This window comes from Frankia sp. R43, assembly GCF_001306465.1.
Classification (GTDB): Bacteria; Actinomycetota; Actinomycetes; order Frankiales; family Frankiaceae; genus Parafrankia; species Parafrankia irregularis.
On record NZ_LFCW01000009.1, the window covers coordinates 57672 to 173014 of the forward strand.

Below are 115343 nucleotides of genomic sequence, written 5' to 3' on the forward strand. Positions count from 1 at the left end.
GTTGATGCTGTAGACGGGGAGGTTCGCGGCCACCCAGCGGGCCGCCGTGGTGATGCCGCGCCCGATGTCACCGCCGGCGTTCGTGATCTCGGCGGTGATCAGGGCGAAGAACCGCTCGGAGTCGGTGTCCCCGGCGACGGTGCGCATCGCCGCCGACCCGAGCCGGGATTCCAGCCGGTCCAGCCCCTCGATGACCCCGTTGTGGGCGAACAGGCGTCCCTGCTGGCAGAACGGATGGGTGTTCGCCGTGGTCCGCCGCCCGGTCGAGGCATGTCGGACGTGCGCCACGAACGTCGTGGACGTCCGGTGCCGCGCCTGCGCGGCGAAGTCGTGATCCTCCCAGGCGGCGAGCGGCTGACGGAAGACGTCGGGCGTCCCGTCGGCGGCGAAGACCCCCAGGCCGGTGCCGTCGGGGTTGCGGTGGCTCTGCACGTCCAGACTGTCGGGAGCGTCGAGCAGCCAGAAGGTCGCGCGGGCCCGGTCGGGGGCGCTGGTGAGCCCCAGAAGTCGGCACATGTCCTGCAGGCCCCCGTCCGTCGGTGGTCGCCGGCCACTCAGGGGGCCGCTGGCGTCACCTGTGGTGTGCCCGGCACGGCCGCCCGCCGAACGGGAGGCTGCCTGCTCGGCGGGTGCCGTAAGTAATTCGCATCAGGGGCGATGAAAGGACGCAGAGCGCAGAGTCCGGTTCGGCGAGTCGCAATAATGAAGGATTTTGTCGTTCCGACGACCAAAATCCTTCTTGCTTTCGAGTCGCCGAGGGAACATCTGCCCCATTTGCCCATCTCCAGGAGAATGGCCGGTGCCGCCGGATGGCGCGGGATCCACGGGTGGGTGGCTGTGCGGGTGGGGTTCGCATGCCGTCGACACGGCTCTCCTCGGGCCCGCCCTTTCGGAATCACTCGCCCTGATGGAATCGGTGCGGTTACGTCAGGCGCGGGGGCGGCGGGCGGTGATCTGCTCGGTCAGGGGACGCAACGCCGCCGGCAGCCGGGACTCACCCACGACGACCGTCTGGTCGAGCCCGGCGCCGTCGCGGAACCGGAACGTGTACTGGAAGGCGTCGGGGCGCTGCGACCCCGGTGCCTGAGGTGGCGCCTGCCGGTCGCCGGCGAGAGCGGTGAGGGCCGCCTCGGCCTGGCGGGCCACCCCCGCGTCGAGGTCGGTGGTGTCGACGTCGGCGCGCCGGATCAGCCCGGCGACACCGCCACTGCGTTCGATGTCCACCCGCACCCGTCCGATCATGCCCGCCAGCGGACCGTTGTGCGACCCGCTGCGCTAGCATCCGGCACCACACCGGAGGGTAGATATCGGGCAGCGAGGGGCGATCGCGACCAGCTCGGTCGGATCGTGCCGCGAGACGGCAACCGGGAGGTCGGTCAGTGCCGATCATGGATCGGGCCCGGGTGGCCGCGGCGCTGCCGGGCTACGACCTCGGTCGGGAGCTGGGCGCGGGTGCCTTCGGCCTGGTGCTCGCCGCGCGGCGGACGTCCGCCGCACCACCGGGGTCCGCCGCGTCGGGGGACGTCCCCGCGGGGCTCCCGAGGCCGGCGTTGGATGAGGACATCCGGGATGTGGCGGTCCGGATCCTTGATCTGGAGCTGCCCGCGGGCACCGGCCCCGCCGCGGGACCCGACCCGGCCACCGCACATCTGGGCACGGCACATCCGGGTACGGCGCACCCGACCGCCGGGCAGCCGCCGGCGCCGCCGGCCGAGGCCGATCCGGCCTCCGACGCGCGGATCCTGACCCGGCTCGCCCATCCGCACCTGTGCCGGCTGCTGGACATCGTGCTGGCCGACGGGCTGCGCCTGCTGGTCAGCGAGCTGCTGCCCGGCGGCACCCTGGCCCGCCAGAGCCTGACCCCGCCGGCGGCCTGCGCGGTCGCGGTGGCGGTCGCGGACGGGCTGATGCACGCGCACGCCGCCGGGGTCCTGCACCGCGACGTGAAGCCGGCGAACATCCTCTTCACCGCCGACGGCCGGCCGGTGCTCACCGACGTGGGGGTGGTCGGCCTCGTCGACGGAACTCCGCTGGCCACCGGACGGATCGTCGGCACGGCCCAGTACATGGCCCCCGAGCAGATCACCGGCGGGCGGCTGGTGCCGGCCACCGACGTCTACGCGCTCGCCGCCACCCTCTACGAGCTGCTGACCGGTGCCCCGCCCTTCGGTGCCGGGCTGACCGTGCCGGAGCTGTTCCTGCACCACTGCGAGGTGCCGGCGCCGCCGGCGGCGGGGGTGGCGCCACCGGTGGCGGCGGTGCTGGCGCGGGCGCTGGCCAAGGACCCGGGGCAGCGCCACCGGGGTGCCGGGCAGTTCGCGGTGGACCTGGGCCTGGCCGCCCAGGCGGCGTACGGCCCGGACTGGATGGACCACGCGGACGTCCGGCTGCTGGTCAGCACGGGCCTGCGCGGCTCGCGGCCCGCCGACGGCCTCGACCGGGCGAGCCCGGCTCCAGCCAGCCAGATCCCGGCTGAGCCGGATCCGGCGCAGCGCACCACCCGGCTGGGGACCGGGCCACATCCGCTCGGTGCCGCGCCGCCCGCGGTGGCGCTGGTCGCACCGGGCGGTGATCCGGCCGGGCCGCCGCCGGGGGTGGGGGATTCCCCCGCACGTGGGCCTCGCGGATCAGGACCCGCCCCGTCGGCAGACGCGGTGGCGATGGCCGGCCGCGGTGATTCGGGCGCCGCCGGTTCCGGTGCCGACATCGACGGCGACCTGCGGGGGCAGTCCTGGACCCGGCGGGTCGCGATCCTCACCGCGGCCGCGGTGACCGTCGCCGGTGTCGCGGCCGCGCTCACGATCCCGCTGTCCGAGCGTGGGGGGCAGACCGTGGTCGAGGCGACCGCGACCAGGCCGCCCAGCGGTCCGGGAACGGCCGCGCCGGCAGCGCCGGATCCGCCGCTGCCCTCGCCGCCGCCGTACGCGGTGACGACGGTGGCGGGCACGGGCACAGCCGGCTACGGCGGTGACGGCGGGCCCGCCGCGGCGGCGTCGGTCAATGCGCCGTTCGGCCTGGTCGCCGACCGGGCGGGCAACGTGTACGTCGCCGACTCCGGGAACAACCGGGTCCGGCGCATCGCACCGGACGGCACGATCGTGACCGTCGCCGGGACCGGCGTGAAGGGCTTCGCCGGCGACGGCGGGCCGGCCGTCGACGCGCAGCTGTACCAGCCGTCCGCGGTGACGCTGGACCGTGACGGCGGCCTGCTCATCGCCGACACCTTCAACCAGCGGATCCGCCGGGTGGACGCGGCCGGGATCATCACGACCGTGGCCGGCAACGGGGAGCACTCCTTCTCGGGCGACGGTGGTCCGGCGACCGCGGCGGCGCTGTGGTACCCCGGCGGTGTCGCCGTCGACGGCAACGGCACGGTCTTCATCGCCGACACCGCCAACAACCGGATCCGCCGGGTCGGCTCCGACGGGATCATCACCACGCTGGCCGGCCAGGACGGGGAGGGCTCGTTCGGCGATGGCGGTCCGGCGTCCAGGGCGCTGCTGGCCTTCCCGCTCGCGGTGGCCCTGGACCGGTTCGGCCGGCTCTACATCGCCGACACCAGCAACAACCGGATCCGCCGCATCGGCCTGGACGGAAGGATCGAGACGGTGGCCGGCAACGGGCGCCCGGGCCTGTCCGGCGACGGCGGGCCGGCGACGAAGGCGACGTTGCGGTCCCCGCGCGGGGTCACGGTCGACGCGGCCGGCACCATCTACATCACCGACCGCACCAACCGGCGGGTCCGCCGGGTCGACGCCGCCGGGGTGATCACGACGGTCGCGGGCACGGCCCGCCCGGGCCGGGTCGAGGGTGTGGACCCGGCCGCGCTGAGCCCGGACGGGCAGGTCGCGCTGGACCCGTCCGGGGATCTGGTGGTCTCCGATCGGCGCCGCAACCTGGTGCTGCGGGTGGACCTGACCGGCGCGGGCTGACCGGAACCGAACGCTGACCAGCGTGCGGCGCTGACCAGCGCCGCGCACACACCGAGCACGGGCATTCGAGGACGAGGACGGGAGGCTGGGGTGCCAGTCGTCGACCGTGGCCGGGTGGCCGCGGCGCTGCCGGGTTACGCGATCGGCGCGGAGCTGGGATCGGGCGCGTTCGGCCTCGTCCTCGCCGGCTACCACTCCGAGCTCGACCGCCGCGTCGCGATCAAGGTGCTGACCAGCCCGGACGCCGGCGCGGCCGCGGAGTTCCGGACCGAGGCGCGGCTGCTGAGCCGGCTGGATCATCCCCACATCGTGCGGACCTACGACTACGTCATGCGCGGGGACCTGTGCCTGCTGGTGATGGAGATGCTCTCCGGGGGCACCCTCGCGCACCGCGCGCTGGCGCCCGAGGCGGCCTGCGCGGTGGCGCTGGCCGTCGCCGACGCGCTGGCCCACGCCCACGACCACGGGGTGGTGCACCGCGACATCAAGCCGGCGAACATCCTGTTCACCGACGACGGCCAGCCGAAGATCACCGACTTCGGCATCTCGAAGGTGCTCGAAGGCTCGGCCTCCACCGCCAGCCGGGTGGTGGGCACACCGCGCTACATGGCACCGGAGCAGATCACCGGCGACCGGCTCGGGCCGGCCACCGACCTGTACGCGCTCGGTGTCGTGCTCTACGAGCTGTTCACCGGCACCCGGCTGGCACCACCCGCGCTGGCGCTGCCGGTGCTGCTGCGCCATCACACCGACGTGACCCCGCCGCCGCCCCCGGGTGTGCCGGCCGAACTGGGCGCGGTGCTCATGCGCTGCCTGGCCAAGCGGCCGGAGCTGCGCTATCCCAGCGCGCACGCGTTCGCCTACGATCTCGCCCAGGCCGCGACGGCGGTGTTCGGGCGGCACTGGCTGGACCGGGCCGGGCTCCCGATCCACCTCGCGGCGGACATCCGCGAGGTGACGACGCGGCGGCCGGCCAGCGCCCGGCGGGCCGCCGGGCGCGCGAGGGCCACCGGCGTCAACCGTGCCGGCAGCGGCGGTGCGGGTGTGGACGTGGGTGCGGCGTCGACGGGCGGCGGGTCCCGGACCACCACCAGAACCCGGTCCCAGGCCCGCGCCGGGGTGCCGGCGGCGCTGACGGTGCTCGCCCTGGTGTTGGGCCTGGCCGCCGGCGGCGGTGTCGGCTGGGCCGTGTGGGGCCAGCCGGAACCGGCGACACCGCCGCCGGCCACCCCGCCACCGGCCTGGCAGCCGACGCTGGCCGCGGGTGCGATCGCGGCGGTGTTCGGGGCCGGCTCGGACGGGTTCTCCGGCGACGGCGGACCGGCCACCCAGGCCGAGTTCGACTCCGCCCGGGACCTGACCATCGACAGCGCGCGCGGGGTCATCTACGTCGCGGACACCGAGAACAACCGGATCCGCCGGATCGACCGCACCGGCCGGATCAGCACCGTCGCCGGCAACGGCACGGCCGGCTTCGACGGCGACGGCGGCCCGGCGACGAGCGCCTCGCTCCAGGAGCCGTCCGGTGTGGTGGTGGCCCCGGACGGCACCCTGTTCATCGCGGACAACGGCAACCACCGCATCCGCCGGGTGGGGACCAACGGGATCATCACCACCATCGCCGGCCAGAGCGACAGCGGCTTCGCCGGTGAGGTGAGCGAGGACGGACTGATCTTCGCGGGGGACGGGCTGCCGGCGGTGGACGCCAAGCTGAACAACCCGAACAGCCTGCTGCTGGACGACGACGGCAGCCTGCTGGTCGCGGACGGGACGAACCAGCGGATCCGGCGCATCGGCCTGGACGGGATCATCACCACCGTCGCGGGCACCGGCGCGGACGGCGACACCCTGGTCGGCCCCGGCGACGGCGGTGACGGCGACGGTGACGGGGGCCCGGCGACCGCGGCGACGCTGAGCTATCCGTGCGCGCTCGCCCGCGGCCCCGACGGCAGCATCTACCTGGTCGACCAGGACAACTTCCGGCTGCGCCGGATCGACCCCGCGGGGCGGATCAGCACCGTCGCCGGCACCGGTGACGCCGGCTTCTCCGGTGACGGCGGGCCGGCGACCCGCGCGAAGATCAGCACGGTCGGCGCCGACGTCGCGGTGGACCCGACCGGCACGATCTACCTGTCCGACCCGGCCAACAGCCGGGTGCGGCGGATCACCCCCGACGGGATCATCACCACGATCGCCGGCACGGGCGTGGCCCAGTACTCCGGCAACGGCGGCCCGGCGGTCGAGGCCGAACTGGTCTACCCGGGCGGGCTGGACCTGGACGGGACCGGGATCCTCTACGTCACCGACGCCGTCGACGGCCGGGCCCGCGCCCTGCGGGTCCGGTAGGGCGGACGGGTCATGCCTGCCGTCGACCGGGCCCGCATCGCCCGGGCGCTGCCCCGCTACACCCTCGGTGAGCAGCTCGGTGCCGGATCGTTCGGCCTGGTCCTCGCCGGGCATCACCTCGACCTCGACCGCGCGGTCGCGATCAAGGTGGTGCCGGCGGCGTCGGCGGCCGAGTTCCGCGACGAGGCCCGGATCCTGAGCCGCCTGGACCATCCACACATCGTGCGGATCCACGACTATGTCGTGCTCGACGACCTGTGCCTGCTGATCATGGAGATGCTGGGGGGCGGCACCCTGGCCCAGCACCGGCACCGGCTGTCCGCCGAGGCGACGCTGGCCGTGGGCGCGGCGGTCGCCGACGGGCTGGCCCACGCCCACGCCCACGGCGTTCTGCACCGCGACATCAAGCCGGACAACATCCTGTTCACCGCGGCCGGGCAGCCCAGGATCACCGACTTCGGGATCGGCCGGATCCTCGACGGCGCGCCCGGAACCGTCAGCCAGGCAGCCGGCACCCCGCGGTACATGGCACCGGAGCAGATCACCGGCGGGCGGGTCGGGCCGGCGGCGGACCTCTACGCGCTCGGCGTCGTGCTCTACGAGCTGGTGTCGGGCCGGCCGGTGTTCGACGCGGGGCTGTCGGTGCCCGAGTTGCTGCGTCATCAGTGTGAGGTGGATCCGCCGGTACCCCCCGGGGTGCCACCGGCGGTCTGTGACGTCATCCTGCGGGCGTTGGCGAAGGATCCGGCGCGGCGTCCGCCGGACGCGGCCGCGTTCGCCCGGGCGATCAGCGCCGCCGCGACCGAGGTCTTCGGGCCGGACTGGCAGGCCCGCTCGGGCCTGGTGCTCGCCCTCACCGAATCGGCACGGTCCACGGCGCAGGCCCGGCTCGGCCCCGTCACGCGGTTCGCCCCGCCGCGTGCCCCGGTCGAGCCCGCCGGGGCGGGCGCCTCCGCGTCCCCGCCGCCCGGACCATCCCCGACCGCGGAAGCGCCCGGGCCCGTGCCTGCGGCGCCGGGGCCACGGTCGGCACACCCGGACCAGCCCGGGCCTGCGCGGCCGGAGCGACCGGAGCCGCGCAACCTGTTCGAGGGGACGCGCTACGCCCCGCGGGGCGGCCGCGCCGCCCGCCGCGGCCGTGGCCGGGTGCTGGCGGTGACCGCGATGGTCGCGGCCGTCGTGCTCGCGACGGTGGGCGTGGTCGGGCTGGTCGTCACCCGCGGCACGGGCTCCGAGCCGCCGCCCGTCGCGACCGGCACCGACCCGGGCCCGGCTCCGTCCGCACCAGTCCTTCCGCTGCGGCTGGACGAGGTCCGGGCCTGGGCAACCGGGCCCGCGGCGAAGGGCGGGGGGTTCTACGTCGTGGACCGGGCCGGTCTGCGGGTGCTGTGGCTGGACCTCGACGGAACGCTGTCCGCCGTCGCGGGCACGGGTGTGGCCGGTTCCATCGGGGACGGCGGGCCGGCGACCGCGGCCCGGCTGCGGGGCGTGAGTGACGTGGCGGTCGCTGCCGACGGCTCGGTGTTCCTCGCCGACAGCGGCAACGGGCGAATCCGCCGGATCGGCCCGGACGGTGTGATCACCACCGTGGCCGGTGGGGGTGAGCGGGTGGCCGCCGACGGCGCGCGGGCCACCGAGGTCTCGCTGTCGCTCGCGTCCGGCCCGATCGCCGTCGACACCGACGGCACGCTGTATCTCGCCGGGGCTGGCCGGCTCTTCCGGCTCGACCAGGCCGGTGTGCTTCATCTGGTCGGGCGCACCGAGCAGGCGGGCGGGGACGTCGAACCGTCACCGGGCCAGCCGCCGGTGCGGGTCGTGGGGCAGAGCATCGGCGATGTCGAGGCCCGCGACGGGCGGCTGTACGTCGTCGACTACTCCGCTGGCCGGGTTCAGATGCTCGAACCGGACGAACCGGTGCGCACGCTGGCCGGCGGCGGGCCCGCGGGGTTCGCCGGTGACGGCGGGCCGGCGACGGCCGCCGGGCTGATGCTGGCCAGCGGTCCGTCGTCGCTGGCGCTGGACCCGGTGGGGAACCTGTTCTTCCCCGAGCCGTCCGCGTACCGGGTGCGCCGGGTCGACATCCGCGGTGTGATCACCACGGTGGCGGGCACCGGCGAGTACGGCTCCGACGGGGACGGTGGTCCCGCCACCGCGGCCCGGCTGGCCAGCCCGGCGCGGGTAGCCGTCGATTCGACGGGCGTGCTCTACATCGGTGAGGTCCGCACCGCCATCCGCCGCGTCGGCCTGGACACCGTGATCAGCACCGTTCACGACTGACATCCACGGCGGTGACGGCCCTGCGGGGCGCCCGTGACCGAGTCGCGCTCCACCCCGCGGCGTGCTCTACTCGGGGGGCTGTGACGACTGTCGGTCGGGTCGGTCGGGCTGACGGTGGGGGAACACGGCCGCGGCCGAGGTGACGTCCCGGGTCACCTCGGCCGCGCCGGCTGATGTGGTGCTACTGCGCGGTTGTGTTCCGGTCGTGCCTGTTCGTGTCCTAGAACCCGCTGCTGACGATGGCGTAGCCGTCGAAGAGGCCACCCGAGATGGCCCGGACGTCGCCCAGGCCGGGGATCGGGAGCGGCACGGAGCTCTGGGGCACCGAGGGGTTGCCGTTGCCGAGCTGGCCGACGTTGTTGACGCCCCAGGCGAAGGCGGTGCCGTCCCAGCGCAGGGCGTAGACGGTGCTGGCGCCGGCGGCGATGGCGACGGCGCCGACGAGGCCGGTCTCCCCGGTGACGGGGACCGGGAGCAGGCTGGGGGTGAGGGTGCCGTTGCCGAGCTGGCCGACGGCGTTGGCGCCCCAGGCCCAGACGGTGCCGTTCTCGTCCAGGGCGTAGGCGACGCCGGCGCCGGCGGCGATGCGGCGGATCTTGGTCAGGTTGAGGACGGGCCCGGGTGTCAGGCTGGGGGTGAGGGTGCCGTTGCCGAGCTCGCCCGACGGGTTGTCACCCCACGCCCAGACGGTGCCGTCGCGGCGCAGTGCGTAGGCGCTGGCGTTGCGGGCGGTGATCGCGCGGATGTCGCTGAGGCCGACGATCTGGATCGGCAGTGGGCTGCTGGCGATGGGCTGGCCGTTGCCGAGCTGGCCGGCGCCGTTGGCGCCCCAGGCCCACACGCTCCCGTCGCGGCGCAGCGCGTAGGCGGTGCTGCCGTCGGCGGCGATGGCACGGATGCCGGTCAGGCCGACGACCTGGACGGGGATCGTGCTGCTGGCGATGGGCTGGCCGTTGCCGAGCTGGCCGAGGGTGTTGGCGCCCCAGGCCCAGACGGTGCCGTCGCTGCGCAGCGCGTAGCCGTTGCCGTCGGTTCCGGCGGCGATGGCGCGGATGTCGGTCAGGCCGGCGACCTGGACGGGCACGTTGCTGTTGATGACGGTGCCGTTGCCGAGCTGGCCGAGGGTGTTGAGGCCCCAGGCCCAGACGGTGCCGTCGCTGTGGAGCGCGTACCCGGCGCCGTAGCCGCCCGCGATGGCGCGGACGTCGTCGAGGCCGGTGAGGTCGGTGACCGGTACGGGGCTGAAGCTGGGAGTGGGGCTGGTGGTGCCGTTGCCGAGCTGGCCGGCGTCGTTGAGGCCCCAGGCGCGGGCCGTGTAGGTCGGTGGCGCGAACGCGTACTCCGCCTCGGCGGAGGGGCCGTCCGGCTTGGGTGCTGCGCTGGCGGCGGTGGGCAGTGCCACCGCGCCGGCTGCGGCCAGCACCACCGCCCATGTTCCGATTCGCCGCTGTTGACTGGGCATCTCCGCTCCTCCGTGCCGGCGGGCGTCACTATGAGCACCCGGCGGACACGGACAGTAGTCGCGTGACCTGTTCAGTCATCCAGCTTGTTTAAATGTTCGCTATGCCGCGTGTCGACGGCCGGAACCGGGGCCGAGGTGACGTCCCGGGCCACCTCGGCCCCGCCGGCTGTGCGCGCAGGCGACCTGTGCGGCTGTGGTCGGCGGTGGGCTAGAACCCGGCGCCGACGATGGCGTAGCCGTCGAAGAGGCCGCCCGCGATGGCCCGGACGTCCTGCAGGCCCGGGATCGGCAGCGGAGTGGTGCTGCTGGGCACGGCGGGGTTGCCGTTGCCGAGCTGGCCGAGGCCGTTGTTGCCCCAGGCGAAGGCGGTGCCGTCCCAGCGCAGGGCGTAGACGCTGTTGGCGCCGGCGGCGATGGCGACGGCGCCGACGAGGCCGGTCTGCCCGGTGACGGGGATGGGCAGCGAGCTGGGGGCGTTGGAGCCGTTGCCGAGCTGGCCGACGGTGTTGCCGCCCCAGGCCCAGACGGTTCCCGTCTCGTCCAGGGCGTAGGCGCTGTCGACGCCGGCGGCGATGCGGCGGATCTTGGTCAGGTTGAGGACGGGCGTGGGCACCAGGCTGGTGGCGTTGGTGCCGTTGCCGAGCTGGCCGACGCCGTTCTCGCCCCAGGCCCAGACGGTGCCGTCGCTGCGCAGGGCATACGCGCTGTTGTCGCGGGCGGCGATGGCCCGGATGCCGCTGAGGCCGAGGAGCTGGATCGGCAGCGGGCTGGGTGTGGTGGTGCCGACGCCGAGCTGGCCGAAGGTGTTGAGGCCCCAGGCCCACACGCTCCCGTCACGGCGCAGCGCGTAGGCCGCGCCGCCGTCCGAGGCGATGGCGCGGATGCCGGTCAGGCCCAGCACCTGGACGGGGACAGTGCTGCTGGCGATGGCCTGGTTGATGCCGAGCTGACCGGCGGAGTTGTCGCCCCAGGCCCAGACGGTGCCGTCGCTGCGCAGCGCGTAGCCGTTGCCGTTGCTCCCGGCGGCGATGGCGCGGATGTCGGTCAGGCCGGCGACCTGGACGGGCACGTTGCTGTTGATGACGGTGCCGTTGCCGAGCTGGCCGACGTTGTTGAGGCCCCAGGCCCAGACCGTCCCGTCGCCGTTGAGCGCGAACCCGGAGCCGGCGCCGCCCGCGATGGCGCGGACGTCGTCGAGGCCGGTGAGGTCGGTGACCGGCACGGGGCTGAAGCTGGCCGCGCCGGTGGTGCCGTTACCCAGCTGCCCGAAGGTGTTGTGCCCCCAGGCCCGGGCCGCGTACGACGGGGGCGCGAACGCGTACTCCGCCCCGGGCAGCTCGGCGGTGGTGGGCGCCGCGCTCGCCGCCGCGGGCAGTGCCACCGTGCCGGCTGCGGCCAGCACCACCGCCCAGGTTCCGATCCGCCGCTGTCGACTTGGCATCTGCGCGCCTCCGTACTGGTGGGTGTCACTCTTGAACCCCGACGAGCACGGAGAGTAGTGGTGAGACCTGTTCGACTATTCAGCTTGTTTAAATGTTCGCTATGCCGCGTGTTGGCGACGGCCCCCTCAGGGCCGTGCCTCCGGCGTGGGATCCGGTGCGGCGGTGGCGGTGGCGGTCGTGCCGAGGGCGGCGAGGGCGAGCAGCCGGCGGAGGTGGGCCTCCGCGCCCGGCTTGGTGACGCCCAGTGACGCCAGGGGCCCGGTGCTGTCCTCCAGCTCCAGCAGCGCGAGCAGGATGTGCTCGGTGCCGACGTAGTTGTGATCCAGCCGCAGCGCCTCGCGGAAGGTCAGCTCGAGCGCCTTCTTCGCGCGCCCGTCGAAGGGGATGAGGTCGGGTACCTGCGCGACGGGCGGTGGCAGGATCGCGGTCGCGGCCTCGCGCACGGCGGCGAGGGGGGCGCCCTGGGCGACGATCGTCGCGGCGCCGAGCCCGGCGGGGTCGGCGAGCAGGCCGAGCAGCAGATGCTCCGCGGCGATCTCGGCGTTGCCGGCGGCCCGCGCCTCGTTCTGCGCGGCGACCACGGCGTTGCGGGCCCGCTGGGTGTAGCGGCCGAAGCCCTGTGCCGGGTCGAGGCTTTCCGGCTCGCCGGGCTCCTTGGGGACGAACCGCTTCTGCGCGGCCTGCTTGGTGACGCCCATGCTGCGGCCGATCTCCGTCCAGGAGGCGCCGGAACGGCGGGCCTGGTCGACGAAGTGGCCGATCAGATGGTCGGCCACGTCGCCGAGGTGGTCGGCGACCAGCACGGCACCGGACAGCTGCTGGAGGGCGTCGGCGTGGGTCTTCTTGATCGCGGCGATCAGGTCGTCGAGGCGGACGCTGTTACTGAGGGTGGTCGGGTCGATGTCTGTCATGGCGTCAACTCTAGGTTGACGATCGATTGGCGTCAACCCGAAGTTGACGCCAATCGATCTCTGTCGCCCCCGTCCGCCCCGGAGCGTCGTCGGTCGGTGGTGCGAGTGTCAGTCGGTGGTGCGACGCCGGTAGAGGGCGACCGCCAGCGGCGCGCACACCGCGACGATGGCCACCGACCAGAGCACCGCGGCCAGGACCGGATGCTGCATGGGCCAGGCGTGGGAGGCCGCGGACGGGTTCGGGTTGCCGAACAGGTCTCGGGCCGCCGCGGTCACCGCGCTGACCGGGTTCCATTCGGCTATCGCCCGCACCACGCCCGGCATGCCCGCGGTCGGCACCATCGCGTTCGACACGATCGCCAGCGGGAACAGCAGCACCAGCGCGATCGACTGGGCGCTCTCCGGCCCCTCGCTGACCATGCCCAGGCAGGCCGTGCCCCAGGCCAGCGCGTAGCTGAACAGCAACGGGATCGCGAGCGCGCCGACGAACCCGGCCACCGAGGTCTCCGGCCGCCAGCCGATCGCCAGGCCCGTCAGCAGCACGATCGACATGCAGACCGCGGCCGCGAGCACGTCCGACAGCGAACGGCTGACCAGGACGGCGGCCCGCCACATCGGCAGGGTCCGGAACCGGTTGACCGCGCCGGTGCGCAGGTCGTTGCTCAGCCCGACCGCGGTGCCCATCGCCGAGGTGGTGAGGTTGAGCGCGACCAGCCCGGGGATCGCGAAGTCCTTGTAGTCGCCGCCGGTGACGCTCACCCCGCCGCCGAGGACGTAGACGAACAGCAGGGTGAACAGCACCGGCTGCACGGTGATGTCGGACAGCTGCAGCGGCTCGCGGGCGATGTGCACCAGGTTGCGTCGGGTGAGCACGACGACATTGCGCACCGCCCGGCTGACGGCGCCGGTCCGCGCCGGCGCGGCGAGGGCCCCCACCGGGCCGCCCGTGGTGATCGTGAGCTCGGACATCAGGCCACTCCTACCGGGCTCGTGGTGCGGACGTCGTCGGGACGGCTGTCGGGATGGTTGCCGGGACGGCCGTTCGAACCGCGCTCGGAGGCGGCGTCCGGGGTGCCGGTGAGCGCGAAGAACACGTCGTCGAGGGACGGTGCGTGCACGACGACGTCATCGACCAGTGCCCCGACGCCGTCCAGGGCCCGGATGACCGCGGTCGCCACGCCCGAGCCGCCGCGCACCGCCGCGCGCAGCCGCCGCCCGCCCTCGTCGATGTCGACGCGGCCCTCGACGAGGGGGTGCAGCGCCGCCGCCGCGCCGGCATGGGCGGCGGAGAGGGTGATCTCCAGGCGGTGGCCGCCGATCGTGGTCTTGAGCTCGTCGGCGGTGCCGCGGGCGACGACCCGCCCGTGGTCGATCACGACGATGTGGTCGGCGAGCGCGTCGGCCTCCTCCAGGTACTGCGTCGTCAGCAGGATCGTGGTGCCCGCGGCCACCAGGTCGCGCACGACCTCCCACATCCGCGCCCGGCTGGCCGGGTCCAGGCCGGTGGTCGGCTCGTCGAGGAACAGCACGGCCGGTCGCGCCACCAGGCTCGCGGCCAGGTCGAGGCGGCGGCGCATGCCGCCCGAGTAGCCCCTGAGCACGCGGTCGGCGGCGTCGGTCAGCTCGAACCGCGCCAGCAGCTCGCCGGCGCGGTCGGCGGCGGCCCGCGAGCGCAGGCCGCTGAGCTCGGCGATCATCCGCAGGTTCTGCCGGCCGGTCAGCGCCTCGTCGAGGGTGGCGTCCTGGGCGGTGACCCCGATGCGGCGCCGCACCTCGCCCGCCTGGGCCACCACATCGAACCCGGCCACGCTGGCCCGGCCGGTGTCCGGACGGGCCAGCGTGGTCAGGATGCGCACCGCGGTGCTCTTGCCCGCCCCGTTCGGGCCGAGCACGCCGAGGATCGTCCCCGCGGGGACGTGCAGGTCGACCCCGGCCAGGGCCTGGGTGTCGCCGTAGCGTTTCGTGAGGCCGGTGGCCTCGATCATCGTCTGGTCCACGTGGGTCGCCCCCGACTAGTCAATAACTTGCCGACAGGTAAGATGAAACTTACTTGCCGCAAGGTAAGCAACATCAGGTCGCCGCGTCAAGTAGGTTGGGATCATGCCCAGACCCCCCGCGCCGGCAGCAGGGGAGAAGAGCACCCGGGAACGGATCCTCGACGTCGCTCTCGAGCTGTTCACGCACTCCGGCTACGAGGCGGTGTCGCTGCGTGAGATCGCGCAGCGGCTGAACATCACCAAGGCCGCGCTGTACTACCACTTCGCCAGCAAGGACGACATCCTGCTGGCGCTGCACCTGCGGTTGCACGAGCTGGGGCGGGCCGGCTTCGAGGACCTGGAGGCCGACCTCGCCAGCCCCGACCGGTGGCCGGCGGCGCTGGACCTGATCGTCGGCGCCATGCTCGCCAACCGGACGCTGTTCCTGTTCCACATGCGCAACCACCACGCGATCGAGCGGTTGCCCGACCACCACGGCCAGGGCGGCAGCCACTCCGATCTGCAGGAGCGCCTCCTGCGGATCCTGTCCAACGACGAGGTGCCGATCGAGCGGCGGGTCCGGCTGGCCTGCGCCCTCGGCGCGATCGTCGGAGGCTTCCTGCTCGGCAGCGAGGTGTTCGCCGGGGTCGGCGACGAGGACCTCGGCGTCATGGTCCGCGCCACGGTTGGTGACCTCATGCGCCCGGCCGTGCCCCACCCGCCCTCCTGACCACTCGCGGTGCCGTCCTGGCGACGCCGCATGGTCGCTCGTGTCACGATCAGGTCGTGACGGCAGGCGAGGAACCGCCGACAACGAGCCGCCGGCGCTTTCTGGACACGACCCTGCGACTGACGGCGTCCGGCGCGTTCACCGCCGTCGCGGGAACCCTGGCCGCCGGCTGTGACGGGTCCGGCGCCGCGGACGGTGCCGCCGGCGCCGGCGGGCGTGCCGTGACAGGCGCGGACGCGGTGCGGCGGCCGTTCGCCACCGGCGCGCCGGGGCCGGTCACCGCGCAGGACCTCGTCGACGCCGACACGCTGTGGAGCTGGGTCGACCGGATGACCGCGGTGGGGCCCCGGCACACCGGGTCGGCCGCGCACCGCGGCCACATCGACGACCTCGAGCGTCAGCTGCGCGGCTACGGCCTCACCGTGACCCGTCATCCGACCCGGCTGGCGCAGTGGCTGGCCGGGCGATGGTCACTGCAGGTGACGGATGCCGGCGGAACCGCCTGGACGCTTCCGGTCGCCTCCTACCGGCCGTGCTCCGGTGAGACCGGGCCGGCCGGAGTGACCGGCCCGGTGGTCGACCTGGGCCCCGGTGACGAGGCGGCCTACCAGGCCGCCGCCGGCGACTCCGCGGATGCTGGTGCCTCTGCCGGAGCTGGTGGCGGTGGCGGTGCGGCGGGGCCGCTCACCGGGGCGGTGGTCGTCGTCGACGCACCGATCGCCCGGCTGCGCGCCTCGGTGCTCACCGATCTCGCCTACGCGGTGCATCCCCCCACCGCCCGCGCCGAGTTCGCGCAGGAGGACTACTCCCGCGTCTGGCTGGGGGTGCCACCGGCCCCCGACCTGGCCACCGCCCGTGCCCACGGCGCCGTCGCCATGATCGAGATCTCTGGTCAGAGCCCGGCGCTGGCCGCCGGCCAGTACACCCCGCACCAGCAGGAGCACGCCGGGCTGCCGGCCCTGCGGCTGGACCGGGAGTCCGGCGCCCGGCTGCGCGCGCTGCTGGCCCGCGGCCCCGCCCGGGCCACACTCGTGCTCACGGCGGACCGGCGCGAGACCACGGTGGACTACCTGCTCGCCCGGCTGCCGGGCGCCGGACCGCCCGGCACCCGTGCGGGCACCGTCCTCGTCGCGACCCACACCGACGGGCAGAACGCCGTCGAGGAGAACGGCGGACCCGCGCTGTGCGCGCTCGCCGAGTACTTCAGCCGATTCCCGGCCGCCACGCGGTCCCGTGACCTGCTGTTCATGTTCTCGCCGAACCACATGACCGCCGACGGCGCCACCGTCAAACCCGATGCCTGGCTGCGGGCCCACCCCGAGATCACCGCCGGGGTGGAGATGGCGCTCGTCGCCGAGCACCTGGGCACTCTCGGCTGGGACGACCAGGGCGGCACCGGCCCCTACCGGGCGACCGGGCGCACCGAACCGGTCGCGGTCGCCGTCGGCAACAGCGACACGCTGCGCACCCTGGCGCAGGACGAGGTCCGCACCAGCGGCCTGGCCCGCGCCGGTATCCAGAAGCCCTTCCAGAACGGCCTGTACGGGGAGGGCACCTTCGCCTACCGGCTGGGCATCCCCACCATCGCGATGATCACCGGCCCGGCGTACCTGCTGCAGGTCGCCCCGGGCGGCAACCTCGACAAGCTCGACCGCGCCCTGCTGCACCAGCACACGGTCTTCCTGGCCAGCCTGCTCCACCGGATGATGGAGCTGCCCGGCGGCATCCCGCGCTAGGCCCGCACCCGTGCTGGCCCGCGACGCTTCGGATCCCGGAGCGCGCACCTTCAGCGCGCCGGCGCCGGGCCCGGGCGGAACAGGCCTGGGGTGGGGGAGCAGGCGGCGCGCAGGGTGCGGGCCGGGCGGCCGAGCAGGTAGCCCTGGCCGAAGCCGATACCGATCTCGGTGGCCGTCCGCAGCTCGGCGGTGGACTCGATGCCCTCCGCGATGACCTGGCCGCCGATCTCCCGGGCGACACTCACGATGGCGGCCGCGACGGCGCGCCGCGCGGGGTCGACGTCCATCAGGTGGGTGATCAGATAGTCCAGTTTGACGATCTCGGGGCGTAGCTGGATGAGCTGCTCGAGCCCGGCGTAGCCGGTGCCGGTGTCGTCCACCGCGATGCGGGTGCCCAGCGAGCGCAGCGCCTGGATGTCGCGCATGACCACCGGGTCGGTGCTGAAGTACTCGTGCTCGGTGATCTCCACGATGACCCGGTCGCAGGCCCCGAACGACCGGAGCAGCCCCAGCAGGCCGGAGGCGATCGTCGCCGGTGCGGCGTTCAGTGACAGCGCCACCGAGGGCGGCAGGCCCGGCAGCGCGGTGAGCGCGTGGCGGATCGCCGCCAGCTCCAGCTCGGTGCCCAGGCCCACCTGGGCGGCGACCTTGAACCAGCCTTCCGGGTCACGGTGCGAGTCGGGGAACCGGGACAGCGCCTCGACCCCGGCGATGCTGCCGTCGGCGAGGCTGACCACCGGCTGGAACACGATCTGGGGCCCGCCGTCGTCGATCAGGTCGCTGATGATCCGGGAGAGGTGGCTGCGGGACTCCCACACCCGGCGCAGATCGATCACCGCGTCGCGCAGGAACGCCGCCAGCAGGTCGACGAACTGCCCGTCCCGGGGCCGCAGGTGCTGCCGCGGCTGCCGCCCGAGGCAGCCGACGAGCCCGTAGACCTCGTCGTCGTTGTCGTAGACCAGCGCCGCCGCGTACGAGCCGATGCCGAGCCCCTGCACGATCGGTGCCTGGGCGGTGCGCCGGTCGGCCTGGGTGTCCGGGATGACGATCGGGGCGTCGTGCGCGAGCGCGGTGGGATAGAGCGCGGCGTGGCGGCGGACGGTGCTGCCCGGCGCGAGCCCGAAGGCGGCCGGGTCACCGTCGAAGACCTGCAGGAGCAGGCACTGCTCGTCGAGCCGGCCGAGGAACGCGACGTCCATCGCCAGGTGCCGGCGCAGGACGCCCAGCAGATCGGCCACCGCGGGATCGGCCTGGATCTGCTCCGTACCGGGGTCCAGTGGTCTCGCCGGGCCCACCGGTGACGCCGTGCGCGCCATGGCACCACTCCCTCGCGCCACTGGTCGGCGCCTGCTGCTCCTGCGCCTGCTGCGTTGCTCCCCGCTAGGCATGCCCGCCACATCCAGGGACACACCAGGGTTCGGACACCCCAGGTTTCAGAGCCAGCCGTTGCGGCGGAACGCCCGGTAGAGGGACAGACAGATGACAGCCATCAGCGTGAGGACCGCCGGGTAGCCCCAGACCTCGCGCAGCTCCGGCATGTGCTCGAAGTTCATCCCGTAGATGCCGGCGATGGCGGTCGGGACGGCGCCGATGGCGACCCAGGCGCTGATCTTGCGCATGTCCTCGTTCTGGGCGATGGTCACCTGCGTCAGCGTCGCCTGCAGGATCGAGGACAGCAGCTCGTCGAGGTGGGCGACCCGCTGGGTCACCTGGACGAGGTGGTCGAACACGTCCCGGAAATGGTCGCGCACATGCGGGTCGATCATCGGCAGGGCGGTGTCCGACAGCATGCGCAGCGGCCCGTTGAGCGGGGTGACGGCGTGCTTGAACTCCAGCAGCTCGCGCTTGAGCTGGTAGAGCTTCTCCACCGGGGCCCGGGCGGAGCGTTCGAACACCAGCGCCTCGACGGCGTCGACGTCGGCGTCGAGACGTTCCACCAGCGCCAGGTAGTTGTCGACGATCCCGTCGCACACCCCGTGCAGCACCGCGGACGGCCCGTGGCGCAGCATCGCGGGCTGCCCCTCCAGGTTGGCGCGCAGCTGCTCGAGGGCACCGTGGTTGCCGTGCCGCACGGTCACGACGAAGTCCGGGCCGATGAAGACCATCACCTCGCCGGTGACGACGACCTCGGTGTCCTCGGCGAGCTCCTCGTGCTCCACGTAGCTGGCGGTCTTGAGAACCATGAACAGCGTGCTGCCGTACAGTTCGATCTTGGGGCGCTGGTGCGCGACGATGGCGTCCTCCACCGCGAGCGCGGGCAGGCCGTAGAGCTCCGCGATCGAGGTGAGCTCGGTGGCGCTGGGCTCGAACAGCCCCACCCAGGCGAACGCGCCGTGGTGGCGGCGGGCGATGCGGGCCGCGGTGAGCAGGTTCGAGCCGTCGGGCACCCGGCGGCCGTCGGCGTAGACGTGGCAGGCCACGACCCGTCCGGACGGGGCCTCGCCCGTGCCGGGGGCGGGCAGCCGGCGCTTGGGCCGGGCCCGCACGAGGGAGACGGGGCGGGCCAGCGCGCCGGCGAGGAGGTCCCGCAGCGCGCCCACCCCGTGGTCGTGGTCGTGGTCCGCTCCGTGTTCGTGAGGTGCACTGTGTTCGTGAGGTGCACTGTGCGCGCGGTCCGCGGTGTGACCAGCGGATGGGCCGGACAGGCGGTCGGGATCCTGCTCATGGTTCACGCCGTCCGCCTCCGCACGATCACTCCCGCTCCCCGCCGCCGCCCGCCCGACATTCGCCCGCGTCCCGCCGGGACGGAATCCCGGGGTCGTTATGTCCATCCTGGCGGACGGGGGAGAAGGGGGAACGCGCGGCCGGCACCAAACGCCTGCCGGGCCTGGCGCCGCGGCGGGTCCGCGGTCAGGCCTTCGGGCCGCCGGCGACGTAGAGGATCTGCCCGGAGACGAAGCTCGCGGCCGCACCGACGAAGAACGACACCGCGTTGGCGATGTCGTCGACCTGGCCGGGGCGCCCGACCGGGATCGCCGCCGTCGCCGCGGCCACGTACTCCTCCCAGCCCACCCCCATGCGCTGGGCGGTCGCGCGGGTCATGTCACTGACGATGAAACCGGGCGCGACACAGTTCACGGTGATGCCGAACTTGCCCAGCTCGATCGCCAGCGTCTTGGTGAAGCCCTGCAGGCCGGCCTTGGCGGCCGCGTAGTTCGCCTGCCCACGGTTGCCCAGCGCCGAGATGCTGGACAGGTTCACGATCCGGCCCCACCTCGCGTCCACCATGTACTTCTGGGCGGCGCGTGACATGAGGAACGAGCCGCGCAGGTGCACGCCCATGACCGAGTCCCAGTCGACCTCGGTCATCTTGAACAGCATGTTGTCGCGGGTGATGCCGGCGTTGTTGACCAGCACGGTCGGCGCGCCCAGCTCGGCCGTGACCCGGGCGACCGCCGCGTCGACCGCGACCGCGTCGGCTACGTCGGCGCCGAGGCCGATCGCCCTTCCGCCCGCGGCGACGATCGCCTCGACGGTGCTCTTCGTCGCGGACTCCTCCAGGTCGAGCACGGCCACCGCCAGGCCGTCGCCGGCCAGGCGCTGCGCGATGGCGGCGCCGATGCCACGGGCGGCTCCGGTGACGATCGCGACGCGGGTTGGGGACTCGGGCACGGGAACGTCTCCTTCGGCGGCGGCGACGGTGGCGGGCGCGGGCCGCGCGCGGCGGCCCGTCGCAGCCAAGTCAACCGGCCCACCGCGCCCACCGCCACCGCGCTGACCTGGGCCTTTGTCAGGCCGTCCGGGGCCTTTGTCAGGCTGTGCGGTCAGCTGGCCGGACCGGTGCCAGGTGCGGGCACCGGGTGGCGCCAGTCCGTCGCCCACCCGCGGCCGCGGATAGGATTCCGTCATACGAAGTGGATGTTCCAGCTGGTGGAACTCCAGGCTCGTCACCCGATCCGCGTGGACGTCCCCGATCCGTGAAGGAGAACCGCGATGGCCGGTCCGAACACCCCGCCCGGAGTCGAGATCGTCCGGCCGCAGGTGCCGGGCGCGGAGCAGATCCTCACTCCGGAGGCGCTCACCCTCGTCGCCGACCTGCACCGCCGGTTCGGCGCGACCCGCGGCGACCTGCTCGCCCGCCGAGCGGCGCGGCAACGGGAGCTTTCCACCGGCGCGGACCCGGACTTCCTGCCCGAGACCAGCGGCATCCGCCTGGGGCAGTGGCAGGTCGCGCCACCGGCGCCAGGCCTGGTCGACCGCCGGGTCGAGATCACCGGGCCGACGGACCGCAAGATGACGATCAACGCGCTGAACTCCGGCGCGAAGGTCTGGCTGGCCGACTTCGAGGACGCCAACACCCCGCTGTGGGAGAACATGATCAGCGGGCAGCTCAACCTGCGGGACGCCCTCGCCGGCACCATCAGCTTCACCAGCCCCCAGGGCAGGGCCTACACCCTCGCCGCCACCGCCACCACCAGCCCGACCGGGGCCACCGGGGCGAGCACGACCACCACCACGATCGTCGTGCGGCCCCGCGGCTGGCACCTCGACGAGAAACACCTGCTGGTGGACGGCGAACCGGTCGCCGGTGCGATCGTCGACTTCGCCCTCTACGCGGTGCACTGCGGCCGCCGTCAGCTCGACGCCGGCTCCGGGCCCTACTACTACCTGCCGAAGACCGAAAGCCACCTCGAGGCACGGCTGTGGAACGACATCTTCACCCACACCGAGGATGCGCTCGGCTTCCCCCGCGGCGCGATCCGCGGCACGGTGCTGATCGAGACGATCCTCGCCGCGTTCGAGATGGAGGAGATCCTCTACGAGCTGCGGGAGCACTGTGCCGGGCTGAACGCCGGCCGCTGGGACTACCTGTTCAGCATCATCAAGAAGTTCCGTGACCGGGGGGAGGCGTTCACGCTGCCCGACCGCAACGCCGTCACGATGGCCGCGCCGTTCATGACCGCCTACGCCGAGCTGCTCGTGCGCACCTGCCACCGCCGCGGCGCGCACGCCATCGGCGGGATGGCCGCGTTCATCCCCAGCCGGCGCGACCCGGCTGTCAACGCCACCGCGCTGGCCAAGGTCCGCGAGGACAAGACCCGCGAGGCCGGCATCGGCTTCGACGGCTCCTGGGTCGCCCACCCCGACCTGGTGCCGGTGTGCCGGGAGGTGTTCGACGGTGTGCTCGGTGACCGGCCCAACCAGATCAGCCGCACCCGCGAGGACGTCACCGTCGACGCCGCCGCCCTGATCGACCTGACCACGACCCCGGGTTCCCCGACGCTCGCCGGGCTGCGCAACAACGTCAGCGTCGCCCTGCAGTACCTGCGCGCCTGGCTCGCCGGCTCCGGAGCGGTCGCGATCTTCAACCTGATGGAGGACGCGGCCACCGCGGAGATCTCCCGCTCGCAGATCTGGCAGTGGCTGCACAACGGTGTCGTGCTGGTGGGGGACAGCGGTGTCGCCGACGTCCCGGTGACCCGTGAGCTGGTCGAACGGGTCGTCGCCGAGGAGCTCGAGGTGCTGCGGGCGGCACTGGGGGAGAGCTACGACGCCGACGGCTTCGCCCGGGCGCGGGACCTGTTCGTCGAGGTCGCCCTCGCCGACGACTTCGCCGACTTCCTGACCGTGCCCGCCTACCAGCGCATGCCATGACCTCGCCGGCGGCCGATCCGCCGGTGGGCCCACCAGCGGACGGCGCACCGAGCCCGCCGCCCGCGCCGGAACGGCCGGCGGGCTCGGTGCAGTCCGTCGACCGTGCGCTGGCGCTGGTCGAGCTGCTGGCCGCGGCCGGCGACGGCGCCGGGCTCACCGACCTCGCCCGTGCCACCGGCCTGCCGCAGCCGACCGTCCACCGGCTGCTGCGGGCGCTGCACGAACGCGGCTGGGTGCGGCAGGACGCCGATCGCCGCTACGCGCCCGGTGCCCGGCTGATCGGGTTGGGCAACGCGGCGCAACGGCTGCTCGCCGCCGGCGCCGAGCCGTTCCTCGGCGAGGCCGTGGCGGTGTCGGGGGAGACGGCCAACCTCGCGGTCCTGGAAGCCGACCAGGTGGTCTATGTGGCGCAGGCCGCCTCGCCGCGCCGGCTGCGCATGTTCACCGAGATCGGCAACCGGGCGCCGGCGCACAGCACCGGGGTGGGCAAGGCGATGCTGGCGTTCCTGCCGGAGCCGGCACTGCGGGCGCTGCTCGAGCGCAGCGGCCTGCCGCGGCGCACCGCGACCACGATCACCGAACCGTCGGCACTGCGCGCCGAGCTCGCTGCCATCCGACAACGGGGCTACGCGACAGACGACGGCGAGGAGGAGGCCGGTGTGCGCTGTGTGGCCTTCCCGCTGACGGACCTGTCCGGCCGGGCGCCCGCCGCGCTTTCCGTGTCGGGCCCGGCCAGCCGGATCACGGCCGCCGACGTCGAGCCGCTCGCGGCCCGGCTGCTGCCTGTCGCGGCGGCCTGCGCCGACCACCTCCTGCGCCGCTGACCTGTGGAACAGGGGATCAGAACAAGATAGTCAACAGTGTTGACGCCCCCGGGTGGGCAGAAATGATCTTGAGGTCCCGACCCATGTCGGGCTGATCGTAGAAACGCCTGGTTTCCCGGGATCACGGCGGCGGAACCGTCCACCGTGATCCTGACTGGCGATGAGACTCCACACTTCCGACATCCGGTCGGCCACCAGACGACAACCTGGCAGACAACCCCTCGGCAGGCATCGTGGCGGCGCGCGGCGCGGCCGCGGGCGGCTACCCGCGCGCGGTACCGCGCTGGGCGCGGCGATGCTCGTCGGCGCAGCGTCACTCGTCGTGCCACGCGCCGGTGCGTCGGCCGCGGCCCTTCCCGTGGCAAGTGGGAATCCCCTGCTCGCACCCTTCGAAAGCCAGCCGGTGCGCTGGCATGAGTGCCAGATCGGCCCGAACGACGCGGTCGGCGGCTACCTGGACAACGTCGGTGCGCAGTGCGCCGACGTCAGCGTTCCGCTGGACTACGCACGCCCGACCGGGCAGACGATCACCGTGGGGCTGGCCCGGATCCGCGCGGTGGACCAGGCGCACCGGCGCGGTCCGCTCATGGTCAACCTGGGCGGGCCCGGCGGCGGCGCGGTGGACGCCGTCGCCGACATCCGCGCGATGCTCGGCCCGGCGGCGGACCGCTTCGACCTGGTCGCGATGGATCCCCGCTTCGTCGGTCGCAGCTCGGCGCTGGACTGCGGGCCGGCCCTGGGCGCCGACTGGCTGCGTGCCGCCGGGCCCGACCAGGACAGTTTCGAGCGGGTGGCCGCCGAGCAGGCCGCGACGGCCGCGGGCTGCTCGGCGCACGCTGATGTGCTGCCGTTCGCCTCGACCCGCAACACCGCGCGGGACATGGACGTCGTCCGCGCGGCGCTCGGGGCGGCCACGACGTCCTACCTGGGCTACTCCTACGGCACCTACCTCGGGGCCGTGTACATGCAGATGTTCCCGGACCGGGTGGACCGGTTCGTCCTGGACAGTGTGGTGGATCCGGCGACGTACAGCCCGCGGGTGCTGCGCGGCAGCGGGGATCTGCTCGAGGCGGCGCTGGGGGAGTGGGCGGCCTGGGCCGCCGGGCAGGACGCGCAGTTCGCGCTGGGGCGCACCGCCGCGCAGGTGCTGCATGCCGTGGACCGGATCTACCAGGCCGCCGCACGCCGGCCGTTGACCGTGGACGGTGTGCGCTACGACGCGTCGGACATCCCTCGGCTGCTCATCGCTTCGCTGATCGATGACAGTGAGGACGCCGCGGCGGTTCTCGCGATGGGCGTGCGTGCCTTCGTGGACGCCGCGGACGGCCGTGCCCCGGCGACGAACCCCTACCTCACCGAGTTCCTCCAGGGGCTCGCGACGGATGGTCCGGCCCTGCCCGGTGCCCACGCACACGCGGGAACCGACGCCGACGCCGGCGCTGGCGGCTCGGTGGTCAGTGCGTTCCAGAGCGCGCAGCTGGCGGTGCTGTGCGGTGACGTGCCGGCACCCCGGATCGCCGATGACTATCTGGCCGACGTCCGCCGGCACACCGGCGCACAGCGGCATGTGGCCGGTGCGATCTGGAACATCACGCCGTGTGCCTTCTGGCCGGTGCGGCCGGTGGAGCCACCGACGCGGGTCGCGAACGCGGTTCCGGCGCTCGTCGTCGCCGCCGAGAAGGACAACCGCACGCCCTACGCGGGTGCCCGGGCCCTGCACCGGGTGTTGAGCGCCTCCCGCCTGGTGACGCTTCGGGACGCCCGGGTACATGGGGTGTACCCGGGGCGCAGCGGGTGCGTGGACGGCGCGGTCAACGGCTATCTGCAGAACGGGACGTTGCCGAGGGGCGACGTGACCTGTACCCGGCCACCGGCCGCGGTGGGCTCACCGCCGGAGTGAGACCGTCTGCCGGTGTCCGCCCACCTCCGCAGGTCGGGCCGGCCACCGGCATCCCACTCCTTCTCCCCTCAAGATAATCAACAGTGTTGACGACCTGGCTCTACCATTTTTGATCTTGATTGCCCCTAGAACCCATCGAACCTCCCGTTTCGATCACCTCACTACAAACATCGCGCCTAACGGCGCGGAGTGACTTGATCGTTTTGTCTGCGTACCGGATCGGCGTCAGCACGCAAAGCGGAACCCGCCTGCCACATCGCCGTGTCCTGCCTGGTAGACGTCATGTGATGTGGGTGGGCCACGTCGAGGTCACCTACCGGTGCTCGCCCACCGGGCCCGGAGTGCCAGGTGACATGACTGGAAGGCGAAGGTGCGGACAATGGCGTTTACCCGGCGTGACGTAGTGACAGCGGACGGCGTGCTCGACACCTATCTGTTCGCGCCAGGCGGCGGAACCCCGGTACCGGTTGTGATCATGCTGCCGGATGCCTTCGGTGTGCGGGACACGGTGCTGGGCATGGCGCAGCGGCTGTCTGGCTCGGGTTATCTGGTCGCGGTGCCGAACATCTTCTACCGGACGGATGAGGCGACCACCGGCTCGGTCTCGACGGACTTCTCGGATCCGTCGCTGCGGGCGAAGATGGGTGATCGTTTCACCCGGGCGACTCCGCCCGCGGTGATGGCCGATCTCGGTTCGCTGCTCGATGCGCTCGCGAGCGAGCCGGGTGCGGTGGCCGGTCCGGCCGGGATCATCGGGTACTGCATTGGCGGCCGGCTGGCGTTCACCGCGGCGACGGCGCTTGGCGAGCGGATCGCGGCGGCGGCGTCGATCCACGGTGGCGGGCTGGCGACGGACGATCCGTCGAGTCCGTATCACCAGGCCGGGCAGATCCAGGGCGCGTTGTACATCGCGGCGGCGCGCGACGACAGCCATCACACCGAGGCGGACCATGCGCGGCTGCTGGCCGCGTTGGATGAGGCGAAGGTCGACTACGAGGCCGAGGTGCTCCCGGCGTTGCACGGCTTCGCGATGCCGGATTTCGCCGTGTACGACGAGGCGGCGGCGCAGCGTCACTGGGAGCGGTCGCTGGCACTGTTCGATCGGACGCTTCGGGCACCGGCGGCCGGCTGAGCTGGGTTGAGCCCGGCTAGGCGGTCTCCGTCGTCGGCTCGGTTCTCTCGGCCGGACCCGGCTCCCCCGCCCGTGGCGGTGGGGCGAGGTGTGCGAGGTGGGTGCGGGCGGCTCGGAGCTCGGCGGTGAGGTCGTCGACCTGGCGTTCGGCGCGTTCCGCGCGGGTGCGGGCTTCCGCGCGGGCGTCGGCGAGGGCTGCGAGGCGTTCGGCGGCGGCCTGCTGTTCGGCGTGCAGGCGCGCCGCCGCTTCGGCGCGGAGGTGTTCGAGCTGCTCGGCGGCGGCGGCGCGGGCGCGTTCGAGTTCTTCGGCCGCGGTGGTGCGGGCACGTTCGGCCTCGGTTTTGGCCGCGGTGTGCAGGCGGGCGAGTTCGTCGCGTTCGCGGCGGGCGTCGTCGCGGATGCGGTCGCGGTCGGCCCGTAGATGGTCTCGGTCGGCGCGGAGCTCGGCGAGGTTCGCGGCGTCGCGTTCGGCGGTCTGCGCTGCGGTGTGCAGGGCGGCGGCGAGTCGGTCGCGTTCAGATGTGAGTTCGGTGCGGGTGCGTTCGGCGTCGGCGTGGATGCGGGTGATCTCGGCGGCCGCGTCGGCGCGGGCGCGTTCGATGTCGGCGGCGGCGTGGTCGCGGGTTTCCTGGATGCGTGCCTCGGCGGTGGCGTGTGCTTCGGCGACGGCGGTGGCGGCGTGTGTGCGGGCGGCCGCGGCTTCGGTGTGGGCGGTGGCGGCGGCGGTTTCGCTGGCGGTGAGGCGGGCTTCGGCGTTTTCGAGGGCGGCGACGGCTTCGGCGGCGACGGCTTCGGCTTCGGCGCGGGCGCTGTGTTCGGCCCGGGCGGCCTGTTCGGCGCGGACGGCGCGGGCGACGGCTTCGGCGACCCGTTCGGCGGCTTCGGCTTCGGCGGCTTCGACCTGGGCTTCGGCGCGGGCGACGTCGCCGAGGCTGGCCATTTCGCGGGCGAAGGCGTCGAGGTTGCGGGTGAGGTCGGTGGTGAGGGTGCGGATCTGGGCGGCGAGTTCGTCGGCGCGCAGCCGGCCGCTGGCCAGGGGGCGGTGGGCGGTGGGACGTTCGCCGCCCTGGTCGGGGCTGGTGGTGGTGTCGCGGCGGGCGAGGTCGCGGCGTCGGCGGTAGGCGGCGAGCCGGTTGTGGTTGGGGTCGTCGCAGTAGGCCGGGGGGCGTCCGGGTCGTTCGGTGGGGGTGATCGGCCGGTCGCAGCCGGGGAACGCGCAGGTCGGTGTGGTGGCGGCGGTGTTGGTTGTGGTGGCGGGGGGTGTGTTGTCGGGGGCGGGCTGGCCGGTGGCCGCGGCGGCTGTGGGCTCGTCGTGGGTGGGCGTGGGAGTCGTCGCGGTGTCCTCGGCCGGGCTCATGCTCCGGTTCTACCGGATGGACCAGGTGACCGAGGGTGTGCGGCAGGTGTGCCGCCTTGTTCCCTGTGGTCCGGGGAGGTCGTGGGGGTGGTTGGTGGGGGTTGCGGGGCGCCCGGGATGCTGGGGGCATGTTGGATGAGCAGGGCTGGGAGCAGCGGTACGCGTCGCGCGAGACGGTGTGGAGTGGTCGTCCCAACGGCCAGTTGGTGGAGCGGGCGGGTGGGTTGGAGCCGGGGCGGGCGTTGGACGCCGGCTGCGGTGAGGGCGCGGACGCGTTGTGGCTGGCGGAGCGTGGCTGGCAGGTGCTGGCGGTGGATTTCTCGGCGACGGCGTTGCGGCGGGGGAAGGCCGCGGCGGTGGATCTGGGGCGGGCGGTGGCGGCGCGGGTGATGTGGATGCGGGCGGATGTGATGACCTGGTCGGGGTTGGATGCTCCGGTTGGGCGTTCCGGTGGTGAGGGTGGGCGGCCGGCACGGGTGCCGCGGTTTGAGACCCGGTTTGATCTGGTGTCGGCGCAGTTCGTGCATGTGCCGGCGGATCGGCGGGCTGGGTTGGTGGCGCGGCTGGGTGGTGTGGTGGCGCCGGGGGGTTCGTTGCTGATGGTGGGGCATGATCCGGCCGATCTGGCGTTGGGGATTGGCCGTCCGGAGGCGGCGGATCTGTGTGCGGCGGCGGAGCTGGCGGGGTTGTTGGATCCGGTGGAGTGGGAGGTGTTGGTGGCGCAGGCGTGTCCTCGGTCGGTGGTGGTGGATGGCGGGGAGGTTGTTGTCCACGATGCGGTGCTGCATGCTCGGCGCCGGTTGGTTGAGTCTGTGGGCTAGTTCGGGTTTCTGGCTGGAGCTGCCGGCGGTTCGGGGTAGTGTGCGGCGCCGTGGCGGTATCGCGGCGGGTTTTCGTGTCGTTGGACTGTGCCGAGGGCTCGGAGGGGCCGTTGGCGCGTTTCTGGGCGGCGATGCTGGGTGGGGAGGTGGGGTTCACCGGTTCGACGGGTGCGGTGGGGGTGCGTGCGGAGGGTTTGTGGATTGTGGCGTTTCCGGTGCCGGGGTATGTGGCGCCGACGTGGCCGCACGCTGGGGTGCCGAAGCAGATTCATCTCGATCTCGCTGTGGTGGATCTTGAGGCTGCGGTTGCGGAGGCGGTGCGGTTGGGTGCGGTGCCGGCGGCGGTGCAGCCGGATCCTGCTGGTCGTTGGCGGGTGTTGTTCGATCCGGCTGGTCATCCGTTCTGTCTGACGACGCTGGCTCCGCCGGAGTGAGTTCCGGCGGTGGGGATCGGCGGCCGACGTCCGGTCGGCGGGCGGGCCGTCGGGGGCCGGTGGTGCTGCGGTGTCTGGGGGCGTCGGCGCAGGTGCCGTTCGCGGCGGTGACGAGTGTCAGTGTGGTGGTGGTTGCTGGGGATGGTGCTTTGGTGTTGGCGGATCTGGCGCGTGGGTGGGATCTTCCCGGTGGTCATGTGCAGCGGGGTGAGACGGGTGCGGAGCAGACGGCGCGGCGTGAGGTGTGGGAGGAGGTTCGGGTTCGGGTCGGGGTGTTGGAGCCGGTCGAGGTGATCGAGTCGGATCTGTTCGGTGCCGATGATCTGACCTACATGCTGGTTTTCGCGGCGCGGGTGGCTGAGTTCGCCGAGTGGTCCGGTGGGTTGGAGTCGGCGGGGCGGGTGGTGGTGTCTGCGGAGGAGTTTCTTGCTCGTTATCGGGGTGGGGATCCGGTGCTGATGCGGCATCTGGTGGGGCGGGGGTTGGCGGTTCTGGGTTCTGGGGTCCGGCCGGCTGATTCGTCGTAGCTGGTCGTCGGTGGTCCGCCAGTGTGCGGTCGGGCTGTATTGTTGGTGGTTTTGTGCGGGTGACGGTGCGGGTTTACTGGCTGCTTCTGGTGGCCGGGTTCCGCCGTCAGTCGACGTATCGGCTGGCCGCGTTGAGCGGGCTGGTCACGAATGTGACGTTTGGGTTGTTGAAGGTGGCGGTGCTGCTCGGTGCGGTCCGGGCGGCGGGTGGTGAGGTCGGTGGGTATGACGTCGCGCAGATGAGTACGTATATCTGGCTGTCGCAGGCGATGCTCGGTTCGGTGAACTTCTGGGGTGCCAGTGAGTTCGCGGAGCGGATCAAGGATGGTCAGGTCGCGGTGGATTTTCTGCGGCCGTTGGATGTGCAGGCCGCGACGGTGACGGTGGAGGTCGGGCAGGGGTTGTTCGCGTTTCTTCCGCGGGGGGTGCCGCAGCTTGCGATCGGTGGGCTGGTGGTCGGGATGACGTGGCCGCGGTCGGTGGTGCTGGTGGTGTTGGGTGTGGTGAGCCTGCTGATGGCGGTGGTGATCTCGGCGGCGACGGTCTATCTGGTGGCGACGGCGGGGTTCTGGCTGGTGGAGACCCGTGGGGTGCAGCTGGTGTACATGGTGATGTCGGGGTTTCTTGCCGGGTTGTTCGTGCCGATCAGCCTGTTTCCGCGGTGGTTGGAGCTGGTGGCGCAGGTGACGCCGTGTCCGTCGATGCTGATGTATCCGGTGACGATCCTGGCTGATCGGGTGGATGTGGCCGGTGCGTGTGTGCTGCTGGCGGTGCAGGGTTTCTGGCTGGTGGTTGTCGGTGGGGCCGGTCAGGTGCTGACGCGGGCGGGGCGGCGGCGTCTGGAGATTCAGGGTGGTTGAGCCGCCTGCTGTCGAGCCGCTGGCCGCGGTGTCTGCCGTGACCTCGACCGCTGTGCCTGCTGTGCCCGTGTCGGGGCTGGTGGAGGTGGAGCCGGTTGCCCGGTGGCGGGATCGGCTGCGCCCATATGGGGCGGTGCTGGCGTCGCGGGCCCGGTCTCAGCTGTCGTATCGGACGAACTTCGTCCTGGATCTGGTGAGTTCGTTGTTGTCGGCGGTGGTGGAGCTGGCCGAGGTGTGGGTGGTGTTCCATGCGGCGACGCGGCTGGGTGGGTTGGAGTTCCGGCAGATGCTGCTGGTGTTCGGTCTGGCTGATCTGGCGTTCTCGCTGGCGGATCTGGTGTTCGGGCATTGTGACCGGCTGCCGACGTATCTGCGGGCGGGCACGTTGGATGTGTTCTACCTGCGGCCGCAGCCGCTGCTGGCGCAGCTGATCACCAGTGAGGTGAGTCTGCGGCGGTTGGCGCGGGCGTCGGTGGGGCTGGTCGCGTTGGTGGTCGGGCTGGTGCTGTGTGACATCGACTGGCGGCCGGCGTCGGTGGTGTTGCTGGTGAGTTCGCTGGTCAGTGGGGTGGCGGTGTTCGCGGCGCTGTTCGTCGCGGCGGGTGGGCTGCAGTTCTTTCTGGTGGATGGTCGGGAGATGACGAACGCGTTCGTGTACGGGGGTCGGTATGCGGCGACGCAGCCGGCGTCGGTCTGGGGCCGGCCGTTGCGGCTGGTGTTCGGGTTTTTCGTCCCGATGGCGTTCACCGGGTATCTCCCGGCGCTGGTGTTGTTGGGATTGCCGGGGCCGGCGTGGTTGCCGGGGTGGCTCGGCTGGTGTGCTCCGGTGGCGGCGGTCTGGGCGTGGTCGGTGGCGTTGGGGTGCTGGCGGCTGGGTGTTCGGCATTATCAGGGAGGTGGCGGTTGAGCGCGGAGGGTCTGCTGCCGCGGGCGCGGGGCTCGGCGGAGGTGCCGGCCGCCACCGGAGAGACCGTGGTGGAGACGGTCGGGTTGACGAGGCGGTTCACTGTTCGTGACGGGGTGCGGCGCCGGCAGGTGAGCGCGGTCGAGGACCTCACGGTGCGGATCGGTGCGGGTGAGGCGGTCGGGTACATCGGTGCGAACGGTGCCGGGAAGTCGACGACGATCAAGATGTTGGCGGGGATCCTGGTGCCGACGGCGGGCACTGTGCGTACGTGTGGGTTGCGTCCGGTGAAGGATCGGCGGCGGCTGGCCCGTCAGATCGGGGTGGTGTTCGGGCAGCGGTCGCAGCTGTGGTGGGACCTTCCGGTGTGGGAGTCGTTGCGGATTCTGGCGGCGATTCATGCGCTGCCGGCGGCGCGGCGGCGGGCGCGGACGGATGAGCTGGTGGAGCGGTTGGAGATGGCGGAGTTCTGGTCCGTCCCGGTGCGTCAGCTGTCGTTGGGGCAGCGGATGCGGGCGGAGATCGCCGCGGCGTTGCTGCACTCCCCCCGGCTGGTGATTCTGGATGAGCCGACGATCGGGCTGGATGTGCTGTCGAAGCAGCGGTTGCGGGAGTTCCTCGTCGAGGAGCGGGCGGCGTATGGCACGACGTTGCTGTTGACGACGCATGACATGGGTGATGTGGCGCGGCTGTGTGAGCGGGTGCTGGTGATCGACCATGGCCGGTTGGCGTTCGATGGTGCGTTGGCGGGTCTGGCGGGGGCGGCGGGGGCGGATCGGGTGCTGGTGGTTGATCTCGCGGAGCCGGCGGCGGATCTGGAGGTGGTGGGTGTGGTGGCGGCGCGGCATCTGGGCAGTGAGGGTCGGGGTCTGCGTCAGCGGTTGGCGTTCGACGCGGAGGTGACGACCGCGGCGCGGGTGCTGGCGGCGGTGTCGGCGCTGGTGGAGGTGGTGGATTTCCGGGTGGAGGAGCCGGATATCGAGGATGTGGTTCGTCGTCTTTATGCGGCGACGCGTCACCCGCCTGACGCCTCGACGGTCGAACATTCATAGCCGAAGGATCGTCTGCGCCGAGCTGTTGTCCGAGGTTTGGTGAACCGATACGTGTGACCGCGCGTCTGTATCGCCATGGGAACCTGTCTGGTCGGTGTATCGCGTCGGTTTGCTCGGTTTGCCATGACCTGGCGGGCCGCTGTTTCCTGCTGCGGCGGCCTGCGCGGCCGGCGGGGTGGCCTGTGCGCGATGGTGTCGATGGTGTGGGTGCCCGCCGCGGTGCTGCTGGTCGGTGGTCTGGCCGTGGCGTGCGCGTCAGCGGGCGGCGACGTGACGGGCCGGCGTGGGCCGGAAGCCTCGGCACCAGGCGACCATGGGACGGGCGACCATGGGTCAGGCGAGGTGTCGGAGGCGTCCGAGGCGGGGTGGCGATCGGAGTCCTTCCGGGACATGGTGGTGGAGGTCCCGGTCTCGTGGGAGCCCGCGCCGGCGCCGGGTAGCGACTGGTGCGCCGCGGTCGAGGGCCGGCGGGAGGCCTTTCCCGTCACGCCGTACGTCGACAGTGGAGGTCCCTACCGGGCCGTGATGACGATTGGCTGCCCGGGCGGTGGGGAGGGGCCGGACCTGCATGGCGGCGGTGTGCCTCGTGAGTACTGGTCGCCGCATGTCTGGTTCGCCGCCACGCCCGCCGCGGGTGGGATCGAGGAGGTGCCGGACGGGCGGGTGAGTGCGGACGGCTGGACCCGGCTCGTGCGCACGGTGGGTTCGGCGAAGGTGTTCGTCCTGACGGATGGGGCGCACCTCGACGACGCCGAGCGGATCATTGCCTCCGCGCGCCGGGTCACGGTCGATGATCATGGCTGTGCTGCCAGCTCACCGATCCAGGCCGGTGGGTTCGTCCGTCCAGGTGCGCCGTTCGATGTGGCCCGGCTCGACGTGGTGGACACGGTCGCGGTCTGTCACTACGACCTGGGTAGCCCGGTGGGCAGCCCCGGCCTGCTGGCGTCGCGTGAGCTCGGCGGGGCCGAGGCCGCCGCGCTGCTGGCGGCGATCAGGGCGGCGCCGGTGGGTGGTGGCCCGGATACTCCGGGGACCTGCGTGACGGACATGTGGGGGGACACCGCGATCGTGCTTCGTCTGACGGCGGGTGGGTCAGCCCGTGAGGCCTACGTCTACTTCGACTGGTGTTTCGGTAACGGCATCGATGACGGGACCACGCTGCGGGCGTTGACCACCGGCAACTGCGCGCCGCTGTGGTCGGGACGGATCACGCAGTCAGCGGGAAGCGCCGCGCCGTTCCAGGTCTGCCATCCCGACAGCCGCCGTCGGTGAGCGATGAGCCTGACGCAGACGCCACACGCCGACAGCTATCCCCTCCTTGACAAATTTTTTTGTCGGCAGGATGCTCGGTGCATGCTGGACGTGGCGGTGATCGAGGAGACGGGTGCGGCGGAGGCGTCGCTGGATCCGGTGCGGGCGCGGCTGCTGGCCGCGCTGGCGGTACCGGGGTCGGCGACGACGCTGGCCGCGCAGACGGGGCTGACCCGGCAGAAGGTCAACTACCATCTGCGTGCGCTGGAGGCTCACGGGCTGGTCGAGCTGGTCGAGGAGCGCCGTAAGGGCAACTGCACCGAGCGGGTCCTGCAGGCGACGGCCCGCTCGTATGTCATCTCACCCAGCGCCCTGGCCGACGTCGCTCCCGACCCGGACCGGGCCCGCGACCAGACGTCGGCGCGGTGGCTGATCGCGCTGGCGGCCCGGCTCATCCGGGAGGTCGGCGAGATGCTCGCCGGTGCCACGGCGGCACGCAAGCAGCTCGCGACGTTCGCGGTGGACAGCGAGATCCGGTTCGGCTCGGCCACGGACCGGGCCGCGTTCGCGGCGGAGCTGTCCGACACCGTCACCGCGCTGGTCAGCCGCTACCACGACGCCGCGGCGCCGGGCGGGCGGCCGCACCGGCTGGTGATCGCCCTGCATCCCAGCCTGAAACCCCCGGGCGTCCCGTCGGCGCACCCGCCGGGCGACTCCGCCACCCCCTGACCGACACCACCGACACCTGCGGCGCACCTGCGTCGCAGACACGCCCCCACAAGGAGAACTTCTGATGCGCACCCTGATCGTGACCGCTTTCGTCTCCGTCGACGGCGTCATGGAGGCGCCCGGCGGTGAGTCCGGCTACCGCAACACCGGCTGGACGTTCAAGGACATCGACTTCGACCCCGCCGCCTACGAGATCAAGGGCCGTGAGCAGGAGGAGACCACCGCCCTGCTGCTGGGCCGCACCAGCTACGAGGCGTTCGCCCCGGTCTGGCCGACGATGGACGACTTCGCCGGTTACAACGCGATGCCCCGCTACGTCGTGTCGACCACCCTCACCACCGACGACGAGCGGTGGCCGGCGACGATCCTGCGTTCGGTCGACGACGTCGCCGCGCTCAAGGAGACCGACGGCGGGCCGATCGCCGTGCACGGCAGTGCGACTCTCGGCGCGAGCCTCGCCGACGCCGGTCTGGTGGACCGCTACCACCTGCTGGTGTTCCCGGTGCTGCTCGGTGCCGGCCGGCGCCTGTTCTCCGCCGCGGACAAGGACAAGACCATGCTGAAGCTCGTCGAGTTCGCGGCCTTCGGCAACGGTGTCCAGAAGCAGGTCTTCGACGTCGTACGCTGACCCCGGCTGATCACCTGGAGGAGAACTGTCATGTCCGAGTCCTCCGAGTCCTCCGACGCCGACGCCGTGGACGCCGTGGACGATCCGGGGCGGTCGTCCGCGGCGGGTGCCGGCCGCGAGTTCGCGATCGAACGCGAGCTGGAGGTCGAGGCGAGCCCGCAGGACTACTGGGACGCGGTCACCAGCGGGAACGCGGGCTGGCTGTGGCCCACACCCGCACCGGAGCCCAGGGTCGGTGGTGCCGTGGCCGGCGGCGGGACGGTGTGTGCCTGGGAGCCGCCGCACCATCTGGTCCTGCGCCACGACGGGCCGGACGGCTGGTTCAACCAGCTCGAGCACATCGTCGAGGCCCGCGACGGTGGCACGACGTGGGTGCGGTACGTGCACAGCGGCGTGTTCGTCGACGACTGGGACAACCAGTACGACGGCGCCGCCGCGCACACCGACTTCTACCTGCACACCCTGGCCCAGTACGTGCGGGACTACACCGGTCGCCCGGCCGCGTGGGTGAACGTGGACGCGCCCGCGGCGTCGCTGGCGGGCGGGTTCGCGGTGCTGCGCCGCGCGGCGGGTCTCACCGATGTGCGCCCCGGCGACCGGGCGACCCTCACCGTGGCCGGCCTGGCCCCGCTGGAGGTGGTCGTCGACTATGTGGCGCCGCATTTCCTGGGCCTGCACACCGCCGATGCGATGTTCCGGGTGTTCGGCCGGGACGCGTTCGGCGCCCCGGTTGCCGTCGTCGCCCACCTGTTCGCCGCGGATGCCGATCCAGGTGCGGTCGAGGGTGCGCTGCGTACCTGGCTCGGTGAGATCTTCGCCTGATCACGCCGAGGCGGGTCAGTGCGCGTCCTGGCCGGGCGGGTCGGTGCACCGGCCGGTGATGACGGCGGCGACCGTCGACCCGGGGGCGATCCGCCCGTCACCGGCCATCGTGAAGATGCCGTGCAGCATCTTCGCGACGTAGACCCAGTCCAGTACCACGCCGTGGCGGTCGGCGAAGTCGGTGATGAACCGGTCGAGGGTGGAGTTGCGGCGGGCGTAGCCACCGCAGTGGAAGTCCTCGACGACGGTCCAGTTCGCCGACACCGCACCGAAGGTGGCCTGCTGCAGGGCGGCGACGTGGCCGGGCAGGAACCCGCCGCGCAGCACCGCCACCCCCACCGCGTGCGGCCGCCGGCCGGCGGGTTGGGCGAGGCCGGCGGCGAGACCGGCGAGGGTCCCACCGGTGCCGGCCGGGACGAACACCACGTCCACGTCGGGGACCTGGGTGACCAGCTCGGCGGCGAGCTCCGCGCAGCCGCGCACCGCCAGCGTGTTGCTGCCGCCTTCGGGGAGCAGGTAGAACCGGCCGAACCGGTCGCGCAGCTCGGCGTGCAACGCCGGGTCGTCGCGGGAGCGGTACCGGCTCCGGTCCAGGTAGGTCAGGCGCATCCCCCGCGCCGCGGCGGTGGCCAGCACCGGGTTGAGCGGGTGGTGTTCCTCCCCGCGGATCACCCCGATCGTCGCGAATCCCAGATGCCAGCCGGCGGCCGCGGTCGCGGCGATGTGGTTCGAGTAGGCCCCGCCGAACGTCAGCAGGGTGTCATGGCCGGCCTCGGTGGCCGCGGTCAGATTGCGCGTGAGCTTGCGCCACTTGTTCCCCGGGACGTCGGGGTGGATCAGGTCGTCCCGTTTCAGCAGCAGGCGCACACCGCGGGCGGTGAGGCGTTCGTCGGCCACCTCGACCACGGGTGAGGGCAGCCGCGGCACCAGCCCCGGCCCGGCCGGGCGGTGTCGTCCCGTCTGCTCACCCACCGGACCAGCGTGCCACCGCCCACCGGCCGCACCGGCGCCGCATCCATGATCTGCTGGAGACAGGATCTGCCGGAGATCAGCTGTCGGGGTGGATCGGGCGAGGAGGTCGGTGTGAACGTCGAGACACGCGCCCTGCACGAGGCCCGTATCCGCGGTTGGAGTACCGCCGCCGGGCCACATCTGGTGCTGGCCCTGCTGTCCGAGCCGTCCGTGGCGACTGAGGTCCTCGCCGAACACGGCGTCACCTACGACCGGGTCGCCGGTGACGGTCAGTGGGGCGCGTTGGTGACGCCCCGAACCGACGGCGCTGTGGCTCCCCCTGACCGTGCGGCGCCGGGGATGACTCCCGACGCCTACAAGGTCTGCGGGCGGGCCGCGGGCCTTGCCCTCGCGGCCGGTTTCCCGCGGCCGCGCCCCGAGGACTGGCTGAGCGCCCTGGTGTATTCCGGTGACGGCATGGGTTTCGCCGCCGTCCTGCAGAGCCTGGGGGTGTCGGTGCTTGATGTCGTCGCGTCGATGCGCAGGCGTGGGCTGGTCCTGCCCCGGTCGAGGTCGCCCCGTTCACCCGGCCGCGGGTGACCCGCCGCCCCCGCCCCTGACGCGGAACGCCTCGGACGAGGGTGGCGGTGGAGGCGGCCACGGCCGGGTGAACGGCCGGGCCGCCTCCGATGGCTGTCCGATGGCTACCGGATCACCGGCTCGGTGTTGCCGGTGTTCTTGGTGTTCTCGGTGAGGTGGCGGGTGAAGAACAGCTCGGCGCTGGCCACCTCGAAGCGGGGCAGGTCCATGTGCCGGCCGGTGTTGGCGTGCAGGGTCTTCTCCGTGGCCGCGAAGGCGTCGAACAGGGCGAGGCCAGCCTCGCGGGGCACGAGCTCGTCGTCCCACTGCAGCAGGAACTGCACCGGGACGATGATCCGGGCCGCATCACCGGTGAGATGCGCCGAGCCGACGAGACCGAACACGGCCGCGGTGATCCGCGGTTCGGCGGCGACCAGCGGGATGCCGATCATGGTGCCCAGCGACACCCCCCAGTACCCGACGGGCACGCCGGGTGCGACGCATTCGAGGGTCTCGAGTGCGTCCAGGGTGGCCTGCCATTCGGGGACGGCCTGGTGGGCACGGGCGGCGTTGTCCTCGGCGAGCAGGTCGCCGACGGGTTCACCCGCCGCCATCCGCCGCTGCAGGTCGGCGAAGAACTGCTCGTCCGCGGTGGTTCGCGGCCGGTCACCGTGGCCGGGTGCGTCGATCGCCGCCGCGACGAACCCGCAGCGGGTCACATAGCGCTGTGCGCGGGCGAGGACCCCGGGGGCGTGGCTGTGCTGACCGCCGCCGTGGCCGAGCAGCACCAGCGGCCGGGCAGTGGCGGTGTCGGCCTCGGTTCCGGCGGGAGACCACAGCGCGCCGGTGATGCCGTCGACGGTGAAGCGACGTTCCCGGACTCCGGACGCGGTCGTCTGGGAGGTGACGTGCAGGTGCATAGGTTCGTTGCCTTTCGGGATGCCTCTTTCTGGGCGCTCCCGACGGCCGCCTGTGTCAGGCAGCCCGCCCCGCGGGGCGACGGAAGAGGGAGAGCACCCAGCCGGATACAGCGGTAATGGGTCTCACCTCCTGCGGCCGCAGCGGACGGACAGGGTGACATTACCAGCTCGGGTGGACCGAGCCATCGGCACCGTGCGTACCCGGGCGGACCCTGCAAGCAACGGAGCGGACGGATATCCCTATTGTCTCCCCTGGCGACAATAGGGGGCGTGGTCGGATGATGCGGGTGGTCCCGGTTCTCGGTGCTCTTGTCGGTGTGGTGTTGGCCGCCGGCTGTGGAGTGGTTCCCGATGTCCTGCCGCTGGATGACTGCACCGGCGCTGATCGGCGTTTCGCGAAGAAGCTGGACGCGCTCACGGTGCTGGAGATCCGTCCCAGCGGCGCGACCCTCATCCCGGGCGGCGCCAGCCATGGCTGCTCCGACAGCACGTACTTCCCGTACGCGTCCCGCTGGTACCACACCGGGATCTCGGCCGAGGAGGTCGCGGACTTCTACCATGACGCACTACCCGCGGCCGGCTGGAAACTGCGCCGCGCCGATCCCATCCACGCGCAGCAGCGGGTGTTCTTCGGGGCGCGGCTGTGCTTCACCCGGCCTGTCGACGGGGTCGAGACGTATCTGTCGGTGGGCTTTCTCGGTGCTCTCGACGCCGGCCCCGAGGATGTGCTCGGGTCAGGACCCGCCGATGTCGACCTGCATGTCATGGCCGACCCCGAGGACGGCCATGTGAACAACTGCTGACGTTTCCCGTGTGGCTGGGTGATGCGTGCGGATGGTCGCTGCTGGCCTTGTACGGTCCGTCGTGGGTTGGACCAGGCCTTCTGCTCCGTTTCGCGGGGCGGGGCGGGTGCGGAGTCGGCGGAGGGTGAGTCCGGGGCATGGCGTCGAAGGCAGCAGCTGAGCCGGTGCCGGACGAGCTGAGCCGACGACTGGGGGTGGCCGACGCGGTACTCGTCGGCCTGGGGGCGATGATCGGCGCGGGGATCTTCGCCGCGCTCGCGCCGGCCGCCCGGGCTGCCGGTTCCGGGCTGCTGATCGGCCTGGGGGCCGCGGCGGTCGTGGCGTACTGCAACGCCACCTCGTCGGCGCGGCTGGCGGCCCGCTACCCGGCGTCGGGGGGTACCTACGTCTACGGCCGGATGCGCCTGGGTGACTTCTGGGGGTATCTGGCGGGCTGGGCTTTCGTGGTCGGCAAGACCGCGTCGTGCGCGGCGATGGCGCTGACCGTCGGGGCGTATGTGTGGCCGGGTGGGGCCCATGCCGTCGCGGTCGCCGCGGTGGTGGCGCTCACCGCGCTGAACTACGCCGGGGTGCACCGCTCGGCGTTGGCGACCAGGGTGATCGTGGCGGTGGTGCTGGCGGTCCTCGCCGCGGTGGCGGTCGCCGCGCTGACCGCCGACGCGGCGGAGGTGGACCGGCTGCGGGTCGGCGCGGACATGACTGTGCGCGGGGTGCTGCAGGCGGCGGGCCTGCTGTTCTTCGCCTTCGCCGGGTACGCGCGGATCGCCACCCTCGGGGAGGAGGTCCGTGACCCGGCCCGCACGATCCCCCGCGCGATCGGGGTGGCACTGGGGATCACGCTGGTGGTGTACGCGGTCGTCGCGGTCGCCGTCGTGATGGTGCTGGGCCCGGAGGGGCTGGCCGGGGCCACGGCGCCGCTGACGGACGCCGTGCGGGTCGCCGGGGCCGGCTGGCTGGTACCGGTGGTGCGGGTCGGGGCGGCCCTCGCCGCGCTCGGATCGCTGCTCGCGCTGATCCTCGGGGTGTCGCGCACGGCGTTCGCGATGGCCCGTGACCGGCATCTGCCGCACCTGCTCGCGGCGGTCCATCCCCGGTTCGCGGTGCCGCACCACGCCGAGGTGGCCGTCGGTGTGATCGTCGCGGTCCTGGCCGCGACGGTGGATCTGCGCGGGGCGATCGGGTTCTCCTCGTTCGGGGTGCTGGTGTACTACGCGATCGCGAACGCCAGCGCCTGGACGCTCAGCGCGGCGGAGGGCCGCCCGCCCCGGCTGGTTCCCGTCGTCGGGTTCGCCGGCTGCCTGCTGCTCGCGTTCGCGCTGCCGGTGGCCGCGGTCGCCGGTGGTGGTGCCGTGCTGGCGGCCGGTGCGGGTGTCTACGCCGCCCGCCGCAGCTGGGGTGCCCGGCGCCGGTAGGGTCCATCGGTGCCGGTGGCCCCGCCACCTTCGCCCGACAAAGCCAGGTGGCGGGACATCAGATCAGCACGCGGTCAGCGTGGCGGTTCGGTGTTCTGGGTGTGGGCGGCGTCGAGGAAGGCGGTGTAGGAGATGACACCGGGGATGGGCACGTCGAGGGCGCCAGCGGTGCTGGTGAGAGTCTTCTCCTCACCGAGCAGGCGCCCGTCGGTCGGGTCGAACAGCAGGGTGTAGCGGGTGGGTAGCCCCGACATGGCGCTGTCGACGGCGACGGCGAGCGCGGGCCGGCCGGCCCGGTCGACGGCCCGACCCAGCAGGTACACCTGCGGTATGTCGGCGACGATGTCGAGGACAGCGGCACGAACCGGGGCGGACGGGGCCTGTTCGAGGTAGAGGTCGGCGACCGCGACCAGGGTCTCGGCGGGACCGTTCTCCACCGGATGCCCGGCGGCCAGCGCTACTGCGAGCCCAGCCGTGTCCGCGGGCAGGTCCGTCGGGTACATGGCGCTCAGCCCGCCGGGTGCGATGGTCTCGTCGCCCGGAGAAGGGCGGGGATGTCCTTCGTCCTCCCACGCCCGCCGTGCCTGCTCGGAGGGGAACTGTGGCTCGCCTGGGGCGGTCCTGACCCGCCCGGAGCCGTCGCCGGCACGCCACACCTCGCGGGTGACGGGCAGCACCGCGGAACGGACCGAGATCCCGTCGATACGGGTCGTCAGATCCCAGCTTTGGGTACGCACATAGTGATAGCCGGTGGTGGGTGGCGCCTCGCCGTCCTGGGTGTCTTCACCGCTGTGGGTCGCGCGCAGGCGATCGGCGAGGGTGTGGAGAACCTCCCGGGCGGTGCCCGGTTCGGCCTGGTAGGCCAACGACGGTGGCGTGGCCGCCTGCGCCGGTGACCCGACGGTGCCACGGGGCAGACCGAACTGGGTGGCGACGAGCGCCACCAGCACGGCGAGTACCCCGACCGGTGCCAGCCACAGCCCGCCGGTCCGCCGCCGGCTGCTGCGTCGGCGGCGCCGCGTTGTCCCGGCGTCCACGTCCACGGATGTCTCCAGGATGCGGGTGAGGACCTTCGCGCGGTCGGTCGTGGCCAGCCCGTCGTGGCCGTCGGCCGGGTCGTGTCCGTGCAGGAGGAGCCGGACCTTCCACACGTCGTCGGTGCTGGCGTCGGTCATGATGCCTCCTCGGTGACGGGGCGTGGGTGTGCCGGCGCGGCCGGACGCGTGGACGCAGGCGTGTGCTCGGAGGAGGGGGTGGTCGGCGTGGGGAGCTGTTCCTGCAGCCGCCGCCGGGCCCGGTGCAGGCGGACCGACGCAGCGCCGGGGCGTATCCCCAGCACCTGCGCCGCCTCGCGGACGCTCAGGCCATCCCAGCCGATGAGGGTGAGCAGTTCCCGGTCCGCGGTGGACAGCCGTCCCAGCGCGGCGCGCACCGTGTCACGTTCGACCAGCGTCTCGGCCGGGTTCCCGCCGGCGGGCGGGCGGTGCTGTTCCACGGCGAGCCGCAGCGCGTGACGTCTGGTCTCCCCGCGGCGCTGGTTGGCGACCACCCGGCGGGCCACCCCAAGCAGCCACGGCAGCGGCGGGTCGGGTACCTCGGGCAGGCGCCGCCATGCTGTCAGGAAGGTCTCCGCGGCGACGTCGTGCGCCGTGTGCCGGGGTACCTCGCGCAGCGCGTACCGCAGCACCGGTGTGTACTGCGCTTCGAACAGGGCGGTGAACTCCGCCTGTGGATCATTGATCCCCGCCACGTCACCACGTCTCCCCTCGGGTCCCTGCCGAGAGGATGTCCGGCACCGCTCCGGTCCTTACAGACGCCGATGGGTGTTCTCGTCGCAGGCTCCCGCAGCGACCGCGATGCGGTCAGGTCGGTTTGCGGGCTTCGATGAGGAACCGTGTGGTGTGCGCCTCGAAAGGCCCGTGGGCGCGGATGCGGTCGTGCAGCGCCGCGAGCTGCGGACGGCAGCGGTCGACGGTGAATCCCGGGACCATCCAGATCACTTTCCGTAGGAAGTAGATGACCGCGCCGACGTCGCGGAACTCGGTGTGCAGGGTCTCCATCCGCAGGTCGAGGACCTGTAGCCCGGCGGCTTCGGCGTCGGCGCGGGCCCGGTCGGGGTGGCGGCGTCGGCGCACCTCGGCGGGTTGGGAGCCGAGGAAGAACTCGACGAGCTCGAAGACACTGGCCGGGCCGACCTGCTGGGAGAAGTAGACACCCCCCGGGGTGAGGACGCGGCTGATCTCGTCCCAGCGGGTGGTCACCGGGTGGCGGCTGACCACCAGGTCGAAGGCTTCGTCGGTGAAGGGCAGCGGTGTGTGGCCGTCCGCGGCGACGACCAGGACGCCGCGGGGTCGCAGCAGCGCGGCGGCCCGTGCGAGGTTCGGTGGCCAGGACTCGGTGGCCGCTGTCCGGGTCGCCAGGCGGGGCACGCCGCCGAGGACCTCCCCACCGCCGGTCTCCAGGTCCAGCGCGGCAGTGGCGCGTGCCATCCGCCGGCCCATCGTGTGCGCGTACCGCCACGACGGGCGCTGCTCGCTGGCCCGCCCGTCCAGCCAGGAGAAGTCCCATCCGTCGACGGGCGCCGCCTCGGCCTCGGCGACCAGATCCTCGAATCGGCGCATCATCGGTCAGTGTCGCTCAAGGATGTCGGGCTCGCCCGGCGACGGCGGGGGCGGGCTCGTCTGCTGCGACCGTGGTGACGGTTCACATGCCTTCGTGGAACCGTCCCTGGCGGCGAGGTCCTCACGGAGGAGACGGGCGACAACGGTGGCGTAGGCGGTGACAGCGAAGACGACGATTCCCACCACGGCGGCGACGGCCCCGGACCTGATGACCGTGCTGTCGAGCCAGCCGGCGCCCTTGTCGGTCGCGTTGGCGGCGATGACGACTCCGAGGGTGCCTCCGAGGCAGCATCCGGATCCGATGCCGGTGCGGCTACGGACCTGTCTGCCGCCGAACCCGGAGGCCACGCCGCAGGGGACACCCAGGAGAACGGCTGTGGCCAGAGCGCCGGCACCGATGTGGTGAGCGCCGAGGCCGAGGAGAAAACCGGTGACCATACCGACGAAGCCCGTGACGAAGCGCTCCCCGGGTGGAGCGGGAGCAAGGACGGCGCGGGCGGCGGTGGTGCCGTGGCCGGTGAGCCGGTACATCCGCTGCGGCTGGCGTGGTTGCAGGTCGGGATCGGGGTGGCCCGGTGTGGGTTGGGTGTCGTAGCCGCTGGCCAGCCAGCCGGCGGCGTCGAGCCGGGCGAGGACGGTCGCGGCCGGACGCCCGTGACGGCGGGTGAGTTCGTGATCGCTGTAGCCACGGTGGGGGTCGCGTAGCAGGTACCGCAGCAGCATCTCGGTGGTCACGGCGAACGACGGGTGCGGCTGCGGGTGCCGGCGACTACGCACCCGGTAACCGTACTGATCGTCCTGCCCTCATCCCCGCGGCACCATCGACCTGCGGTGGGCGTAGGTCAGTAACACCAGCACCGCCACGGTCAGCGTGGTGTTCGCGGCGTATTTGGCCGGGTAGGACACGTCACCCAACGGGTCGACGACAAACGACAGGCCGGCGTTGACGAGCAGCGCGCCGCCGGCGGCGGCGAGGGCGTGCGGACGTCCCCATCTTCGCCGGCGGGCGAGGGTCGTCAGCAGCGCGGCGCCGCCGAGGAGGATCAGCAGGTCGACGGCGACACCGGGCCAGGTTGGTGGGAGCAGTTGGTGGGCGGTGAGCGCGATCACGACGGCGCCGGCAGGCAGCCACGGAGGGCGGTGGCGCCCCGCCGCGGGTATGACCGGCGGTGACGTGTGGCGGGGGTCCGGGCATGGTGCGGCGAAAGCCGCCGCGACGAGCAGGACCACGACGAGCGCGGTTGCGGCGAGCTGGGCCGGGGAGGCGCGGAAGGTACGGCTGGCGTCGTCGTGGATCAGCGCCGCGGCCGCCAGGTACAACACGGTCAGGGTGAGGATGCCGGGCCGGTGTAGCCAGGGCCGGTCGGCGAGGCGGGGTACGCAGGACTCGACGACGACGATCGGGGCGGTGAAGCTCCAGATGATGTGGCCGGTGAGGAAGTTCAGCAGGTAGTAGACGCTCAGGCCGGTGTCACCGAGGAGGGTGGGGGTGCGGTCGTCGTCCCAGGTCGGGTCGCCGGTGAGGTGGGGGTTGAACAGGCTCTGGTCGACGAGTCCGGCCTGGGTGAGGCCGAACGCGGCGGCAAGCAGGACCATGGTCGGCCAGCCACCGCCGATGCGGCAGGTCATCTCGCGAATGAGGACGGCGACGGTGCCGTAGAGCGGGACGAAGATGATCAGTCCGGCGAGCATGGTCAGGGGCCGGCTGATGCTGTCGGCGTAGCCGATGAGGTATTCGGCGCAGATCGGGGCGAGGACCGCCAGCCCGGCGGCGGCGATCAGCTGTGTCCGCCGCGCCCGTCCCTGTGAGGTGTCCGGTGCCGGGCTGGCGGGCTCGTGGGCCTGGCGGGGTCGTTCAGCTGTGGTCATGTCGGGTGCTCGTGCTGCCGGCGGCCGCGACGACGAGCAACCCGACGACGATCATGATGATGAAGCTGTAGATCTCATAGCCGGCGGGTGCGAGATGGCGCAGGAAGCCCATCACAGGTGGCCACCAGCCGAACGCCTCGCGGAGCAGGCCGCACAGGCCACCGACGGCGAGGACGCCGCCGAGGGCCTGCCCGGCGGCGGCCACGGGCCGCAGCGCCGGATCGGCCTGCGGCTGCGGGGATGGGGACGAGGACGGCTGGTCGGGCGGAGGCTGGTCGGGGGCGCTCATGTGATCGACGGTAGGGAGGGCGGGTCAGCCGTCGCATCGGGCGGAGGATGGCGGGCAGGTGACCAAAGTGGGTGGTGGACTGCCGGGTGTCATCCTTTGGTATCGCCTCCGGTGCGGGGCCTTTCGGGGCGGTTCGGGCCCGCGTAGATTGCCGGGGCATGCCCCGTGTGCAGCGCACCGGGCGGGACTGGGCCGCCGACCTGGGGTTCGTCCTGTTCGCCGCCTGTTTCGCCGCGCTCACCTCGCAGACCGTCACGGTGATGGACGATCCGGGGCCGGTATGGCGGGTGGTGGACCAGGTCGCCGGCGGGCTGGGATGCGCGGCGCTGCTGGCGCGGCGGCGATGGCCGGTGCCGTTGGCGGTGGTGCTGGTGGCCGCGGGGACGGCGACACCGTACCTGACAGGCCCGGTGCTGGTGGCGGTGTTCACCGTCGCCGCGACCCAGCAGCGGCGGGTCACCGCGGGGGTGGCGGCGTTGGTGTTCGCCCCGCTGCCGCTGTTCCTGTGGAGGCTGGCGGACCTGCCCGAAGCCCGGGCGGATCGTGCGATGACCTATTTCGCGCTGGTCGCGGGGGCTGTGGGCTGGGGGTTGTTCCGGCGCTCGCGGGGGCAGCTGATCGCGTCGCTGCGAGCGCGGGCGGAGCTGGCGGAGGCGGACGCGGAGTTACGCGCGGACCGTGCCCGCCAGGAGATCCGCGCCCAGATCGCCCGGGAGATGCACGATGTGCTGGGGCATCGGCTGTCGCTGTTGAGCGTGCATGCGGGGGCGTTGGAGTTCAACACGTCCGCGTCGGCGGCGCAGGTCGCCGAGGCGGCGGGGGTGATCCGGGAGAACGCGCATCTGGCGTTGCGGGATCTACGCGAGGTGATCGGTGTCCTCAACGACGGTGGTCCCGGCGACGAGCTGTGGCCGTCGGTGGGCCTGGCGGATCTGGGGCGGCTGGTGGCGGAGACGCGGGCGGCGGGGGCCGCCGCGGAGCTGACCGGATGGGCCGGCGGGCTGGTGGAGGGGGTGGCTCCGCCGGCGGCGGTGGGGCGGGCGGCGCTGCGGATCGTGCAGGAGGCGCTCACGAACGCCCGGATGCACGCACCGGGCGCGCCGGTCGCGGTGCGGCTGTCCGGCGGGCCGGGCCGGGGGTTGACCGTGAACGTCCACAGCGGGCCGGTGCCCTCGTCCCCCGGGTCATCCGCCGAGGCAGACCCGCCGACGGCGGTGCCGCGGCTGGCGGCGGGGTGGGCGGGTGGTGGTGCGACCGGTGGCGGGCGCGGTCTGGTCGGGCTGGCGGAACGGGCCCGGGTAGCCGGTGGTGTGCTGCGGGCGGGGCCGACCGCGGACGGGTTCGAGGTCCGGGCCTGGCTTCCGTGGGCCGCCGAACCCGCCGAGGACCAGAAGCCGGACCGGGAGCGGGAGCGGGGAGGCAGCGTGGATGATCGGTGTCCTGCTGGTGGATGACGACGCTCTGGTGCGGGCCGGGTTACGGCTGATGCTCGGCGGCGCCGGGGACATCGAGGTGGTCGCCGAGGCCGGGGACGGCGGGCAGGTCGCCGCGTTGGTCGCCGCGCACCGGCCCGCCGTGGTGTTGATGGACATCCGGATGCCGGGTGTCGACGGGGTGCGGGCGACCCGGATGGTGCGGGCGGTGCCCGGTGCGCCGGAGGTGCTGGTGCTGACCACCTTCCACACCGATGCCCATGTGCTGGGGGCGTTGCGGGCCGGGGCGGCCGGGTTCCTGCTCAAGGACACCGCCCCGGGTGACATCGTGGCGGCGATCCGCACGGTGGCCGCGGGTGATCCGGTGCTGTCCCCGGCGGTCACCCGCCGGCTCATCGACCAGGCCACCGCCGGTGGTGACGGTGGGTGTGACGACGTCGCCGCGCGGGCCCGGGCCCGGCTGGGGATGTTGGGGGATCGGGAGCGGGAGGTGGCGTTGGCGGTGGGCCGGGGCCTGTCGAACGCGCAGATCGCCCGGGAGCTGCACCTGGCGTTGCCGACGGTGAAGACGCATGTGTCGCGGATCCTGACCCGCCTCGACCTGAACAACCGGGTGCAGATCGCGTTGCTCGTCCACGACGCGGGACTGCGGTGACCCGGTGGCTTGGGTGGCCTGGGACGGCTACTGACGTTCGAGCTTGGCGGCGAGCTGCTTGACCAGCCGGGCTTCCAGATCCGCGTCGGGTGTCCGCCCGTCGGCGGCGACGACGAGGGTGGCGAAGACCCGGCCGCCGCCGAGGTGGATGACGTCCATGGTGGAGTCGGCCGTGAAGGTGACACGGTAGGCGGAGAGTGCCCCGTCGGGGGTGGGCAGCTCACGCATCGGGTCGTCGCCGTCGTCGGACATCGTCTTGTTCTGGCAGCTCAGGTAGTCGGGATGGCGCAGCGCGGCGGTCACGGCCTGGACCTGGTCGGCGGTGTAGATCCCGGCCAGGGAGCCGATCTCCAGGCTCTGCTTCTCGCCGCGTTCGGAGGTGGCTTCGGAGGTGAACGTGTCGCTGTGCGCCTCGTCGGCGGATGTGGGGCTGAGGGTGTCGGGGGTGACGCCGAGGCAGGCGGCGAGGTCCTTGTCGAACATGTTGAGGGGGCTGTCGTCGCCGGGGTCGTCCATGTGCTCGGTCGGCGCGGCGGTGAGTCCGGTGGTTTCCGGGCCTTCGGTGAGGACGTAGTCCTTGGCCGCGATCGGGCCGGTCCGGCGGGGGATGTCCGCGATACCCCCGCCGGTGCCGTCGTCGCCGCAGGCCGCCGTGGTGAGCAGGAACAGCACGCTGGCCGCGGCGGTGCGCAGGCGCAGGCGGGTCTCGGAGGCGGCGGAGCCGACCAGGGGCAACGGACTCTCCCAACAGTCATGGGGGGCATACGGATGATTCACCCATTGTCGCCCCATGTATTCGGTTATGTGCGGCGCGGATCGGGTGGGTGCACCTGATCTCCCTGTCGCGTTCCCGACCCCGGACCGTGTCAACGAGAACGGGGTCCCGCCGTCGCCGCCCTCCCCACCTCAGCCGTCCGGGGTCAGGGCGTGGAGAGGACGTCGAGCCGACACCACCCGGATCTTCGAGGTCGGCCTGCGCACCCTGCTCGACGGGCTGGCCACCCTGGCCGCCGACCGGCGGCCGGACGGTCAGACGGTCAGACGACGCCGTGCTCGTAGGCGAAGACAACGATCTGGACGCGGTCACGCAGCGCCAGCTTGCGCAGGATCGCACCGACATGGGTCTTGACGGTCGACTCGCTGGCGAACACCAGCCGGGCGATCTCCGTGTTCGACAGGCCGCGGACCACCGCGAAGAACACCTCACGTTCCTTGCCGGTGAGCGACCCGAAGGCCGCCGGTGGCTGGGCGGGCGCACGGAACTCGTGGTCGAGCAGGCTGGTGAGATCCCGCGGGGCGAGCACGGCGTTGCCGGTGTGCACCGTGCGGATCGCGTCCCGCAGCTGGGCGGGGGTGGTGTCCTTGAGCAGGAACCCGCTCGCCCCACAGCGGATCGCGGTGGCCGCCCGGTCGTCGAGGTTGAACGTCGTCAGCATGATCAGCCGGACCGGTTTCGTGCGCCGGGCCACCCGCGCGGGCGCGAAGATCTGCCGGGTGGCCTCGACGCCGTCCATCTCGGGCATGCGGATGTCCATGAGCACGACGTCGGGGCGCAGGTCGTCGACCAGGCCGACCGCCTCGCGGCCGTCGGCCGCCGTGCCCAGGACCCGCATGCCGGGCTGCGCGTCGATGATCACCCGCACGCCCTCCCGGAAGAGCTCCTGGTCGTCGACGAGGAGAACACCGATCGGCGCGGCGTCCGCCACCGCCGCCTCGTCGGGCCCGACCGGCCCGGTCATGCCGGCCGCCCGGACACCGAGGACGAGGACAGCGCCGGCGCCGGCGCCGGCGCCGGTGAGCGCACGGGCAGGTTCGCCGCCGCGGTGAAGGTCGGCCCATCGGGGCCCACGCCCTGCTGGATGTCGAGGCTGCCACCGACGGACTCCAGCCGCCGGCGCATACCCGCGATTCCCTGACCGCCGCCGAGGCCCCCGAGGCCGTCGCGGGTACCGGCGGCGTCCACGCTGTTCGTCACCTCGATGGTGAGCGTGGCCGCCGCGCTGTCCGGCGCGGGCCACCGCCGCTCGACCCGCGTCGGCCGGTCACGCCGGCCGTGCTTCAACGCGTTGGTCAGCATCTCCTGCAACGTCCGGTAGGCGACCGCGTCGAGCTCGGGTGGCAGCGGACGGGCCTCGCCGGCCTCGGCCGCCTCGACCGGCTGGCCGCTGGAACGGACGGTGTCGATGAGCGAGTCGAGCCCGCCGCGGCGCCCCCGGTCGGGTTCCCGCGCCGGTTCGAGCACCTCCCGCACGTCGTGCAGCGAGGAACGGGCGGATGTCGCGATGGTCTGCATGGTCGTCTTGAGCCTGGCGGGGTCGTCCAGGAACTGCGCCGACTCCGCCTGGGCGAGGATGACGGTCAGCGAATGCCCGACCACGTCGTGGACGTCGCGGGCGAGCCGGTTCTGGGCGTCGCGCAGCCGGGCGATCTCCTGGGCCTGGCGGGCGTCGTGCTCGGCGACCTGGCGGGCGGCCTGCGCCGTGCGCGCCCGGGACAGGAACCGCATCATCAGACCGGTCAGGAACGGGACGGCGAGGAACGTGACACCGAACAGGAGCAGGCCCCAGATGGTGATCTGCCGGCTGTAGCCGGTCAGCAGGTCGTACAGCACATGCCCCCCGCGGCCCCCCGCCCGCACCCCGAGCGAGCGGACCCAGGCGACGCCCAGGACCGGGGCGGCACCGACCGTGGCGGCGGCGGCCAGCACCGTGGCGACCCGCCCCCAGCGCGCGGCGGCGAACAGCACCACCACCAGCGCGGCCTCGGCCAGCAGGACCGGTGTGCCCCCGACGAGCTGGACGAGACCCGCGACCCAGGCCGTGCCCAGCGCGGCCGCGGGCTCCCACCGGGCGGCGACGACGGCGCCGGCGACCAGCAGCAGGAAGACGACGTCCATGACCGGCGAGCCGGCAGGCCGCCACGTCCGGTCGAGTTCCGCCACGCCGACGATGAGGATCGCCGTCCCGGCCGCGGCGGCGGCGAACCCCTCCTCGGCTCTCATCCGACCCGCAGGGGACCACGGCCGACGCGGCCGACGTGGTCGTCGCGGTCGTCGCCGTGCTGCCCCCCGGCCACGGCCACAGCTGTGGCTCGGGCCGTGGCTGTGGCGACCGCGTCGGCGATCAGCAGCTCCAGCAGTTCGGGGTAGGGCACACCGGCCGCCGCGAACATCCGCGGTACCTGCGAATGGCTGGTGAATCCTGGCATCGTGTTGACCTCGTTGAGCACCGGGCCGGCGTCGGTGAGGAAGAAGTCGACCCGGGCGACACCGGCGCACCCGAGCGCGTCGTACACGGTGACCGCCGCCTCCCGCAGCACGCCCAGCTGCGCGTCGCTCAGCGGGGCGGGCACGAGGAACCGGGCGGAGCCGTCGTACTTGGCGGCGAGGTCGAAGAACCCGGCGTGCCCGGTGACGATCTCCAGCGGGGGAGCCACCGTCCGGGTGCCGTCGGGCCGGCCGAGAACGGCCAGGTCGATCTCACGGCCACAGATCACCTCCTCGACAAGGACCCGGTCATCGAGCGTCAACGCGGCCTCGACGGCGGCGGTGAGCTGCGCGGCGTCATGGACCAGGGACACCCCGTAGCTCGAGCCGGCCGAGACCGGTTTGACCACCGCCGGCAGTGGGGCCGTCACCGCGCCGGCGGCTGTCCGCGCCCGGTTCACCAGAATGCCAGGTGCGGTCGGGACACCGACGGCCTCGGCGATGAGCTTCGTCGCCCATTTGTCCATGGCCAGGGCGCCGGCGCGCACCGGGGAACCGACGTAGGGCACGCCGGCCAGTTCGCACAGTGCGGCCAGTGTGCCGTCCTCACCGCCCGGGCCGTGCAGCATCGGCAGCACGGCCACGCAGGACCGCAGCACCTCCACGGCACCGGCCAGCCCGACGAGGCGGCCCGTGTGGTCACGCCACCGGCCGTCGCGGTCGATGGTGAGGGCCGCCACGGCGTGCCCGGCAGCGGTCAGGGCCTCGGTGACCGCCGCCGCGGAGGCGAGCGACACCTCATGCTCACAGCTGGTCCCCCCGCCGATGACAACCACCCGGCCGGCGATCCGGCGTCCGGCCGTGGTGCCGTCCGCCAGCGCCGTCTCCTTCGTCTCCCGCATGGCGTTCTCCCTCATCGCGTTGTTCGTTCGCCGGGATCGGTGTGGGTGGTGACGACCCGGCGCAGCCGCGGCCCGAGTCCGGTGACGATCTCGTGCTCCAGCGTTCCGGCCCAGCGAGCCCAGTCCGCCGCCGTCGGCTCGCCACCGTCCCCAGGACCGAACAGCGTCACCACGTCGCCGGCCCGCGCCGGGCAGGCGGCCGGATCGGGGCCGAGATCGATGACGGTCATGTCCATCGACAGGCGCCCGACCACCCGGCGGCGCACCCCGGCGACCTGCACCTGCGCGCACGCGGCGACGCAGCGGGGCAGCCCGTCGGCGTACCCGACGGGCACCAGGCCGAGCCGGGTCGCCCGCGGAGACGTCCAGGTGTGCCCGTAGCCGACCGCGGTTCCCGCCGGCACCGTGCGGACGGTGACCAGTGGGGCGGTCAGGCGCAGCGCCGGGCGCAGCCGCACACGGCCCGACTCGTCGATGCCGACCAGGCCCGCGCCGATCCGGCTCAGGCTGTGATGGGTCCGCGGGTCGCTCAGCGTCGCGGCCGTCGCCGCGAGGTGACGGTCCCGGGGACGCAGCCCGGCGCCGAGGGCGACCCGGACACCCCAGTCGAAACATTCACGTCCCCGCCGGTTGGCCGGATGGCCGGGTTCGGCGGCGCAGGCGAGATGCCCCATCACCCCGACGACGCGGACGAAACCGGCCCGCTCGGCGCACCGCGCCGTGTGACACAGGGACTCCCACTGCTCCGGCGGGGTACCGTCGCGGGCCATCCCGGTGTCGAGCTGGAGATGGACACCGGCGCCGGGTGTCTGACGGGCGACCGCCCGCAGGTGGGCGTGGCTGGGAACGGCGAGCTCCACCCCCGCGCGGGTCGCCTGGGTGAAGTCGGCGTTGACCGGGTTGAGCCAGCTCAGCACGGGCTCGGTGAACCCCAGATCGCGCAGGGTGTACGCCTCGGCGACGCTGGTCACCCCGAACCGGGTCGCGCCACCGGCCAGCGCCGCCCGCGCGACATCGGCCAGGCCGTGCCCGTAGCCGTCGGCTTTCACCACGGCCATCACCTCACCGGCCCCGCGGGCACCGCCCTGGCGGCGGATGGCGCTGATGGTGCGAACGTTGGCGGTGACCGCCGCGACGTCGAGTGTCAGCGTGGGACCGGTCGTGCCGGTCCGTTGCAGCAGGGTGGCGGGTGTCATCCGGCCCGCCGAGGACCCGCACCCACCCGGGCCCGTGCCCTACCGGACGACCATCCAGGCGGGACGGGCGACTCGTGGTTCCCGCATGGGGGACACGCCGCGACGCGCGGGGCGGCCAGCGATCTCGTCGTGTTCGTCATGCCGGTCACTGTCGTCCCGCCGGGGGCCGCCGGCCTCCTCCGGAGGAACCGGATCCCTGTCCTCAGGTACCGCCTTCTCCGGACCAGGGGCCAGGTACCGCCACGCTGAGGCGTATCGCCACATGATCGTAAACGGGCCCGACACCTCCGCCCCGGCCCTGCCCGACTTCTTCCGGTAACCGGGGCGCAGCGTCGACCTGCCGGGACGTCACATCTCCGGCGCCGCGGTGGGACGGGTGAACTCGGGCTGGTCGAGCAGCCGCAGCCAGCTTCCGTCGGGCTGGCGGCGGGCGACCTGCGCCCGAGCACCGGTCCCGTCGGCGGGTGGGGTCGAGGTGAGGGCGATGTCGCCGCTGACCAGCGTCGGCAGGGACGGTTCCGGCTCGAAACGGGGGCCTGGGGCCAGGACCTTCTCCCACAGTGCGTGGATGGCGCCGCGGCCCACCGTCTGGCCGCCGGGTGGGTAGGCGAGCACCGCGTCCGGTTCGTAGAGCGCGGCGACCCCGGCCGCATCCCCGGCGTTGGAACGTTCGACGAACAGGCGGGTGAGGTCCTCGGGACGCATGGCCTTCTCGTACTGCTCGTAGTCCGACATGGACATCCTTTCGTCGGGTGATGCCTGGGGCGCCCGGTGAGGTGGCGCGGCGCGCTCTGTCCCTTCCCAGGCTGGCCGCCTCAGCCACAGAAGTCCAACAGATAGATCTTCTACGATCTAGAATCTGTGATTATGGAGCGACGACCCCGCCGTACTCGCCCCGATCTGGCGGAACACCCGCGACCCGGCCGCGTTCAGCGGGCAGGGTGCGGACCGGTGAACGCGGCCCGAACGCGGCTGGGAGGTGCCTGCCTGCTGGTCGCGGCGGTGCTGGGATGGGGCGAGCTGGAACACTGGCGGGCATCACGGCGCCAGCTCGGCACGACCACCCCGACCTCGGCTGTGGTGCGGGGCGCAGGCGAGGTGGTGGTCGTGCTCGGTTTCCGTAACCGGTCGGAGCGCATCAACGCGGTCAACCGATGGCGGGTCCGGGCCGGGCTGCGTTCCCTCGAAGGTGCGGAGTCCCGGCTGGTCCTGGCCGGAGGCCCGGTGGGCGGCCCGCGGGCGGAAGCGGACCTGATGGCGGACTACGCCCGCGGTGCCCGCGGCTACCACGGCCCGCTGTCCGTCGAGACCACCAGCCGCTCCACCTGGGAGAACATCAGCAACGTCATCCCCCTGCTCGAGGACGCGGACCGAATAAAGATCGTCTCGGACTCGTTGCACGCCGAGCGGGCCCGTGGCTACCTGTGGCGCCAGCGCCCCGACCTCGCCGCCCGTCTCGTCCGCGGTGGCGACCACCGCTTCGGTGAGCATTCGCTCCTCAAACCGGCCCTCGCGCTCCTCGGACGCCGGCGCCTGCGGCGTCAGAAGCTCCGCGCTGTCAGCCCAGGAAATCCATCAGCCGCTCGTTCAACTGGTCCGGCGCGGTGAGTGGCAGGGAGTGGTGGGTGGCTGTGGGGAGCAGTGCCACCTCGCCGTGCGCGAGCGTCCGGCGGGCTCTGTCGGCGACCTTGCCGGCGTGGTGGGCGCGACTGTGCTCCGCGAGCAGGACCAGTACCGGCATGCGGAGGTCGGCGGTCCGCGGGCGGCCGCCGGTGACGAACTTGCGGCCGGGAACAGTGGTGGCGAGCGCGTAGAGACGCTGCCAGGCCTCGTCCGGGTGGGCGTCTGCGGTCTCCCAGGACAGGAAGGCGCGGGCACGGGCCTCGCTCGGGCGGATCAGGGTGGGCAGTGCGCGCAGCAGGTAGCCAGGGCGGAATCCGGCGAAGACCTGGGTCGGGTCGACGAGGGCGAGGCGGGCGACCCGCTGCGGGGCGTGAAGTGCGTACCTGACGGCCAGCCAGGCGCCGTACGAGTGACCGCACAGGTGCGTGCGGGCAAGCCCGAGCCCGTCCATCAGCGCGTCCAGCCAGGACTCCAGATCGTCGGCGCTCTTCAACGGTGCGCCCCGCCGTTCGGTGCGGCCGGCGTCACCCAGCAGATCAACCGCATGGACCCGGTACCGCCTGCCGAGAGCGGGTGCGTTGGCGAACCAGACCAGGCCGGTGGCTGAGCCGCCGGGCAGCAGCAGGAGCGGGCTGCCGTCCGCTCGGCCGTACACATGAACCCGGGTGGGCCCGTAGGGGGTGGCGACGTCGCGCTCCTCGGTGGACTCGGGCCAGCGGGCACGGAGCTCGTCGTAGACAAGATCGAAAGCGGACGGCGACATGGAGATTCCTCTCGCTCAGCGATAATCTCGCTCAGCGAGATATTAGCCAGTGGTTCGAGGGAGTGTGCATGGACGAGCAGAGCCCGGCGATGGGACTGGTTCACCTGCTGCGCGCGGTGACCGTGGAGTTCGACCTGCTGGGCGCCAGGTTCGCCGCGCGCCACGGGCTGCATCCCACCGATGTGCGCGCGCTGATCCACCTGCTGGATGCGGCACGGGTCGGTACCCGTGCCACGCCCGGGTGGCTTGGCGAGCAACTACTCCTGAACTCTGCCGGGACCACCGCCCTGGTGGATCGGCTGGAACGGCTCGGACTGGTCCGGCGCAGCAGGGACACCACCGATCGGCGACGTGTGCTGCTGGAGGTGGAGGAGAAGGCCACGGAACTCGGGTGGAGCTTCTTCGGGCCGATGATCGGCGAGGTGGTGGCGGCCGCGGACGGTTTCGAGGCGGGCGAGCTGGAGACGGTGCGTCGCTTTCTTACCTCGGTGCTGGAGTCCGCCGGCCGGGCACATTCACCCTGAGCAGGGCCGGGGGCCAGCGGAGGCATCGGCGAGCCTGGTCGCGGTTCCGTCCGGGGTGAACGGGTGGTGGAAGGTGAAGCCGTGCGGTGCGCAGCCGTGGTCGTGGAGCTGTTCCAGCCGGGAAACCCCGTCCCGCCAGGTGGGTGTCACGCCGTCGGAGACCCACCAGACGACATGATTCGGGTGCGCCGTCCTCTCGAACCAGTCATGGCGCCTGTTGAGCGCAGCACGATGCAGCCCGGTGTAGATGGCGTCGAAGGCGGGGCGCAGACCGGTCCAGAGTGAGAGCGTCGCGGCGAGGGCGACGGTTTCCACGGTACGCCCCTTTTCATACCAGGTCGGTACCGCGAACGCGCCCCATGCACCCCAGTCCGCATCGAAGAATGTGGCCCGACCGCCAACCGCCGCTTCCGCATGAGCGAGATATCCGGGATGCAGGCTGATCTTCCGGTAGACGGCCGCACCGCTTTCCTGGAACTCCCGGGTGAGAGCCGACGGATCGGCGAGAGGTGACTTCAGGACGCCGAACGTGTACAGCGCAAGACGGGGCATGCGTATCTCCCTGGCCGAGGTTTCCTCACAGGGCAGGTCCTTGACGATGTGGCTGCCCGGCAGGTGAAGATAGCCGCCCCCCGGCGGCGTTGTCCAAGTTGCTTTTTCCCTGTTCATGTGGCCATCCGCCGGGTTCTCGCGGCGGCGGGATCAGGTCCTGGCCGGAGGTACTGCCGCCACCGGCTGCCGCCACCGGCAACGTCCACGGCGGGCGCCCCTTACTCCTGCACCGGCGACGTGTACCTCCCCGCGATGCTGTACTCGGTGCAGGGCGCGGTTCCTCTCGACTGGCAATGACGCAGGTGGTTCTCCCGCTCCTGGAGAATCAGGACGGCGACGATCAGCCCGATGACGAACGCGACCGCCCACCGCCTGACGGCACCCTGGTCGCGGACCAGCCAGGCCAGCAGGAGCGCGCCCAGGGGTGCGCCGGCCGCAATGACAGCGGCCTGGACCAGGATCTGGGCGCTGGTGACGATCTGGTCTCGGGTCAGTGGGTCGCCGGTCATGTTGGTCACCATGAGCTCCGCGCCGAACAGGCATACCGCCGTCCCGAGGACCGCCACGAAGCCCAGCAGCACCCGCAGAGGAAGGGTCGCGTCGAACCCGCCCTGCGCCGAGGTCCGATCGGTCACGCTGTCGATCCCCGCCCGGCGATCACGGCCCGCCGGGCGGTTCGGTGGCCGTCACCCCGCCCGACCAGCACGGCGATCGCGAAGATCGGCCCGATCCACGACCCGAAGATCATTCGATGCTCTCCTTCGGGAAGCAAAGATTGCGCGTTCCTGGGCCGTCCCCACCCCGTCCGTACTGGTGCCATGTAGGTTTCCTTCACGGCGGAACTCCTTTCCGAGGCAACTGCACCGTAACGCGAGACCAGCCAGCCAGACGGTGATCGTCCGTAGCTGGCGCGACCCTACCGGGGGGCGGGATCATGCGAACCCGAGGCCCAGCACCGTCCGACCGGACCGCAACCCTCGCGGACAATCCCAGCGGACACCTGGCGCCGACAGCATGACGATGCCGGAGGAAGACGGCCGGGTAGCAGGGGAACCGACCACACCCGGCCAGGGCACCCCTCTCGCGCACGGCGATCCGCAGCCTGCGCAACCGCAGCAGAAACCGATCAATATCCCCACGGAATACAGGGTCGCCGTGGGGACCTCGCTGGCGGTACTTGTCTTCCTCGTTTTCTTCGCGGTGTGGGCGAGAACAGCCGCGCCCAGCTCCTGGCGGATTCCCGTCTACACCCTGCTGGCGCTGGTCGGGTTTCCCGTGGCGTTCGGCCTCCTGACCCTGGCCCTGGACTGGTGGACGGACTGGTGGAACGGATTCCTGGGAGTCCCTCTACTGGTGGTGATTCTGGCGGCCACAGGATTTTTCGCGATGGTGCACGCCGTCGGATTTCTCGGCGTGATGCATATTCTGGGAGTTCTCGCGCTGGGATCCTTCAGGTAGGACCGTGAACGTGAAGCGGAACAACAGCTGACGGCAGTCACCGTCAGCGGCGGCGATGCGCATTCACCGAGCTCAGGGCGGCGATCGGTGTTTTCCCCAGGGCCGCTCCGGGACCAACCTCTCGACCAGCGGGAGGACGTGCCAGTCGATGATCTCCTCGCCGACCGGCACGCCGGCCGCAAGCGCCTGGCGCAGGTCGGCGCGGGCCTGTTCGACGGCGTCGGACCGAGGCCGCTCACCGCTGGCCCACCCCGACCCGCAGCCCGTTCCGTTTCGTAACGTTCCGTTCGGTTGCATGGCGGCGACGAAAGTGGATCCCGATGTGGCTCCCGCGCCAGGACTCCCCCAGGTGCCCCCCGATGTCTAACGCCCGATAAGCCTCCCTTATCGGGCGTTAGACATCGGGGGAGTCGGTGGCCACCCAGCCCATCCGGGCTACTTACGTTTCGTCGTTACGTCGCCATGCTGACGCAACGACGAAACGTAATGTTCGTGGGTGTGGGGTCCGGAGCGAACACCCAGGCGGGCGGCCACGTCGACGACACGAAGGATCATGATCGTCACACCAGGTGCGCCAGTCCGGGAGCGGCGTTGGCGTGACGCGGGCGAACGCTCCGCTGGCCACCGCTCATCGAGGTGATCCGGAACCTGTCCTCGACGAACGGTGGCCTGGCCGACAGTTCCTACCGTCTGCTGCGGGCCTGACGGCCCGGCCTCACCTCAGATGCCGGGTGAAGAATCCGGCCACGGCGTCCCCCGCGAACGGCGGAACGCCGGTGTGCCCGCCCATGTTGGCGTGCAGCGTCTTCTCCTGGGAGCCGAAGGCATCGAACAGGTCCAGGGCCGCCTGCCGGTCGTTTCCTTCGTCATCCCACTGCAGCAGGACATGCAGCGGGATGGTGACCCGCCGTGCCTCCTCGAACATGGTGCGCGGCACGAAACTCCCGGCGAACAGGCCGGCGGCCGAGAGACGCGGCTCGACCACCGCCAGCCGGATGCCGATGGCGATCACTCCTCCCGAGTACCCGACCGGGCCGCCGATCCCGGGCAGCGAAAGGACGGCGTCCAGGGCCGTGCGCCATTCCGGGACCGCCTTTTCGACCAGCGGGAGGACGAGCCGGCCGATGATCTCCTCCCCGACCGGCACACCGGCCGCGAGCGCCCGGCGCAGGTCGGCGCGGGCCCGTTCGGCGGCGTCGGACCGAGGCCGCTCACCGCTGCCGGGCAGCTCGATCGTCGCGGTGGCGAAGCCGTCCGCCGCGGAGCGCCGGGCCCGGGCCACCAGCCGGGGGTACATCCTGGGCAGTCCGCCGGGGTGGCCGAGCAGGATCAGCGGGACCGGTGCGGCCGCGGATGCGGATGCGGCGGATGCGGGCGTCCACAGGATGCCGGGGATCTCACCGAGGGTGAACGCGCGTTCGAGGACGCCGTTGTCGGCGTGCTGTTCGGAGGTGAATCGCATGGTCGTGCCTTTCGGGAGAGCTCGCAACGGCGCTCCCGGACGACCTACCGCCCGACCGTGACCCCGGAGGGGAGCACCCATGTCGATACTGCGTTCACGGGTACCACCTCCTCGTTCTCTCGCACGGCCTCCGCGAAGCTAGCAGCGGTCGCCACGGACCACCAACAGGTTTTCCCGCGGGCGCCGTGGTCGGGGTACGCCGGTCAGCCGCGCACATGCAGTGCGAACCCCCTGCGGCCCGGTGGTGTGGTTTCACGGCGGGAGTTTCCAGGGGCTGACGGCCAGTGTGCCGGTGGTGCCGAGGTCGAGGCGCAGCGTCAGGGTCACCGGGGCGGCATCCGGCTGGGTCCGCACCCTGAGGTACGGGACGATGGGCGTGTCCGTGCGCCACGCGAGTTCGGATACGGCGCTCTCGCCCGGTTTCAGGACCAGCGGGTGGGCTGGTTCGTCGAATCCGGATCCTGGTAACGAGATACCGCTGACACCCCCGCTGCCGTGCGTGATCCGGGCACCGTCGACGGGTGACCGGTCGGTGTCCAGCAGTTCCAGCAACGGGTAACCGTCGAGTGTGTAGTCGTCCGTCCCGCAGTTCTGCAGGTGCAGACCCACGACGCGCAGCCCCATCGCCGCGGTGTGGTCAGAGGTGAGGCGCAGCCCCGAGGGTGGGCATCGTTCGGGCGGGGGCGGCAGCTCGGAGTCAGGCACCTTCGTCACCTCGGCGACCTTCACCCGGGTCACCGGGCAGGTGTAGGGGTCCTGCGTTTCGGGCCGGACCGTGCCGCGCACGGTCGCGCCGGGGCGCACCGAACGCACGACCTCGTCGGTGAAGGCCCCCACCTGGATGGTGCCCGCGAGGAACATGAACCGGATCGTGTAGGTGAACACCTCGGTGTCCTCGTTGTGGAGCTCGTAGGTGGCCGAGATCCCGGGGCCGCCGGTGGGGAGGGGGCGGATGACGGGATCGTCGTGGTGCCCGTAGTCGTCGAAGGCGGGTTCGGGGCACGGGGGAAGGCGGCCGGAGTACACGGTCATCGAGGTGATCCGGACACCGTCCACCGGTGGGACGGTGACGGCCTTCCGCCTCGCGGTCGGACCCCCGAACTCGTATACGACCAGTCGTACCGTGACTATCCCCAGCACGGTGAGAGCCAGCAGAAGCGCCGGAAGAAATACGGGGACGGGTCTGCGCATCGGACGTCAGAAGGCGGTGCGGTCAAGCCAGGTGTCGAGAACCTTCGGATCGCCGGAGACTGTCAGCCTGGCGTCGCCGGCGGAGATCCGGCGCAGGGCGAGCAGATACAGGCCGACCGCGGAACCGGAGACGGTGACCGTGGCCGCCGCGGGTACCGCGGTCCAGGTGACGGTGTCTCCGCTGCGGGCGACCGACCAGGCCGCGGCGCTGTCGGTTGCGGTCAGGGTCAGGGTGTTCTCGTCGTCCAGTGGCGCTGCGAACCAGGGCGCTCCGATCGCGATCAGGTCCAGCAGTTCGGACAGGCCGTCGGCGGCGATCGCGGGTGCCATGACCACGTCGCGGCCGAGCGCCAGCAGCGCGTCGGCGCGGTGCCCGGTGGCCTCGTGCAGCCGGCGCCGGATCCACCACCGCGCCGGGCGCACCCCTGCGAACGGGGTCCACACCGGTACCTCGGCACCGGTCGCGTCGACCGCGGTGATGACCTGCCGGGCGCTGTCGCGCAGCCATTCGACCGCGGCCTGCTGATCGCGTGGCCGCCGCACGTCGGGGACGGTGGCGTAGTCGATGTTCTCGGTGCTGCGGTGCGTCACCATCGTCGCGGTCCAGCGATGCGCGCCGCCGACGTGGCCGACCAGCTGGGCCAGGGTCCAGCCCGGGCAGGTCGGGATGGGCGTGGTGGGATCGCAGTCGCGATAGAGATCCGCCAGCAGATCGGTCTCGGTCAGCAGCGCCTCCCGCACCGCCTCCGCATCCAGAGCAGTCACGATCTCGACCGTAGCCCATCGCACTGTTATCGGTACTCATGATGACAATCCCGGCGAGAACCGGCCCCGGTCGAGGCTCTGGTGGCGGGGGTCGTCCTGATGGCAGGCTGCCGGTCGTGGATTCTCCGGTGGTCGTCGCGGGTGTCGTCAACGTCCAGCAGACGATTCCGGTCGAGGGCTTTCCGGTCGCCTACGCTCCCGTCCGCTACCTGCCCCACGGCCTGCGGCTGGCGACCTCGGGTGTGGGTCTCAACGTGGCGCGGGCCCTGACGGGGCTTGGTCGCCCGGTGCGGCTGGCGACCGTCGTCGGCCGGGATGGGGCAGGTGTGCTGGTGCGGGACGCACTGGAACAGGCAGGGCTGGCAGGTGCGGGCGTGGTCGGGGGCGAGTGCACCGCGCAGTCAGCGGTGCTTGTGGACCGGGCCGGGCGACGGCAGATCAGCACGGATCTCAAGGATCTACCCCTGTTCCCCTATCCGCTGGAGGTGTTCGCGGGCCTTCTCGTCGGAGCGCAGGCCGCGGCGGTCTCCACCATCGGTTTCGCACGGCGGCTTCTCCCGGTCGCGGTCGAGGCGGGTGTTCCGATCGCGGTGGATCTGCAGGCGACACCAGGCCTTCAGGACACCTACGCCCGGGACTGGGTGGAGCGGGCGACGGTGGTCTTCTGCTCGCAGGAGAACCTCACGGTCTCACCGGAGCGTTTCGCTCGGGACGTCTTCGCGCTCGGCCGGGCGAAGGTGGTGGTCGTCGGTCTCGGGGCGGCCGGCTGCGTGCGTTTCCTGCCCGGGATGTCGCCGCGCGCCGTGCCGGCGGTCGCGCCCTTCGGGGTACGCGACACCACCGGCGCAGGCGACGCGCTGTTCGCCGGTTTTCTGCACTACTGGCTGCGCTCCGGCGACCCGGACGACGCGATTGATCGGGCGGTACTGGTCGCCGGCTGGACGGTGGGTTTCCCCGGGACGGGGCACTACCCCACCCACGACGACATCGTCACGTTGCGCTCCCGGACACGGTGACAATCCCCGACACGACGATGCGGCCCCGACCGCACCGTCGTCGCGCATCACCCGATTTGCGGGTCAGGGTGAGATGCGGGTGATGCGGGCTTCGATGCCGTCGAGGAGGAAGTCGAGGCCGGTGCGGAAGGCCTGGTCGGCGTCCAGGTGGGGGCCGTCGTGGACGGCGGTGGCCAGGGCGGGGAACCGGCCGGTGGCGAAGGTCCGCTGCAGGTAGGGACCGTACGTCAGCTGCCACTGCCTCTTGTTCATCCCGGTGGCCTGCTCGGCCCGCCGCTCGGCGATCTCCCGGCGCACCACGCCGACGACATACGCGTCGACCGCGGCGATCGCCGGCACGGCGGTGCTCAGGTCGACACCGACGAGCGCGGCTGTGACGGCCTCCAGCCTTGCCAGCGTGTGCGGTCCGAGCTGCGGTCGCCCACCGATCAGGTCGGCGAACCATTCGTGCCGGTGCGCGGCGTCGCGGGTGGCGCCGGCGAGGGAGCTCAGCACCTCCCGCCAGCCGTTTCCGCTCGGGTGGATCTCGGCGTTGACCGCGTCGACCATCAGGTCGAACAGTTCGTCCTTGGTGGCGATGTAGCCGTACAGGCGCATCGGGCCGACGTCCAGTGCGGCGGCGACCCTGCGCAGCGACACCGCTTCCAGGGTGTCCGCGTCGGCCAGCCGGATCGCCGCTCGCACGATCCGCTCCCGGTTCAGCGGGGCCGGTACCGGCCGGTCCGGCGGCTCGGGCCTCTCCCACACCAGCATGCCGGCGACGATACGCTGCGCAATGTCGATACAGCGTATCGATCAATACGGCGTAGCGGACGCCGGGACGGAAGGGATCGGAGGCGGCGATGGACATCGCCATCGTGGGAGCCGGGCTGGGCGGCCTCGCCCTTGCCCGTGTGCTGCAGGTGAACGGCATCGACGCCGTCGTGTACGAACGGGAGGCCTCACGCGACGCACGCGGTCAGGGCGGCATGCTCGACATCCATTCCGGGCAGCGGGCGCTGCGTGTGGCCGGCCTGATCGACCGGTTCCACGCGATCGCCCGCCCCGAAGGTCAGGACATGCGGCTTCTCGAGCCGGACGGCACCCTGCTGCTGCAGCAGGACACGCCCCAGGACGCCCCGTCCGAGCGGCCCGAGGTCGACCGTGGCGATCTGCGTAACCTGCTGCTGGACTCGCTGCCCGGGCACACGGTGCGCTGGGGGCACGCGTTCGCGTCCGCCGACAACGGCGTGGCACGTTTCACCGACGGCCGCACCGCACCGTTTGACCTGCTGGTCGGCGCCGACGGCGCGGACTCCCGGGTCCGCGGGCTGCTCACCGACGCCCGTCCCGCGCACACCGGCCAGAACGCGGTCGAGCTCGGTATTCCCGACGTCGACCGGACCCATCCCGATCTCGCGGCGATGGTCGGGCGCGGCAACTACTGGGTGCTCGGCAACGGGCGGTCCCTGTCCGCGCAGCGGGGCGGCGACGGCCGTGTCCGCGTCTATCTCAGCTTCTACTCCACTGCCGAGGACTGGTTCGCCACCAGCGCGATCCCGTTCGAGGACCCGGCCGCCGCCCGGGCGCGGCTGATCGGCCTGTTCACCGGCTGGGATCCCCGGTGCACCGCGCTGATCGCGGCCTGCGACGACCTGATCGTGCCGAGGTCGATCATGACTCTCCCCGCCGGCCTGACCTGGCCGTCGAGACCGGACGTCACGCTGCTCGGCGACGCCGCGCATCTGATGCCGCCGGTGGGGCAGGGCGCCAACATGGCGCTGCTCGACGGTGCCCTGCTCGGCCTGGCGCTGGTCGCCCACCCGGGCGACTTTCCCGCCGCTGTCCAGGAATACGAACGCGAGATGTTCGCACGCACCGGCGCAGCCGCCCGGCAGTCCGCGGCGATCCAGGAAATGCTGATGGCGCCGGATGCCAGCCGCAGAATGCTCGCGTTCTTCCAATCGGGCTGAGGGGGAATGTCCGGGCTCAGCGGTCGGGGCGGAGCTGGCGGCGTAGGCCGGTCTCGTCGAAGTAGATGCGGTTCTCCGTGACCAGACCACCAGCGACCTGGTAGACCTCGACGATCCGCAGGGTCACGAGGTTTCCGCTCGCCGGGATCGGCGACTCCCCACCGGTGGCCGTGTACGGGCCTGTGTGCCGGGCTCTCAGCGTGGACTCCTCGACGACCAGCGGGCCTTGCTCCACGAGCAGATGCGTGTCGACGTCGACGTCCTCGAAGGCGGAAAGGAAGGCATCGCTGTGGTCGAGGGCCGCCGCACGCCCGACGAGGCGCACCGCGCCGGGCGCCTCCATCACCACGTTCTCGGCGAGCAGGCCGAGCAGCGTCTCCCGGTCACCGGCCTCGAAGGCGGCGATCACCCGCTTCACCGTGTCCAGTGCGTCGCCCATACCGCCATACAAACCCACAACGCCTTCGGCGTGTGCACCGGATGGCAAAGGGAACCGTGCCGCAGGGAAGCACACCCGCGTCCGTGGTCCTTTCGGTGCGTTCTCAGGCTGTGACGTGCAGTTCGACGACACGGCCCTCAGGGTCACGAAGCACATGAACGCCTGGTTCCCAGGCGGTTCGGAGACTGGTGCTGGCGACGACCAGACCGATCCTGGTCCGCCCGGTGGATCCGCCGGTACCCGCCGGGTACAGCTCGAAGACCACACCGTCGGCCAGCACCGCGGCGTGGTGCTCGGGGCCGTGACCGTGACGTTCACGCTCGAACGGCAGACCCAGGCCTCGGTAGAAATCGAGGCAGGCGGGCAGGTCCACGCAGTAGACGACAAGAAGGCTGATCTGTGCCCTGGTCAATCCCGGGTTCTCGCTGTTCACGTCTCGGCTCGGCCGGAGGCCTCGCCCTGGGTGTGCTCTACGCAGCGCCTTCCGTCTCCGTCGGGGCATCGGGCTCGGTGATGACAGTGGCGGTGTGCCAGGGGCGGACGAGTCCACCGGCCGGGCAGGCCCACCAGGGTGCCCCGTCGTGAACCTCGGGGCGTAGGGGATGCGGATGGCCGGGGCAGACCGGGGCTGGGTCGGAGATCCAGGCGTCGGCCAGGGCGTCCTGCAGCCAGCCGGCGAGGTCGACGGCAAGCTCGGCCGGGTCGGTCGTGGGCTGGACACGGTGCACGGTGGTGGCGCCGGACGGGTCGGTGCTGGTGACGAGCCAGAAACCCAGCCAGCTGACGAGCTCGATCTGATCAGGCTGCCCTGGCCGGTCAACCGGGCCGGGCTCGGCGTCCGAGTCCGGTGACACGGCGCGGGCCGGCGGGGACTGTGCGGGGCCGAGGTGGGCGCGCAGTGAGGCCACGGCGGCGGGGTTGCGTTCCAGCCAGGCCGCGGCGGCGACGAGGTCGGCGTTGTCCGGCGCGGCGACGGTGACGGTGAGCTGGCGGGCGAAGGGGTGCAGTTCGGTGAGTGCCGCCGTCACCAGGTCGGTGACCCGGCGGCGGGCGGAGGCCAGGTGTTCGTCGGCGAGCAGTGGCGGCTGTGGGGCATGGCCGGCTGCTGGTGCCTGCTCGTCGAAGGTGATGTCCAGGACGCTGACGTAGGCCCACGACGGACGGTCCTGGGAATCGGACTGCATCTACTCACCGTAGCCGGATGCCGATCAGCCGGTCAGCCCTGCCGGGGGTCCCGGCCGGCCCGCGCCCGGCCCGCGCCCGGGGCCGGCCGGGGCCGGTGTTCAGGAGCCGTTGGTGTTCAGGAAGCTGCGCCAGGGGCCGCTGACAAGGTCGGCGAGCAGCTGGTAGCCGACGGCTCCGGGGTGGACGCCGTCACCGGCGGCGAGGCTGGCCGCCCACTCCGGCCGGGCCGCGAGCGCGTCGAAGACGCTGACATAGGGGACGTCGAGGGCGCCGCAGACGGCCGCGTACCGCACGTCGAGAGCGCGGATGCGACTGTTCCTGACCTCGTCGAGCCCGGGTGGCGGGCCGACCATCAGCACGGGCAGCAGCCCACGGGCCTCGGTGAGCAGGGTGCGCGCGGTGCCGACCGACTCCTCCAGCGGCACCCGTGGCCGCTGCCCGGTGACGGTGGTGTCGTCGTCGACGGTCGTGTCGTTGACGCCGAAGGACAGCACCAGCCGGTTGTCGGTGCCCGCGGGCAGCCGCGGCAGGCATTCGCTCCTCCACCGGGTGTGGATCTGGGTGGAGGTCTCGCGGCGGATCCCGAGGTTGTAGGTCGTCAGGTAGGTGCCGTCGGGGTCGGTGGCGGCGGCGAGACGTCCCACCCAGCCCAGGCGGGCGGGGTCACCGACACCGGCGGTGAACGAGTCCCCGAGGAAGCACACCCGGATGTCACCTCCGGTGTGCGGGCCGACCGGCGCGGATGCCGGCCTGGATGTGCTGGACGTGGTCGTGGACGGGGACCTGGTCGTGGGTGGTTCGCCGGTCAGGGGGCGGGTGAACACGATGCGGTGCAGTCCCGGCCCGTCATGGTCCCGGTGGGCGGTGACCCTGCCCTGTGGGATGTCGGGCTCGGATGTGCGTCCGCCGACGGTGTCGGAGACGTCGACGGTGATGTCACCGGGTTCGACGCGGAAACCGAGCGCGGTGTGGAACGCCAGCGAGGTGGTGTTACCCGGGCTGGTGATGCAGCGGACCTGCCGGCGGCCGTACCGCGCCGCGTCGGCGAAGAACTGGCGGTAGAGGGCGGCGGCGACGCCGTGGCGGCGCAGCGCCGGGTCGACACCGACGAAGTGGATGTAGGCGACGTCGGGCTGCGACGGTGACAGCAGGCCGATGAGGAACGCGGCGACCGTGCCGTCGGCGTGTTCGACCAGGTAGCTGCTGGCGGTGAAGTGCTCGAAGAACAGCCGTGGCAGCAGCCGGCTGCGTTGCAGGGAGCCGGCGTCACCGCCGAAGCCGGCCCACCAGTCGTCCAGGACGGCCAGCACCCGCGGCTGGTCGTCGGCGCGGGGGCGACGTGCCACCAGACCACCCGGAAGATCCTCTTTGATCATCCGATCACCCTGGCAGACAGGCTGCGGCGAGGCCATGTGTTTTTCCCTCCCCCGGTCGGCCCGGAGGAGGGACGGTGCCGTTGCCGGGGTGGGGTGGCGGGACGGGCGACCCCACCCCGGCAACGGCGGCCGGTGGGCGGGTCAGCTACCCGCGCCCGGGGGTGTGGCGATCGGCGAGTACGCGGTGGCGTCGCCGGCGCGTACAACGCTGGGGCGGCCGTCGGGTCCGACCGGAATGTCACCGGCGACGGTGACACGGTGCACCACACGGGGGGCGTCGTTGTAGTCGTTGACGGCGTAGTGCTGGGTGGACCGGTTGTCCCAGATGGCGACGTCGTCGGTCTTCCAGTGCCAGCGCACGGTGTTCTCCGGGCGGGCGACGGCGTCACCGAAGGTGCGCAGCAGGTTCGTCGACTGGCTGGGTGACAGCCCCTTGATCTGCTTGACGAAACCACCGAGCAGCAGGGACGGCTCCCCCGTCTCGGGGTGGATGCGCACGACGGGGTGTTCGGTCTCGAACTCGACGGAACGGAACTCCAGGAACCGGTCGATGATCTCCTGGGGCAGGCCGGCCAGGTCGGATTCGCGCAGGCCGTAGTCATGCTGGTTGGTGTGGTGGGCCCGCAGCTTCTCGGCGAGCTCGCGTAGTTCGGCGGGCAGCTCGTGGTAGGCGGCGACCGTGTTCGACCACAGGGTGTCACCACCATGGGGTGGGACGGTGACGGCACGCAGGATGGAGAAGGCGGGCGGCCGGTCGGTGAAGGTGACGTCGGTGTGCCAGGCGCCGGCGCGGCCACCGCGGCTGGCGTCCAGTTCGTGCACGAGGGGTTCGCCGGCCAGCGGTGCCTGGGTGGGGTGGGCCTGGGTGAGCGGGCCGAGCAGCCGCGCGAACGCGATCTGGGTGGCGGTGTCGAGGTGGTCCTGCCCACGGAAGAAGATCACCCGGTGCCGCAGGGCCGCGGCGCGGATCGCGGTGACGGTGTCCGCGTCGAGGTCGCCGCCCAGGCGCACACCGTCCACGATGGCGCCGATGCGGGGGGTGAGCTGGGTGATGGTGAGTGCCGCCCGGCTGGTGAGGGCCTGGGCGGGGGCTGCGGTGGTCATCGGTGGGCTCCTCGGGGCGGGGTGCGGTGGCCGGTAGGGCGGCTGCGGGTACGGCGCGCGTGGCCGTGCGGCGCGGGCGGGCGGCCCTGCGATGGCGCGGAGATGCGGCAGGCAGCCCCGACGGGGTCGGGGCTCTGCGGGTCGGCGGTGTGACCGGTGGCGGGGCACGCCGGCCTGCTACGGGCCTATGGGCCGTGGATCCGGCGCCTGCCGGTCAGGGCCGGGCGGAGGTCAGGGCCGGGCGGGACACAGGGCGCTCGCGACGCGGACGCAGTCCACGTGCACGCGGCGCGCGAGGGGTGACCTGCGGCTCATGAGCCTCATGCTAGGCCCGCGACAGCCGACAAGTCGACCTAGTCGACAGATTTACTGAAGAAATCGGTCAGGCGTCCGTCGCCGCCGGCGCACTCCCCCGCCCTCCCGCCGGCGGCGTCTCGCCGCACCCTGCGCCGCAGCCGCCGGCGGCGACTACAGCGCGGACCAGCCGCCGTCGACCGTCAGGGTGGCGCCGTGGATGTTGGCCGCGGCCGGGCCGGCGAGGAAGACCGCGGCGGCGGCGACCTCGTCGAGGGTGCTGGCCCGCCGCGACGGGACCCGCGCCAGCATCGGCGCAAGGTGATCACTGATCGCCTCGGTCCGCCGGGTGAGGGTGGGGCCCGGCGCGATGGTGTTGACCCGCACCCCGCGCGGGCCGTATTCGGCGGCCCAGGAGCGGGTCAGGGAATGCAGCGCGGCCTTGGACGCACCGTAGAGCGCGGACCCGGCCATGCCGATCAGCCCGTTGACCGATCCGATGTTGATGATCGCCCCACTGCCGGCGGCGGCCATGGCGGGCGCGAACGCCGCGGTGAGCAGGAACGCTGCCGTGACGTTGACGGCGAGCACGCCGTTGATCACGTCCTCGTCGACCTGGTCGGTGGGTGCCGGGTCGACGAGGCGGGCGGCGCTGTGGACCAGGATGTCCAGCGGCCGCCCGGTGGTGTCGTGGACGGCGGCGGCGAGCCCGGTGACGGCGGCGGAGCCGCCGGCGAGATCGGCACGCAGGAACGTGGCCGTGCCACCGGCGGCGGCGACGGCGGCGACGACGTCCCGCCCGCGGCCGTGGTCGCGGCCGGTGACGAGGACATGGGCGCCAGCGGCGGCGAGCTGCGTCGCTATCGCGGCTCCGATGCCGTCGGTGGAGCCGGTGACCAGCGCGGTCTGGTCCTGCAGAGGGCTGATGGTCATGGCGGGCGACCTGCCTTGTGATGGTGAGGGCGGTGTTCGGATGGTGCGGTCTGGCTGGTGCCGGGTCGGACTCTGCCCCACAGAAATTGGACCCGCAAGTCCAGAAATGGGAGGGTGGGGCCATGGCACGGGCGTTGACGTCGAAGGGCGAGGCCACCCGGGCGCGCATCATCGCCGGCGCGGCGGCGCGGATCCGCACGCACGGCGTCGCCGCCACGACGCTGGACGACATCCGCGAGCAGACCGCGACCAGCAAGAGCCAGCTGTTCCACTACTTCCCCGGCGGCCGCGAGGACCTGCTGCTCGCGGTGGCCCGCCATGAGGCCGACCAGGTGCTCGCCGACCAGCAGCCCCAGCTGGGGGCGTTGACATCGTGGGCCGCGTGGGAGGGCTGGCGGGACCGGGTGCTGGCCCGCTATCAGGCGCAGGGCCGGGACTGTCCGCTCGGGGGGCTGCTCACCCAGGTGGGGCGGGCGACTCCCGGCGCGCAGGCGGTGGTGGCGGAGCTGATGGGCCGCTGGGAGTCGGAACTGGCCGCTGGCGTGGCGGCGATGCGGGCCACCGGTCAGGTCGGCGCCGAGGTGGACCCGGCCCGCCATGCCGCCGCGCTGCTGGCCGGCGTGCAGGGCGGGGTGTTGATGCTCATGTCCACCGGTCGGCTGACCTATCTGCAGGCCGCGTTGGACGTCGGGATCGACGCCCTGCGCCACGCCGGCCGGTAGGGGCCGGTCGCCGCCGGCCCCGCGCCGCGGCGGAGCCTACGATCATCGAGCAGGGGCACGGCGGCGGGGCGGGAGGGAGCCGGTGGTGGTCGGGCAGGGTGTCGACGACGATCGCGACGGTGACGGCCGTGACGGCGCGTTGGTGACTCCCTCCCCTGCTGTCACCGTGGCCGGCCCGCCAGCACCGGCCGACCCGGGTGACCCGTCCGGCGCGACCAGCGCGACCAGCGCGACCGAGACGCTCGCGGGTGAGGTGCTCGAAGGCGAGGTGGTGGGCGCCGGCGGTGCGATGGTGCCCGTGCCCGGCGGGGAGCTCGGGGGGGAGCTCGCGGAGCCATTGGCCGAGCGGGTCGGGGACTATGCCCGGGCATCGCGGTCTGCGGCGACGTGGCGGGCCTACGACGCGGACCTGCGTCATTTCCGGGCCTGGTGCGCCGGCCAGCCGGTGGCGCTGGTCGCCGTCCCCGCCTCCGCTGTCACTGTCGCCGGTTACATCGCCGCGCTCGCCGACGACGGCTACGCCCCGTCGACGATCCGCCGCCGGCTCGCGGCGATCTCGGTCGCCCACCAGCTGGCCCGGGTGACGAACCCGACCGCGGCGGCGGAGGTGTCGGCGGTGTGGAACGGTATCCGCCGTTCTCGCGGGGTGCGTCCGAGCCGGAAGGCGGCGTTGGACACGTCGCTGCTGTCGCGGGTGGTCGCCGGGCTGGACGACACCCACCTCGCCGATGTGCGGGACCGGGCGCTGCTGCTGGTGGGGTTCGCCGGCTGCCTGCGCCGCAGCGAGCTGGTCGGCCTGGACACCGCCGACCTGGTGGAGACCGACGACGGGCTGGTCGTGACGGTGCGCCGGTCCAAGACCGACCAGGAGGCAGCCGGGGCACAGGTCGGCCTGGCGTACGGGTCGTACCGGCCGACGTGCCCGGTGCGGGCGTGGCGGGGCTGGGTCGCGGCGGCCGCGGCGGCGGGCACCCCGCTGGCCGACGGGCCGGCGTTCCGCGGAATCAACCGGCACGGGCAGGTCGGCACGGTGCGGCTGTACCCGGGATCGGTGGCGCGGATCGTGCAGCGGCGGGTGGCCGCCGCCGGACTGGACCCGGCCGACTTCGCCGGTCATTCGCTGCGGTCGGGGTTCGCGACAGCCGCGGCCCGCGCCGGGGTGAACGACCGGTCGATCATGCGGCAGGGCCGCTGGCGGTCGGCGGCGTCGCTGGAGTCGTATGTGCGGGCCGGGCGGCTGTTCGACGCGGACAACCCGTCCGGGCGGGTCGGTCTGTGACCCTGCGCCGCGCCTGCTGAGCCTTCCGAGGTCCGCCTATGCCGTCGCGGCGTCCGCGGGCGCGGGCACGGCATCGGTGGGCACGGCGTGGGCCGGTCGGGATCGCGCCGGGTGCGGGGTGACAGCCATGGTCGACACGATCTCGTACGCCGTGTGCGCCGCGGCGATCCCGGTGATCTGAGCGTGGTCGTAGGCGGGCGCCACCTCGACGATGTCACCGGACACGACGTCCACCGAGGCGAGCTCACGGAGCAGGACCAGCAGTTCCCGGCTGGTCAGCCCGCCCGCCTCGGGGGTGCCGGTGCCGGGTGCGTGGGCCGGGTCGAGGACGTCGATGTCCACGGACACGTACACCGGCCGGCCGTCGATCCGGGCCCGCAGGCGCTCCGCGGCGGCACGGACGCCGTCCAGCTCGATCTCGGTGGCGGTGATGACGGTGAAGCCGAGCCGGGCGTCGTCGGTGAGGTCGGTGTCGGCGGGCAGGGGACCGCGCACCCCCACGTGGATGCTCGCCTCCATGTCGATCAGACCTTCCTCGACGGCGCGGCGGAACGGCGTGGCGTGGTTGAAGGCACTGCCGTAGGAGCCTTCCCAGGTGTCGAGGTGGGCGTCGAAGTGGGCGACGGCGACCGGCCCGCGCACGGCGGCGACCGCGCGCAGCAGCGGCAGTGAGATGGTGTGGTCGCCGCCGATGGTCAGCAGCCGGGCGCCGCCGTCGAGCAGGTCCCGCGCGTGGCGTTCGATCGCGGTGAGCGCGCCGTGCAGGTCATACGGCCCGGCCGCGACGTCACCGGCGTCGGCGACCTGCAGTGTCTGGAACGGCGCGACACCCAGCTCCGGATTGTAGGGCCGCAGCAGCCGTGAACTCTCCCGGATGTGATTCGGGCCGAACCGGGCACCAGGGCGATAGCTCACCCCCGAGTCGAAGGGAACTCCCAGGACAGCGACGTCGGCCCGGCTCACCTCGTCGAGCCTGGGCAGTCTGGCGAACGTTCCCAGGCCCGCATAGCGCGCATGCCCCACCGGCTCCCGCGGGCTGTTCTGGATCGGGGACACGGGCGACTCCTCGTCGGATCGGGTCGGATCGGGACGCAGGCAGTTCCCAGCATGAACGCCGCGGGACGATCGCCCAGGGTGATCTGGGGTGATCAGCCGGCGGGTTTGTTACCGGGGCGGGTGGCCGCGACGGCGGGCCGACCGGGTCGCGCTCCTTCTCAGCGGCGCCAGGTCACGGCGAGCACGAGGACGGGTAGCGCGGCGCAGCCGAACAGCACCGCCGGCCCGGCCCAGGCCGACCCGAGGGCCCACAACCCGAACGATGCCAGCGAGGTGACCTCCGCGGCCGAGCCGGCCAGTGAGCTGACCGTGGCCCGGGAGGAGTCGGCGGTCTCGCGTTGCAGGCGGGTGTCGGCCTGCACGGCGGCCCACCGCAGCACACCGAAGGCCACCGCCACCCCGACCAGCCCGGCCGGGGTGGCGCTGAACGCGCCGACGGCGAGCGCGCAGCCACCGCCGGCCAGGACCCGGCCGGGATGCTCGGTGCCGCGGTCGGCGAGCCAGCCTCCGGCGGCGTCGCCGGCCAGGATCAGCCCGTAGCCGAAGGGGACCGCGGTGAGCGCGAGACCCGTGTCGGCGATGAGCAGTGGCAGGTACTCGTCGAGGGAGAGCACCGCGGCGAGACCGGCGACCGCCACGACGGCGGCCCGTACCGGTGCCGCCCCGCGCAGCGCGGCGACCCCTTCGCGCAGGACCTGGCGTGCTCCCGGCTCGGTCACACCCTCCGTCCCGTCGCCGGATGCCGCGACCTCGTGCTCCGGGAGCGGGCGCGCACGCGTGTCGGGGAGGGTGAGGGCGACGACGGCGGCCACCAGGGGCGCGGCGACGCTGGCGAGGCCGACGGCGGTGAATCCACCCGCGGCCAGCACGGGGCCGGCGGCGAGGGCGCACAGCAGCGCCGAGACGGTGCCGACCGCCTCGGCCCGTCCGATCAGCCGCGGGTAGGCGCCGGCGCGGCCGAGGACGGCCAGTTCGGCGTGGATGTGGGCCTGCCAGGTACCCGACCGCAGGGAGCCGCCGACACCCCAGAGCACGAAACCGGCGGCGAAGGTGCCGTAGCCCGGTGCCAGCGTCCACAGGGCGAACGCCGCCGCGGACAGCAGCGGCGACACGACCAGCAGAAGCCGCCGCGACACCAGGTCGGCGAGCACACCGGAAGGGACCTCGGTGAGAAACGCCGTCAGCGACCACAGCGCGAACAGCGACGACACCGCGGCCGGCGACAGCCCGTGCTCGGTGAACAGCAGTGCGTACAACGGGTAGAGCAGCACCGCGTCCTCGCACGCCGCGTACGCGTACAGCCGGCGGGCGAGACCCGCCTCAGTCCGGGAGCGACCGGAGCATCAACATCGTCGCAGTCTCATGCCGGTGACCCTACGCCGCCGGGCATCCCGTGCCTACCGGGCGGTGCGCGCCGACGTCCCGACGTGGACGGGGATGGTCTCCCAGCCGCGCAGGACGCGGGTCGGGCGGCGGTGCGGCGTGCCGGCGAGCGCCAGGTCGGGGAACCGTTCGAACAGCAGCCGCAGACCGATCTCCCCTTCCAGCCGAGCCAGGGCCGCGCCGAGGCAGAAGTGGATGCCGCCGGAGAACGCCAGATGGTCCCGGGCGTTGGCGCGCTGGACGTCGAGGACATGCGGGTCGGTGAACACCGCCGGGTCGCGGTTGGCGCCCGCGAGCATGACGACGACGAGCTGCCTGGCCGCCATGGCGACGCCGAGGAGCTCGGTGTCGGTGCCGGCGACGCGGGTGGTGAGCGCCACCGGGGATTCGATCCGCAGGATCTCCTCGATCGCGTTCGGCCAGCGGGACGGGTCGGCGCGTAGCGACTCCAGCTGTTCGCGATGTTCGAGCAGCGCCAGGGTGCCGCTGCCGAGCAGGTTGACGGTCGTCTCGAAGCCGGCCGCGAGCAGCAGCTGGGCGGTGGCGGTCAGCTCGGTCTCGGTGAGCTGCTCACCGTCGCCGGTGAGGCCGACGAGCCGGCTGAGGATGTCGTCGCCGGGAGCGCGCCGCAGCTGTGCGAAGTGGCCGGCGAACCAGCTGTTGACCGCTCGCTGCGCGGCTTCGACCCGCTGGAAGTCCGCGTAGGGCAGGCCGACGTCCAGGGTGGCGGCGGCGTCGGCGCCCCAGCGCAGGAACTGGGCGCGCATGTCGGCGGGGACACCGAGGATGGTCGTGATGACGGTCACCGGCAGCTGGGCGGCGTATCGCTCGACCAGGTCGACGGTGCCTTCGGCGGCCATGACGTCGAGCAGGTGATGGGCGGTGCGTTCGACCTCGCCGCGTAGCGCGTCGATCGCGCGGGCGGTGAACACCCGGGAGACGAGGCGGCGCAGGCGGGTGTGGTCAGGGGGGTTCACGGCGAGCAGCGACGGCGGGTCGATCGGTCCGCTCGCCGCCGGGTCGTAGCTGATCCGGGCCAGTGCCCGCAGCGGTAGCGGCAGTTTGGACAGGTCTCCGGCGGCTCGGAACGCGTCGTCGCGCAGCAGCGCCGCCGCGGCCGGATGGCTCGCGGTCACCGTCGCCAGCCGGCCCTGGACGAACGGGCCGGCGGCGCGCAGGTCGTCGTAGACCTTCAGCGGGTCGGGGGCGGAGGCGGGGTCGATCGTCGCGAGCGTCGCCAGGTCGCCGCGGCGGTGCGCCTGCCTCAGCGCGAGCCGCACCGCACCGTGTTTGGACACCCAGCGCATCCTGGTCCGCACCGACATCCAGCCCACCTCCGACGTGCCGCTCCCACGACGTGCTGTTCCCGGGCGCTTCCACCGGTGCCCTCGCCGGTTACAGGCGGGCGTCGACGAAGGCCTGCGGGTAGTGACACCGCCATTCGACGATCTTGCCGGCGTCGTCGAGACGCAGGTAGTCGACGCCGCTCGCGGACGTGCCGTCGGCGAAGCTGAAGCTGTAGACGAACACGACCGTCTGGGTGCTCACCAGGGATGATTCGATGCTGTACCGGATGCCGGGCAGGCGGCGCATCGAGTCGTCGATGTAGTCGCGGAAGGCGTCGTAGCCCTCGACGGTCACCTTCTGTGGGTCACCGGTTCGCCGCTGGACGAACGGCGAGCTGAACAGGATGTCGGTGCCGATCGGCTCCATCACGAGGTCGACGTCGTACTGGTTGAACCCGTCCTCCCAGTGCCGGGCTAACGCCGCGGCGAGCTTCTCGGTGATCATCGCTGCCTCCTGGGATCGCGAGGCGCCCGTTGCGAGGCCTGACGCCGACCGGCCACCTCCGCGGTTCGAGGCAGGCCAACACTAGGCGATCGTTCACCCCGCCGCCAAGACTTAGTGAACACTTGCTCATCGGTGGATCCCGCGTTCCGCGGGCGCACGACACGAAGAGGGACGCCCCTCGTAACGCCGTAACACACCACATTCCCGCTGAAACCTGTACTCCACACCAGGACGTGGACAACAATCGACGTACAGCAGGAGCCAAGCCTGGCAGCAGGAGCGCGATGGTGCCAGGCCACCACGACATCACATATCCACTGCGCGCTGCGACCCCGGACGCGGTAGCGTGCGATGGTCACCGATCGTTGCCGCAATGGTGACGCAGCGCCGCAATGGTGATGCAACGCACCGAAGTGGTCAGGGTGCCAGCGGTCAGGCACCAGCGGTCCGGATCAACCGGTCCGTGCCACGCCACGGACCGTCGCGGGGCGTGGCACCGGCACTGCCCCGGCCCCGCCGGGAACGTAACGGCCCCACCAGCCCCGCAGCGGGCCGGGGGCGGGAAGGACGTGGGATGAGTCGGGTCGAGCTGCCCGAGTCCGTCCACAGCGACCGGCACGGGCTGGCCGCGGCGTCCCGTGCCGCCGCGATGCTCTCCCGGGAGATCGCCTACGCCGACCCGGACCCGCTGACGATGGCGGAGTTCGACGACCGGCTGCACCGCTACGCCACCACCCTGCTGACCACCCCGCCCACCCTGCTGCTGCGCCCGGTCATCTCCGACTGGCGCCGCGCGCAGGCCGCGCTGGGCCGGCGGCTGTCCCCGGCCACCCACCGTGAGCTCACCGGCATCGCCGGTTTCCTGTCCTTCTACCTGGGAGTGCTCGCCGTCGAGTCGGGTGACGACCCCTCGGCACGGCGGTTCGCGACCCTCACCGACCAGTTCGCCGCCCAGCTCGACGATCCGCTGCTGACCGGGACGGCGGCCACCCTCGACGCACTCGTCGCGTTCGTCACCGGCCGTTACGACGCCGCCGCCGGTGCCGCCCGGCGCGCCGCCGCGGCCGGGCACCCCTACCTGTGCGGGTGGGCGGCCGCGATCGAGGCGGCCGCCGCGGCGACCCTCGGCGACAGCGACACCGCGCTGATCGCGCTGGACCGCCTCGCCACCCGGCCCTGCGTGCAGGGCCTGCGCCATCCGGGCTGGCCGGCGTTCGACGAGGTCCGGGAGGCCTGCGCCGTCGCCGACGTGGTCGCCCGCATGGGCGGTGACAGCGCCGCCGACCTGGCCCGGATCGCGGTCGACCTGACCAGCTCCGGCACGATCGAACGCGGCTGGGCGCTGGCCTGCCTGGCCAGCGCCCTGGCACCGGACGACCCGCCGCAGGCCTCCCGGCTGCTCGGTGACATCGTCGCGATCCTCGACGTGCATCCCTCCCGGATGCTCAGCCGCCGGGTCAACGAGATCGTCTCCGTCGCCGGGCCCGGGCTGCTGCCGCTCATCCCCTACACCGGCCCGGCCGAAGCCTCCGCCTGAGGCTTTCGCCGGGTCCACCGTTTCCGGACCGCCGGACCGGGAGAACGCCGGCGACAGCCACCCGCATCTTCTACGCTTTGTAGAAACCTGCGGGCGGGGGCAGCGATGACGACGGTGGATGTGCTGGTGGCCGGATGCGGGCCGGTGGGCGCGGTCCTCGCCACGCTGCTCGGCGAGCGGGCGGTGTCCGTGCTGGTGGTGGATCCGGCCACCAGCACATATCCCCGTCCGCGCGCCGCCGGCCTCGACGAGGAGGTGCTACGCCTGCTCGTCCGCCTCCCCGGAATGGCCGGTCTACTCGACGAGGTCCGCCCTTCGGCCCGAGCGACGTTCGTCGGCCCGGACCGACATCTGCTGCTCGCCGCGGGCCAGGGCCCCGCCGAGCTCGGCGTACCCGTCGGAGCGTTCATCCACCAGCCGTCCCTGGAACGTTCCCTGCGCGCGGGCCTCGCCGACCTGCCCTCGGTGGACGTCCGCCTCGGGGTGGGAGTGAGCGGGCTACGTGAGGGCCCCGACGCGGTGCAGGTCGACCTGGACGACGGCAGCGCCGTCCAGGCACGCTGGGTGGTCGGCTGCGACGGCGCGTCCAGCACCGTGCGCACCCTGATCGGCGCCGGGTACCAGGGCACGACCTTCGCGCAGCCCTGGCTCGTCGTCGACACACGCTCACCCGGGCCGCTGCCCATGCCCGCCGACATCGCCTTCGTTCTCGATCCGCGCCGGCCGGCGGTGACCATGCCCATGCCGGGCGGACACCGATGGGAGTGGATGCTGCTCCCCGGCGAGGATCCCGCGCGGATGACCCGGCCGGAGACGGTCACCCGCCTGCTCACACCCTGGATCGACCCGGGCACGGTCACGATCGAACGGGCCGCCGTCTACACGTTCCACGCCCGGATGGCCGACCGGTGGCGGGTCGGCCGTGTCCTGCTCGCCGGGGACGCGGCGCACACCATGCCACCGTTCGCCGGGCAGGGCCTCGCCTCCGGCATCCGGGACGCCGCCGCGCTGGCCTGGCGGCTGACCGAGGTCGTCACCGGGCGCCGCGACCCGCGGACCCTCGACGACTACGAGCGGGAACGCCGACCCCAGGTGGCGGCGATCACCACCCGCGCGATCCGCGCCGGCCGGGTCGTGCAGACCACCAGCCCCACCCGCGCGGCGCTGCTGCGGATGACACTGCGCACCGCCGCGCACACCCCCGGTCTGCGCCAGGCGCTGCGCTCCGGGGCGGCGCGGCCCCGGACCCGCCTGCCCCGGGCGGCGCGCACACGGCACGATGGTGGCCGCTGGGCCGGCCGGGTCCTGGCGAACCCGCGGGTACGCACATCGGCCGGTACGACCGGCCACCTCGACGACCTTCTCGGCCTGTCCTGGGCGCTGCTCGGGCTCGGTGTCGACCCCGGCGAGCACCTGCCCCCGCAGGTCCGACGGTGGGCGGACCGCCGCGGTGCCGCCGTGGTGACGGTCACCGGCCCCGGCCGGGCCGGTGACATCCGCGCGGGCGGCCCGGCCGTCGAGGACCTTGTCGTCGAGGACCTGGAGGGCACCGTGCTGTGCATGCGTGGGCGGCACGGCCGCGCACGGATCGCCGTCGTTCGGCCGGACCGCTACCTGCTCGGCGTCTTCGAGCCGTCGCATCTGCCGGACGCGCTCATCGACCCCGCCGAGCGCTGACAGGCGCTGACGGGCCGCTCCTCAGGCGGACAGCCGGCCCGCGGGGCTGGCGGCCGCGGCCAGCCGGTCGCGGCGGCGGGCGAGAAGCCGCTCGGCCAGTGCGTCGGCGCGTTCCATGTCGTCGAGGGTGGCGCGGGTGCGGTCCTCGACCTCCAGGATCGCGGCGAGCAGTTCGGCGGACAGCCGGGTCCGCGCGGCGACCCGCGCCACGCTCGGCGGCAACGCCCGTCCGGTCGGACCGGCGGGTGGGGCCGCATCGTCACCGGTGCCGGCGGCCGGCCCGGTCGTGGTGCCGGCGGGCCGGCGGACCGCCAGGATCGCGCCCTGGGTTCGACGTGAACGGACCCGCGGGTCGCGATCTCCCGCGGTGTCCGGGCCCGGACGGGCCGGTAGCGCCGTGGGATGGCCGGCGGCGGTGGGACGCCCACCGACGCGCGCGGCGGGGCGCGCGGCCGGTACGGGCCGGTCGACGGGACGACGCTCGGGGCGGTCGGAGCGGTGCAGCAGAGCCATGTATCCAGTCATACCTGTGACACAGCGTGAGGCAACGCCTTGACTTCGCGCGCGGGGGCAGGGAAGGCCCTGACCCACAGGTCATCCCCAGGCCCACCCCGACTACCCACCGCACCATGAACAGGTTTATCCACAAGACGATCTTGATGTGACGAGAGTCACATCACCGGCCCGGTGTGATCAGCGTTCCCACGGCGACCGTGACCGCACCGGCGCCGGCGGCTCGGTGGCCTCCCACACCCGCCGCCACCGCGCCACCGGGGCCTCACCCCGCCCGGCCCGCGCCGGCGGCACCGCCACCGAACCCGACGACGTCGACACCGACGTCTCACCAGCACCGGACGCCCGCAGCGACGCCCACCAGCTGGTGGAGTCCTCCACCCCTAGCCGGTCCACCTCCGCCGACAGCCGGGCGGTGAACACCCGCACATCCTCACCGTCCCCGGCCCGGATCGGCGACCCGAACCGCACCGACACCCGCGGACGACCCGGCAACGGCCAGGCCCGCCCACGCGGCATCGCCGCATACGCGCCCCGCAACGCCGCCGGCACCACCGGCACCCCCGCGGTCACCGCCAGATACCCCGCACCGAGGCGGAACCGGCCACGCGCCCCGTCCTGCGACCGGGTGCCCTCGGGGAACACCACCAGGTTCCACCCGTCACGAAGCAGATCCAGCGGCAACGTCGACGGCACCCCGCCCCGGCGCTCGATCGGCACCGTCCCGAACGCGAACGCCGTCGACAGGCCCCGCCAGGTGCTTTCGAAGAAGTAGTCCGCCGCCGCCGTCACCGCGGTACGTTCCCGCACCTTCCGCGGCAGCGCACACAGCAGCAGCGGGGCGTCCAGATGACTGGAGTGGTTCGACACCACGATCACCGGGCCGTCACCGACCTCGTCGAACACCTCCGCCCCGGCCACCGTCGGGGTCAGCGCCGCGTGCAGCAGCGGGTTCATCGCCCCTTCCAGGAACGCGGTCCGCGCCGCCCGCGCCGGGGTGCTGCGCGCCCACGCGGTCGGGAACTCCCGCGCCGGCGTCGGCGGGCGGTGCGCCTGCGCCGACGCCGGCACCAGCGACCGGTTACCCCAGCGGAACCCCCGCACGACCTCCGCCGCGGAGATCCCCGGCCGCGGCGGCCCACCGAAGCGGCCCGCCGGACTCATCGCACGTCCGCCATCGTGTGCGGCGGGGTGTGCAGGTAGGTGATCGACGGATCACGGCCCACCGTGCCCGACACCATCTCCAACGCATCCGCGAGCGTCGACGCCGCCCGGAAACCCATCCGCGCGCACGCCGCCCGATCCCCCCCGACCCACACCACATCACCCAGGTGGTCCATGCCGTGCGCGGCCCAGTACCACATGTAGAACGGGTGGACGCCGTGATAGGCGTGCGAGGTGCGGTACAGGTGGATGTACCACGGGTCCGTCGCGTACTGCTTCTCGAACTTCGCCTCGATCGTCGCCGGGTCGGTGGACTCGGCGAGCACCTCGGTGAAGAAGTCCACATACGACGGATGGTGCAGCTGGGAGAACTCCGGTGTCACCGGATGGTAGAGAATCATCGCACCCTGGTGCCGCACCAGCGGCTTACCCCGGTACATGTTGAAGAAATACCCCAGCCCCATGCAGGTCGCCAGGATCGGGTTCATCACCGAGTTCACGTTGTACGGGCCCACATACGGCAGGCCCGCCACCAGCACGTCGGACTGCCCGTCCACCTCGACGAGCTGCTGACGGTGCACACTGGCGATCGTCTGGTCGTGGGTGGTCTCCGTCTCCCCGGCGAACACACCCGTCACCTGGTAGTCGGCGAGCAGATCATGGAAGATCTTGCGCCGCGGCCGGGACGGCATCACCGACAGCCCCCGGCTCATCCCGTACGCCATCGCCTGGTCCCGCACCGACCACTCCCACTCCCGGCGGGTCAGGAAGCTGTACTTGTCCGGGAAACAGGCGTTGTTCAGCGTCGTCTCGACATGGAAGATCTTCAGATGGTTCGCCAGCAGCCGACCCATCCGCCACGCCGACGAATGCATCTCCGAACGGGTGTGGTCCATGAACGACCGTGAACGCACCATCGTGTGCGAGTTGTGATGGTGGCGGATGCTGTTGTACGACGCCAGCCCGATCGGCACCGACTTGTGCCCACCGTCCATCGCGACCAGGTTCACGTTCACGTACACCAGCAGGTCGCTCTCCGCGGCCCGCCGGTTGATCTCCACATCCTCACCGTGGTCGGTCACCCCGATGTGCAGGAGGTTGTCCCGGTCCTCGGCGTCGTGGTTGTACAGGTTGTCCGGCCAGAACGACCGGAACACCCGCTCCCCGACGATGTGCTCGATCTCCGCCGCCGTCATCCGCCGATGCAACGCGTTCGCCGCGATCAGCACCACGTCGTCGACCCCGGCCGCCGCCGCCAGCGTCAGCACCTGCTCGATGATCCGCTGACGCACATCCGGACGGCGCATCCGCGGCAGCGGAATCGACAGATCGTCGAACGCGATCGTCAGCCGCATCCCCGGCCGCAGCAGCTCCCGCAACGGCTCACAGTTGTACGGATGCTCCAACGCGTCCGCGATCGCCGCGTCCACATCGCCCACCCCCGGAAGGGACTCCGGCGGATACACCACCCGGGTACCCAGGGGGAACCGCTCCAGCGTCAGCCCCTCACCCTGGTGCACCAGCAGCGGAGGTGTGCGCTCGTCGACCTCGAGCACGAACCCCGGTCTCACCTGCACGTTCCCCTCGTCTGTGTGTCACCCCGACCGGACGCGGTGCCCCCGCACCCGCCCGGCCCGCGACGGAACCCGCCGCCTGGGACGACAATCCCGAAAATCTCGACTAGCCCGACCGTGCCACGTCCCGCGGCACCCCGGCACCTGCCCCCGCGCCTGCCGGCGTGTCTCACCCCGATCACGCCGACGCCGCCGGATCGAACACGATCTTCACCGCACCCAGCCTCCCCGCCGACAACGCGTGATCCAACGCCTCCCGCCACCGTGCCAGCGGATACACCGCCGACACCACCCCGTCGAGCGGCGCCGTCGCGGCCAACGCCAACGCCCGGCCGAAATCCGACTCGTCGTCAGGCCCGCCCTCCACACCGGCCGCAGCCGGATCGAGACCGAGGTCGGGGTCGCCGCGGCGCGCACCGCCCGACGACGCGTACGTGCCGACCAGCTCCAGCTCCCGGTACCACAGCGGAGTCAGATCCACCGACCCCGACGGCACCCCCGACAGCACCACCCGGCCCCCCGCACGGGTCACCCGCAACGCCGTCGACAACGACGACGCGCTACCCGCACAGTCGATCGCCACATCCACCCCACCGAGCAGGAAATCCCCACCCAGCTGCGGCGTCAGCCGCAACGCCCGGTTCGCCCGGCGCACCCCACCGACCGCGTCATCCGGTGCCAGCACCTCGTCGGCGCCGAACCGGCGGGCCAGCTCCACCTGCCGGCGATGCTTCGCCACCAGCGTCACATGCTCGGCCTTGGTGTACGCCCGCACCGCCAGCAACGTCAGCAGACCCACCGCCCCCGCGCCCACGATCAGCACCCGGTCCCCGGTCGCGATCCGCGCCCGCCCGGCCGTGTGCACCGCCGTCGCCAGCGGCTCCACCAGCACCGCCCGCTCATCCACCAGCGTGTCCGGCACCGGATGCAACTGGCTGTGATGAGCCACCATCGCGCGGCTCCACCCACCCCCGGTATCCGCGCAGTACCCCGTCTGCAACCCCGGCGACAGATGACCCACCGTGATCGAGTCACAGCGTGACGACCGGCCCGCCGCACACGCCGGACACAGCTCCAGCCCCCGCGCCGCACAGCCCAGCACCGGATCGATCACCACCCGCGACCCGGCCGCCAACCGCCGCCCGTCCGCCAGCGTCACCGCCTCCTGCAGATCACCGACGATCTCATGGCCCGGCGTGAACGGCATCGACACCAACGGCGAGAAGTAGAACGAGCTCTGCCCCGTCACCGTCGCCAGATCCGACCCGCAGATCCCCGCCAGCCGAGGGCGCACCGTCACCCAGCCCGGCCCCGGCAACGCCGGATCCCCCCGGTCCACCAGCCGCAGCGGCGCCGCGGACGTCGCCGCCATCGACGACAGCCGCGGCAGCCGCCCCGACACCACCCGCGCCGCCGCGTACCGCGGCAACGACCGGTACAGCTCCAGACCGCGGGTCACCGGCCCTCACCCACTCCCACCCGAACCACCGTCGCATCCCCACCGTTCCCACCGTCACCGCGACCACCGGCACGCCCCGCGCCGCCGGCGCCACGGCCACGGCCCTGGGCGACCGCCGCCGCCGCGAACAGACCCCGCTCCACCCGGCTGCCGACCAGCAGCCGCGACTCACCGGGCGTCGACGGCCACTCCTCGATCGGCCACCCCGACGCCCGGGCCACCTTGTGCAACGCCACATCCGGATTGACCACCACCGGATTACCCACCGTGCGCAGCATCGGCAGGTCCGACAGGCTGTCCGCGTACGCCCACGACGCCTCCAGATCCGCCCCCCGACGGCGCGCGTAATGATCCAGGAACGCCGCCCGGGAATCCCCGACCAGCGGCGACGCCAACAACCGGCCCGTGTACAGACCGTCCGCGCCGACCGCCAGCTCGGTGGCGACGATCTCGTCGAACAACGGCGCCAGCGGCGCCACCAGCGGCGCCACCGCCCCCGTCAGCAGCACCGTGCGATGCCCCGCCGCCCGATGCTCACGCACCCGCCGCACCGCCGCCGGCTTCACCCGCCGCAGCAGCACATCCGCCCCGGCCTGCGCCACCACCTCCGCAAGCTCCGCCGGGTCCACCCCCGCGTACCGGCCGTACACCGAACGGATCAGATGCCCCCGGTCCCGACGCTCCGCCCGCAGATACCCCGGCAACGCCCGCGCCAACGACGCGATCTCCCGCGCCCGCTCCGCCGGCCCCGCATCGGCCAGCCGCAGCCACAGGTAGGACTCCACCACCGTCGAGGACACCAGCGTCCCATCCAGGTCGAACACCGCCAGCACCCCGTCGCCGGCGGACAGGTTCCCCGCCCCACGCCGCGCCGGGGCGGGATCCCGCGGCCGGCGCAGCACCGCCGTCACCGCCGGGCAGTGCACATCCTGCAGATAGTGCCGCCAGTCGTAGCAGGCCGGATCGAACCCGAACTCCTCCTGGTCCGCCGGCTCCATCGCCGCGTGCAGCGCCGCCGTCGCATCGTCGACGTAGACCAGCTCCGCGCTCGTGTACGCCCGGTACACATCCGAATAGCGGCGCAGGAACGCCACCCGGCTCTCGGACCGTTCCAGATCCACCGCCCACCGGCGCACCCGCTCCGACCGTGGCGCATGCCCCAACGCCCGGTTCGCCCACTCCACCGCCTTCTCCCCGCGGCGCAGCTTCGCCTCCACCGCCACCGAACCGGCGAACGGCCACTCCGGCACCGCGATCGCACCCCGGCCCCGCTTCGGCAGCGGATGGGCCAGGAAATAGCCCCGCACATACTCGTACAGATCCCGGAACAGCAACGGGTTACGGAACCCCGAACACACCGTGTAGTACGCCGGGGTGTCCACCGGCGGCGGGGACGCCGCCGCCGCCAGCAACGCGTTGACGACCAGATCCACCGGAATGATGTCGACCACCGCGTCCGGGGACGCCGGGAAGTCCGGCAGCTCCCCACGACCGAACGCCAGAATCAGCGGCTCGGCCATCTTGAACCCCTCGATCCACCCGGGGAACGGCCGCGCGACCGCACTCTCGATGATCGAAGGACGCACAATCGTCAACGGCAGATCGCCGTGCGACTCCTCCAGATACCGCTCCGCCAGCGCCTTGGTGAACGTGTAGGCGTCCGTCCACCCCAGCACCTGCGCCCGCTCGGCACCGGCGGCGACCATCCGCCGCGCCACCCAGTCCCGTCGCGCCGTCTCCGCGGCCGCCGCCACCGTCTGCGCCCCGGCCCGGCCATGCTCGCCGGCCGCCTGCTCCCGCAGCCGCGCCGAGACCTCCGGCGACCGCGACGCGTCCTCCGCCGCCTGCCGCGCCCGCCCGGCCGAAGCCTGCTCGGCCCGCCAGTCCACCCCGTGCGCCAGCCGGCCCTCGGCGATGTGCCCCGACCGCAACCCGGCCACATACGCCGTCGACACATGCACCACATGCGGCCGCGCACCACTGGCGTGCACCGCCCGCAGCAGCTCCTGAACCCCACCCAGGTTGGTCGCGAACCCCTCGTCGATCGGCGGGTCGAACGACACCTCCCCGGCGCAGTGGATCACCACGTCCAGGTCGGTGGGCAACGCCCCCATGTCGGCCAGGTCACCCTCGATGACCTGCACCTGCTCGGCGAGCAGCGCGGCCAGCCCCTCCCGGCCCAGCCGCTCCCGCAGCCCGGCGAACGCCGGCTTACGAGTCATCCGCGCCAGCCGGGCCGCACCCGAATGGCTACCCCGGGGCCGGACGAGAGCCACGATCCGGGTATCCGGGAAGTCCGAAAGCAGCCGCTCCAGCAGCGCCTCACCGACGAACCCGGTCACCCCGGTCATGAACACACGCCTGCCCGCGAGCCGCTCGCGCAGCCCCACCAGGTCACCTCCACCCTCACCCGCACCCGACGCCCACGCGGGGCCTTCGGTGCGCAACAGTAGGCGACCCCGGACCGTCGACGAACGAACCCATCGGTCACCTGCGTGTACACCCACGCTGTCAGATGAGGGGCAACCTACCGTCACTGCCGGTTCGGCCGTGCCGGCGGCCCGCACCGATCCACCCACACCGCCGTCACGTCACGGTCCGCAGCAACACCTCCACCCTGCCGGACCGGACCAGACCCCCGCAGACCCCCTCCGCGTGAGCGCGGACGATCCCGGATGTCCCCAGCGGCACCCACGCGGCGCTCACCGTGACACTCCCCACACCCCCGGCCCGACGCGAACACGCCCCCCCACCCGGCCTCCGACGGCCGTCAGGCGCCCGTCAGATGGCTACGCGGGGGCGACGGCCGCCAGTGCCGCCGTCAACCGCCCCACCGACCCGGCCAGGCCGTACCGCGCGGTCAGCTCCGCCAACGCCACCGGATCCACCGGCGCCACCGGCAACACCCCCGACACCGCCTCCAGCGGCACATCCCGCACCACCGCCACCACCCCGACCGCCGCCGCCAGGTAGTCCCGCGCCGCCGCCAGCCGCGCCGCCGCCCGGGCCGGGAAGCCCTCGACCACCCCCGCGTCCAACGCCGCCAACGCCGCGGACAACGACCCGAACCGCACCAGCAGCGCCGCCGCCGTCTTCGCACCGATCCCCGCCACCCCGGGCAGCCCATCACTGGGATCACCCCGCAGCACCGCGAAATCCGCGTACGCCCGGCCCGGGATCCCATACCTGGCGCTGACCGACGCCTCATCCACCAGCGCGAACTTCTCCACCGCGTACCGCACCGCCACCCCGGCGTCGTCACACACCAGCTGGAACAGGTCCCGGTCCCCGGTCAGGATGTCCACCGGACCCACCCGGCCCACGCTGTGCCGGGTCGCCAACGTCGCGATCACATCGTCGGCCTCGAACCCCGCCGCCTCCGCCCGCGCGATCCCGAACGCCGCGAGCACCGCATCGATCACCGGCAGCTGCGCCTCCAACTCGTCGGGCACCTCCTCCACGACCACACCACCGGCACCACCGGCCTGAAGACCCGCCACACCCGGACCACCGGCATCCGCCACCGGGGACACCGGAGCCGACACCGGATCGGCCACCCGATGCGCCTTGTACGACGCGATCAGCGCCACCCGAAACGCCGGACGCCAGTCCGCGTCGAAACAGCACACCAGCCGCCGCGGCCGCAGCTCGACGATCTGCCGGGCCAGCACATCCAGCAGCCCCCGCACCGCGTTCACCGCCATCCCGTCCGGCGCCCGCACCGACCGCGGCACCCCGTGAAAGGCACGGAAATACAACGACGGGGTGTCCGCGAGCAGCAGCCGCTCACCACCGCCGGACACCCCGAATTCACCCACCGGAACCTCCACGATGGTCATCTTGTCAGAGTGGCATGCCCTGCCGACAGCCCAACCCCACCACCCCCAACCAGCCAACGGACCCCTCCCACCAGCACCCCTCCCACCAGCACCGGACCCGCACCAGACCCCGGCCCTCCGCCGCACCGACACCGAACCATCATCCACACCACGCACCGAGAAGATCACCATCCGTCACCAGAACCTCCACCGCGACACGCCCACCCGCCACGCAAAGTCCCGACGGGACCAGAAACTCCCGTCACGACCGGCCGTTCTGTGCATAACCTCCGGAACGTGTTGGAGGATCTAGACCGTCAGATCGTGCAGCTGCTGTGCCGCGACGGCCGGATGAGCTTCACCGACCTCGGTCGCGCCACCGGCCTGTCGGTGTCCGCCGTGCACCAGCGGGTCCGTCGCCTGGAGCAGCGCGGAGTCATCACGTCCTACGTCGCCCTCGTCGACCCATCCCAGGTCGGCCTGGCACTCACCGCGTTCGTCTCCATCAAGGAGATCGACCCCAGCCAGCCCGACGACGCACCCGACCGGCTCACCCACCTGCCCGCCATCGAGGCCTGCTACAGCGTCGCGGGGGAGGAGAGCTACCTGCTCAAGGTCCGCGTCTCCGACCCCGCCGCCCTCGAAGCGCTCCTGCAGGAGATCCGCGCCGCGGCCAACGTGTCGACCCGCACCATGGTCGTGCTCTCCACCCCCTACGAAGGGCGCCCCCCGAACCTGTGACAGGCCGGGCTAGGCCACCCTGGGCACGGTGAGCACACACCCCACCCACCGCCAGCCACACCACACACCCACACGTGTGCTCTACCGGCACGCCCACCTGCTCGCCCCCCACAGCCCCCACGCCCACGCCCAGCGAGCCGCACTCCTCGTCGACGACGCCACCATCACCTGGATCGGCACCGCCGACGAGCACCCACCCGGCACCGTCGACACCACCACCGACCTGCACGGCGCCACCATCACCCCCGCGTTCGTCGACGCCCACATCCACACCACCGCCACCGGGCTCGCCCTCGACGGCGTCGACCTCACCGACGCCCCCACCCTCACCGACGCCCTCGACCAGCTCACCCACGCGGCCCGGCGACGACCCGGCCGACCGCTGCTGGGCACCGGCTGGGACGAGACCCGCTGGCCACAGCAACGCCCACCCACCGCCGCCGAAATCGCCCGCGCCGCCGGACCCGTCGACGTCTACCTCGCCCGCGCCGACGAGCTCACCGCCGTCATCTCCCCGACCCTGGCCCACCGCTCCGGCGCCGACCAGGCACCGGGCTGGCTCGGCGACGGACTGTGCCGCGACGAGGCCCACCACCGCGCCCGCACCACCGCCTACCACGATCTGCCCCGCACCACCCGCCTCGACGCCGCCCGCCGGGTCCGCACCCACGCCGCCGCCCTGGGCATCGCCGCCCTGCACGAGATGGCCGGCCCCGAGGTCTCCAGCGCCGACGACCTCGCCGACCTGCTCACCCTCGCCCGCGACGAAACCGGCCCCGCCGTCCACGGCTACTGGGCCGGTGACCTGCCCACCGCCCTCACCCTCACCGCCGAACCCGGCCTGGGACCCGTCGGCTACGGCGGCGACCTGTTCGTCGACGGCTCCCTGGGCTCCCACACCGCCGCCCTGCGCAGCCCGTACCACGACCAGCCCACCCACAGCGGCCAACGCCACCGCGACGCCGACGACATCCGCGACATCGTCCGCGACGCCACCCACGCCGGCCTGCAGACCGGCTTCCACGCCATCGGCGACGCCGCCCTCGACCTCGTCCTGGCCGGACTACACGCCGCCGCCGACCAGCTCGGCACCGCCACCATCGCCGCCGCCGGCCATCGCGTCGAACACGCCGAACTCGCCCACCCCGACCAGATCCACACCATGGCCCGCCTCGGCCTCGTCGCCAGCGTCCAACCCGCCTTCGACGCCCGCTACGGCGGCCCCGACGGGCTCTACACCACCCGCCTCGGCGCCACCCGAGCCGCGCTGATGAACCCGTTCGCGGCCTTCACCGCCGCCGGTGTCACCCTCGCCCTGTCCTCCGACAGCCCCGTGACCCCGCTCGACCCCTGGGGCGCCGTGCACGCCGCCACCCACCACCACATCGCCACATCCAGGATCAGCCCCGCCGCGGCGTTCAGCGCCGCCACCCGCGGCGGCTGGCAGGCCGCCCGCGCCGACACCGACGGCTCCGGGCAGCTCACCACCGGCGCCCCCGCGACCTTCGCCGTCTGGGACCTCAAGCCACCACCACCCGGCACCGACCCACTGGCCTGGGCCGCCCACACCCGCCCGACCTGCCTGCGCACCGTCCTGCGCGGGCAGATCATCCACGACCAGCTCTGACCCGCCCACCGAACCGAGAACCACACCGGGGAACCACACCGGCTCGCGGCATCCGGGCAGCCGGGATCCGGACCGTCCTTCGGACCGGCACCGCGCACACCGCACCCGGCCACGCCAGCACCGTTGTCTAACGAACGGTCCGGAACCCCACCCCCCGCCGGCCCACCCGGCACCAGACCAGACACCCGCGGCACACCCCGACACCGGGGCACCGCGAGATTCGACCACACACGTCCCACCCACGGAAGCACCCCACCCCGACCCGAAAACCTCCAGGTAGTCCCAACGTGGTCCAGACGCCGCCACCACCGGCCGCGGACAGGGGAGGGCACCGAACCCCTTACACCACCCACCACCAGGCCTGGAACCGAACCCACAACCAGACCCGCAGCCGACCACCCACGACGGACAGCACACAGCCCGGGCTACCCGACCCCGCCCGCGTACCGGACACTGGACCGGTGACCCACGCGCCCGCCACACCACCCCCGCACGACCCGGCCACGGCAGGCGCGCCCCCCACACCCCCCGCGACCCCCCAGAAACCCCAGCAGCCCACCGACGCCACCAGCGGCGCCGCGCGCCGCCTGCGCACCACCGGGCGCCGCCTCACCCGGCCCGCCCTGGCCACCTTCGCCGGCCTGCTGCTCTACACCGCCTTCCCCCCCATCGGCTGGTGGCCCCTGGCCCCCGTCGCCGTCGCCGTCCTCACCCTCACCGTCCGCGGCCGCCGCCTACGCATCTCCTACGGGCTCGGCCTGCTGTTCTCCCTCGGCTTCCTGCTACCCCTGCTGCGCTTCGTCTCCTTCGTCGGCGCCGACGGCTGGATCGTCCTGTCCACCGCCGAAGCCGCCATCCTCGCCGCCATCGCCCCCGCGACCACCCTCGCCTGGCGGCTACCCGCCGCCCCGCTGTGGACCGGCGCCGCCTGGGTCGCCCAGGAAGCTCTCCGCGGCCGCGCGCCCTTCGGAGGCTTCCCCTGGGGCCGGCTCGCCTTCAGCCAGCCCGACAGCCCCTACACCGGCCTCGCCGCCCTCGGCGGCGCCCCCCTGGTCACCTTCGCCGTCGCCACCACCGCCGCCCTGCTCGCCACCACCGCCATCCACCTCCACACCCAGACACCGGCGTGGAGCCGGCGACGCCCCCCTCACCCCACACCCAGCCACCCCACACCCCCGCACGGCGCACGCCGACCCACCCTCGCCCTCACCGCGACCGCCGCCACAGCAGGCGCCCTCACCCTCGCCGGACTCGCCGTCCCCCTGCCCACCGCGGCCCAGCACGGCACCCTGCAGGTCGCCGCCATCCAGGGCGACGTCCCCGAAGCAGGCGGCTACCACGCCCTCGGCCGAGCCATGCAGGTCACCACCAACCACGTCCAGGGCACCGAGAACCTCGCCGCCGCCGTCCGCGCCGGCACCACCCCCCAGCCCGACCTCGTCCTGTGGCCCGAGAACTCCTCCGACCTCGACCCCCTCACCGACCCGGACGCCGCCACCGCCCTCACCCACGCCGCCACCGTCGCCCGCGCCCCACTACTCGTCGGCGCCGTCCTCGACGGCCCCGGCGACCGGCACGTCCGCAACGCCGGACTCATCTGGACCACCGACGGCCCCACCGGCGACATGTACGTCAAACGCCACCCCGTCCCGTTCGCCGAATACCTCCCCGGCCGGGCCCTGCTGGAAAAACTCATCACCCGCTTCGCCGACGAGATGCCCAACGACTTCCTCGCCGGCACCGGCCACGGCGCCCTGCCCGTCGCCGGCACCACCATCGGCGACGTCATCTGCTTCGAAGTCGCCTACGACGGACTCGTCCGCGACAACGTCAACCGCGGCGCCGAACTCCTCGTCATCCAGACCAACAACGCCTCCTTCGGCCGCAAGGGCGAAAGCGAACAGCAGCTCGCGATGAGCCGCCTGCGCGCCGTCGAACACGGCCGCGCCACCGTCCAGGTCTCCACCAGCGGCCAAAGCGCCATCATCGCCCCCGACGGCACCATCCTGTCCCAGACAGGCCTGTACGAACCGGGCGTACTGACCGCGCAGCTTCCGCTACGCACCACACACACCCTCGCCACCCGGCTCGGTATCGTCCCGGAGATGGCCCTCACCGCCCTCGCGGTGATCGCCATCCTCGGCGCCCTGCTCCACACCCGCCGCAGCCGCCGCACCACCCCGCACGACCACGACACCACCCCGACCGGAACCGACCAGAAAAGGAGAGGCGTGGAAGCCACCCGCGTCGTCGTCTGCGTCCCGACCTACAACGAACGGGACAACCTGCCGGACACCGCCCGCCGCCTGCGCACGGCGAACCCCGCGGTCGACCTGCTCGTCATCGACGACGCCAGCCCCGACGGCACCGGCGACATCGCCGACGAACTCGCCGCCGCCGACAGCCACATCCACGTCCTGCACCGCGCCGGCAAATCCGGTCTCGGCTCCGCCTACATCGCCGGCTTCACCTGGGCGCTCCAACACGGCTACGACATCATCGTCGAAATGGACGCCGACGGCTCCCACCAGCCCGAACAGCTACCCCGCCTGCTCGACGCCCTCACCGGCGCCGACCTCGCCATCGGATCCCGCTGGATCCCCGGCGGCACCGTCCACAACTGGCCACGCAGCCGGCTGGTCCTCTCCCGCGGCGCCAACGCCTACGTCCGCGCGGCCCTCGGCGTCCCCCTCCGCGACGCCACCGCGGGATTCCGCGCCTACCGCGCCGACGTACTGCGCGCCCGCGACCTCACCCTCGTCGCCTCCCAGGGCTACTGCTTCCAGGTCGACCTCGCCTGGCGCGCCTGGCAGTCCGGCTTCCGCGTCATCGAGGTCCCCATCGACTTCGTCGAACGCGAACGCGGCGCCTCCAAGATGAACCGCTCGATCGTCGCCGAAGGATTCTGGCGCGTCGGCTGGTGGGCACTGTCCTCCCGCCGCCGCGGCCCCGCCGCCACCCGCACCCCACACACACCTTCCACCACCGCGATCCCCGCACCAGCACCCCCCGGCGACCCCGCCCCCACGACGAGCACCCCCACACCCACCGACAGCACCGCCGAAACCGGGCCGTCCGCGACCAGCACCCCCGCCGGCCGGTCCTGACCCGGATCAGGGCCGGGGGCCCGCAACGCCCCCGAAACCCCGACCCCCCCACCGGGAGACCAGCCGTCACACCCGGGGCACCACCGGGCACGGACATGGCGAAGGGGTGACAGCGTCAAACGCTGTCACCCCTTCGCCAACCAAGCCCAACGGCGCCGCGCCCGGCACCGAAGGCAGCCTTGCTCAGGCCGACCGGCGATCCTCGCCAGTGCCCCGCAGCACCGCCAGCCGCTCGGCCAGCACCTCTTCCAGATCGTCCGTCGTACGACGCTCCATCAACATGTCCCAGTGCGTCCGCGGCGGCTTGCTCTTCTTCGGCTCCGGCCGCTCACCGTCCACAATCACCGAAGGCGACCCGCACACCCTGCACTCCCACACCGACGGCACTTCGGCCTCGGCGGCGAACGGCATGGCGAACTGGTGCCCGTTGGGGCAGTCGTACGACGCTGTCTGCCGCGGGGCAAGCTCCGTGCTGCGGTCAGTCTCGTAGGACACTGCACCGAGACGGCTGCCCCGCAGAATGCGCTCGCCCATATGACTCCTCAGAGCGTCGTGGCATGTTGACCTCAACCGAGTCCAACGTACGAACAAGCGAAGTCGTTCCCACCCCAGAAGGCCAGGTAACGAGATCGTGATCACACTACGTGTTCCCTCGACTGCAAAGGATACACGCCGGGTGACGAACCGGGCCCAGATCCTGCTGAACAGCCTCGCACGCTCCGCCGTCGGACTCACCGCCCTCACCAGACCCGTACCGATCATCCGCCTCGCCGGCGTCGACCGTGTCACAGCCGAGAAAATTGCCTGGATCGCACGCCTCGCCGGCATCCGCGACCTCGCCCTCGGCCTCGGCCTGCTCCACGCCCACACCACCGGCGGAAAGACCCAACCCTGGCTCGTCGCCGGCCTGCTCAGCGACACCGCCGACACGGCCGTCCTCGCCCACGCCACCGCCCACCACCACCTCCCCGCCGCCTACGGCACCGTGATGACCCTCGCCGCCGGCGGCGGGGCAGCCCTCGCCACCACCACCCTCACCACCGAACGCGACCACCACCACACCCAAGAACAAACCGGCCAGCCGCCGCGTTGACCACGACGAACCGACCAGCACGAACCCGAGACAGCCGACCACACGACGACATGGCCGCACCCAGCCCGCCGGCCCCCGGTGCCCCGACCCGGCACCCGGAACCGAACGCGCGCCGCCTGCACAGGAGAGGACCCAACCCGTGAGCGACAACCCGACCAGCAGCAAAGTCGTCCGCTCCGACAGCGAATGGCGTGAGCTGCTCGGCCCCGAGCGCTACGCCATCCTGCGCCAGGCCGCCACCGAAGCCCCCTTCAGCGGCGCCTACACCTACAACAAGACCGACGGCACCTACCAGTGCGGAGCCTGCGGCGCACCGCTGTTCACCTCCGCCACCAAGTACGACTCCGGATCCGGCTGGCCCAGCTTCTACCAGCCCGTCTCACCCGACGCCGTCACCCTCGTCGACGACACCAGCCACGGCATGGTCCGCACCGAGGTCCGCTGCGCACGCTGCGACTCCCACCTCGGCCACGTCTTCGACGACGGGCCGGCCCCCACCGGCCAGCGCTACTGCATGAACAGCCTCGCCCTCGACCTCGAAACCACCGGGTCACCCGAATCCACCTGAACAGCGCCACCGCCGCGGCGGCCGGCACCCCGGCGGTGTCGGAACGTCAACCGCCGTGACCCCACCAAGATCCACCGTCACGGAGCCGGCTCGCCGCCGAAACTCCCGATCCCACCCGCATACGGTTCACCCACCAACACGGACCGAGGTGAACCCATGGCTGCCCGTCACCCACCACGCGACGACGACTCCTGCGACGACGAGACCTGCGACGACGAGACCTGCCCGGCCTGCGCGGCGGACAACGACCCCGCCGCCACCGCCGCCTGGATCGCCAGCCAGGATGCACTGCTCGATCAGATTCTGCGCACCCGCGGGTGGGCCGTGCAGCCGGTGCTCGACGACAGGCCCGACGAACCGGCCTACGCCTACACGATTGGGCTGTTCGCCTTCGACAGCCACCCCGAACTCGTCGTGAGCGGCCTGCGTGACGACGAGGCCACGAGGGTCCTCGACCTGCTCGGGGAGCGGGTCCGCCGCCACGAGCGCCTGCACGACGGCCAGCGCCTCACGCTCGCGCCCCTGCTGGCTGTCGAGCTGCGCGCGATCACGCCGTTCGCCAGCGACCAGCTCCTGCTCGGCGCGAACTCGCTGTACCGCCACCCGGACGGCCCGGCCGTCCCCGGTCTGCAGGCCGTCTGGGCCGACCACACGGGCAGCCTGCCCTGGGAACCGGCGTGGGCGGGCCCGACGCAGCCCCTCGCCACCGCACCGCTCGCCGGGGATGCCGTGCCCGGCAGTCGGGTCTGGCACACAGCTGGGCGTTCCGGGCCTCGGGGGAGACAGGCTGGGCGCCCCTTGCGCCTCCCGCCACCCAGGCGCCCACGAGAACTGCCGTAGGAGCGAGGCGAGTGCCAGCTCGCCCATTTACCTTCCCCTTCGATCGCCTCAATGCCCGCTATGCCAGTAGCTATTGGACGGGTTCGGCCCGGATGCCATCGCCAGCCGACAACGCCGTCGCCGTGCCGGCACGGCGACGGCGCGGCCCGCGACCTCGGCCACCTCGGAACACGACCAACGGCGCCCTTTCCGAGCTGATCCTTTTCCGACCAAGCAGAGAATCTCTTTTTGGAGAGGGATGTTTTTGTTCCGTTTTGTTTTTTGCTTTGTTGGCGAGCCAAGATCAAATTTGCAGAGCACGGCGCGTCAACACTGTTGACTATCTTGGTGGGGAGCGGTCGTTCCGGGTGCCACCGGGCTCCCCGCTCCCCCAGGCGCCCGGGTCCGGTGCATTTCAGGCGGTAGGCGGATCCAGGCCGAGGAGCACCCTGTCTGCGACAGGGACGTACCCGAGCCGCTGGTAGATACGGTTACTGGTCGGGTTCGCCAGGTCGGTGAACAGAACAGTCGTCGTGGCTCCCCCATCGCGGGTCGCCTGGCTGGCCATGACGGTCAGCGCGCCGGCGTAGCCGCGCCGCCGATGCTCGGGCGGGCTGTAGACAGGTCCGATCCGCGCCATGCCGCTGACGACGCGGCTGTGGCCGACCATGCAGACGGGCGTGTCGTCGACGTACCAGAGGTACAGGCCGCCGTAGCTGAGCCGGTCATCGACCCGCGCCGAAGAATCGCCGCCCTGGCCTGCCTCCTCGTTGAACGCCAGATGCCAGGCCACAAGGAGATCCCGGTCCGCGGCGGTCGCTGGTCGCGCCCGGCCGGGAGGTTGCCGCTCGAGCGGGGTCAGCGTTCCCAACCGGTAGAGACGCTCACGGTCCTGGACTCGAAGCGATGCCCCGGCCCGGTCGCGCCACGCGGCGACGACGGCTGCCACCGCCCGCTCGTCGGTGTTGACACTGGCAACCTTCCGCTCGGCCAGCGCAGGGCTGTCGGCCAGCGGACCGATCGCCTCGACCGGCATGACGCCAAGATGCAGTGGGTTGCCGTGGGTGTGGAGAAAGACACCGCTGACCGGGCCACCGATGGATCTGTACCAGCCGAACAGGGTCTCGGCTCCGCCGAAGGCACCGGCACCCCGCGCGCGCACGTCCGCCGCGACCGTGAGCACAACGGTGTTCTCCGCCGCCGCGGTCCGGAGGAAATCGCCTGCCTCGGCCAGGAAATCGCCTGCGTCGTCAGTGACCGACCAGATCATGGAGCAATGGTCGCAACCCCCGCCAAGGTACGCATCCCGTTGTTCGGGCACTCAGGCCTTTTACTGTCGGGCCCCGCGACATCCAGAGACAAGTCTTGATCAACAGAGGCGGCCGGGGGCTGTCAACGTTGTTGACCACAGTGCTGGCGTCGTTAGGATCAGCCCTGTGACAGCACCGGATGCTCAGGAGGACGCGCCGCCCACCGGCGCACCCGTGCCACCCCACCGCACTCCCCGTGGCACCCTGTCCCGGGAGCTCCTGCTCGACGCGGCGATGGAGATCGTCCGGATCGGCGGGGCGGACGCGTTCAGCATGCGGGCCCTGGGCTCCCGCCTCGAGGTCGACCCGACCGCCTTCTACCGCCATTTCCGGACGAAGAACGAGCTGCTCGACGCGCTCGCGGACATCCTGATCGCCGGCGACGAGCCACTGCCGTCCACCGGCGACGCGCAGGCGGATCTACGGGAGAGCCTGCACCAGCTGCGCCGTTGCCTGCTGCGGCACCCGACGATGGCCGCCGTGATCCTGCGCCGGCCCCCGGGCGGGCGCGCGTACTGGGAGCGGGCGAACCACGCGATCGGCCTGCTGCGTGGGCTGGGGCTGACTGCGGAGGCAGCCACCTCGGTCTACCAGACGCTGCTGTTCTACTGCCTGGGGCACGTGCTGTCCGAGGCGCGCGCGGTGGCCGCCGCCGTCGCCCGCGACCGTCGGCCTGGCACCCCGACGGCGACGTTCAACCCCCCGGCGCACCAGCTGCCGGATCTCGCCGCCGCCGTCCCGTTCCTGCGGGCCGACACACGCACCCAGTTCAACGACGGTCTGGACCTGATCCTCGGCTCGCTGCCCGCGCCCGGCTGAGCGCCACCTCCCGGCACCGCACCACGATCTGCCAGCAGACGCGGCGAACCTCACAAAATCGTGCCGGACCGGCGTGTGCCGGCCCTCCTCGCACCCAGCACGTCGATCCACTTGCTACGGTGCACTCCGGCCGACGTCATTTCCGTCACCTGCTGGTGGCGGCTGGTCGGACCTCCGCGCGGGCCCTGGCAGGGGCGGGGCGGTTCACCGCCGGGGCGGGTACGGATGGCGAGACGGATCGAGGCGGGGAGTCGGAAACGATGGCGAACGAAACGCTCGACGGGTTCCTCGAGGCACTCGCCTCCGCGGCGCCCGCGCCCGGTGGTGGCGCCGCGGCAGCGCTGCAGGTAGCCATCGGCGCCTCCCTGGTGAGCATGGTCGCCAACCTCACCATCGGCAAGCCGCGCTACGCCGAGCACGAACCGACCATGATCTCCGCCCGCGACCAGGCCACCGGGCTGCGTCTCGACGCGCTGAGGCTCGCCGACGCGGACGCCGTTGCCTTCACCGCCGTCACCGACGCCTACCGGCTGCCCAAGGACACCCCCGAGGACAAGGCGGCCCGCACCGCGGCGATCCAGCAGGCGCTGATCGGTGCGGCGGACGTCCCGCTGCGCACGGCCGCGGCCGCGGCCGAGGTGGTCGGCCTGTGCCAGCTGATTCTCGACGGGGCGAACGTGAACGTCCTGTCCGACGTCGCCGTGGCAGCCGCGAGTGCCCGCGCGGCGCTCGACTCGGCCGCGATCAACGTCCGGATCAACCTGGCGTCGATGACCGACGCCGCGACCCGCGACGCGACCGCGGCCGAGCTGGACAAGTACCTGTCGTCACTGGCCGGCGCGGACAGCGTGGTGCGCGCCGTGGGAGAACGGATCGGGTCATGAGGTTGCTGGACGGGCGGTCGATGGCCGCCGACATCGGTCGCACTGTGGTCGACGACGTCGAACGGCTGGTCGCGACCGGGATCACCCCGACCCTGGCGGTCGTGCTGCCGACCGTCGACGAGGCGGCGCGGTCCTATGTGCGGGTGATCGAGCGCGGCGCCGCCAAGCTCGGGGTCGGCTGCGTGGTGCATGAGCTGTCCGGTGATCCCGATGAGCTCATCGCCACCGTCGACGAGCTCGCGACCGACTCCTCGGTGCACGGGATGATCGTGCAGACTCCCCTGCCGGGTGACCTGACCGCCGCCGATGTCGGTGCGCGGATCCCGGTCGGCAAGGACGTCGACGGGATGAACCCGCTGAGCCTGGGGCGTCTCGCGCTGGGCCTGCCCGCGTTCGCGCCGGCGACCGCGGCGGCGGTGCTGGAGATCCTCACCCGGGCCGAGGTGCCCCTCAACGGGGCGCGGGTGTGCGTGATCGGGCGCAGCTCGGTGGTCGGCAAGCCGGCGGCGCTGTTGCTGCTCGCCGAGCACGCCACCGTCACGGTGTGCCACTCGCGTACGAAGGACCTGACGACGGTGGTGCACGAGGCGGATGTCGTCGTCGCCGCCGTGGGGCGGCCGAAGATGGTCGGCAGCGGGCATGTCCGCCCGGGCGCGGTGGTCATCGACGTCGGTACCAACTGGACCGACGCCGGCCTGGTCGGGGACGTCGACGCGGACGCGGTGGCGCCGGTCGCCGGCGCGCTCACCCCGGTCCCCGGCGGAGTCGGCCCGGTCACGACGATGCTGCTGCTGCGCAACACCGTCCGAGCCGCCGGCGCCTGACACCGCACCACTGACCCGCACTCCCCCTCCTCTCCCGGCCCGCAGATCAGGCGGTGGGCCGTGGCTTCCGGGGGACCGGCGCCGCGGCGAGGCACACCCGGTCGCGCCCTTCCCGCTTGGCACGGTAGAGCGCCGCGTCGGCACGTTCGAGCAGGTCGGTGACGACCCCGTGGTCGTCGTGGGAGGCCGGCGCGCCGCTGGCCACGCCCACCGACACGGTGACCCGCTGCTCGCCGCGGGTCAGGTGGACGCGGACGGCCGCGACACTGTCGCGGACACGTTCGGCGATGGCGGCCGCGGCCGCGAGGTCGACGCCGACCAGCAGCACGACGAACTCCTCCCCACCGAAGCGCCCGACGAGGTCCTGCGGCCGGGTCGCGTGGCGCAACGCGTCGGCGACGGCGAGCAGCACCACGTCGCCGTCGATGTGGCCATGCCGGTCGTTGACCTGTTTGAAATGGTCGATGTCGACCAGCAGCACCCCCATCGGCCGGCCGAGCCCGTGGCTTCGGGCCGTCTCGGCCGTTGCCACCTGCCGCCAGTAGCCCAGGGTCGCCAGCCGGGTCTTGGCATCGGTGCGCGCGGCGGACAGCAGCTCGGCATGGGCAAGCCCGCGGCGCAGCAGAAGCACCAGTGGCACCGCGATCACCAGCAGCACCGGGCTCGCCGCCCACACGACCGCCAGGACGAGCGCCGCGCAGAGCTGGACGATCACTGTCGCGGTGTGGTCGCGGCCGGCCGCCCAGCGGCGGGGCCGCAGCAGGCGGTCGACGGCCAGGTAGACGGTGACCGCGGCGAACAGTGCCGTGACGCCGCGGGCCGACCCGGCGAGCCGGTCGGCGGACCCGGGGTCGACGGCGGGGTCGAGCAGACGGTGCGCGAAGGCGGCGGCCGCACCGGCGATCCCGAGCGCGGCACTGTCGTGGAACAGGCTGTGGGTGGGAGGGCCGTCGCCGCCGGTCCGCCCACGGCGGGCCGGTCGGGCGCGCCGCGGCGCGGCCGCCAGCCACAGCGGCACGTGCGCGAGCAGCGCGTACAGCGGGGGTAGTAACAGGGCCACCGGCAGCGTCCAGGTGGTGGTCATGGCGGGGTAGGCGTCCCGGCCGGCCTCGATCGTGTCCTCGCTGTCCTCGCCGCGCGCTCCACCGGCCCAGCCGGTGACGCCGGCCAGGCTGGCACCGACCGGACTGGCACCGAACAGGCTGGTGAGGACGGCCAGCCCGGTGAAGGTGGCGAAGGTCGCGAGCTCGGTGGCCCGCGGTGTGCCTGCGCCCATGACGCCGTCGGCGACGAGCAGGGCCACGCTGAGCCCGAACAGGGCATCCACCACCAGTGCCTGGAGCAGGGGGGCCGGTGCCCCGCAGCGGCTGCCGGGGCGGATGTGCTCCAGGGCGGGATCGGTGGGCCGGGCGCGCAGGAACAGTGATGCGCCCAGCCCCGTGTCACTGTGCGATGGGCCGGCGGATGGGCGCGGTGGGCCGGGAGACGAGCCGGGCAGCGCGCCCGGCTCTGCGCCGGATGGCGCGGTGGTGACCGGCGTGGTGGTGACCGGTGCTGTGCGGCAGGGCGCGGTGCGGCACGGCGCGGTGTGGCCAGACGCTCCGGCCGGAACCGGGCAGCGAGCCACGGCGGTCAGCGGCAGTGGCTCGGCGGGCCACAGGGTGGGGTCGGTGGCCGGGTGCCCGGTGGGCCCATCGGGCGATGGTGCCGGTTCCAGTGGGCTGCCCACCCGCGGCGGATCGATCGGGGCCCCCATGGGCAGGCGGCCACGACGCCATCCGCGGCGGGCCGCGTTCACCACGGCCCGCAGGCCCGCCGGGGCGTACCCGGCCCCCGGCCCCCCTGACACCTGTCGTGACATCTGTCGTAACGGCATCCGCACCCGGCCCCTCTCGTTCACCGCCCGCGGCACCCCGCCTGCCGGCGATATCCAGATCACTCAGGGCATTCGTCGACCAGGCCGGCGATGGTGCCGCCCCCTTCCCCGGGTCCGGGCCCTCCGGAACCCGACAACGACACGCCGACCGCTACACACAGTGAAACCCCGTGAACGAAGGGTATGAAGGCTCTTCGGGCATCCGCAACTAGTTCCCCGATGTCGGATATGCAGTGGGCGGACGCAGGGCGGCGGCCTGGCACCGTGCCGGGCCCTGGCGGTTCCGCCGCGGCAACCACCTGACCTGCGCTGTCGTCGCAACGGCGACGGCTGGCGCGGCGACGCGGGCGGCCCGGGCGGGCGCCCACCCGGGAGCAGGAAGACCACAGGCGCCGACCCGGCCGAAGCCGGGACGAGGGCCTACCGGGTGATGCTGGGGACGCCCGTGGTGCTCGTGGTGGCGGCGACCGCCTCGACCATGGCCCCCGCCAGCGTCGCCACCTCGGCGGGCTCCATCACGAACGGTGGCATCGCGTAGACGAGACGACCGAACGGGCGCACCCACACCCCCAGCTCCACCAGCAGCGGCTGGATGACCGCCATGTCGACCGGTTCACGGGTCTCGATCACACCGATCGCGCCGAGGGTGCGTACCTCGGCCACCCCGGGCAGGTCGGCGGCCGCGGCGAGGCCGTCGGCAAGCGCGTCGTGCACCCCCCGCACCCGCTCCCGCCACGGCGAGGAGAGCAGAAGCTCGATGCTCGCCCGGGAGACGGCCGCCGCCAGCGGATTGCCCATGAAGGTCGGGCCATGCATGAACGCGCCCGCCGCGGAGGCGCACACCCCGTCGGCGACCTCCTCGGTGCACAGGGTGGCGCCCATGGTCAGGTAGCCGCCGGTCATGGCCTTGCCGACGCACATGATGTCCGGTGTGATCCCGGCATGGTCGCAGGCGAACAGCTCCCCGGTGCGCCCGAAGCCGGTCGCGATCTCGTCCGCGATCAGCAGGACCTGGTAGCGGTCGCACAGATCACGCACGCGCGTGAGCCAGCCGGGCGGGTAGAAGCGCATCGCCCCGGCCCCCTGCACGACCGGTTCGCAGATGACTGCGGCGAGCTCGCCGCGGTGGGCGGCGAGCAGCCGCTCCACGTCGGCGAGGTCGCTGTCGGTCACCGGGTCGCTGTAGCCACTGGTCGGGGCGGCGGCGAACAGGTGCTGGGCGAGCAGGCCGGTGAACAGGTGGTGCATGCCCGTGTCCGGGTCACACACCGACATCGCGCCGGAGGTGTCGCCGTGGTAGCCACGGCGGATCGTGAGCAGCCGGGTGCGCCCGGGCCGGCCCCGGCCGGCCTGGTACTGCAACGCCATCTTGATCGCGACCTCGACGGAGACCGAACCGGAGTCGCAGAAGAAGACCCGGTCCAGGCCCGGCGGGGTGATCCGGACGAGCAGCTCGGCCAGGGCCACCGCCGGCTCGTGCGTCAGCCCGCCGAACATCACGTGGGCCATCCGGTCCAGCTGGTCGCGCACGGCCTGGTCCAGGACCGGGTGGCGGTAGCCGTGGATCGCCGCCCACCACGACGACATTCCGTCCAGCAGCTCACGGCCGTCGGTCAGGGTCAGCCGCACGCCGCGGGCGGACGCGACGGCGAACAGCGGCGCATGGTCTCCCACCGAGCCGTAGGGATGCCAGACGACCGCACGGTCACGCGCGACGAGGTCTGAACCGTCCATGCCCTCACCCTCTCCCAGCAGGGGCATGATGTTGCCCGCAGGTGTCGCAAGAGCCACAGGTGTCACAGAAGCCACCAGCAGAAGCCACCACCGGCGACGTGTGTGCCACCGGTGACGCCCAGTGCAGCAGAGGAGTCGTGCGCCCATGCCGTCCACAGGCCGTAGCGACCGGGTAAGTGGCGCCGTCCCCCCCGCCGCCGCCATCGCCGGGGGGGCGGTGCTGCTGGGCGCGGTCCTGCCGGCGCCCGGGCCGTCGGCGGATTCAGCCGGCCCCGGCGACCCCGCGCTCGCCGCGGTGGAGAAGTACGACGACGACTTCGGGGGCGACCCGGACGCGGCGCTGTTCCCGGCGGAGGCGGCCGTCCTGACCCGCGCCGTCGACAAGCGGCGCCGCGAGTTCACCACCGGGCGGATCTGCGCGCACCGGGCGCTGCGGGCGCTGGGAGAGGCCGCGGTGCCCATCCTTCCCGGTGAGCACCGCGAACCACGCTGGCCCGACGGGGTGGTCGGCAGCATCACCCACACCGCCGGATACCGGGCCGCGGTCGTGGCGCGGACGGTCGCGGGCCGGGCGGTCAGCGTGGGTATCGACGCCGAGCCGAACGAGGCGACCCCCGGCGGTGTCCTGCGGGAGATCTCACTTCCCGACGAACGGGACCGGCTCACCGAGCTGGGGCGGGCACATCCGGCGGTCGCCTGGGACCGGCTGCTGTTCAGCGCCAAGGAATCGGTCTACAAGGCCTGGTTCCCCCTCGCCCGCCGATGGCTGGGTTTCGCCGACGCCGACCTGACCCTCACCGTCGAGGGCGACCACAACCACGACGACGGCGGCCCGGGCTTCGGGGCCGGCGGCGACGGCCTGGTGGCGCGGGGCGGGTTCCAGGCCAGGCTGCTGGTCGCGGGCCCGGTGCTGCCCACCGGCGAGGAGCTGACCGGGTTCACCGGGCGGTGGGTCGTCGGCCGGGGTCTGCTCGTGACCGCCATCGCCCTCGGCTGCTGACACCTCCGGCTGCTGACCACGCCGGGCACAGCCGGGCTCGCTACCACCTCGATGGCCATACCGACGTTACGTCCGCAGGTGGATACGCAGGGTGCGGGCGGCGGATGAAGTTCGGGCGCACCCGGCCTACCGTGGGTAGGTGTGAGCGTGCTTTTCCTGGACGTGTCCGGGCCGGCGCCGCCGCAGGTGTGCTGGGAGCGGTATGCCGTGCCGGCGGCCTGGCCTACCTGGGCGCCGCAGATCCACACCGTCACGCTGGCGGACGTCCCCGTCGGCATGCGGCGCCGGACGGCCGTGCCGGTGGGCTCCGGCGCCGGTGGCGCTCCCTCTCCCCCGGGCTGGCCGGGCGCCCGGGGGGCGCCGGCCACCGAGGTCCGGATCTTCCCCGGGCTGCGTGGTCGGATCCGCGGGCTCTTCCCGCCGACGGTGCGGTTCGTCATCACCGCGGTCGACGAGACGGACCGCACCTGGAGCTGGCAGGTGGGAGTCGGCCCGCTGCGGCTCGAACTCGACCACGGCGTGGACGCCTGCCTGGACGGCGGGACCTCGGCGTGGCTGCGGATCACCGCGCCCGCGCTGGCGATCCGCGCCTACGCTCCGATCGCCCGCGCCGCACTGCGCCGCCTCGTGCGCTGAGACCACCGCCGCCCGGAGACCACCGCTGGTGGACCAGCCCGCGCGGGGCCGAGCGGCGGCCTGCCTGCGCGGGGTGTGGCTACGGGAAAAGAACGACCCTGGGCTAAGCTGAGAGCCGGGACGCGGGCGCACGAAAAAGAACGCGCCACGCGGGATAGTAACCGGAGAGGGCTGGGGTTGTCAAAGGAAACGGTGCCGGCCAGGTCGGCCGACTCACTCGAACCCCGCGACGAGCCCCGGGTGAACCACAACGAGACCCGGGTGGACCAGAAGGCGGATGACGAGCGGGCCCTGGAACAACGCTACCTGACCATGCTGCACGAACGGCTCGACGGCCTGCGCGCCACAGCCGCGGCCGGACTGGCCGAGGCGCTCCTGCGTGACGATCCCGAGCCCGGCGCCCGAGCCGACCGCGACGCGGTCGCCGCCCGCCACGCCGACCAGCTCACCCGGGTCGACGCCGTCCGCGACCGGCTGATGTTCGGCCGGCTCGACCTGGCCGACGGCGAGCGGCGCTACATCGGCCGGATGGGCCTGCTCGATCCCGACGCCGACTACGACCCGCTGCTCATCGACTGGCGCGCGCCGGCCGCGCGCCCGTTCTACCTGGCCACCGGCGCGACGCCGCTGGGTGTCGCCCGCCGGCGCCACATCCGCACGGTCGGGCGCCGGGTGACCCACCTCGACGACGAGACTCTCGACACCGGCGCGCTCGGCGACGGTGTCCTGGGCCTGCTCACCCTCGACGGCCTGGGCGCCGCCGAGGACACAGCCGAGGAGGCGGCCGAGGACAGGGAGGTGGCCTGGGCCACCGTGGCCGCGCCCCCCGCGACCGCACAGACCCCGTCCGGGGAGGTGGCCCGCGGCACCCTGGTCGGTGAGGCCGCGCTGCTGAACACCCTCGCCGCGCACCGCACCGGCCGGATGCGGGACATCGTCGCGACCATCCAGTCGGAGCAGGACCGCATCATCCGCTCCGACCAGGACGGAATCCTCGTCGTGGACGGCGGCCCGGGCACCGGGAAGACCACGGTCGCGCTGCACCGGGCCGCGTTCCTGCTCTACTCCCGCCGCGAGCACCTCGCCCGCCGCGGAGTGCTGATCATCGGACCGAACCCGGCGTTCCTGCGCTACATCGAGCACGTGCTGCCCTCGCTCGGCGAGACCGGGGTGCTGCTGTCGACGATCGGCGACCTGTTCCCCGGGGTCCGCGGCCGCCAGCCCGAGAGCACGCTCGCCGCGGCGGTCAAGGGCCGGTCGGCGATGGTGGACGTCCTGACCGCGGCGGTGCGCGACCGCCAGCGGCTGCCCGACATCCCGCTGGAGATCACCGTCGCGGACGGGATAGCGCGCCTCGACGAGACGATCGTCGTCCCGGCCCGCGCCGCGGCCCGGCTCACCGGGCGGCCGCACAACCTGGCCCGGCCGGTTTTCGTCCGCGAGGTGATCGCCGCGCTGACCCGCCAGATCGCCGACCGGTACGAGTCATCCATCGACGAGGTCGACATCCCGGACTTCGTCGACGACTTCATGCTCTGGCCGGACACCGACGCCGCCCGTGACAACCTCGACGACAGCGAGGCCAACGACGCCGACTGGGCGAGTGCGGCCCGGGCCGCGGCGACCGCGGCGGCCAGCCAGCCGGTCCTCGACGCCGCCGACCTCGCCGACCTGCGCCGCGACCTGAGCTCCGACCCGCGCCTGGCCGCTGCGATCGACGGCCTGTGGCCGCTGCTCACCCCGCAGGACCTGCTCACCGACCTGTTCGCCGACGACGACGCGCTGCGCCGTGCCGCGCCGGACCTGACCGACGCCGAGCGGGCGGCCCTGCGCCGCGAGCCGGGCGGCGGCTGGACGCCGGCGGACGCCCCGCTGCTCGACGAAGCCGCCGAGCTGCTCGGCGACGACCCCCGGCTGGCGATCGACGCCGCGGTGGCCGAACAGCTGGAACGGCGCGAACGGGCCGAGTACGCCGGCGGGGTCCTCGACATCCTCTCCCGCGGGGACACCGAGGACCCCGACAGCGAGGTCCTGATGGCCACCGACCTGATCGACGCCGACCGGTTCGGCGAACGCCACGCCGAGATCGACACCCGCAGCACCGCCGAGCGCGCCGCCGCCGACCGTGGCTGGACGTTCGGGCACGTCATCGTCGACGAGGCGCAGGAGCTGTCCGCGATGGCCTGGCGGATGGTGATGCGGCGCTGCCCGAGCCGGTCGATGACGATCGTCGGGGACGTCGCCCAGACCGGCGACGCGGCCGGGACGTCCTCGTGGGCACGGGTGCTCGCCCCCTACGTCGGCACGCGTTTCGCGCTGGAGCGGCTCACGGTGAACTACCGCACCGGCGCGGAGATCATGGCGGTGGCCGGCGACGTCCTGGCCATGCAGGGGCGGGGGCTGCGCGCGCCGCGATCGGTGCGCCGCTCCGGGCACGTCCCCTGGCGCCTCGCGGTCCCCGAGGCCGATCTGGAGCCGCGGCTGGCCCGGCTGGTGGCCGACGAGCACGCCGCGTGCGGCGGGGGGCGCCTGGCGGTGATCGTCCCGACCTCACGGCGGGAGCAGCTGGCCGGTGTGGCGGGGGTGGCGGGCGCCGCCTCGGCCAGCCCGGTTCGTGCCGTCGGGGAGCCGGGCACCGCTGCCGTAGCCGTAGCCGCAGACGCAGGCACCGGGGGCGCAGCCGGTGGGGACGCGGCCGCGGAGGACCCGGTGGTGGTGCTCACGGTGCGGGAGGCCAAGGGGCTGGAGTTCGACGCCGTCATCGTGGTGGAGCCCGAACGGATCCTCGCCGAGTCCCCGCGGGGAGCCGGCGACCTGTACGTGGCGCTCACCCGGCCGACGAACCAGCTCGGTGTGGTGCATGTCGAGGAGCTGCCGGCGGTACTCGACCGGCTGCGGCCCCGCGGCTGACCGCCACCGGCGGCCCGGCTGGCGAGTGGCAAGAGCGGAGGATTTTGGTCGTTCGAACGACCAAAATCCTTCTTCCTTGCGGGCCGCCAGGCGAAACGGCGCCCGTTTTGCGGTGACTTGGGGGGTGGCTCGCGGTGTGGGATCGCCAGTAGGTGGCTGTGCGGACGGGTTCGCGTCCACCCGGCCTCGACCCTGCGGGCTCCGGCAGATCCTCGCGCGCGTGGATCGGTCCGTCCCGGGGCGGGGCACCAGGGCCGCACCCCGGGACGGAGAGGAAAGTTCAAGATCATCTATGGTCACACGGCGGCGTCAACACCGTTGACTATCTTGTGCCGGGTGGACGCACCGGCGGCCGGACGGTCAGCCCACCGCCGATCACCCGCCCCGCACGGTCGAGGCGAGCAGGCGATGCCACCGGTCGGGCTCCAGGTTCAGCCACCGGTCGACGTCCTCACGCCACCAGATCCGGGTCCCGTTCCAGGCGGAGGTCCGGTTCACGACCCCCGCGGCCGCGGGCGCCGCCGGATCACTGCGCAAACGGTGATCGACAGCCTGTCGGGTCACGCCCAGCGCGCGGGCGATGTCACCCGACCCGACGAGCAGAGGGAGCTCATCCACCTCGCAGACGCTAACCGCAAACAGGACATAGCGGCCTGTCGTCGGACGCCGGTAGGTGGGGCGGCAATCTCACGCCAGGACCAACGGACGGTACACACCGAGACACAGACCCTGGTCGCCGGGGACCTCCGCCCGTAGCTGGGACGAGCGTGACGACTCCGTCACAGCCAACCCGTCCAGCGCCGGCAGGCACGCCGCCGCCCCGGCCAGCCGGTCCGTACGGCACGATCGAGAGCACCATGACGCAGCACAGCCAGCCACCCGTCGCCGCCTCGCCCGCCGCCTCGCCCGCGAGCGACCCGCCCGCCAGCACCTCGCCCGCCACAGAATCGACGGTCGCGGCGTCCACGACGCTGACCTCGCGCCTGCCGGCCGGTTGCGATGCCGACACGCCCGCGGACGCGGACGCGCTGTTCGACGCGTTCGGTGCCTGGGTGGCTGACCAGGGCCTGACCCTGTACCCGGCGCAGACCGAGGCGCTCATCGAGGTGGTCAGCGGCTCGAACGTCATCCTGGCGACGCCGACCGGCAGCGGGAAGAGCCTGGTGGCGACCGGCGCGCACTTCGCCGCGCTCGGCTGGGGCCGGCGCACCTTCTACACGGCGCCGATCAAGGCGCTGGTGTCGGAGAAGTTCTTCGCGCTGTGCGCGGTGTTCGGCGCCGCCAGCGTCGGCATGATGACCGGCGACGCCTCGGTCAACGAGACCGCGCCGATCATCTGCTGCACCGCCGAGATCCTGGCGAACATCGCCCTGCGCGACGGCGCGGAGGCGGACGTGGGTCAGGTCGTCATGGACGAGTTCCACTACTACGCCGACCCCGACCGGGGCTGGGCCTGGCAGGTGCCGCTGATCGAGCTGCCGCACACCCAGTTCCTGCTCATGTCGGCGACGCTGGGCGACGTCACCAGGTTCGAGGGGGACCTGACCCGGCGCACCGGCCGGCCGACGGCGGTCGTGCGCTCGGCGCAGCGGCCCGTCCCGCTGTTCCACCGGTATGTCACCACGCCGCTGCACGAGACGATCGAGGAGCTGCTCGAGACCCGGCAGGCCCCGGTCTACGTCGTGCACTTCACCCAGGCCTCGGCGCTGGAACGAGCCCAGTCGCTGATGAGCATCAACGTGTCGACCCGCGCCGAGAAGGACGCGATCGCGCAGATGATCGGCGGGTTCCGGTTCGCCTCCGGGTTCGGCAAGACGCTGTCCCGCCTGGTCCGGCATGGCATCGGCGTGCACCACGCCGGGATGCTGCCGAAGTACCGCCGGCTCGTCGAGCTGCTCGCGCAGGCGGGGCTGCTCAAGGTCATCTGTGGGACGGACACCCTCGGGGTCGGCATCAACGTCCCGATCCGGACCGTGGTGTTCACCGCGCTGTCGAAGTACGACGGCACCCGCACCCGGATCCTGACCGCGCGGGAGTTCCACCAGATCGCCGGGCGAGCCGGGCGGGCCGGTTTCGACACGGTCGGCAACGTCGTCGTGCAGGCCCCCGAGCATGTGGTGGAGAACGAGAAGGCGCTGGCGAAGGCCGGTGAGGATCCGAAGAAGCGGCGCAAGGTCGTGCGGCGCAAGCCACCGGAGGGGTTCGTCTCCTGGGGCGTCCCGACCTTCGACCGGCTCGTCGCCGCCGAGCCGGAGCCGCTGGTCTCCCAGTTCGCCGTCAGCCACTCGATGCTGCTCAACGTGGTCAGCCGGCCGGGTGACGCGTTCACCGCCATGCGCCATCTGCTCACCGACAACCACGAGCCGCGCCCGGCGCAGCGCCGGCACATCCACCGCGCGATCGCGATCTACCGGGCGCTGCTCGCCGCCGGGGTGGTGGAGAAGCTCGACACGCCGGACGAGACCGGCCGCACGGTTCGGCTCACCGGCGACCTGCAGCTGGACTTCGCGCTCAACCAGCCGCTGTCACCGTTCGCGCTGGCCGCGATCGAGCTGCTCGACCGCGACTCCCCCGGCTACGCCCTCGACGTCCTGAGCCTGCTCGAGTCGACGCTGGACAACCCGCGTCAGGTCCTGTCGGCCCAGCAGTTCCGGGCCCGCGGTGAGGCGGTGGCCGCGATGAAGGCCGAGGGCGTGGACTACGACCGGCGCATGGAGCTGCTCGACGAGGTCACCTGGCCGAAGCCCCTGGACGAGCTGCTGCACGCCGCGCTGGCCACCTACCGGCGCGGGCACCCGTGGGTGGACGACTACGAGCTGGCACCGAAGTCGGTCGCCCGGGACATCTTCGAACGGGCGATGACCTTCGCGGAGTACGTCGACTTCTACGGGCTGGCCCGCTCCGAGGGGCTGCTGCTGCGCTATCTGGCGGACGCGTTCAAGGCGCTGCGCCAGACGGTGCCCGAGGAGGCCCGCACCGAGGAGCTCGGTGACCTGACCGAGTGGCTCGGGGAGCTGGTGCGCCAGGTCGACTCCAGCCTGCTCGACGAGTGGGAGGCGCTGCGCGATCCGACCGCCGCCCCCGACGCCTCCGCCGGCGCGGCGATCGCGCTGGTGGAGCGCACCACGGCGGTCACGGCGAACCTCCGTGCGTTTCGGGTGCTGGTGCGCAACGCGCTGTTCCGCCGGGTGGAGCTGGCCGCGTTGCGCCGCCACGACCTGCTCGGCGAGCTCGACGCCGCCGCCGGTTTCGACGCCGACGCCTGGCAGGAGGCGTTGGAGCGCTACTACTCCGAGCACGACGAGATCGGCACGGGGCCGGACGCGCGTGGCCCGGGCCTGCTGCTCGTCACCACCGCCGCCGACCGCTGGACGGTTCGCCAGATCTTCGACGACCCGGCCGGTGACCACGACTGGGGAATCAGCGCCGAGGTGGATCTCGCCGCCTCCGACGAGGCGGGAACGGCCGTCGTGCGCGTGACGGCGGTCGACCAGTTGTAGACCTTCGGGTGCGCGGACCCCGCGGGCCCCGCGGGCTCCGTGAACCCACGGGGTCAGCGCACCCCCATCTCGACAAAAGGCAAAACGGGCATGGCACCGAAGTGTTCACGCCCGTTTCGACCAGTCGATAACCGGCACTTTTGTTCCAGCCCTCCCGCGTAGGTCGCGCATTCGGCGTGTGTGCCCTGTGGGGTGGTGCGGTGACCGAGCGGAACGGACCGGCCGACCGGCAGGCCGGCACACCCTCGCCCGCCTCGGCCGACGGACCGCACCGACGATCGCCCACCGGCGCCCACCCACGACCAGGGGTGACGACGACTACGTCGGCACCACCCCGGTCGCGGACACACCGAACCGGTTTTTACCCAACCGCACTGGCGCACATTCCCACACTTCGATCATCGGAAACACAACTGACGACCGCTCGACCCGCGAGAACGGCCATCGGCCGACGAGGGAGCGGATCAATATCAACGGAGGACGAACGTCCGATCATCGTCTTCCCGGTCCACCGGGAAGCCGCGGCGACCGGGCGCGGCCCGATCCGCCGAACCACCACCGGCCGGCCACCGCCTCCGGCGCCACCCCCACCCGCCGGGTCACCACGGGTCAGCGCCACCGGGCCACCCCCTACACCCGCGGCCGATCACAACCCTCACTGCCCGCGTTCGGCACCACGGTGCACAATGCGCGGATTGCCGGGACGAAGATCCCCTTGCTAGTCTCAATTCCCGGCAAGGAGATTTGTCTGCCGTAAAGGGCCACGCCGACCCGGCTGCGTGGACACCGCACGGCACGACGCCGGTTTCGCTGTCCCGCCTTGCCTTCGGTCGTCTTCAGACCGCGGAAATCGGGCGGGCCGGCGGCACCATTTGCCGTTTCGGAGTTTTGTTCGTTCTTAGTCCGCGAGACCCCCGGACGAGAGGAAGACGATGACATCGGGCACTACCGATGGCTGCTCGGTCGAGGCGATGCTGCCTCGGGCCGTCACCCGGCTGCGCGCCCGTACCGGCGCCGATCTGGCCTATGGCGGATCGGTCGACCCCCGCTCGCGCTACCTGACCATCAGCGCGCTCGACGGGAACCGCACGAACGCGTTGCGCGGAATGTCCCTGCCGCCGGGCCACGGCGTGGGCGGACGGGTGGTGGCCCTGGGCCGGCCCGTCGTGATCGACGCGGGCACCCGCCCGCGCTACACCGAGGACCAGCGCGACTGGGCTGTCCTGGGTGAGGACATCTCCTCGGTGGTCGCCGTGCCGGTGCGCGCCGGCGGCATCGTGCACGCGGTGCTGTACTGCGGGGTGCGGGCCGACAATCCGGTGCCGCCGGCCGCGGTGGAGACCGCGCTCGGTGTCGCCCGCCGGTTCGAGGCCATGCTGGCCGATCGCACGACGACCGCCCGGGCGGACGGCGCCGCGGCCACCCCGGGCGCGTCCCGGCTGCGGGTGCTGTGCCGGGTCGACTCCGAGCTGGAGGAGCTGACCTACCAGACCAGCGACCAGGCGCTGCGGGAGCGGATCATCGCGGTACGCGACCTGTTGGAGGACCTGTTCCCCGACACCGCGCCGCCGACCCGCGCCCAGCCGTTCGGGCTGTCCCCGCGTGAGCTCGACGTCCTGCGGCTCGTCGCGGAGGGCATGTCCAACGCCGAGACGGCCCGCCGGCTCGCGGTCAGCCCGGAGACGGTGAAGGCGTATCTGCGCAGCATCATGAACAAGCTCGGTGTGCACAACCGCACCGCGGCGGTGAATGTCGCGCGCCGCTCCAGCCTGCTGCCGTGAGCACCGACGCCGGACCAGCCACAGGCTTCTCCGGCGGCGCTCGCCCAAGCTTTACCGGCCGTGCCGGCCGGCACCCGCGCGGGCGGCGCAGGAAACATCCGAAAATACCGACGGGGTGCGGGCGTGGAGATCGCCCGCACCCCGTTCTGGATTCGCGTGGTCGAAAGTTCCCGTGCAGCCCGGGACCGAATGCGCGCCGTCCCGGGACGGATATCACCGCCGATGTGTCGGCCTGGGGCAGAAGGTGCGCCCGACCGGTGCCCGCCGGGGGCTGGTCGCGGCCGCGCCCGGCGCGGGCAGCGCCAGCGGGCCGGTGGACGCCGGAGAGGCACCGCCGCCGGTCTCGGCCGCCCCAGACTGCTCCTGCCCTGGTGGCGGCGGCGATCCCGCCCCGCCACGGGACGATTCGCCCCCGGAACGCCCGCCGCCGGCGGCTGGGCCCGCAGGCCCGCCGGCCCCCTCGGAACCCTCCGGACGACCCGCCGACTCGGCCGGTCCACCCCCGCGTGGCTGTGCCCCGTACTGCGGCCGGGGGCACCTCTCCCGCTGCGATGGCGATCCGCCGTTGTTGTGCCGTTCGAACTTGTCTGTCACGACGAACTCCCCCTCCTCCGGATACCCGACTGGCGTGACTCACGACGTCATCGGGGTACTGGCGCCATCGGCGTGAACATTAAAGAGGTATTCACGACTTTGGTACCCCTCTACGGGGGTATCACCCAATCTTTCGCACTTCTACGTTGAAGGCATGTCATTTCCCGTCGAAGTCACGCGGCGGTTCAGGGGCTCGACGGGGCGCCCCGACAGCCACCGGTCACCCGCCCACGCGGGAACCGTGGCCGCGTCGGCGACGGTGTCGTCGCCGCCACTGAGCCCACGCGCGATGCCACCGCCCACCAACCGCCTGCTGCCGGCACCGCCGGAAATCCGCCCGAAAGGGCCAGCCGCGCTCCCGCCGGCCCGGGCCCGGCTGGTGCGGGCGAGCGCGGTCGCTCCCGCCGACGAGCAGGCGAGCCGCGTGCCGGGACATCCCGGTGACCCCGGTAACACCGGTGGCGCGGGAAGCGCGGGCGGTATGGGTAACGCGCGCAACAGCGGAAACCGGGGAAACCCGGGAAACACCCCCAGCGCGGGCAGCGCCGGAAACGCCGGAAACGCCGGGAACTACGGCAGCTCCGGGAACTCGGGCCGGCACGGCGGCACGGGTGGTTCGCCGGGGCCGGCCAGCATCCCCGCCGGCGGTCGCGGCGGGCTGTTCGCGCTGCTGGCCCGGATCGCGATCAATCGCCCGGGCCGGGTGCTGACCATCACCGGGCTGGTCATCGCCTGCCTGCTCCCCTGGGCCGGCGGGGTCTTCGACCGGCTCGCCACCGGCGGCTTCTACGCGGCCGGCGACTCGGCCACCCGCGCCGAGGCGATGCTCGACGCCGAGTTCCCCGGCGCGCCGCCCAACGTCGCCATCATGGTCACGGCGCCGGGCACCATCGACGGGCCCACCGCACGCCGCCTCGGCGAGCACGTCACCGGGGAGCTGCGCCGCGAACCGGGTGTCAGTGGAATCGTCTCCTACTGGTCCCAGGAGCCCACCGCGGGCCTGCTGCGCTCCGAGGACGGCCGCAGCGGTCTCGTGCTCTTCCGGCTCACCGGCACCGAGGACGCCATCGCCCGGCACATCGAGGCGCTGCACGACCGGTACGCCCACGACGGCCCGGGAGTCACGGTGCGCTTCGGTGGCGCACCGGCGGTCATGCGCGACGTCACCGAGCAGAGCCGCTCCGACCTCGAACGGGCCGAGCTGGTCACCGCGCCGCTGGTGTTCGTCGTGCTGCTGTTCGCGTTCGGGGGCGTGGCCGCGGCGCTGCTGCCGATCGTCGTCGGCGGCACCGCGGTCGTCGCGAGTCTCGCGCTGCTGCGCCTGCTCTCCGAGATCACGCACATCTCGGTGTTCTCGCTCAACCTGACGACGGCGCTCGGCTTCGCCCTCGCCGTGGACTACTGCCTCTTCCTGCTGCGCCGGTTCCGGGAGGAACGGGCCGGCGGTGCGCCGGCTCCCGTCGCGCTGCGCACCAGCCTGCGCACCGCGGGCCGCACGGTGCTGTTCTCCGGCCTGACGGTCGCGCTGTCGCTGACCGGTGCGCTGCTGTTCCCGCTGCCCTACCTGCGTTCCTACGCCTACGCGGGTATCGCGGTGGTGATCACCTCGGAGCTGGCGGCGCTGCTGGTGCTGCCGGCGGCGATCATGCTCCTGGGCGAACGGGTCGAGCGTGGCCGCCGGTGGTCACCACGCCGGCGCCCGGCACGCCCGCGCACGTCGCACCAGCGCACAGCGGACCAGCGCACAGCGGACCAGCGGACGTCAGGAAAGCAGCCGGCGGGCCGGCGGCCGGCGTGGCGGCGCGAGCCGGGAGCGGCGTGGATGGGCCTGGCACGGCGGGTGATGGCCCATCCGGTGCTGTTCGGCGGGGCCGCGGTCGCGCTGATGGTGCTGCTGGCGCTGCCGCTGGGCAACCTGCGCGTCGCCCTCGCCGACGACACCGTGCTGCCGACCACCGCGGACTCGCATCTGGTGAACGACGCCATGCGCGACGACTTCACCGTCTGCCTGCCCTGCCAGATCCCCGTCGTGGTACCCGGGGTGGACGCCCGGGAGCCCGCGGTGGTCGCCGAGCTCGGCGGGTACGCCGCCCGGCTGTCGCGGGTGCCCGGAATGGCACGGGTGGACACCGTGGCCGGCAGCTACACCGACGGCGCGCTCGTCGCCGCCGTGTCCGCCGAGGCCGGCCAGCAGTTCGTCGGGACCCACGGCGGCGCCTGGCTGTCGCTGTGGCCGACCGAGCCCGACCCGATCTCGAGCGCGACCCAGCGCACGGTGAACCTGGTGCGCGACATCCCCACCCCGTACCCGGTCGAGATCGGCGGGCTGGCGCCGCATCTGGTGGAGACCCGTGACACCGTCCTGCGCGGCCTGCCGGGGGCGATCGCCGTCGTGGTGACCGCCACGTTCGTCCTGCTGTTCCTGTT

101 protein-coding genes and 1 pseudogene (2 of these 102 cut by a window edge) are annotated in these 115343 nt (G+C 72.7%); 48 read left to right on the forward strand and 54 right to left on the reverse strand.

Annotated elements, in window-relative coordinates:
* Both ACG83_RS32335 and ACG83_RS32340 read right to left on the reverse strand, forming a co-directional pair.
* A protein-coding gene (locus ACG83_RS32335) for a class II glutamine amidotransferase (protein WP_054570067.1) crosses the window boundary here: on the reverse strand, positions 1-516 show its 5' portion. It extends 402 nt beyond the left edge of the window; the window shows 516 of its 918 coding nt (coding positions 1-516); it begins with the start codon at positions 514-516; the stop codon falls past the left edge of the window.
* Positions 517-927: 411 nt separating this feature from the next.
* Positions 928-1242, reverse strand: coding sequence for a protealysin inhibitor emfourin (locus tag ACG83_RS32340; protein WP_235498326.1), 315 nt, complete (start codon positions 1240-1242; stop codon positions 928-930).
* A gap of 146 nt (positions 1243-1388) precedes the next feature.
* On the opposite strand from ACG83_RS32340, the gene ACG83_RS32345 reads away from it, so the two are divergent.
* From ACG83_RS32345 to ACG83_RS32355, 3 genes are all read left to right on the forward strand, one after another.
* Positions 1389-3932, forward strand: a complete 2544-nt coding sequence (locus tag ACG83_RS32345; protein WP_235498356.1) for a protein kinase — start codon at positions 1389-1391, stop codon at positions 3930-3932.
* A gap of 90 nt (positions 3933-4022) precedes the next feature.
* Complete coding sequence (locus ACG83_RS32350; RefSeq protein ID WP_054570069.1) at positions 4023-6278, forward strand: serine/threonine-protein kinase; 2256 nt, start codon at positions 4023-4025, stop codon at positions 6276-6278.
* A gap of 12 nt (positions 6279-6290) precedes the next feature.
* Positions 6291-8555 (forward strand): serine/threonine-protein kinase, encoded by a 2265-nt coding sequence (locus tag ACG83_RS32355; RefSeq protein WP_054570070.1) that lies wholly within the window; start codon positions 6291-6293, stop codon positions 8553-8555.
* 220 nt (positions 8556-8775) lie between these two features.
* On the opposite strand, the gene ACG83_RS32360 is transcribed toward ACG83_RS32355, so the two are convergent.
* The 5 genes from ACG83_RS32360 to ACG83_RS32380 all read right to left on the reverse strand — a co-directional run bounded on the left by ACG83_RS32360 (position 8776) and on the right by ACG83_RS32380 (position 14355).
* Positions 8776-10017, reverse strand: a complete 1242-nt coding sequence (locus tag ACG83_RS32360; RefSeq protein WP_054570071.1) for an RCC1 domain-containing protein — start codon at positions 10015-10017, stop codon at positions 8776-8778.
* A gap of 208 nt (positions 10018-10225) precedes the next feature.
* Complete coding sequence (locus tag ACG83_RS32365; RefSeq protein ID WP_054570072.1) at positions 10226-11458, reverse strand: RCC1 repeat- and reductase domain-containing protein; 1233 nt, start codon at positions 11456-11458, stop codon at positions 10226-10228.
* A 126-nt stretch (positions 11459-11584) separates the two neighbouring features.
* Positions 11585-12370: a Clp protease N-terminal domain-containing protein gene (locus tag ACG83_RS32370; protein ID WP_054570073.1), complete on the reverse strand. Its 786-nt coding sequence runs from the start codon at positions 12368-12370 to the stop codon at positions 11585-11587.
* 108 nt (positions 12371-12478) lie between these two features.
* The gene (locus ACG83_RS32375; RefSeq protein WP_054570074.1) at positions 12479-13339 is read right to left on the reverse strand and encodes an ABC transporter permease; all 861 of its coding nucleotides are present in this window, start codon (positions 13337-13339) and stop codon (positions 12479-12481) included.
* Positions 13339-14355: an ATP-binding cassette domain-containing protein gene (locus ACG83_RS32380; protein ID WP_054570075.1), complete on the reverse strand. Its 1017-nt coding sequence runs from the start codon at positions 14353-14355 to the stop codon at positions 13339-13341. The genes ACG83_RS32375 and ACG83_RS32380 overlap by 1 nt, the downstream gene beginning before the upstream one ends.
* Positions 14356-14470: 115 nt before the next feature.
* On the opposite strand from ACG83_RS32380, the gene ACG83_RS32385 reads away from it, so the two are divergent.
* A complete protein-coding gene (locus ACG83_RS32385) occupies positions 14471-15076 on the forward strand; it encodes a TetR/AcrR family transcriptional regulator (RefSeq protein ID WP_054570076.1) in 606 nt (201 codons plus the stop codon).
* A 56-nt stretch (positions 15077-15132) separates the two neighbouring features.
* Positions 15133-16812: a hypothetical protein gene (locus ACG83_RS32390; protein ID WP_054570077.1), complete on the forward strand. Its 1680-nt coding sequence runs from the start codon at positions 15133-15135 to the stop codon at positions 16810-16812.
* A 50-nt stretch (positions 16813-16862) separates the two neighbouring features.
* Here the strand turns inward: ACG83_RS32390 and ACG83_RS32395 are convergent, their stop codons facing one another.
* From ACG83_RS32395 to fabG, 3 genes are all read right to left on the reverse strand, one after another.
* The gene (locus ACG83_RS32395) at positions 16863-18128 is read right to left on the reverse strand and encodes an EAL domain-containing protein (RefSeq protein ID WP_054570078.1); all 1266 of its coding nucleotides are present in this window, start codon (positions 18126-18128) and stop codon (positions 16863-16865) included.
* Between the two features lie 117 nt (positions 18129-18245).
* Positions 18246-19457, reverse strand: a complete 1212-nt coding sequence (locus ACG83_RS32400; protein ID WP_083473815.1) for a magnesium and cobalt transport protein CorA — start codon at positions 19455-19457, stop codon at positions 18246-18248.
* A 205-nt stretch (positions 19458-19662) separates the two neighbouring features.
* The gene (gene fabG / locus ACG83_RS32405) at positions 19663-20424 is read right to left on the reverse strand and encodes a 3-oxoacyl-ACP reductase FabG (RefSeq protein ID WP_054570079.1); all 762 of its coding nucleotides are present in this window, start codon (positions 20422-20424) and stop codon (positions 19663-19665) included.
* Between the two features lie 321 nt (positions 20425-20745).
* Between fabG and aceB the strand changes: the two genes are divergently transcribed.
* The 4 genes from aceB (at position 20746) to ACG83_RS32425 (ending at position 26263) form a co-directional block, all read left to right on the forward strand.
* Positions 20746-22407: a malate synthase A gene (gene aceB, locus ACG83_RS32410; protein WP_054570080.1), complete on the forward strand. Its 1662-nt coding sequence runs from the start codon at positions 20746-20748 to the stop codon at positions 22405-22407.
* On the forward strand, positions 22404-23231 hold the full coding sequence (locus ACG83_RS32415; RefSeq protein ID WP_200931421.1) for an IclR family transcriptional regulator: 828 nt from the start codon (positions 22404-22406) through the stop codon (positions 23229-23231). The genes aceB and ACG83_RS32415 overlap by 4 nt, the downstream gene beginning before the upstream one ends.
* A 295-nt stretch (positions 23232-23526) precedes the next feature.
* Positions 23527-25131 carry an alpha/beta hydrolase gene (locus tag ACG83_RS32420; RefSeq protein ID WP_054570081.1) on the forward strand — a complete coding sequence of 535 codons (1605 nt, stop codon included), beginning with the start codon at positions 23527-23529 and terminating at the stop codon, positions 25129-25131.
* Positions 25132-25510: 379 nt separating this feature from the next.
* The gene (locus ACG83_RS32425; RefSeq protein ID WP_054570082.1) at positions 25511-26263 is read left to right on the forward strand and encodes a dienelactone hydrolase family protein; all 753 of its coding nucleotides are present in this window, start codon (positions 25511-25513) and stop codon (positions 26261-26263) included.
* Between the two features lie 16 nt (positions 26264-26279).
* On the opposite strand, the gene ACG83_RS47675 is transcribed toward ACG83_RS32425, so the two are convergent.
* A complete protein-coding gene (locus ACG83_RS47675; protein ID WP_054570083.1) occupies positions 26280-27620 on the reverse strand; it encodes a hypothetical protein in 1341 nt (446 codons plus the stop codon).
* A gap of 128 nt (positions 27621-27748) precedes the next feature.
* On the opposite strand from ACG83_RS47675, the gene ACG83_RS32435 reads away from it, so the two are divergent.
* The 10 genes from ACG83_RS32435 to ACG83_RS32480 all read left to right on the forward strand — a co-directional run bounded on the left by ACG83_RS32435 (position 27749) and on the right by ACG83_RS32480 (position 35648).
* Positions 27749-28441 carry a bifunctional 2-polyprenyl-6-hydroxyphenol methylase/3-demethylubiquinol 3-O-methyltransferase UbiG gene (locus tag ACG83_RS32435; RefSeq protein WP_063793292.1) on the forward strand — a complete coding sequence of 231 codons (693 nt, stop codon included), beginning with the start codon at positions 27749-27751 and terminating at the stop codon, positions 28439-28441.
* Positions 28442-28515: 74 nt separating this feature from the next.
* Complete coding sequence (locus ACG83_RS32440; RefSeq protein ID WP_255354796.1) at positions 28516-28875, forward strand: VOC family protein; 360 nt, start codon at positions 28516-28518, stop codon at positions 28873-28875.
* 125 nt (positions 28876-29000) lie between these two features.
* Entirely contained in the window at positions 29001-29402 is a 402-nt protein-coding gene (locus ACG83_RS32445; protein WP_369812938.1) for an NUDIX hydrolase, read from the forward strand.
* 53 nt (positions 29403-29455) lie between these two features.
* Positions 29456-30262 (forward strand): ABC-2 family transporter protein, encoded by an 807-nt coding sequence (locus ACG83_RS32450; protein ID WP_054570086.1) that lies wholly within the window; start codon positions 29456-29458, stop codon positions 30260-30262.
* Positions 30263-30347: 85 nt separating this feature from the next.
* Positions 30348-31169: an ABC transporter permease gene (locus tag ACG83_RS32455; protein ID WP_054570329.1), complete on the forward strand. Its 822-nt coding sequence runs from the start codon at positions 30348-30350 to the stop codon at positions 31167-31169.
* A 41-nt stretch (positions 31170-31210) separates the two neighbouring features.
* On the forward strand, positions 31211-32218 hold the full coding sequence (locus tag ACG83_RS32460) for an ATP-binding cassette domain-containing protein (RefSeq protein ID WP_083473817.1): 1008 nt from the start codon (positions 31211-31213) through the stop codon (positions 32216-32218).
* A gap of 123 nt (positions 32219-32341) precedes the next feature.
* Positions 32342-33490, forward strand: coding sequence for a hypothetical protein (locus tag ACG83_RS32465; RefSeq protein WP_235498329.1), 1149 nt, complete (start codon positions 32342-32344; stop codon positions 33488-33490).
* An 81-nt stretch (positions 33491-33571) separates the two neighbouring features.
* A complete protein-coding gene (locus tag ACG83_RS32470) occupies positions 33572-34198 on the forward strand; it encodes a helix-turn-helix domain-containing protein (RefSeq protein WP_054570087.1) in 627 nt (208 codons plus the stop codon).
* Positions 34199-34262: 64 nt separating this feature from the next.
* A complete protein-coding gene (locus ACG83_RS32475; protein WP_054570088.1) occupies positions 34263-34826 on the forward strand; it encodes a dihydrofolate reductase family protein in 564 nt (187 codons plus the stop codon).
* A 30-nt stretch (positions 34827-34856) separates the two neighbouring features.
* On the forward strand, positions 34857-35648 hold the full coding sequence (locus ACG83_RS32480; protein WP_083473778.1) for an ATPase: 792 nt from the start codon (positions 34857-34859) through the stop codon (positions 35646-35648).
* Between the two features lie 15 nt (positions 35649-35663).
* On the opposite strand, the gene ACG83_RS32485 is transcribed toward ACG83_RS32480, so the two are convergent.
* Positions 35664-36620 (reverse strand): 1-aminocyclopropane-1-carboxylate deaminase/D-cysteine desulfhydrase, encoded by a 957-nt coding sequence (locus tag ACG83_RS32485; RefSeq protein ID WP_054570089.1) that lies wholly within the window; start codon positions 36618-36620, stop codon positions 35664-35666.
* 111 nt (positions 36621-36731) lie between these two features.
* Here ACG83_RS32485 and ACG83_RS32490 point away from each other — a divergent pair, with 111 nt between their 5' ends.
* Positions 36732-37199 (forward strand): Clp protease N-terminal domain-containing protein, encoded by a 468-nt coding sequence (locus ACG83_RS32490; RefSeq protein WP_161934823.1) that lies wholly within the window; start codon positions 36732-36734, stop codon positions 37197-37199.
* A gap of 104 nt (positions 37200-37303) precedes the next feature.
* On the opposite strand, the gene ACG83_RS32495 is transcribed toward ACG83_RS32490, so the two are convergent.
* The gene (locus tag ACG83_RS32495; RefSeq protein WP_152991602.1) at positions 37304-38092 is read right to left on the reverse strand and encodes an alpha/beta hydrolase; all 789 of its coding nucleotides are present in this window, start codon (positions 38090-38092) and stop codon (positions 37304-37306) included.
* Positions 38093-38379: 287 nt separating this feature from the next.
* Here ACG83_RS32495 and ACG83_RS32500 point away from each other — a divergent pair, with 287 nt between their 5' ends.
* Together ACG83_RS32500 and ACG83_RS32505 are read left to right on the forward strand one after the other, a co-directional pair.
* Positions 38380-38901, forward strand: a complete 522-nt coding sequence (locus ACG83_RS32500; RefSeq protein ID WP_235498330.1) for a hypothetical protein — start codon at positions 38380-38382, stop codon at positions 38899-38901.
* Between the two features lie 137 nt (positions 38902-39038).
* Positions 39039-40313, forward strand: coding sequence for an APC family permease (locus ACG83_RS32505; protein WP_152991590.1), 1275 nt, complete (start codon positions 39039-39041; stop codon positions 40311-40313).
* 74 nt (positions 40314-40387) lie between these two features.
* Here the strand turns inward: ACG83_RS32505 and ACG83_RS32510 are convergent, their stop codons facing one another.
* From ACG83_RS32510 to ACG83_RS32535, 6 genes are all read right to left on the reverse strand, one after another.
* A complete protein-coding gene (locus ACG83_RS32510) occupies positions 40388-41488 on the reverse strand; it encodes a CU044_5270 family protein (RefSeq protein WP_054570092.1) in 1101 nt (366 codons plus the stop codon).
* Entirely contained in the window at positions 41485-42063 is a 579-nt protein-coding gene (locus ACG83_RS32515) for an RNA polymerase sigma factor (RefSeq protein WP_054570093.1), read from the reverse strand. Before ACG83_RS32515 ends, ACG83_RS32510 begins: the two co-directional genes overlap by 4 nt.
* A 112-nt stretch (positions 42064-42175) precedes the next feature.
* Positions 42176-42937, reverse strand: coding sequence for a class I SAM-dependent methyltransferase (locus tag ACG83_RS32520; protein WP_054570094.1), 762 nt, complete (start codon positions 42935-42937; stop codon positions 42176-42178).
* A gap of 3 nt (positions 42938-42940) precedes the next feature.
* Positions 42941-43711, reverse strand: coding sequence for a hypothetical protein (locus ACG83_RS44725; RefSeq protein WP_054570095.1), 771 nt, complete (start codon positions 43709-43711; stop codon positions 42941-42943).
* A gap of 27 nt (positions 43712-43738) precedes the next feature.
* The gene (locus tag ACG83_RS32530; protein WP_054570096.1) at positions 43739-44803 is read right to left on the reverse strand and encodes a hypothetical protein; all 1065 of its coding nucleotides are present in this window, start codon (positions 44801-44803) and stop codon (positions 43739-43741) included.
* On the reverse strand, positions 44790-45092 hold the full coding sequence (locus ACG83_RS32535) for a hypothetical protein (protein WP_200931422.1): 303 nt from the start codon (positions 45090-45092) through the stop codon (positions 44790-44792). The genes ACG83_RS32530 and ACG83_RS32535 overlap by 14 nt, the downstream gene beginning before the upstream one ends.
* A gap of 158 nt (positions 45093-45250) precedes the next feature.
* Here ACG83_RS32535 and ACG83_RS32540 point away from each other — a divergent pair, with 158 nt between their 5' ends.
* Entirely contained in the window at positions 45251-46546 is a 1296-nt protein-coding gene (locus ACG83_RS32540) for a sensor histidine kinase (protein ID WP_054570097.1), read from the forward strand.
* Entirely contained in the window at positions 46521-47180 is a 660-nt protein-coding gene (locus ACG83_RS32545) for a response regulator transcription factor (RefSeq protein WP_054570098.1), read from the forward strand. The genes ACG83_RS32540 and ACG83_RS32545 overlap by 26 nt, the downstream gene beginning before the upstream one ends.
* A gap of 27 nt (positions 47181-47207) precedes the next feature.
* On the opposite strand, the gene ACG83_RS32550 is transcribed toward ACG83_RS32545, so the two are convergent.
* From ACG83_RS32550 to ACG83_RS32580, 6 genes are all read right to left on the reverse strand, one after another.
* Positions 47208-47915: a hypothetical protein gene (locus tag ACG83_RS32550; protein ID WP_054570099.1), complete on the reverse strand. Its 708-nt coding sequence runs from the start codon at positions 47913-47915 to the stop codon at positions 47208-47210.
* Between the two features lie 302 nt (positions 47916-48217).
* Entirely contained in the window at positions 48218-48919 is a 702-nt protein-coding gene (locus ACG83_RS32555) for a response regulator transcription factor (protein WP_054570100.1), read from the reverse strand.
* A complete protein-coding gene (locus tag ACG83_RS32560; RefSeq protein WP_054570101.1) occupies positions 48916-50181 on the reverse strand; it encodes a sensor histidine kinase in 1266 nt (421 codons plus the stop codon). The genes ACG83_RS32555 and ACG83_RS32560 overlap by 4 nt, the downstream gene beginning before the upstream one ends.
* Positions 50178-51287 (reverse strand): D-alanine--D-alanine ligase family protein, encoded by a 1110-nt coding sequence (locus tag ACG83_RS32565; RefSeq protein WP_054570102.1) that lies wholly within the window; start codon positions 51285-51287, stop codon positions 50178-50180. The genes ACG83_RS32560 and ACG83_RS32565 overlap by 4 nt, the downstream gene beginning before the upstream one ends.
* Before the next feature lie 11 nt (positions 51288-51298).
* Complete coding sequence (gene alr / locus ACG83_RS32570; protein WP_054570103.1) at positions 51299-52483, reverse strand: alanine racemase; 1185 nt, start codon at positions 52481-52483, stop codon at positions 51299-51301.
* A gap of 348 nt (positions 52484-52831) precedes the next feature.
* Entirely contained in the window at positions 52832-53218 is a 387-nt protein-coding gene (locus tag ACG83_RS32580; RefSeq protein ID WP_054570105.1) for a nuclear transport factor 2 family protein, read from the reverse strand.
* 216 nt (positions 53219-53434) lie between these two features.
* Between ACG83_RS32580 and ACG83_RS32585 the strand changes: the two genes are divergently transcribed.
* The gene (locus ACG83_RS32585) at positions 53435-54091 is read left to right on the forward strand and encodes a YdcF family protein (RefSeq protein WP_200931423.1); all 657 of its coding nucleotides are present in this window, start codon (positions 53435-53437) and stop codon (positions 54089-54091) included.
* Here the strand turns inward: ACG83_RS32585 and ACG83_RS32590 are convergent.
* Positions 54042-54869, reverse strand: coding sequence for an alpha/beta fold hydrolase (locus tag ACG83_RS32590; RefSeq protein ID WP_054570106.1), 828 nt, complete (start codon positions 54867-54869; stop codon positions 54042-54044). The two genes, ACG83_RS32585 and ACG83_RS32590, sit on opposite strands and share 50 nt — an antisense overlap.
* A gap of 68 nt (positions 54870-54937) precedes the next feature.
* On the opposite strand from ACG83_RS32590, the gene ACG83_RS32595 reads away from it, so the two are divergent.
* Complete coding sequence (locus tag ACG83_RS32595; protein ID WP_054570107.1) at positions 54938-55393, forward strand: MarR family winged helix-turn-helix transcriptional regulator; 456 nt, start codon at positions 54938-54940, stop codon at positions 55391-55393.
* Here ACG83_RS32595 and ACG83_RS32600 read toward each other — a convergent pair.
* Together ACG83_RS32600 and ACG83_RS32605 are read right to left on the reverse strand one after the other, a co-directional pair.
* Positions 55385-55945, reverse strand: coding sequence for a DUF3291 domain-containing protein (locus ACG83_RS32600; RefSeq protein ID WP_054570108.1), 561 nt, complete (start codon positions 55943-55945; stop codon positions 55385-55387). The genes ACG83_RS32595 and ACG83_RS32600 overlap by 9 nt on opposite strands.
* 218 nt (positions 55946-56163) lie before the next feature.
* Positions 56164-56580: a hypothetical protein gene (locus ACG83_RS32605; protein ID WP_054570109.1), complete on the reverse strand. Its 417-nt coding sequence runs from the start codon at positions 56578-56580 to the stop codon at positions 56164-56166.
* A gap of 379 nt (positions 56581-56959) precedes the next feature.
* On the opposite strand from ACG83_RS32605, the gene ACG83_RS32610 reads away from it, so the two are divergent.
* The gene (locus tag ACG83_RS32610; protein WP_054570110.1) at positions 56960-57403 is read left to right on the forward strand and encodes a hypothetical protein; all 444 of its coding nucleotides are present in this window, start codon (positions 56960-56962) and stop codon (positions 57401-57403) included.
* Positions 57404-57508: 105 nt separating this feature from the next.
* Here ACG83_RS32610 and ACG83_RS48160 read toward each other — a convergent pair.
* The 4 genes and pseudogenes from ACG83_RS48160 to ACG83_RS32625 all read right to left on the reverse strand — a co-directional run.
* Positions 57509-57646, reverse strand: a pseudogene (locus ACG83_RS48160) (alpha/beta hydrolase); the annotation flags it as partial.
* 472 nt (positions 57647-58118) lie between these two features.
* Positions 58119-58865, reverse strand: a complete 747-nt coding sequence (locus ACG83_RS32615) for an alpha/beta hydrolase (protein WP_054570111.1) — start codon at positions 58863-58865, stop codon at positions 58119-58121.
* A 252-nt stretch (positions 58866-59117) separates the two neighbouring features.
* Positions 59118-60056: a DUF4232 domain-containing protein gene (locus ACG83_RS32620; RefSeq protein WP_063793282.1), complete on the reverse strand. Its 939-nt coding sequence runs from the start codon at positions 60054-60056 to the stop codon at positions 59118-59120.
* 6 nt (positions 60057-60062) lie between these two features.
* Complete coding sequence (locus ACG83_RS32625; RefSeq protein ID WP_235498332.1) at positions 60063-60821, reverse strand: maleylpyruvate isomerase family mycothiol-dependent enzyme; 759 nt, start codon at positions 60819-60821, stop codon at positions 60063-60065.
* Between the two features lie 116 nt (positions 60822-60937).
* On the opposite strand from ACG83_RS32625, the gene ACG83_RS32630 reads away from it, so the two are divergent.
* Complete coding sequence (locus tag ACG83_RS32630; RefSeq protein ID WP_054570114.1) at positions 60938-61837, forward strand: carbohydrate kinase family protein; 900 nt, start codon at positions 60938-60940, stop codon at positions 61835-61837.
* A gap of 63 nt (positions 61838-61900) precedes the next feature.
* On the opposite strand, the gene ACG83_RS32635 is transcribed toward ACG83_RS32630, so the two are convergent.
* Entirely contained in the window at positions 61901-62590 is a 690-nt protein-coding gene (locus tag ACG83_RS32635; protein ID WP_054570115.1) for a TetR/AcrR family transcriptional regulator, read from the reverse strand.
* A gap of 89 nt (positions 62591-62679) precedes the next feature.
* On the opposite strand from ACG83_RS32635, the gene ACG83_RS32640 reads away from it, so the two are divergent.
* Entirely contained in the window at positions 62680-63789 is a 1110-nt protein-coding gene (locus ACG83_RS32640; RefSeq protein ID WP_054570116.1) for an NAD(P)/FAD-dependent oxidoreductase, read from the forward strand.
* A gap of 16 nt (positions 63790-63805) precedes the next feature.
* On the opposite strand, the gene ACG83_RS32645 is transcribed toward ACG83_RS32640, so the two are convergent.
* The 6 genes from ACG83_RS32645 to ACG83_RS32670 form a co-directional block, all read right to left on the reverse strand.
* Positions 63806-64228: an ester cyclase gene (locus tag ACG83_RS32645; RefSeq protein ID WP_054570117.1), complete on the reverse strand. Its 423-nt coding sequence runs from the start codon at positions 64226-64228 to the stop codon at positions 63806-63808.
* 103 nt (positions 64229-64331) lie between these two features.
* Positions 64332-64661, reverse strand: a complete 330-nt coding sequence (locus ACG83_RS32650; protein WP_235498333.1) for a VOC family protein — start codon at positions 64659-64661, stop codon at positions 64332-64334.
* Between the two features lie 37 nt (positions 64662-64698).
* Entirely contained in the window at positions 64699-65412 is a 714-nt protein-coding gene (locus ACG83_RS32655) for a hypothetical protein (protein WP_054570119.1), read from the reverse strand.
* Between the two features lie 99 nt (positions 65413-65511).
* Entirely contained in the window at positions 65512-66789 is a 1278-nt protein-coding gene (locus ACG83_RS32660; RefSeq protein WP_054570337.1) for a GNAT family N-acetyltransferase, read from the reverse strand.
* 141 nt (positions 66790-66930) lie between these two features.
* Positions 66931-67893, reverse strand: a complete 963-nt coding sequence (locus tag ACG83_RS32665; protein ID WP_054570120.1) for a TauD/TfdA family dioxygenase — start codon at positions 67891-67893, stop codon at positions 66931-66933.
* A 468-nt stretch (positions 67894-68361) separates the two neighbouring features.
* On the reverse strand, positions 68362-69120 hold the full coding sequence (locus ACG83_RS32670) for an SDR family NAD(P)-dependent oxidoreductase (RefSeq protein WP_054570121.1): 759 nt from the start codon (positions 69118-69120) through the stop codon (positions 68362-68364).
* Positions 69121-69242: 122 nt separating this feature from the next.
* Between ACG83_RS32670 and ACG83_RS47805 the strand changes: the two genes are divergently transcribed.
* Both ACG83_RS47805 and ACG83_RS32680 read left to right on the forward strand, forming a co-directional pair.
* The gene (locus ACG83_RS47805) at positions 69243-69842 is read left to right on the forward strand and encodes a TetR/AcrR family transcriptional regulator (RefSeq protein ID WP_054570122.1); all 600 of its coding nucleotides are present in this window, start codon (positions 69243-69245) and stop codon (positions 69840-69842) included.
* 82 nt (positions 69843-69924) lie between these two features.
* On the forward strand, positions 69925-71121 hold the full coding sequence (locus ACG83_RS32680; protein ID WP_083473779.1) for a site-specific integrase: 1197 nt from the start codon (positions 69925-69927) through the stop codon (positions 71119-71121).
* A 36-nt stretch (positions 71122-71157) separates the two neighbouring features.
* On the opposite strand, the gene speB is transcribed toward ACG83_RS32680, so the two are convergent.
* From speB to ACG83_RS32700, 4 genes are all read right to left on the reverse strand, one after another.
* Complete coding sequence (speB, locus tag ACG83_RS32685; protein ID WP_054570123.1) at positions 71158-72177, reverse strand: agmatinase; 1020 nt, start codon at positions 72175-72177, stop codon at positions 71158-71160.
* A gap of 158 nt (positions 72178-72335) precedes the next feature.
* Positions 72336-73448: an MFS transporter gene (locus ACG83_RS32690; protein ID WP_235498334.1), complete on the reverse strand. Its 1113-nt coding sequence runs from the start codon at positions 73446-73448 to the stop codon at positions 72336-72338.
* 126 nt (positions 73449-73574) lie between these two features.
* Positions 73575-74879 carry a cytochrome P450 gene (locus tag ACG83_RS32695; RefSeq protein ID WP_200931429.1) on the reverse strand — a complete coding sequence of 435 codons (1305 nt, stop codon included), beginning with the start codon at positions 74877-74879 and terminating at the stop codon, positions 73575-73577.
* Positions 74880-74955: 76 nt separating this feature from the next.
* Positions 74956-75351 carry a nuclear transport factor 2 family protein gene (locus tag ACG83_RS32700; RefSeq protein ID WP_054570125.1) on the reverse strand — a complete coding sequence of 132 codons (396 nt, stop codon included), beginning with the start codon at positions 75349-75351 and terminating at the stop codon, positions 74956-74958.
* Between the two features lie 574 nt (positions 75352-75925).
* Here ACG83_RS32700 and ACG83_RS32705 point away from each other — a divergent pair.
* The gene (locus ACG83_RS32705; protein WP_054570126.1) at positions 75926-76888 is read left to right on the forward strand and encodes a hypothetical protein; all 963 of its coding nucleotides are present in this window, start codon (positions 75926-75928) and stop codon (positions 76886-76888) included.
* A gap of 105 nt (positions 76889-76993) precedes the next feature.
* A complete protein-coding gene (locus tag ACG83_RS32710; protein WP_054570127.1) occupies positions 76994-78565 on the forward strand; it encodes a bifunctional 3-(3-hydroxy-phenyl)propionate/3-hydroxycinnamic acid hydroxylase in 1572 nt (523 codons plus the stop codon).
* A 21-nt stretch (positions 78566-78586) separates the two neighbouring features.
* On the opposite strand, the gene ACG83_RS47180 is transcribed toward ACG83_RS32710, so the two are convergent.
* From ACG83_RS47180 to ACG83_RS32740, 6 genes are all read right to left on the reverse strand, one after another.
* Positions 78587-79078, reverse strand: a complete 492-nt coding sequence (locus tag ACG83_RS47180; protein WP_235498335.1) for a hypothetical protein — start codon at positions 79076-79078, stop codon at positions 78587-78589.
* 180 nt (positions 79079-79258) lie between these two features.
* Positions 79259-80242 (reverse strand): lysophospholipid acyltransferase family protein, encoded by a 984-nt coding sequence (locus ACG83_RS32720; RefSeq protein ID WP_054570128.1) that lies wholly within the window; start codon positions 80240-80242, stop codon positions 79259-79261.
* On the reverse strand, positions 80239-81819 hold the full coding sequence (locus tag ACG83_RS32725; RefSeq protein ID WP_054570129.1) for a lactate racemase domain-containing protein: 1581 nt from the start codon (positions 81817-81819) through the stop codon (positions 80239-80241). Before ACG83_RS32725 ends, ACG83_RS32720 begins: the two co-directional genes overlap by 4 nt.
* Positions 81820-81994: 175 nt before the next feature.
* Positions 81995-83275 carry a zinc-binding dehydrogenase gene (locus tag ACG83_RS32730; protein WP_054570130.1) on the reverse strand — a complete coding sequence of 427 codons (1281 nt, stop codon included), beginning with the start codon at positions 83273-83275 and terminating at the stop codon, positions 81995-81997.
* Positions 83272-85665, reverse strand: coding sequence for an HAD-IB family hydrolase (locus tag ACG83_RS32735; RefSeq protein ID WP_054570131.1), 2394 nt, complete (start codon positions 85663-85665; stop codon positions 83272-83274). The genes ACG83_RS32730 and ACG83_RS32735 overlap by 4 nt, the downstream gene beginning before the upstream one ends.
* A gap of 399 nt (positions 85666-86064) precedes the next feature.
* A complete protein-coding gene (locus ACG83_RS32740; protein ID WP_054570132.1) occupies positions 86065-87114 on the reverse strand; it encodes a 5'-3' exonuclease H3TH domain-containing protein in 1050 nt (349 codons plus the stop codon).
* 276 nt (positions 87115-87390) lie between these two features.
* Here ACG83_RS32740 and ACG83_RS32745 point away from each other — a divergent pair, with 276 nt between their 5' ends.
* The 3 genes from ACG83_RS32745 (at position 87391) to lnt (ending at position 92568) form a co-directional block, all read left to right on the forward strand.
* Positions 87391-87834, forward strand: a complete 444-nt coding sequence (locus ACG83_RS32745) for an Lrp/AsnC family transcriptional regulator (protein ID WP_035951201.1) — start codon at positions 87391-87393, stop codon at positions 87832-87834.
* A 28-nt stretch (positions 87835-87862) separates the two neighbouring features.
* The gene (locus ACG83_RS32750; RefSeq protein ID WP_235498337.1) at positions 87863-89461 is read left to right on the forward strand and encodes an amidohydrolase; all 1599 of its coding nucleotides are present in this window, start codon (positions 87863-87865) and stop codon (positions 89459-89461) included.
* A 461-nt stretch (positions 89462-89922) separates the two neighbouring features.
* Positions 89923-92568 carry an apolipoprotein N-acyltransferase gene (gene lnt, locus ACG83_RS32755; RefSeq protein ID WP_054570134.1) on the forward strand — a complete coding sequence of 882 codons (2646 nt, stop codon included), beginning with the start codon at positions 89923-89925 and terminating at the stop codon, positions 92566-92568.
* Positions 92569-92751: 183 nt separating this feature from the next.
* Here lnt and ACG83_RS32760 read toward each other — a convergent pair whose 3' ends face one another.
* Positions 92752-93102, reverse strand: coding sequence for an RNA polymerase-binding protein RbpA (locus ACG83_RS32760; RefSeq protein WP_006539931.1), 351 nt, complete (start codon positions 93100-93102; stop codon positions 92752-92754).
* A gap of 142 nt (positions 93103-93244) precedes the next feature.
* Between ACG83_RS32760 and ACG83_RS32765 the strand changes: the two genes are divergently transcribed.
* From ACG83_RS32765 to ACG83_RS32775, 3 genes are all read left to right on the forward strand, one after another.
* Positions 93245-93661 (forward strand): hypothetical protein, encoded by a 417-nt coding sequence (locus tag ACG83_RS32765; protein ID WP_054570135.1) that lies wholly within the window; start codon positions 93245-93247, stop codon positions 93659-93661.
* Between the two features lie 139 nt (positions 93662-93800).
* Positions 93801-94229: a peptide-methionine (R)-S-oxide reductase MsrB gene (gene msrB / locus ACG83_RS32770; protein ID WP_054570136.1), complete on the forward strand. Its 429-nt coding sequence runs from the start codon at positions 93801-93803 to the stop codon at positions 94227-94229.
* A gap of 156 nt (positions 94230-94385) precedes the next feature.
* Positions 94386-95069 (forward strand): DUF4262 domain-containing protein, encoded by a 684-nt coding sequence (locus ACG83_RS32775; protein WP_054570137.1) that lies wholly within the window; start codon positions 94386-94388, stop codon positions 95067-95069.
* A 394-nt stretch (positions 95070-95463) separates the two neighbouring features.
* Here the strand turns inward: ACG83_RS32775 and ACG83_RS32780 are convergent, their stop codons facing one another.
* Complete coding sequence (locus ACG83_RS32780; protein WP_054570138.1) at positions 95464-96318, reverse strand: GNAT family N-acetyltransferase; 855 nt, start codon at positions 96316-96318, stop codon at positions 95464-95466.
* Between the two features lie 166 nt (positions 96319-96484).
* On the opposite strand from ACG83_RS32780, the gene ACG83_RS32785 reads away from it, so the two are divergent.
* From ACG83_RS32785 to ACG83_RS32795, 3 genes are all read left to right on the forward strand, one after another.
* Positions 96485-97177, forward strand: a complete 693-nt coding sequence (locus tag ACG83_RS32785; protein ID WP_054570139.1) for a TetR/AcrR family transcriptional regulator — start codon at positions 96485-96487, stop codon at positions 97175-97177.
* A gap of 260 nt (positions 97178-97437) precedes the next feature.
* Positions 97438-98061 (forward strand): cyclodeaminase/cyclohydrolase family protein, encoded by a 624-nt coding sequence (locus ACG83_RS32790; RefSeq protein ID WP_006539925.1) that lies wholly within the window; start codon positions 97438-97440, stop codon positions 98059-98061.
* A complete protein-coding gene (locus tag ACG83_RS32795; protein ID WP_054570140.1) occupies positions 98058-98885 on the forward strand; it encodes a bifunctional 5,10-methylenetetrahydrofolate dehydrogenase/5,10-methenyltetrahydrofolate cyclohydrolase in 828 nt (275 codons plus the stop codon). The genes ACG83_RS32790 and ACG83_RS32795 overlap by 4 nt, the downstream gene beginning before the upstream one ends.
* A gap of 46 nt (positions 98886-98931) precedes the next feature.
* Here ACG83_RS32795 and ACG83_RS32800 read toward each other — a convergent pair whose 3' ends face one another.
* Together ACG83_RS32800 and bioA are read right to left on the reverse strand one after the other, a co-directional pair.
* Positions 98932-100734: a GGDEF domain-containing protein gene (locus tag ACG83_RS32800; protein WP_235498338.1), complete on the reverse strand. Its 1803-nt coding sequence runs from the start codon at positions 100732-100734 to the stop codon at positions 98932-98934.
* Positions 100735-101181: 447 nt separating this feature from the next.
* A complete protein-coding gene (gene bioA / locus ACG83_RS32805) occupies positions 101182-102495 on the reverse strand; it encodes an adenosylmethionine--8-amino-7-oxononanoate transaminase (protein WP_054570342.1) in 1314 nt (437 codons plus the stop codon).
* 145 nt (positions 102496-102640) lie between these two features.
* On the opposite strand from bioA, the gene ACG83_RS32810 reads away from it, so the two are divergent.
* The 3 genes from ACG83_RS32810 to ACG83_RS32820 all read left to right on the forward strand — a co-directional run bounded on the left by ACG83_RS32810 (position 102641) and on the right by ACG83_RS32820 (position 107041).
* A complete protein-coding gene (locus ACG83_RS32810) occupies positions 102641-103495 on the forward strand; it encodes a 4'-phosphopantetheinyl transferase (protein WP_235498339.1) in 855 nt (284 codons plus the stop codon).
* Between the two features lie 141 nt (positions 103496-103636).
* Positions 103637-104131, forward strand: a complete 495-nt coding sequence (locus ACG83_RS32815) for an SRPBCC family protein (RefSeq protein WP_235498340.1) — start codon at positions 103637-103639, stop codon at positions 104129-104131.
* A 312-nt stretch (positions 104132-104443) separates the two neighbouring features.
* A complete protein-coding gene (locus ACG83_RS32820) occupies positions 104444-107041 on the forward strand; it encodes an AAA family ATPase (RefSeq protein WP_235498360.1) in 2598 nt (865 codons plus the stop codon).
* A gap of 375 nt (positions 107042-107416) precedes the next feature.
* Here ACG83_RS32820 and ACG83_RS32825 read toward each other — a convergent pair whose 3' ends face one another.
* Positions 107417-107659: a hypothetical protein gene (locus ACG83_RS32825; RefSeq protein WP_054570141.1), complete on the reverse strand. Its 243-nt coding sequence runs from the start codon at positions 107657-107659 to the stop codon at positions 107417-107419.
* Between the two features lie 239 nt (positions 107660-107898).
* Between ACG83_RS32825 and ACG83_RS32830 the strand changes: the two genes are divergently transcribed.
* The 3 genes from ACG83_RS32830 to ACG83_RS32840 form a co-directional block, all read left to right on the forward strand.
* Positions 107899-110541, forward strand: a complete 2643-nt coding sequence (locus ACG83_RS32830) for an RNA helicase (protein ID WP_116437434.1) — start codon at positions 107899-107901, stop codon at positions 110539-110541.
* A gap of 932 nt (positions 110542-111473) precedes the next feature.
* Entirely contained in the window at positions 111474-112322 is an 849-nt protein-coding gene (locus ACG83_RS32835) for a LuxR C-terminal-related transcriptional regulator (RefSeq protein WP_006539916.1), read from the forward strand.
* Between the two features lie 883 nt (positions 112323-113205).
* A protein-coding gene (locus ACG83_RS32840; RefSeq protein WP_235498341.1) for an MMPL family transporter crosses the window boundary here: on the forward strand, positions 113206-115343 show its 5' portion. It continues 997 nt past the right edge of the window; 2138 of the gene's 3135 nt are visible here — the first part of the coding sequence; the start codon lies at positions 113206-113208; its stop codon lies off the right edge, out of view.

Excerpts from the sequence above, each read along its gene's own strand:
- ACG83_RS32590 (WP_054570106.1), bottom strand. The coding sequence starts at position 54,869 with ATGTCGCCGTCCGCTTTCGATCTTGTCTACGACGAGCTCCGTGCCCGC.
- ACG83_RS47805 (WP_054570122.1), top strand. The coding sequence starts at position 69,243 with ATGGCACGGGCGTTGACGTCGAAGGGCGAGGCCACCCGGGCGCGCATC.
- ACG83_RS32775 (WP_054570137.1), top strand. The coding sequence starts at position 94,386 with ATGGCTGCCCGTCACCCACCACGCGACGACGACTCCTGCGACGACGAG.
- ACG83_RS32480 (WP_083473778.1), top strand. The coding sequence starts at position 34,857 with ATGTCCGAGTCCTCCGAGTCCTCCGACGCCGACGCCGTGGACGCCGTG.
- ACG83_RS32595 (WP_054570107.1), top strand. The coding sequence starts at position 54,938 with ATGGACGAGCAGAGCCCGGCGATGGGACTGGTTCACCTGCTGCGCGCG.
- ACG83_RS32535 (WP_200931422.1), bottom strand. The coding sequence starts at position 45,092 with ATGAGCGCCCCCGACCAGCCTCCGCCCGACCAGCCGTCCTCGTCCCCA.
- ACG83_RS32415 (WP_200931421.1), top strand. The coding sequence starts at position 22,404 with ATGACCTCGCCGGCGGCCGATCCGCCGGTGGGCCCACCAGCGGACGGC.
- ACG83_RS32375 (WP_054570074.1), bottom strand. The coding sequence starts at position 13,339 with ATGTCCGAGCTCACGATCACCACGGGCGGCCCGGTGGGGGCCCTCGCC.
- ACG83_RS32365 (WP_054570072.1), bottom strand. The coding sequence starts at position 11,458 with ATGCCAAGTCGACAGCGGCGGATCGGAACCTGGGCGGTGGTGCTGGCC.
- ACG83_RS32340 (WP_235498326.1), bottom strand. The coding sequence starts at position 1,242 with ATGATCGGACGGGTGCGGGTGGACATCGAACGCAGTGGCGGTGTCGCC.
- aceB (WP_054570080.1), top strand. The coding sequence starts at position 20,746 with ATGGCCGGTCCGAACACCCCGCCCGGAGTCGAGATCGTCCGGCCGCAG.
- ACG83_RS32475 (WP_054570088.1), top strand. The coding sequence starts at position 34,263 with ATGCGCACCCTGATCGTGACCGCTTTCGTCTCCGTCGACGGCGTCATG.
- ACG83_RS32500 (WP_235498330.1), top strand. The coding sequence starts at position 38,380 with ATGCGGGTGGTCCCGGTTCTCGGTGCTCTTGTCGGTGTGGTGTTGGCC.
- ACG83_RS32700 (WP_054570125.1), bottom strand. The coding sequence starts at position 75,351 with ATGATCACCGAGAAGCTCGCCGCGGCGTTAGCCCGGCACTGGGAGGAC.
- ACG83_RS32600 (WP_054570108.1), bottom strand. The coding sequence starts at position 55,945 with ATGCCCCGTCTTGCGCTGTACACGTTCGGCGTCCTGAAGTCACCTCTC.
- ACG83_RS32510 (WP_054570092.1), bottom strand. The coding sequence starts at position 41,488 with ATGACCGACGCCAGCACCGACGACGTGTGGAAGGTCCGGCTCCTCCTG.
- ACG83_RS32620 (WP_063793282.1), bottom strand. The coding sequence starts at position 60,056 with ATGCGCAGACCCGTCCCCGTATTTCTTCCGGCGCTTCTGCTGGCTCTC.
- ACG83_RS32645 (WP_054570117.1), bottom strand. The coding sequence starts at position 64,228 with ATGGGCGACGCACTGGACACGGTGAAGCGGGTGATCGCCGCCTTCGAG.
- ACG83_RS32425 (WP_054570082.1), top strand. The coding sequence starts at position 25,511 with ATGGCGTTTACCCGGCGTGACGTAGTGACAGCGGACGGCGTGCTCGAC.
- ACG83_RS32465 (WP_235498329.1), top strand. The coding sequence starts at position 32,342 with ATGACCTGGCGGGCCGCTGTTTCCTGCTGCGGCGGCCTGCGCGGCCGG.
- ACG83_RS32345 (WP_235498356.1), top strand. The coding sequence starts at position 1,389 with ATGGATCGGGCCCGGGTGGCCGCGGCGCTGCCGGGCTACGACCTCGGT.
- ACG83_RS32705 (WP_054570126.1), top strand. The coding sequence starts at position 75,926 with ATGAGTCGGGTCGAGCTGCCCGAGTCCGTCCACAGCGACCGGCACGGG.
- ACG83_RS32420 (WP_054570081.1), top strand. The coding sequence starts at position 23,527 with ATGCTCGTCGGCGCAGCGTCACTCGTCGTGCCACGCGCCGGTGCGTCG.
- ACG83_RS47675 (WP_054570083.1), bottom strand. The coding sequence starts at position 27,620 with ATGAGCCCGGCCGAGGACACCGCGACGACTCCCACGCCCACCCACGAC.
- ACG83_RS32760 (WP_006539931.1), bottom strand. The coding sequence starts at position 93,102 with ATGGGCGAGCGCATTCTGCGGGGCAGCCGTCTCGGTGCAGTGTCCTAC.
- ACG83_RS32660 (WP_054570337.1), bottom strand. The coding sequence starts at position 66,789 with ATGATCAAAGAGGATCTTCCGGGTGGTCTGGTGGCACGTCGCCCCCGC.
- ACG83_RS32665 (WP_054570120.1), bottom strand. The coding sequence starts at position 67,893 with ATGACCACCGCAGCCCCCGCCCAGGCCCTCACCAGCCGGGCGGCACTC.
- ACG83_RS32635 (WP_054570115.1), bottom strand. The coding sequence starts at position 62,590 with ATGCTGGTGTGGGAGAGGCCCGAGCCGCCGGACCGGCCGGTACCGGCC.
- ACG83_RS32780 (WP_054570138.1), bottom strand. The coding sequence starts at position 96,318 with ATGATCTGGTCGGTCACTGACGACGCAGGCGATTTCCTGGCCGAGGCA.
- ACG83_RS32370 (WP_054570073.1), bottom strand. The coding sequence starts at position 12,370 with ATGACAGACATCGACCCGACCACCCTCAGTAACAGCGTCCGCCTCGAC.
- ACG83_RS32435 (WP_063793292.1), top strand. The coding sequence starts at position 27,749 with ATGTTGGATGAGCAGGGCTGGGAGCAGCGGTACGCGTCGCGCGAGACG.
- ACG83_RS32655 (WP_054570119.1), bottom strand. The coding sequence starts at position 65,412 with ATGCAGTCCGATTCCCAGGACCGTCCGTCGTGGGCCTACGTCAGCGTC.
- ACG83_RS32520 (WP_054570094.1), bottom strand. The coding sequence starts at position 42,937 with ATGATGCGCCGATTCGAGGATCTGGTCGCCGAGGCCGAGGCGGCGCCC.
- ACG83_RS32835 (WP_006539916.1), top strand. The coding sequence starts at position 111,474 with ATGACATCGGGCACTACCGATGGCTGCTCGGTCGAGGCGATGCTGCCT.
- ACG83_RS32640 (WP_054570116.1), top strand. The coding sequence starts at position 62,680 with ATGGACATCGCCATCGTGGGAGCCGGGCTGGGCGGCCTCGCCCTTGCC.
- ACG83_RS32545 (WP_054570098.1), top strand. The coding sequence starts at position 46,521 with ATGATCGGTGTCCTGCTGGTGGATGACGACGCTCTGGTGCGGGCCGGG.
- ACG83_RS32670 (WP_054570121.1), bottom strand. The coding sequence starts at position 69,120 with ATGACCATCAGCCCTCTGCAGGACCAGACCGCGCTGGTCACCGGCTCC.
- ACG83_RS32810 (WP_235498339.1), top strand. The coding sequence starts at position 102,641 with ATGCCGTCCACAGGCCGTAGCGACCGGGTAAGTGGCGCCGTCCCCCCC.
- ACG83_RS32505 (WP_152991590.1), top strand. The coding sequence starts at position 39,039 with ATGGCGTCGAAGGCAGCAGCTGAGCCGGTGCCGGACGAGCTGAGCCGA.
- ACG83_RS32720 (WP_054570128.1), bottom strand. The coding sequence starts at position 80,242 with ATGAGTCCGGCGGGCCGCTTCGGTGGGCCGCCGCGGCCGGGGATCTCC.
- ACG83_RS32790 (WP_006539925.1), top strand. The coding sequence starts at position 97,438 with ATGGCGAACGAAACGCTCGACGGGTTCCTCGAGGCACTCGCCTCCGCG.
- ACG83_RS32710 (WP_054570127.1), top strand. The coding sequence starts at position 76,994 with ATGACGACGGTGGATGTGCTGGTGGCCGGATGCGGGCCGGTGGGCGCG.
- ACG83_RS32540 (WP_054570097.1), top strand. The coding sequence starts at position 45,251 with ATGCCCCGTGTGCAGCGCACCGGGCGGGACTGGGCCGCCGACCTGGGG.
- ACG83_RS32580 (WP_054570105.1), bottom strand. The coding sequence starts at position 53,218 with ATGTCGGACTACGAGCAGTACGAGAAGGCCATGCGTCCCGAGGACCTC.
- ACG83_RS47180 (WP_235498335.1), bottom strand. The coding sequence starts at position 79,078 with ATGGCTCTGCTGCACCGCTCCGACCGCCCCGAGCGTCGTCCCGTCGAC.
- ACG83_RS32380 (WP_054570075.1), bottom strand. The coding sequence starts at position 14,355 with ATGATCGAGGCCACCGGCCTCACGAAACGCTACGGCGACACCCAGGCC.
- ACG83_RS32355 (WP_054570070.1), top strand. The coding sequence starts at position 6,291 with ATGCCTGCCGTCGACCGGGCCCGCATCGCCCGGGCGCTGCCCCGCTAC.
- ACG83_RS32565 (WP_054570102.1), bottom strand. The coding sequence starts at position 51,287 with ATGCGGGAGACGAAGGAGACGGCGCTGGCGGACGGCACCACGGCCGGA.
- ACG83_RS32820 (WP_235498360.1), top strand. The coding sequence starts at position 104,444 with ATGCTGCACGAACGGCTCGACGGCCTGCGCGCCACAGCCGCGGCCGGA.
- ACG83_RS32530 (WP_054570096.1), bottom strand. The coding sequence starts at position 44,803 with ATGACCACAGCTGAACGACCCCGCCAGGCCCACGAGCCCGCCAGCCCG.
- ACG83_RS32555 (WP_054570100.1), bottom strand. The coding sequence starts at position 48,919 with ATGACCGGGCCGGTCGGGCCCGACGAGGCGGCGGTGGCGGACGCCGCG.
- ACG83_RS32795 (WP_054570140.1), top strand. The coding sequence starts at position 98,058 with ATGAGGTTGCTGGACGGGCGGTCGATGGCCGCCGACATCGGTCGCACT.
- ACG83_RS32395 (WP_054570078.1), bottom strand. The coding sequence starts at position 18,128 with ATGGCGCGCACGGCGTCACCGGTGGGCCCGGCGAGACCACTGGACCCC.
- ACG83_RS32610 (WP_054570110.1), top strand. The coding sequence starts at position 56,960 with ATGACGATGCCGGAGGAAGACGGCCGGGTAGCAGGGGAACCGACCACA.
- ACG83_RS32385 (WP_054570076.1), top strand. The coding sequence starts at position 14,471 with ATGCCCAGACCCCCCGCGCCGGCAGCAGGGGAGAAGAGCACCCGGGAA.
- ACG83_RS32740 (WP_054570132.1), bottom strand. The coding sequence starts at position 87,114 with ATGACCATCGTGGAGGTTCCGGTGGGTGAATTCGGGGTGTCCGGCGGT.
- ACG83_RS32560 (WP_054570101.1), bottom strand. The coding sequence starts at position 50,181 with ATGAGAGCCGAGGAGGGGTTCGCCGCCGCCGCGGCCGGGACGGCGATC.
- ACG83_RS32470 (WP_054570087.1), top strand. The coding sequence starts at position 33,572 with ATGCTGGACGTGGCGGTGATCGAGGAGACGGGTGCGGCGGAGGCGTCG.
- ACG83_RS32615 (WP_054570111.1), bottom strand. The coding sequence starts at position 58,865 with ATGCGATTCACCTCCGAACAGCACGCCGACAACGGCGTCCTCGAACGC.
- alr (WP_054570103.1), bottom strand. The coding sequence starts at position 52,483 with ATGACACCCGCCACCCTGCTGCAACGGACCGGCACGACCGGTCCCACG.
- bioA (WP_054570342.1), bottom strand. The coding sequence starts at position 102,495 with ATGGACGGTTCAGACCTCGTCGCGCGTGACCGTGCGGTCGTCTGGCAT.
- ACG83_RS32360 (WP_054570071.1), bottom strand. The coding sequence starts at position 10,017 with ATGCCCAGTCAACAGCGGCGAATCGGAACATGGGCGGTGGTGCTGGCC.
- ACG83_RS32830 (WP_116437434.1), top strand. The coding sequence starts at position 107,899 with ATGACGCAGCACAGCCAGCCACCCGTCGCCGCCTCGCCCGCCGCCTCG.